Origin of the sequence: Streptomyces sp. NPDC079020, from assembly GCF_044542225.1 — a bacterium.
GTDB lineage: Bacteria > Actinomycetota > Actinomycetes > Streptomycetales > Streptomycetaceae > Streptomyces.
Genome location: NZ_JBITUB010000005.1, coordinates 1 through 111,642, shown reverse-complemented (window position 1 = coordinate 111,642; position 111,642 = coordinate 1). Strand labels below are relative to the sequence as shown.

102 protein-coding genes and 6 pseudogenes (1 of these 108 only partly in view) are annotated in these 111,642 nt (G+C 71.2%); 58 read left to right on the top strand and 50 right to left on the bottom strand.

Annotated elements, in window-relative coordinates; genetic code table 11:
- The 3 genes from ACIGJO_RS12280 to ACIGJO_RS12270 form a co-directional block, all read left to right on the top strand.
- Positions 1-38 carry the final stretch of a DinB family protein gene (locus ACIGJO_RS12280; protein ID WP_399956016.1) on the top strand. Its footprint begins 562 nt before the window's first position, so the window shows 38 of its 600 coding nt (coding positions 563-600); the start codon falls outside the window, past its left edge; it ends in the stop codon at positions 36-38.
- 317 nt (positions 39-355) lie between these two features.
- Positions 356-2,158 carry a choice-of-anchor A family protein gene (locus tag ACIGJO_RS12275; protein ID WP_399956014.1) on the top strand — a complete coding sequence of 601 codons (1,803 nt, stop codon included), beginning with the start codon at positions 356-358 and terminating at the stop codon, positions 2,156-2,158.
- A gap of 371 nt (positions 2,159-2,529) precedes the next feature.
- Complete coding sequence (locus ACIGJO_RS12270; RefSeq protein WP_399956012.1) at positions 2,530-3,216, top strand: L,D-transpeptidase; 687 nt, start codon at positions 2,530-2,532, stop codon at positions 3,214-3,216.
- A gap of 190 nt (positions 3,217-3,406) precedes the next feature.
- Here ACIGJO_RS12270 and ACIGJO_RS12265 read toward each other — a convergent pair whose 3' ends face one another.
- On the bottom strand, positions 3,407-4,249 hold the full coding sequence (locus ACIGJO_RS12265; protein WP_399956010.1) for an alpha/beta fold hydrolase: 843 nt from the start codon (positions 4,247-4,249) through the stop codon (positions 3,407-3,409).
- Positions 4,250-4,735: 486 nt separating this feature from the next.
- Between ACIGJO_RS12265 and ACIGJO_RS12260 the strand changes: the two genes are divergently transcribed.
- The 6 genes from ACIGJO_RS12260 to fabV all read left to right on the top strand — a co-directional run bounded on the left by ACIGJO_RS12260 (position 4,736) and on the right by fabV (position 11,355).
- Positions 4,736-5,692: a PmoA family protein gene (locus ACIGJO_RS12260; protein WP_399956008.1), complete on the top strand. Its 957-nt coding sequence runs from the start codon at positions 4,736-4,738 to the stop codon at positions 5,690-5,692.
- Positions 5,686-6,651 carry a D-2-hydroxyacid dehydrogenase gene (locus ACIGJO_RS12255; protein WP_399956006.1) on the top strand — a complete coding sequence of 322 codons (966 nt, stop codon included), beginning with the start codon at positions 5,686-5,688 and terminating at the stop codon, positions 6,649-6,651. The genes ACIGJO_RS12260 and ACIGJO_RS12255 overlap by 7 nt, the downstream gene beginning before the upstream one ends.
- A gap of 13 nt (positions 6,652-6,664) precedes the next feature.
- The gene (locus ACIGJO_RS12250) at positions 6,665-7,906 is read left to right on the top strand and encodes a mandelate racemase/muconate lactonizing enzyme family protein (RefSeq protein WP_399956004.1); all 1,242 of its coding nucleotides are present in this window, start codon (positions 6,665-6,667) and stop codon (positions 7,904-7,906) included.
- Positions 7,907-8,132: 226 nt separating this feature from the next.
- The gene (locus ACIGJO_RS12245) at positions 8,133-8,792 is read left to right on the top strand and encodes a TOPRIM nucleotidyl transferase/hydrolase domain-containing protein (RefSeq protein WP_399956001.1); all 660 of its coding nucleotides are present in this window, start codon (positions 8,133-8,135) and stop codon (positions 8,790-8,792) included.
- A gap of 346 nt (positions 8,793-9,138) precedes the next feature.
- The gene (locus ACIGJO_RS12240) at positions 9,139-9,936 is read left to right on the top strand and encodes a class I SAM-dependent methyltransferase (protein ID WP_399955998.1); all 798 of its coding nucleotides are present in this window, start codon (positions 9,139-9,141) and stop codon (positions 9,934-9,936) included.
- A 204-nt stretch (positions 9,937-10,140) separates the two neighbouring features.
- On the top strand, positions 10,141-11,355 hold the full coding sequence (gene fabV / locus ACIGJO_RS12235) for an enoyl-[acyl-carrier-protein] reductase FabV (protein WP_399955995.1): 1,215 nt from the start codon (positions 10,141-10,143) through the stop codon (positions 11,353-11,355).
- A gap of 268 nt (positions 11,356-11,623) precedes the next feature.
- Here the strand turns inward: fabV and ACIGJO_RS12230 are convergent, their stop codons facing one another.
- Both ACIGJO_RS12230 and ACIGJO_RS12225 read right to left on the bottom strand, forming a co-directional pair.
- Positions 11,624-13,027, bottom strand: coding sequence for a lamin tail domain-containing protein (locus ACIGJO_RS12230; protein WP_399955992.1), 1,404 nt, complete (start codon positions 13,025-13,027; stop codon positions 11,624-11,626).
- Positions 13,028-13,526: 499 nt separating this feature from the next.
- On the bottom strand, positions 13,527-14,327 hold the full coding sequence (locus ACIGJO_RS12225) for a hypothetical protein (protein WP_399955989.1): 801 nt from the start codon (positions 14,325-14,327) through the stop codon (positions 13,527-13,529).
- 556 nt (positions 14,328-14,883) lie between these two features.
- Between ACIGJO_RS12225 and ACIGJO_RS12220 the strand changes: the two genes are divergently transcribed.
- Positions 14,884-15,108: a hypothetical protein gene (locus ACIGJO_RS12220; RefSeq protein WP_399955986.1), complete on the top strand. Its 225-nt coding sequence runs from the start codon at positions 14,884-14,886 to the stop codon at positions 15,106-15,108.
- 53 nt (positions 15,109-15,161) lie between these two features.
- On the opposite strand, the gene ACIGJO_RS12215 is transcribed toward ACIGJO_RS12220, so the two are convergent.
- From ACIGJO_RS12215 to ACIGJO_RS12190, 6 genes are all read right to left on the bottom strand, one after another.
- Positions 15,162-15,800 (bottom strand): LysE family translocator, encoded by a 639-nt coding sequence (locus ACIGJO_RS12215; RefSeq protein ID WP_399955984.1) that lies wholly within the window; start codon positions 15,798-15,800, stop codon positions 15,162-15,164.
- Positions 15,801-15,960: 160 nt separating this feature from the next.
- Positions 15,961-16,389, bottom strand: coding sequence for a hypothetical protein (locus ACIGJO_RS12210; protein ID WP_399955981.1), 429 nt, complete (start codon positions 16,387-16,389; stop codon positions 15,961-15,963).
- Positions 16,390-17,030: 641 nt separating this feature from the next.
- The gene (gap, locus tag ACIGJO_RS12205) at positions 17,031-18,029 is read right to left on the bottom strand and encodes a type I glyceraldehyde-3-phosphate dehydrogenase (protein WP_399956928.1); all 999 of its coding nucleotides are present in this window, start codon (positions 18,027-18,029) and stop codon (positions 17,031-17,033) included.
- A 107-nt stretch (positions 18,030-18,136) separates the two neighbouring features.
- A complete protein-coding gene (locus ACIGJO_RS12200; RefSeq protein WP_399955978.1) occupies positions 18,137-19,093 on the bottom strand; it encodes a GlxA family transcriptional regulator in 957 nt (318 codons plus the stop codon).
- Between the two features lie 137 nt (positions 19,094-19,230).
- On the bottom strand, positions 19,231-19,758 hold the full coding sequence (locus tag ACIGJO_RS12195) for a hypothetical protein (protein WP_399955975.1): 528 nt from the start codon (positions 19,756-19,758) through the stop codon (positions 19,231-19,233).
- Positions 19,759-20,209: 451 nt separating this feature from the next.
- Positions 20,210-20,422 carry a hypothetical protein gene (locus tag ACIGJO_RS12190; RefSeq protein ID WP_399955972.1) on the bottom strand — a complete coding sequence of 71 codons (213 nt, stop codon included), beginning with the start codon at positions 20,420-20,422 and terminating at the stop codon, positions 20,210-20,212.
- A 207-nt stretch (positions 20,423-20,629) separates the two neighbouring features.
- Here ACIGJO_RS12190 and ACIGJO_RS12185 point away from each other — a divergent pair.
- The 3 genes and pseudogenes from ACIGJO_RS12185 to ACIGJO_RS12175 all read left to right on the top strand — a co-directional run bounded on the left by ACIGJO_RS12185 (position 20,630) and on the right by ACIGJO_RS12175 (position 21,797).
- Positions 20,630-21,236, top strand: a pseudogene (locus ACIGJO_RS12185) (RNA polymerase sigma factor).
- Positions 21,237-21,423: 187 nt separating this feature from the next.
- The gene (locus ACIGJO_RS12180; protein ID WP_399955970.1) at positions 21,424-21,627 is read left to right on the top strand and encodes a hypothetical protein; all 204 of its coding nucleotides are present in this window, start codon (positions 21,424-21,426) and stop codon (positions 21,625-21,627) included.
- 11 nt (positions 21,628-21,638) lie between these two features.
- Positions 21,639-21,797, top strand: a complete 159-nt coding sequence (locus ACIGJO_RS12175; protein WP_399955967.1) for a hypothetical protein — start codon at positions 21,639-21,641, stop codon at positions 21,795-21,797.
- A 52-nt stretch (positions 21,798-21,849) separates the two neighbouring features.
- Here ACIGJO_RS12175 and ACIGJO_RS12170 read toward each other — a convergent pair whose 3' ends face one another.
- Positions 21,850-22,404 (bottom strand): GNAT family N-acetyltransferase, encoded by a 555-nt coding sequence (locus ACIGJO_RS12170; protein WP_399955964.1) that lies wholly within the window; start codon positions 22,402-22,404, stop codon positions 21,850-21,852.
- 117 nt (positions 22,405-22,521) lie between these two features.
- On the opposite strand from ACIGJO_RS12170, the gene thpR reads away from it, so the two are divergent.
- Complete coding sequence (gene thpR / locus ACIGJO_RS12165; protein ID WP_399955961.1) at positions 22,522-23,148, top strand: RNA 2',3'-cyclic phosphodiesterase; 627 nt, start codon at positions 22,522-22,524, stop codon at positions 23,146-23,148.
- A 110-nt stretch (positions 23,149-23,258) separates the two neighbouring features.
- Here the strand turns inward: thpR and ACIGJO_RS12160 are convergent.
- Positions 23,259-23,903, bottom strand: a pseudogene (locus tag ACIGJO_RS12160) (transcriptional regulator); the annotation flags it as partial.
- Here ACIGJO_RS12160 and ACIGJO_RS12155 point away from each other — a divergent pair.
- A complete protein-coding gene (locus ACIGJO_RS12155) occupies positions 23,855-24,355 on the top strand; it encodes an SDR family NAD(P)-dependent oxidoreductase (RefSeq protein WP_399956925.1) in 501 nt (166 codons plus the stop codon). The pseudogene ACIGJO_RS12160 and the gene ACIGJO_RS12155 overlap by 49 nt on opposite strands.
- Positions 24,356-24,695: 340 nt before the next feature.
- Here the strand turns inward: ACIGJO_RS12155 and ACIGJO_RS12150 are convergent, their stop codons facing one another.
- Positions 24,696-26,102: an FAD-dependent oxidoreductase gene (locus ACIGJO_RS12150; protein WP_399955958.1), complete on the bottom strand. Its 1,407-nt coding sequence runs from the start codon at positions 26,100-26,102 to the stop codon at positions 24,696-24,698.
- 104 nt (positions 26,103-26,206) lie between these two features.
- Here ACIGJO_RS12150 and ACIGJO_RS12145 point away from each other — a divergent pair, with 104 nt between their 5' ends.
- Positions 26,207-26,590, top strand: coding sequence for an ArsR/SmtB family transcription factor (locus ACIGJO_RS12145; RefSeq protein ID WP_399955955.1), 384 nt, complete (start codon positions 26,207-26,209; stop codon positions 26,588-26,590).
- A 52-nt stretch (positions 26,591-26,642) separates the two neighbouring features.
- On the opposite strand, the gene arsB is transcribed toward ACIGJO_RS12145, so the two are convergent.
- Both arsB and ACIGJO_RS12135 read right to left on the bottom strand, forming a co-directional pair.
- The gene (arsB, locus tag ACIGJO_RS12140; RefSeq protein ID WP_399956922.1) at positions 26,643-27,707 is read right to left on the bottom strand and encodes an ACR3 family arsenite efflux transporter; all 1,065 of its coding nucleotides are present in this window, start codon (positions 27,705-27,707) and stop codon (positions 26,643-26,645) included.
- Between the two features lie 89 nt (positions 27,708-27,796).
- Entirely contained in the window at positions 27,797-28,105 is a 309-nt protein-coding gene (locus ACIGJO_RS12135; protein ID WP_399955952.1) for an ArsR/SmtB family transcription factor, read from the bottom strand.
- A 90-nt stretch (positions 28,106-28,195) separates the two neighbouring features.
- On the opposite strand from ACIGJO_RS12135, the gene ACIGJO_RS12130 reads away from it, so the two are divergent.
- The 3 genes from ACIGJO_RS12130 to ACIGJO_RS12120 all read left to right on the top strand — a co-directional run bounded on the left by ACIGJO_RS12130 (position 28,196) and on the right by ACIGJO_RS12120 (position 30,351).
- Positions 28,196-28,618 carry an arsenate reductase ArsC gene (locus ACIGJO_RS12130; protein ID WP_399955949.1) on the top strand — a complete coding sequence of 141 codons (423 nt, stop codon included), beginning with the start codon at positions 28,196-28,198 and terminating at the stop codon, positions 28,616-28,618.
- Between the two features lie 248 nt (positions 28,619-28,866).
- Positions 28,867-29,583 carry a hypothetical protein gene (locus tag ACIGJO_RS12125; RefSeq protein WP_399955946.1) on the top strand — a complete coding sequence of 239 codons (717 nt, stop codon included), beginning with the start codon at positions 28,867-28,869 and terminating at the stop codon, positions 29,581-29,583.
- Positions 29,584-29,775: 192 nt separating this feature from the next.
- Entirely contained in the window at positions 29,776-30,351 is a 576-nt protein-coding gene (locus ACIGJO_RS12120) for a TetR/AcrR family transcriptional regulator (RefSeq protein ID WP_399956919.1), read from the top strand.
- Positions 30,352-30,364: 13 nt separating this feature from the next.
- On the opposite strand, the gene ACIGJO_RS12115 is transcribed toward ACIGJO_RS12120, so the two are convergent.
- Positions 30,365-31,384: an SMP-30/gluconolactonase/LRE family protein gene (locus ACIGJO_RS12115; protein ID WP_399955944.1), complete on the bottom strand. Its 1,020-nt coding sequence runs from the start codon at positions 31,382-31,384 to the stop codon at positions 30,365-30,367.
- A 200-nt stretch (positions 31,385-31,584) separates the two neighbouring features.
- Between ACIGJO_RS12115 and ACIGJO_RS12110 the strand changes: the two genes are divergently transcribed.
- Positions 31,585-33,408 (top strand): flavin-containing monooxygenase, encoded by a 1,824-nt coding sequence (locus tag ACIGJO_RS12110; protein WP_399955941.1) that lies wholly within the window; start codon positions 31,585-31,587, stop codon positions 33,406-33,408.
- Positions 33,409-33,482: 74 nt separating this feature from the next.
- On the top strand, positions 33,483-34,145 hold the full coding sequence (locus tag ACIGJO_RS12105; protein WP_399955938.1) for a lysophospholipid acyltransferase family protein: 663 nt from the start codon (positions 33,483-33,485) through the stop codon (positions 34,143-34,145).
- Here ACIGJO_RS12105 and ACIGJO_RS12100 read toward each other — a convergent pair.
- A pseudogene (locus ACIGJO_RS12100) lies at positions 34,139-34,423 on the bottom strand (DJ-1/PfpI family protein); the annotation flags it as partial. The gene ACIGJO_RS12105 and the pseudogene ACIGJO_RS12100 overlap by 7 nt on opposite strands.
- 253 nt (positions 34,424-34,676) lie before the next feature.
- Here ACIGJO_RS12100 and ACIGJO_RS12095 point away from each other — a divergent pair.
- The 4 genes from ACIGJO_RS12095 to ACIGJO_RS12080 all read left to right on the top strand — a co-directional run bounded on the left by ACIGJO_RS12095 (position 34,677) and on the right by ACIGJO_RS12080 (position 38,099).
- Complete coding sequence (locus ACIGJO_RS12095) at positions 34,677-35,414, top strand: DJ-1/PfpI family protein (RefSeq protein ID WP_399955935.1); 738 nt, start codon at positions 34,677-34,679, stop codon at positions 35,412-35,414.
- Between the two features lie 176 nt (positions 35,415-35,590).
- On the top strand, positions 35,591-36,079 hold the full coding sequence (locus ACIGJO_RS12090; RefSeq protein ID WP_399955932.1) for a GNAT family N-acetyltransferase: 489 nt from the start codon (positions 35,591-35,593) through the stop codon (positions 36,077-36,079).
- A gap of 325 nt (positions 36,080-36,404) precedes the next feature.
- The gene (locus tag ACIGJO_RS12085) at positions 36,405-37,394 is read left to right on the top strand and encodes an L-histidine N(alpha)-methyltransferase (protein ID WP_399955929.1); all 990 of its coding nucleotides are present in this window, start codon (positions 36,405-36,407) and stop codon (positions 37,392-37,394) included.
- A gap of 39 nt (positions 37,395-37,433) precedes the next feature.
- Positions 37,434-38,099 (top strand): HemK2/MTQ2 family protein methyltransferase, encoded by a 666-nt coding sequence (locus ACIGJO_RS12080; protein ID WP_399955925.1) that lies wholly within the window; start codon positions 37,434-37,436, stop codon positions 38,097-38,099.
- A gap of 40 nt (positions 38,100-38,139) precedes the next feature.
- Here the strand turns inward: ACIGJO_RS12080 and ACIGJO_RS12075 are convergent, their stop codons facing one another.
- Genes ACIGJO_RS12075 through ACIGJO_RS12055 form a run of 5 tightly spaced genes read right to left on the bottom strand, consistent with a single transcriptional unit; the run spans position 38,140 to position 43,756 of the window.
- Entirely contained in the window at positions 38,140-39,339 is a 1,200-nt protein-coding gene (locus tag ACIGJO_RS12075) for an ABC transporter ATP-binding protein (protein WP_399955922.1), read from the bottom strand.
- The gene (locus tag ACIGJO_RS12070) at positions 39,336-40,379 is read right to left on the bottom strand and encodes an ABC transporter ATP-binding protein (protein WP_399955918.1); all 1,044 of its coding nucleotides are present in this window, start codon (positions 40,377-40,379) and stop codon (positions 39,336-39,338) included. Before ACIGJO_RS12070 ends, ACIGJO_RS12075 begins: the two co-directional genes overlap by 4 nt.
- Complete coding sequence (locus tag ACIGJO_RS12065; RefSeq protein WP_399955915.1) at positions 40,376-41,248, bottom strand: ABC transporter permease; 873 nt, start codon at positions 41,246-41,248, stop codon at positions 40,376-40,378. The genes ACIGJO_RS12070 and ACIGJO_RS12065 overlap by 4 nt, the downstream gene beginning before the upstream one ends.
- Entirely contained in the window at positions 41,235-42,194 is a 960-nt protein-coding gene (locus tag ACIGJO_RS12060; RefSeq protein WP_399955912.1) for an ABC transporter permease, read from the bottom strand. Before ACIGJO_RS12060 ends, ACIGJO_RS12065 begins: the two co-directional genes overlap by 14 nt.
- Positions 42,191-43,756, bottom strand: coding sequence for an ABC transporter substrate-binding protein (locus ACIGJO_RS12055; RefSeq protein ID WP_399955909.1), 1,566 nt, complete (start codon positions 43,754-43,756; stop codon positions 42,191-42,193). The genes ACIGJO_RS12060 and ACIGJO_RS12055 overlap by 4 nt, the downstream gene beginning before the upstream one ends.
- Before the next feature lie 248 nt (positions 43,757-44,004).
- On the opposite strand from ACIGJO_RS12055, the gene ACIGJO_RS12050 reads away from it, so the two are divergent.
- The 3 genes from ACIGJO_RS12050 (at position 44,005) to ACIGJO_RS12040 (ending at position 47,228) form a co-directional block, all read left to right on the top strand.
- Positions 44,005-44,604, top strand: coding sequence for a TetR family transcriptional regulator (locus ACIGJO_RS12050; protein ID WP_399955906.1), 600 nt, complete (start codon positions 44,005-44,007; stop codon positions 44,602-44,604).
- A gap of 87 nt (positions 44,605-44,691) precedes the next feature.
- The gene (locus ACIGJO_RS12045; RefSeq protein WP_399955903.1) at positions 44,692-45,429 is read left to right on the top strand and encodes a tyrosine-protein phosphatase; all 738 of its coding nucleotides are present in this window, start codon (positions 44,692-44,694) and stop codon (positions 45,427-45,429) included.
- Positions 45,423-47,228: a glycoside hydrolase family 3 protein gene (locus ACIGJO_RS12040; protein ID WP_399955899.1), complete on the top strand. Its 1,806-nt coding sequence runs from the start codon at positions 45,423-45,425 to the stop codon at positions 47,226-47,228. Before ACIGJO_RS12045 ends, ACIGJO_RS12040 begins: the two co-directional genes overlap by 7 nt.
- A gap of 61 nt (positions 47,229-47,289) precedes the next feature.
- Here ACIGJO_RS12040 and ACIGJO_RS12035 read toward each other — a convergent pair whose 3' ends face one another.
- The 3 genes from ACIGJO_RS12035 to ACIGJO_RS12025 all read right to left on the bottom strand — a co-directional run bounded on the left by ACIGJO_RS12035 (position 47,290) and on the right by ACIGJO_RS12025 (position 49,200).
- On the bottom strand, positions 47,290-48,150 hold the full coding sequence (locus ACIGJO_RS12035) for a hypothetical protein (RefSeq protein ID WP_399955896.1): 861 nt from the start codon (positions 48,148-48,150) through the stop codon (positions 47,290-47,292).
- Between the two features lie 113 nt (positions 48,151-48,263).
- Positions 48,264-48,761, bottom strand: coding sequence for a hypothetical protein (locus ACIGJO_RS12030; protein ID WP_399955893.1), 498 nt, complete (start codon positions 48,759-48,761; stop codon positions 48,264-48,266).
- Positions 48,762-48,816: 55 nt separating this feature from the next.
- Positions 48,817-49,200, bottom strand: coding sequence for a hypothetical protein (locus ACIGJO_RS12025; RefSeq protein WP_399955891.1), 384 nt, complete (start codon positions 49,198-49,200; stop codon positions 48,817-48,819).
- A 435-nt stretch (positions 49,201-49,635) separates the two neighbouring features.
- On the opposite strand from ACIGJO_RS12025, the gene ACIGJO_RS12020 reads away from it, so the two are divergent.
- Both ACIGJO_RS12020 and ACIGJO_RS12015 read left to right on the top strand, forming a co-directional pair.
- Positions 49,636-50,115 (top strand): hypothetical protein, encoded by a 480-nt coding sequence (locus ACIGJO_RS12020; RefSeq protein WP_399956916.1) that lies wholly within the window; start codon positions 49,636-49,638, stop codon positions 50,113-50,115.
- Complete coding sequence (locus ACIGJO_RS12015; RefSeq protein WP_399955888.1) at positions 50,112-50,792, top strand: vitamin K epoxide reductase family protein; 681 nt, start codon at positions 50,112-50,114, stop codon at positions 50,790-50,792. Before ACIGJO_RS12020 ends, ACIGJO_RS12015 begins: the two co-directional genes overlap by 4 nt.
- Here ACIGJO_RS12015 and ACIGJO_RS12010 read toward each other — a convergent pair.
- Positions 50,743-52,089 carry a globin domain-containing protein gene (locus tag ACIGJO_RS12010; protein ID WP_399955885.1) on the bottom strand — a complete coding sequence of 449 codons (1,347 nt, stop codon included), beginning with the start codon at positions 52,087-52,089 and terminating at the stop codon, positions 50,743-50,745. The genes ACIGJO_RS12015 and ACIGJO_RS12010 overlap by 50 nt on opposite strands.
- Positions 52,090-52,329: 240 nt before the next feature.
- Between ACIGJO_RS12010 and ACIGJO_RS12005 the strand changes: the two genes are divergently transcribed.
- The gene (locus ACIGJO_RS12005) at positions 52,330-53,067 is read left to right on the top strand and encodes a response regulator (RefSeq protein ID WP_399955882.1); all 738 of its coding nucleotides are present in this window, start codon (positions 52,330-52,332) and stop codon (positions 53,065-53,067) included.
- Between the two features lie 14 nt (positions 53,068-53,081).
- On the opposite strand, the gene ACIGJO_RS12000 is transcribed toward ACIGJO_RS12005, so the two are convergent.
- Both ACIGJO_RS12000 and ACIGJO_RS11995 read right to left on the bottom strand, forming a co-directional pair.
- Positions 53,082-54,770, bottom strand: a complete 1,689-nt coding sequence (locus ACIGJO_RS12000; RefSeq protein WP_399955879.1) for a GAF domain-containing protein — start codon at positions 54,768-54,770, stop codon at positions 53,082-53,084.
- Positions 54,771-55,259: 489 nt separating this feature from the next.
- Positions 55,260-55,760 carry a hypothetical protein gene (locus ACIGJO_RS11995; RefSeq protein ID WP_399955876.1) on the bottom strand — a complete coding sequence of 167 codons (501 nt, stop codon included), beginning with the start codon at positions 55,758-55,760 and terminating at the stop codon, positions 55,260-55,262.
- A 297-nt stretch (positions 55,761-56,057) separates the two neighbouring features.
- Between ACIGJO_RS11995 and ACIGJO_RS11990 the strand changes: the two genes are divergently transcribed.
- From ACIGJO_RS11990 to ACIGJO_RS11975, 4 genes are all read left to right on the top strand, one after another.
- Positions 56,058-57,410, top strand: a complete 1,353-nt coding sequence (locus ACIGJO_RS11990; RefSeq protein ID WP_399955873.1) for an erythromycin esterase family protein — start codon at positions 56,058-56,060, stop codon at positions 57,408-57,410.
- Positions 57,411-57,563: 153 nt separating this feature from the next.
- Positions 57,564-57,953 (top strand): SH3 domain-containing protein, encoded by a 390-nt coding sequence (locus ACIGJO_RS11985; RefSeq protein WP_399955870.1) that lies wholly within the window; start codon positions 57,564-57,566, stop codon positions 57,951-57,953.
- Positions 57,954-58,172: 219 nt separating this feature from the next.
- Complete coding sequence (locus ACIGJO_RS11980; RefSeq protein ID WP_399955867.1) at positions 58,173-60,236, top strand: DUF4139 domain-containing protein; 2,064 nt, start codon at positions 58,173-58,175, stop codon at positions 60,234-60,236.
- 8 nt (positions 60,237-60,244) lie between these two features.
- Entirely contained in the window at positions 60,245-61,804 is a 1,560-nt protein-coding gene (locus tag ACIGJO_RS11975) for a mucoidy inhibitor MuiA family protein (RefSeq protein ID WP_399955864.1), read from the top strand.
- A gap of 52 nt (positions 61,805-61,856) precedes the next feature.
- On the opposite strand, the gene ACIGJO_RS11970 is transcribed toward ACIGJO_RS11975, so the two are convergent.
- Together ACIGJO_RS11970 and ACIGJO_RS11965 are read right to left on the bottom strand one after the other, a co-directional pair.
- Positions 61,857-62,267, bottom strand: a complete 411-nt coding sequence (locus ACIGJO_RS11970) for a hypothetical protein (protein WP_399955862.1) — start codon at positions 62,265-62,267, stop codon at positions 61,857-61,859.
- Positions 62,268-62,546: 279 nt separating this feature from the next.
- Positions 62,547-63,286 (bottom strand): annotated as a pseudogene (locus ACIGJO_RS11965) (TioE family transcriptional regulator).
- Between the two features lie 58 nt (positions 63,287-63,344).
- Here ACIGJO_RS11965 and ACIGJO_RS11960 point away from each other — a divergent pair.
- A complete protein-coding gene (locus tag ACIGJO_RS11960; RefSeq protein ID WP_399955859.1) occupies positions 63,345-64,547 on the top strand; it encodes an erythromycin esterase family protein in 1,203 nt (400 codons plus the stop codon).
- A gap of 205 nt (positions 64,548-64,752) precedes the next feature.
- On the opposite strand, the gene ACIGJO_RS11955 is transcribed toward ACIGJO_RS11960, so the two are convergent.
- Positions 64,753-65,118 carry an iron chaperone gene (locus ACIGJO_RS11955; protein ID WP_399955857.1) on the bottom strand — a complete coding sequence of 122 codons (366 nt, stop codon included), beginning with the start codon at positions 65,116-65,118 and terminating at the stop codon, positions 64,753-64,755.
- A gap of 47 nt (positions 65,119-65,165) precedes the next feature.
- Positions 65,166-65,756 carry a hypothetical protein gene (locus tag ACIGJO_RS11950; RefSeq protein ID WP_399955854.1) on the bottom strand — a complete coding sequence of 197 codons (591 nt, stop codon included), beginning with the start codon at positions 65,754-65,756 and terminating at the stop codon, positions 65,166-65,168.
- Positions 65,757-66,144: 388 nt separating this feature from the next.
- Between ACIGJO_RS11950 and ACIGJO_RS11945 the strand changes: the two genes are divergently transcribed.
- Together ACIGJO_RS11945 and ACIGJO_RS11940 are read left to right on the top strand one after the other, a co-directional pair.
- Entirely contained in the window at positions 66,145-67,263 is a 1,119-nt protein-coding gene (locus ACIGJO_RS11945; RefSeq protein WP_399955851.1) for a hypothetical protein, read from the top strand.
- Between the two features lie 92 nt (positions 67,264-67,355).
- Positions 67,356-68,273, top strand: a complete 918-nt coding sequence (locus ACIGJO_RS11940) for a hypothetical protein (protein WP_399955848.1) — start codon at positions 67,356-67,358, stop codon at positions 68,271-68,273.
- A 454-nt stretch (positions 68,274-68,727) separates the two neighbouring features.
- On the opposite strand, the gene ACIGJO_RS11935 is transcribed toward ACIGJO_RS11940, so the two are convergent.
- Both ACIGJO_RS11935 and ACIGJO_RS11930 read right to left on the bottom strand, forming a co-directional pair.
- Positions 68,728-69,450, bottom strand: a complete 723-nt coding sequence (locus ACIGJO_RS11935; RefSeq protein ID WP_399955845.1) for a response regulator — start codon at positions 69,448-69,450, stop codon at positions 68,728-68,730.
- A complete protein-coding gene (locus ACIGJO_RS11930; protein WP_399955842.1) occupies positions 69,447-70,670 on the bottom strand; it encodes a sensor histidine kinase in 1,224 nt (407 codons plus the stop codon). The genes ACIGJO_RS11935 and ACIGJO_RS11930 overlap by 4 nt, the downstream gene beginning before the upstream one ends.
- A gap of 335 nt (positions 70,671-71,005) precedes the next feature.
- Here ACIGJO_RS11930 and ACIGJO_RS11925 point away from each other — a divergent pair, with 335 nt between their 5' ends.
- A complete protein-coding gene (locus ACIGJO_RS11925; protein WP_399955838.1) occupies positions 71,006-73,240 on the top strand; it encodes an MMPL family transporter in 2,235 nt (744 codons plus the stop codon).
- Positions 73,241-73,393: 153 nt separating this feature from the next.
- Here the strand turns inward: ACIGJO_RS11925 and ACIGJO_RS11920 are convergent, their stop codons facing one another.
- From ACIGJO_RS11920 to ACIGJO_RS11910, 3 genes are all read right to left on the bottom strand, one after another.
- The gene (locus ACIGJO_RS11920; RefSeq protein ID WP_399955835.1) at positions 73,394-73,651 is read right to left on the bottom strand and encodes a LapA family protein; all 258 of its coding nucleotides are present in this window, start codon (positions 73,649-73,651) and stop codon (positions 73,394-73,396) included.
- A gap of 389 nt (positions 73,652-74,040) precedes the next feature.
- Positions 74,041-74,514 carry a hypothetical protein gene (locus tag ACIGJO_RS11915; protein WP_399955832.1) on the bottom strand — a complete coding sequence of 158 codons (474 nt, stop codon included), beginning with the start codon at positions 74,512-74,514 and terminating at the stop codon, positions 74,041-74,043.
- A 114-nt stretch (positions 74,515-74,628) separates the two neighbouring features.
- Entirely contained in the window at positions 74,629-75,165 is a 537-nt protein-coding gene (locus ACIGJO_RS11910) for a GNAT family N-acetyltransferase (RefSeq protein ID WP_399955829.1), read from the bottom strand.
- Between the two features lie 744 nt (positions 75,166-75,909).
- Here ACIGJO_RS11910 and ACIGJO_RS11905 point away from each other — a divergent pair.
- From ACIGJO_RS11905 to ACIGJO_RS11890, 4 genes are all read left to right on the top strand, one after another.
- Positions 75,910-77,241, top strand: a complete 1,332-nt coding sequence (locus ACIGJO_RS11905; protein ID WP_399955826.1) for an alpha/beta fold hydrolase — start codon at positions 75,910-75,912, stop codon at positions 77,239-77,241.
- Between the two features lie 144 nt (positions 77,242-77,385).
- Positions 77,386-77,904, top strand: coding sequence for a hypothetical protein (locus ACIGJO_RS11900; RefSeq protein ID WP_399955823.1), 519 nt, complete (start codon positions 77,386-77,388; stop codon positions 77,902-77,904).
- A 390-nt stretch (positions 77,905-78,294) separates the two neighbouring features.
- Positions 78,295-78,813 carry an SMI1/KNR4 family protein gene (locus tag ACIGJO_RS11895; protein ID WP_399955820.1) on the top strand — a complete coding sequence of 173 codons (519 nt, stop codon included), beginning with the start codon at positions 78,295-78,297 and terminating at the stop codon, positions 78,811-78,813.
- A gap of 402 nt (positions 78,814-79,215) precedes the next feature.
- Complete coding sequence (locus ACIGJO_RS11890; protein WP_399956914.1) at positions 79,216-79,395, top strand: hypothetical protein; 180 nt, start codon at positions 79,216-79,218, stop codon at positions 79,393-79,395.
- 281 nt (positions 79,396-79,676) lie between these two features.
- On the opposite strand, the gene ACIGJO_RS11885 is transcribed toward ACIGJO_RS11890, so the two are convergent.
- Entirely contained in the window at positions 79,677-80,543 is an 867-nt protein-coding gene (locus ACIGJO_RS11885; RefSeq protein ID WP_399956911.1) for a peptidoglycan-binding protein, read from the bottom strand.
- A gap of 320 nt (positions 80,544-80,863) precedes the next feature.
- Between ACIGJO_RS11885 and ACIGJO_RS11880 the strand changes: the two genes are divergently transcribed.
- The 5 genes from ACIGJO_RS11880 to ACIGJO_RS11860 all read left to right on the top strand — a co-directional run bounded on the left by ACIGJO_RS11880 (position 80,864) and on the right by ACIGJO_RS11860 (position 86,121).
- The gene (locus tag ACIGJO_RS11880) at positions 80,864-81,817 is read left to right on the top strand and encodes an SDR family NAD(P)-dependent oxidoreductase (protein ID WP_399955817.1); all 954 of its coding nucleotides are present in this window, start codon (positions 80,864-80,866) and stop codon (positions 81,815-81,817) included.
- Between the two features lie 330 nt (positions 81,818-82,147).
- A complete protein-coding gene (locus ACIGJO_RS11875; protein WP_399955814.1) occupies positions 82,148-82,738 on the top strand; it encodes a hypothetical protein in 591 nt (196 codons plus the stop codon).
- Between the two features lie 48 nt (positions 82,739-82,786).
- Complete coding sequence (locus ACIGJO_RS11870; protein ID WP_399955811.1) at positions 82,787-84,307, top strand: AAA family ATPase; 1,521 nt, start codon at positions 82,787-82,789, stop codon at positions 84,305-84,307.
- A gap of 20 nt (positions 84,308-84,327) precedes the next feature.
- Positions 84,328-85,158, top strand: a complete 831-nt coding sequence (locus tag ACIGJO_RS11865; RefSeq protein ID WP_399955808.1) for a hypothetical protein — start codon at positions 84,328-84,330, stop codon at positions 85,156-85,158.
- A 126-nt stretch (positions 85,159-85,284) separates the two neighbouring features.
- Complete coding sequence (locus ACIGJO_RS11860; RefSeq protein ID WP_399955804.1) at positions 85,285-86,121, top strand: PhzF family phenazine biosynthesis protein; 837 nt, start codon at positions 85,285-85,287, stop codon at positions 86,119-86,121.
- Between the two features lie 404 nt (positions 86,122-86,525).
- On the opposite strand, the gene ACIGJO_RS11855 is transcribed toward ACIGJO_RS11860, so the two are convergent.
- Together ACIGJO_RS11855 and ACIGJO_RS11850 are read right to left on the bottom strand one after the other, a co-directional pair.
- A complete protein-coding gene (locus ACIGJO_RS11855) occupies positions 86,526-86,909 on the bottom strand; it encodes a VOC family protein (protein ID WP_399955801.1) in 384 nt (127 codons plus the stop codon).
- 125 nt (positions 86,910-87,034) lie between these two features.
- The gene (locus ACIGJO_RS11850) at positions 87,035-87,676 is read right to left on the bottom strand and encodes a histidine phosphatase family protein (protein WP_399955798.1); all 642 of its coding nucleotides are present in this window, start codon (positions 87,674-87,676) and stop codon (positions 87,035-87,037) included.
- A 136-nt stretch (positions 87,677-87,812) separates the two neighbouring features.
- On the opposite strand from ACIGJO_RS11850, the gene ACIGJO_RS11845 reads away from it, so the two are divergent.
- The 6 genes and pseudogenes from ACIGJO_RS11845 to ACIGJO_RS11820 all read left to right on the top strand — a co-directional run bounded on the left by ACIGJO_RS11845 (position 87,813) and on the right by ACIGJO_RS11820 (position 94,266).
- Positions 87,813-88,820, top strand: coding sequence for a LacI family DNA-binding transcriptional regulator (locus ACIGJO_RS11845; protein WP_399955795.1), 1,008 nt, complete (start codon positions 87,813-87,815; stop codon positions 88,818-88,820).
- Between the two features lie 420 nt (positions 88,821-89,240).
- Complete coding sequence (locus ACIGJO_RS11840; RefSeq protein ID WP_399955793.1) at positions 89,241-89,444, top strand: hypothetical protein; 204 nt, start codon at positions 89,241-89,243, stop codon at positions 89,442-89,444.
- Positions 89,445-90,137, top strand: a pseudogene (locus ACIGJO_RS11835) (right-handed parallel beta-helix repeat-containing protein); the annotation flags it as partial.
- 246 nt (positions 90,138-90,383) lie between these two features.
- Complete coding sequence (locus ACIGJO_RS11830) at positions 90,384-91,415, top strand: phosphotransferase family protein (protein WP_399955790.1); 1,032 nt, start codon at positions 90,384-90,386, stop codon at positions 91,413-91,415.
- 601 nt (positions 91,416-92,016) lie between these two features.
- Positions 92,017-93,666 (top strand): glycoside hydrolase family 13 protein, encoded by a 1,650-nt coding sequence (locus ACIGJO_RS11825; protein ID WP_399955787.1) that lies wholly within the window; start codon positions 92,017-92,019, stop codon positions 93,664-93,666.
- Positions 93,667-93,705: 39 nt separating this feature from the next.
- Complete coding sequence (locus tag ACIGJO_RS11820) at positions 93,706-94,266, top strand: cysteine hydrolase family protein (protein ID WP_399955784.1); 561 nt, start codon at positions 93,706-93,708, stop codon at positions 94,264-94,266.
- Between the two features lie 125 nt (positions 94,267-94,391).
- Here the strand turns inward: ACIGJO_RS11820 and ACIGJO_RS11815 are convergent, their stop codons facing one another.
- From ACIGJO_RS11815 to ACIGJO_RS11785, 7 genes are all read right to left on the bottom strand, one after another.
- Positions 94,392-96,011, bottom strand: coding sequence for a glycerophosphodiester phosphodiesterase family protein (locus ACIGJO_RS11815; protein ID WP_399955781.1), 1,620 nt, complete (start codon positions 96,009-96,011; stop codon positions 94,392-94,394).
- On the bottom strand, positions 96,008-98,551 hold the full coding sequence (locus ACIGJO_RS11810; RefSeq protein WP_399955778.1) for a S8 family serine peptidase: 2,544 nt from the start codon (positions 98,549-98,551) through the stop codon (positions 96,008-96,010). The genes ACIGJO_RS11815 and ACIGJO_RS11810 overlap by 4 nt, the downstream gene beginning before the upstream one ends.
- 48 nt (positions 98,552-98,599) lie before the next feature.
- Entirely contained in the window at positions 98,600-99,901 is a 1,302-nt protein-coding gene (locus ACIGJO_RS11805; protein WP_399955775.1) for a hypothetical protein, read from the bottom strand.
- On the bottom strand, positions 99,894-101,102 hold the full coding sequence (locus tag ACIGJO_RS11800) for a hypothetical protein (protein ID WP_399955772.1): 1,209 nt from the start codon (positions 101,100-101,102) through the stop codon (positions 99,894-99,896). The genes ACIGJO_RS11805 and ACIGJO_RS11800 overlap by 8 nt, the downstream gene beginning before the upstream one ends.
- 106 nt (positions 101,103-101,208) lie before the next feature.
- Complete coding sequence (locus tag ACIGJO_RS11795; RefSeq protein ID WP_399955770.1) at positions 101,209-102,906, bottom strand: GMC oxidoreductase; 1,698 nt, start codon at positions 102,904-102,906, stop codon at positions 101,209-101,211.
- Positions 102,903-103,427, bottom strand: a complete 525-nt coding sequence (locus tag ACIGJO_RS11790) for a gluconate 2-dehydrogenase subunit 3 family protein (protein ID WP_399955767.1) — start codon at positions 103,425-103,427, stop codon at positions 102,903-102,905. Before ACIGJO_RS11790 ends, ACIGJO_RS11795 begins: the two co-directional genes overlap by 4 nt.
- 2 nt (positions 103,428-103,429) lie before the next feature.
- Positions 103,430-104,605, bottom strand: a complete 1,176-nt coding sequence (locus ACIGJO_RS11785; protein ID WP_399955764.1) for an HAD family hydrolase — start codon at positions 104,603-104,605, stop codon at positions 103,430-103,432.
- An 814-nt stretch (positions 104,606-105,419) separates the two neighbouring features.
- Here ACIGJO_RS11785 and ACIGJO_RS11780 point away from each other — a divergent pair.
- The gene (locus ACIGJO_RS11780; protein WP_399955760.1) at positions 105,420-105,905 is read left to right on the top strand and encodes a hypothetical protein; all 486 of its coding nucleotides are present in this window, start codon (positions 105,420-105,422) and stop codon (positions 105,903-105,905) included.
- A 541-nt stretch (positions 105,906-106,446) separates the two neighbouring features.
- Complete coding sequence (locus ACIGJO_RS11775) at positions 106,447-106,701, top strand: hypothetical protein (protein WP_399955757.1); 255 nt, start codon at positions 106,447-106,449, stop codon at positions 106,699-106,701.
- A 294-nt stretch (positions 106,702-106,995) separates the two neighbouring features.
- Here the strand turns inward: ACIGJO_RS11775 and ACIGJO_RS11770 are convergent, their stop codons facing one another.
- Both ACIGJO_RS11770 and ACIGJO_RS11765 read right to left on the bottom strand, forming a co-directional pair.
- On the bottom strand, positions 106,996-107,898 hold the full coding sequence (locus ACIGJO_RS11770) for a PaaX family transcriptional regulator C-terminal domain-containing protein (protein WP_399955754.1): 903 nt from the start codon (positions 107,896-107,898) through the stop codon (positions 106,996-106,998).
- Positions 107,899-107,958: 60 nt separating this feature from the next.
- Positions 107,959-108,516: a GNAT family N-acetyltransferase gene (locus tag ACIGJO_RS11765; protein ID WP_399955751.1), complete on the bottom strand. Its 558-nt coding sequence runs from the start codon at positions 108,514-108,516 to the stop codon at positions 107,959-107,961.
- Between the two features lie 217 nt (positions 108,517-108,733).
- On the opposite strand from ACIGJO_RS11765, the gene ACIGJO_RS11760 reads away from it, so the two are divergent.
- Positions 108,734-109,999 carry a DUF418 domain-containing protein gene (locus ACIGJO_RS11760; protein WP_399955748.1) on the top strand — a complete coding sequence of 422 codons (1,266 nt, stop codon included), beginning with the start codon at positions 108,734-108,736 and terminating at the stop codon, positions 109,997-109,999.
- Positions 110,000-110,187: 188 nt separating this feature from the next.
- Here the strand turns inward: ACIGJO_RS11760 and ACIGJO_RS11755 are convergent.
- Both ACIGJO_RS11755 and ACIGJO_RS11750 read right to left on the bottom strand, forming a co-directional pair.
- Positions 110,188-110,343 (bottom strand): annotated as a pseudogene (locus tag ACIGJO_RS11755) (IS630 family transposase); the annotation flags it as partial.
- Between the two features lie 40 nt (positions 110,344-110,383).
- The gene (locus ACIGJO_RS11750) at positions 110,384-110,701 is read right to left on the bottom strand and encodes a S26 family signal peptidase (RefSeq protein ID WP_399955745.1); all 318 of its coding nucleotides are present in this window, start codon (positions 110,699-110,701) and stop codon (positions 110,384-110,386) included.
- Positions 110,702-111,355: 654 nt separating this feature from the next.
- Here ACIGJO_RS11750 and ACIGJO_RS11745 point away from each other — a divergent pair.
- Entirely contained in the window at positions 111,356-111,574 is a 219-nt protein-coding gene (locus ACIGJO_RS11745; protein WP_399955742.1) for a hypothetical protein, read from the top strand.
- Positions 111,575-111,642: the final 68 nt, after the last annotated feature.

Below are 111,642 nucleotides of genomic sequence, written 5' to 3'. Positions count from 1 at the left end.
GGCTGGAACGCGTGGCACGGGAAGCCGGCAACGGCTGAGCCGGCACCGAGCCGTATCGACGCCGGCCGCCGCCGTATCAGCGGCCGGACCGCTCGCGTCCGTGGCGCAGGGGGCCGCCGAACCAGAAGTCTCCGGAGCGCCCTGTCCGAGAAGCTCCGGAGCGCGGTCGCCGGCCGGCGGGAGGACAGCCGCGGACCGGGGAGCGCCGACCGCGTACCGGGGGAGTTCCGGGCGGCCGCGGACCCGCCGCCGCCCGGAACCCACCGGTCCGGTCGGGTGATCTGTGGTGGGACAAGCGGTTCCGAGCGAGTGTTCCGTACGGACCGCTCCACGCGCGCGTGCGAGAACGCCAGGTATGAAACTCCTCACCCAGCTGTCCGGCCGGGGCCGCACCAGACGCCCCCGTGCCTGGGCGGCCGGTCTCGCCTACGCGGTCGCCGCCGCGTCGGCCCCCGTGATCGCCCTCGGCGGCACGGCGACAACGGCCGTCGCGGCTCCTCTCCCCGGCGGCCTCGGACCCTGCGTCCCAGGTGACTGCCCGGACCCGTACCCGCCGATCAACAACGGCCCGATCATGGGCCGCGACAACGGCATCAACATCTTCACGGGCGGCGACTACCGCGTCCGTGACCGTGCCGTCGAGGCCGAGGGCCGCCTCGTCGTTCTGGGCGACTTCGACCAGAACAAGAGCGCCGCAGGCAGCGCGATCTACAACATCGGCATCGTGGGCGTCGGCTCGCGGGTCCCTCCGCCGGCCGGCGCCGACTTCCTCACCACGGGCGGCGATGTCACCGTGGCCACCGATCAGCGCCTGCTCGCCGACGGCGGGGTCGTCCGGCACGCGGGCACCGCCACCGGCACCATCACCGGCACGGTTGTCGCCGACCCGGACGCCGCGGCACCGTACAGCGCGCTTCGCGGTCAGTTCACCACGGCGAGCCAGTGCTACGCGCGCACCGAGAGCGGACAGCGGCCCGCCACCGGCACCGCTGTCAACCAGGGGGGCCAGAGCCTCTTCACCGGCGACAACACCTCGGCGCTCCAGGTCTTCAACGTCGACTTCGACATGACCACGAGTACCGGCGCCCAGCAGGGCCTCGTCTTCGAGGACATTCCCGCGGGTGCCACTGTCCTGGTGAACGTCCTCGGAACCACCCGTACGCTCAGCACTTTCAGCGGCGGAATCTCGGATACCGACCCGCTGACCCAGCTCCGGCCGCGTCTGCTGTGGAACTTCCCGGACGCCACGACGGTGAACCTGGCCGGAACCGGTCAGTTCCAGGGCAGTGTCCTGATCGGTAACCCCGCCTCGGAGGTCACCGTCACCCTGCCGGGTGTCAACGGTCGTTTCTACACCACTGGTTCGCTCACCCACACCAGCCCTCCTGCTGGAGGAGGAGGCCAGGAGTTCCACGCCTACCCGTTCGACGGCGACCTGCCGGACTGCTCTGGCCCGACACCGCAAGCACCGGTAACGGTCGTCAAGACGGACTCGGTGACCGGCGAGGTTCTTGCGGGTGCGGTGTTCGAGTTGTGGGAGGAGACCAATGGTGTGACCGGTCTTCAGACCTCCGGTGGGACTCCTGACACTCAGATCGGTGGTTCCTGTACGACTGGGGCCGATGGTGAGTGCACGAGGGCTGTGGGGACCGGTTCGTATTACTGGCGTGAGACGGCGGCTCCGCCCGGGTACGAGCTGCCCGATCCTGCGGTGTTCGGGCCGTTGGTGCTGACCGATGAGAACGCGTCCGACGGCGTCACCGTCACCGCGGAGAACACCAAGTCCTCGGTCCCGCCCGAGGAGTCGACCATCAAGGTCGTCAAGACCGACGCGAAGAACGGCAAGCCGCTCGCCGGGGCCGTCTTCGAACTGTGGCGCGAGTCCAACGGGGTCATGGGTCTGCAGACCCTGCCGAACGGCACCGTGCCGCCGGACACCTGCACCGGTCCGGGCTGCTCCACGGACCGCGTTGGATCGTGCGTCTTCGACGAACTGCCGCTCGGGACGTACTACCTGCTGGAAACAGCCGTACCCGAGGGCTACGTCCTGCCGGGAGACCCGGTGAACGGGCCGTTCGTGATCACCGAGCAGAACGCCGGTGAGACCGTGACGGTCAAGGTCGCGAACAAGCGGGGAGAGCCCGGCAAGTACAAGTGACCCGGTTGCCCCCGAACCGGTGAGGCCCCCGGACGGCCGCGCTCAGCGCGTGCCGTCCCGGGGGCCTCACCGGTTCGGCTCAACTCCACGGAGCGCGGACGGACCGCTCCTGATAGCTGTGGGGTTCAGGGGCGACGGTCGCCCGGTGTGTCCGGGCGGCCGGACACCGCCGAAGGGTGTGCCGCACGAGGCACGGAGGTCGGCATGAAGCTTACGGATGCCATCGGGCGTGGGGGCGCGCCATCCATGAAGGGCGACCGGGCCGCAGCGGTACGGGGGAGGGCGTCCCGAGGGGGCACGCACGGACCAGACGCGCTCGCGAGGGCCTTCGCAGTGGTACGGCGCGGCGTCGGATCGCGGCGCTGGCCGTGGTGGGCGCGGGACTTACCGACCCGCTCCCCGGAACGGCGGCGGCCACGACGGCGCCGTCCGCTGCCGGGTCCGGTCCGGCGGTCGCGGCAGAGACATGCGCGGCCTCCACCGGCCCTTACCAGCGGCCCATGGAGCAATATCTGAAGCTGACCGTCGACGGTGCGCAGTCCCCCGAGGACTGCGCGGCGATCCGTACCTTCCAGCGGTCACAGTCGATCACCCCCGCCGACGGCTATGCCAACCTCGTCACCTACCGGACGATGACGGCCGTCGAGGCCCGCGCCGAACCCAACGCGGCCGGGGACTGTCCCGAGCGCTCGTACCGCGGCACGTGCGTCGATCTCGATCGTCAGCTCCTGTGGGTGCAGACGGGCAGCAGTGTCGTCTTCGACCCCGTCCCGATCCGTACGGGGCGCGACGACGAGGAGACCCGGACCGGCTGGCACGCCGTCTATTGGCGGGACCGCGACCACGTGTCCACGATCTACAACAACGCGCCCATGCCGTATTCGCAGCTCTTCGACGGCGGCCAGGCACTGCACGGGCGCCCCGCCGGCCTGTTCGACGGGGGCGGGTCGGCGGGCTGTGTGAACCTGCGGCTCGCGGACGCGGCGGCGCTGTGGGACCTGCTGGACATCGACGACGCGCTGTACATCTGGGGCACCAAGCCGGGTACGGCGGACTGACCCTGCGGCCGGCGAGGGGGAGGCGAACCGAGGGAGACGCACCGGGGACGACGCGCCGGGTGCGCTGGTCGTGGGTGCCGGATCGGCCGGACAGCCGACGTGTTGATGGCCGCCTTCGTCCGGCCTGCGGTGTCGAGGCTCCGGCTCCCACCGCTGCGCGCAGGCCGCACCGCGCAGCACGCGCCGTCCGCTAGCCGAGCGCGAGCATCGCCTCGGCGAGCTCGTCGGCCGCCGTGTCGGGGATCGCCGTGGCCGCCTCGTCGAGGACGAGCAGCCGCGCCCCGGGGATCTCGTGCGCGATCGCTTCCCCGTTGCCGACGGGGAAGAAACGGTCGTGCCGACCGTGGACGACGAGCGTGGGAACACCGATCCCGGACAGGCGCTCGCGCCAACGGGGTCCGCAGTCGAGCCTGGAGAACGCCATGCCCAGTTGGTTGGCCATCTGGACCGGGGGCGTGGTGCCGGGCGTGCGGTCCCAGACGCGTGCGGCGGTCGTGCGAGCGGCGTCGGGGTCGTCGCCGAGGATCTCCGCGCCGGCGGCGGCGAACTCAGCCACCGCCTCGCGGTCGGTCCAGTCGGGCATCGCATGCGCGAACAGCCGGCTCATCGTGGCCCGGTCGTGATCGGGGAGGTCGTCGTCGGGCGGGCCCGGCGCGACCGGGCGGGTGCCGACCAGGGTGAGTGCCGAGAACGCGCCCGGGTGGTCGAGCGCGGCTACCTGGGCGACCATTCCACCGACGCCGATCCCCGCGAGGTGCGCGGGCCCGCCGCCGAGCGCATCGGCCAGGGCAGCGGCGTCGGCGGCGAGGTCGCGCAGGGTGTAGGCGGGCGCCTCCGGGTCCGCTGTCGTCGACTCGCCACTGTCGCGCAGGTCGTAACGCACCACGCGTCGCCCACCATCGGCGAGTCGCTCGCAGAGCGCGTCGGGCCAGGAGAGCATCGTCGTCCCGCCCGCGAGCAGGACGAGTGGTGCGTCGCTGTCGCCGAAGGACTCGACGCCCAGGGCGACCTCATTCGCGTTCACGGTGACCATCGGATCACCGTAGCGGCCGAGAGTACGACCGGCGGGAGAACACCGTCGGCGAGTCCGCCGCAGGCTGAGCGTGTGTCCTCCGGCGGACGGAGGCAGGTGTACGGCTGTACCGAGTCACCTGACCGGGCGCGCCCACGTGACATCGGATTCGCCACGACGGGCGCTCGGGCGCACCGTGCCGAGCGGCTCAGGGCCACGACGCCCCGGGTGAGGCGGGCTTGCGGGGCAGTCGGATCTGTCCTCCGTGTCCCGTCGGCCGGTGCCTGACCGGGAAGGCCGGGCACGGGACCCGGGAGGACCGGGCACGCGACCCGGGGAGACCGGGCACGCGACCCGGGGCGCCGTACTCGGTGGCGGACGGGCCACGCGTCGACAGCCGCGAAAAGGCCACCCGCTTCCGGCCGTTCGGCTTCCTGTTGACGCCCGCCCGATGAAGGGCTTAGCTTCTGGTAAGCGCTTTCCAGCCTTACGGGAGACTACGGGCACATGAGCAGTCCACTGGGCATCACCCACGTCCACGGTGACCGGATCACCGTCACGGAGGAGCGGGGCGGCATCGATCTGATCAGCTACGTATACCGCCCGGAAGCGGCCTGGGAGGCCCCGAAGCCGTACATCCATCCCCTGCGCACGCTCGCTGATAACGTTGTCACGGATTACCGGCCCAACGATCACCGCTGGCACAAGGGCATCCAGATGACCGCCTCCCATCTCTCCGGGCAGAACCTGTGGGGAGGCAACACCTATGTACACGGCCAGGATTACCAGCCGCTGCCCGAACGCGTCGGATCGATGGCACACGTCGGGTTCGACGAGGTGTCGGCGGAGGACGGACGCGCGGTCATCGCGGAGCGGCTGACATGGCATCACCACGACGGTACGCACTGGGCGGACGAGCGCCGGCGCATCGAACTCCACGACGTGGAACATGCCGGTTCCGGCACCGGCATGGCGAGTGGCGGCGGCAGTTGGACGCTGACCTGGGCGAGCGCGATCACCAATCGGCGTACGGAGCCGCTGTGCTTCGGCAGCCCCACGACACACGGCCGGGAGGCGGCGGGCTACACCGGTCTCTTCTGGCGCGGGCCGCGCGCGTTCCGGGGCGGGCAGATCCTCGGGCCGGACGGTGCGGGCCCCGAACTGATGGGAACGCGGGCACCCTGGCTCGCCTGCAGCGGTGAGCATGACGGCGCCGACGGGCACGCCACACTGATCTTCCAGCACGCCCCGGAGAACGATCACGCGGGGGAGCACGGCACCCACCCCTCGCACTGGTTCGTCCGCAACGAGCCCTTCGCGGCGGTCGCGCCGTCCTTCGCCTTCTACGACGAACTGGAACTCGCCCCGGGCGACACCCTGTCGCGCCGCTACCGGGTCACTGTCGCGGACGGGGCCTGGGACCGCGTGCGGATCGCCGAGTACCTCGCGGAGCACCCGTGGTGAACGCGAACAAGGACAGCCTCGCCCTGTACGTGGAACTGCCGCTCGACGATTCCGGCCGTGCCCGCCTGAGCGGTCTCGCTTCCGGGCCCGTGTGGTTCGCCGAACCGGGGACCGCCTCCGCGGCGGATGCCCGCGCGCTCGCCGACGCCGACATCGCGCTCGGCAACCCCGGGGCGGCCCTGGTGGCCGAAGCCTCCAGGCTCCGGTGGCTGCAGCTCGCCTCGGTCGGGATCGACGGCTATCTCGCCCTCGACTGGCCGGTCCTCGGGCGTCGGCTGACCGTCACCAACCTGGGCGACATCTTCGCCGACCCGGTGGCCGAGTCGTGCCTCGCGGGCGTCCTGGCCCTGTACCGCGGCGTCGACGAGTTGACCAGGCTGCGCTCGCACAGCACCTGGGCGAAGTCCGCAGTCCGGCCTCGGCTGCGCCTGCTGTCCGGGGCGCGGGTCCTGGTGCTGGGCCGGGGCTCCATCGCCAGGAGGTTCGCCGAACTGCTGGGACCGTTCGGCTGCCCGGTGTCGCACTTCGCGCGTGGCTCGGGCGACATCCGTACCCTCGCGGAACTCGACGAGCGGCTGCCCGGCTTCGACGTGGTGGTGGCGCTGTTGCCCGGGACTCCCGGGACGAGTGGGCTGCTCGACGCGCGACGGCTGGCGATGCTGCGGCCGGGGGCAGTGCTGGTGAACGCCGGCCGGGGGTCGCTGGTGGACGAGGAGGCGCTGGTGTCCGATCTGTCCTCCGGGCGGCTCGGCGGAGCGGTGCTGGACGTGACGGCGCAGGAGCCGCTGCCTGCGGGGCACCCCCTGTGGACCTGCCCGAACGTCATTCTCACGCAGCACACCGCGGGCGGTTCGACGGACGAGGGATCGCGGGTCGTCGAGGTGTTCGCCGACAACCTGATCCGGTTCCGGAGCGGTTCCCCACTGCGCAACACCGTGCAGTGGTCCAGAGGATTCTGAGGACGTGACCGACATGCCCGAACCTGCTTCCGCGCACCTCGCCGCGCTCGCCGACGGCGGGGTACGTATCGCGGCGGTGCGGCCGGTCCTGCTCAGCGCCCCGTACGCCGATCCGGAGAATCTGGAGGTGCGCGTCGCGCTGCCCACGGGGTGGCGCACGACGGGTCTGGTCGAGGTGACCCTGGACGACGGGACGACCGGTCTCGGCGAGGGCTATCTCGCCGTGTTCGCACCGCACGTCTTCGTGTCGACGGTCGACCTGCTGACCCCCTACCTGCTCGGACGACCGGCCGCGGACCTGGCGGAACGCTACCGGGACATGGTGCTCGTCACGGGGTACTGGAGTCTTCAGGGGGCGGCCCGCCATGTCATCTCCGCTGTGGAAGCGGCCCTGGCCGACGCCCTCGGCAAACGGGCCGGCGTACCGGCGTACGAGCTGCTGGGCGGCCGTCGTACGGACCGGATCCGGCTCTACGCCAGCGGGGGCGACTCGACGTCCCCGGCGGCGATGAGGGACGAGATCGCCGCTGTCGCCGCCCTCGGGATCAGCACCTTCAAGATCAGGGCGCGGGGTCACGAGGCGGACAAGGCGGTGTGGACGCTGGACCAGGCGGCCCCGCACGGCGTCGGCATCGCCGTCGACATGGCCCAGAACCTCGATGACCCCGGTCAGTCGGCGGCGGACGCGCTGGCGTTCCTCGACGCGGTGAAGGCCGGTACTCAACAGCCGTTGCGATTCCTGGAGGAGCCGCTGGGCCCTGCCCGTACCCATGAGTACCCCGCTCTGCGACGGGCGGCCGGTTGCCCGGTGGCGGGCGGGGAGACCGTCACCACGGCGCGGGAGTTGCTGGGGCGCATGGCCTCGGGGTACTACGACATGGTGCAGCCGGACGCCACGGTCGTCGGCGGGCTGCGGCAGACGCTGGCCGTCTTCGCGGCCGCCGGGGAACACGGCGTCGAGACGGTCGTCCACTGCTGGGGCAGCGCGGTGTGCCAGGCGGCCAACTATCACGCCGCGTTCGCCGGCGGCGGCAGGCTGGCCGAGTGGCCCCTGCCCGCGTACGCCCTGCGGTCCGAACTCCTGGTCGAGCCGTTCCGTATCGAGGCGGGCCATCTGCTCGCCCCGCAGGCACCGGGGCTCGGCGTCAGGCTCACCGCGGAGACCGAGCAGCGCTATGCCTTCCGCGGTGACGCCGTCTACCGCTGCCTGGCCACGCTGCCGCCGCCCGTACCGGGCCGATGGCGGGCGGACTGAACGCGCGGCGGAAGCCGTACGGGCGAAAGAGCCGTATTCCAGGGCGAGGTGATGGGAAAATGCTTTCGGCGTGGTGGGAAAACGCTTTCGGCGAGGCTTGCGCACCGCTGCCTGGCTGCGAGTGCCCGTAGGCCCGGGAAGGTGGGCGGCACCTGGGCGGAACGCGTGAGGTGTTTGCGCGAGGCGGTTGTCGCGGTCCGTCGGCTTCGGCTGGGAAACTGTGCGCATGGATGCGATAGAGCGGTTCCGTGGGGCGGTCATCGAGTGGGCAGCGGGCGGTGCGGGGGCTCCAGCGGCCGCCGGGGCCGCACGCGAACTGGCTGCCCGCGGCGTTGTGCGTACGGCCGTACTCGTGGAAGGCGTAAGCGACCAGGTCGCGCTCGAAGCCCTGGCCGCCCGGCACGGCCGTTCCCTGGGCGCGGAGGGTATTCCGGTCATCCCGCTCGGAGGCGCGACCAGCATTGGCAGATTCCTGAATCTCCTCGGTCCTCAGGGGCTCGACGTCGGACTGGCGGGCCTGTGCGACGCCGGAGAGGAAAGCCACTTCGCACGCGCCCTGGAACGGTCGGGTCTCGGCCGTGACCTCTCCCGCGCCGACATGGAGCCGCTCGGTTTCTACGTGTGTGACGCAGACCTGGAGGAGGAGTTGATCCGCACTCTCGGTGCCGTCCCGGTGCAACAGGTCGTCGAGGAACAGGGCGACCTGCGGGCGTTCCATATCTTCCAGAAACAGCCCGCCCAGCGGGAGCGGAGCGTGGAGCGGCAGTTGCGGCGCTTCATGTGCACCATCAGCGGCCGGAAGAGCCAGTACGCACGATCCCTTGTCGATGCCTTGGACCTCACCCGCGTGCCGCGTCCGCTGGACCGCCTGCTCGCGCATCTGTAGCTGTGAGCCCGACGATTCGTCGACCGCACTTTCAGCGACCTGATGGGGGAAGACCCTGACCGGTCGATTGTCCCAGCGCCCGCGTGCGCCCGGTTCATCCAGGATCTGGGCTGCCGCCGTGAACGAGACCACCACGCACCATGGCAGGGGGACCAGACCGGGCAGCCCGGCCGACGCACCGGCCGTGCCGGCTCGGTGGGTCGGCTGACGGCGAGGGCCGGGATCCCGGCGGCCGGGGGTCCGCTGTCCAGGGGCCCGCTGTCCGGGGTGGCCGGTGGAGCCGGTCCCGGTCCGCTGTTCGCGCCCGGCCCCGCCCCGGCGCGGGCCTGGCCGTTATTGTCGCTGGATGCCTGAGGTTCCTGAGAAGTTCGACGCCGCGATGAACACCTGGCAGGAATGGCAGGACGCCCCCTGGGGCCGACTGCGTTACTCGATCGCCGAGGCGAACCTGCTCCGTCACCTGGACGCACTGGGTGGCGAGCCGCTGCGGATTCTCGACCTCGCCGGTGGCGACGGCGGTGACGCCCTTCGCCTAGCGGCCCGCGGGCACCGTGTCACCGTCGTCGACCACGCGCCCGCCATGCTCGCCGCTGCCACCGGGCGTGCCGTGGCAGGCGGGGTGACAGAGCTGATCGACTGTGTCGAAGCCGATGCGACCGATCTGCCCAGGGACCTCGCCGACGGAGAGTTCGACGTCGTGCTCTGCCACAACCTCCTGCAGTACATGGACGACGTCCCGGGAACGCTCGCCTCGGTGCTGGCCCCGCTGAAGCCCGGGGGCCTGGTCTCCGTCATGGCGGTCAACCGGCATGCGGCACCCTTGAACATCGCCGTCCGCGAGATGGACCCCGCGGCCGCTCTCGTCGCACTCGACACCGATCAGGCCCGGACCCGGGTGTTCGACTCGGTGCTGACACTCCACACGGCCGAGGACATCATCACCACCCTGCGGACGCTCGGATGCCGGGGCATCGCCCACTACGGCATCCGCAGCTTCTGCGACTACATCACCGACGACGCACGCAAGCACGAACCGGATTTCTACGCGGACCTCGAACGCCTCGAACTCGCCACCACCGCCCGTCCGCCCTATATGCACACGGCCCGCCTCTTCCAGCTCACTGCCTGGAAGCAGTCCGACTGACGCCGGGACCGGCCCCCGGGTCGAGCGTGCGCAGGTACGTCAAGCCGCCTCCTCGCCGGGAGTGGTGGAAACACTCCAAGACCGGCTCGTGATCGTTGTCCCTGGTGGAACCGCTGTCCGAGTACGTCCTGTCGCAGACTTGCGGGGTGTGGTGGCCCGGCGGGCCGCCACGTTTCCGTCCCAGCCGACCCAAGGACTGCAATCGTGAGCGAGCGCGTTCTCATTCCCCGTAACCGGGGATTCCTCTTCCTCGACTCCCACCCGGCGGGTTGCGAGCGGTTGGTGGCCGACATGTGGCAGGCCTGCCCCGGCCCTGCCGACATGCCGGAGGGGGACGGGCCGGTAGCACTGATCATCGGCTCCTCGGCCGGTTACGGTCTCGCGGCCACCCTCGCCGGACTCAAGCGCGCCGGCATCCGCGGCATCATGGTCTCCTTCGAGAAGGCCCCCACCGAACGGCGCACCGCCACGGCCGGCTGGTACCGAACCGCTGCCACCGCCGACATCGCCCGCACCGCAGGGCGGGATCTCGTCTTCCTCAACGGCGACGCGTTCTCCGACACGACGAAGAACCAGGTCGCCGATCTCATCGAGCGGCGGTTCGGCGGCAGGCTGGACTACCTGATCTACTCGGTGGCCGCGCCCCGGCGTACCGACCCCGCCACCGGCACCACGTACGCCTCCGTCCTCAAGCCGATCGGTCGGGCGAGCCGCACCAAGACCCTTGTCTTCGACGGTGAGGGCGTACCCGAGGTCCGCGAGGTCGAGACCGAACCGGCCGAGGGCGATGACGTCGAGCAGACCGTGGCGGTGATGGGTGGCACGGACTGGGAACGCTGGATCGATCAACTCGCGGGCCGGGGCCTGCTCGCCGACGGCTTCGCCACCGCCGCGCTGTCGTACATCGGCTCGCCGCTGACAGCGGCGATCTACCGGCAGGGCACCATCGGCACGGCCAAGACGCACTTGGAGGCCACCGCCCGCAGCCTGGACGAGCGGCTCGGCAGGACGGTGGGCGGGCGGGCCGTGACCTCCGTGAACGGCGCTGCCGTCACCCAGTCCTCCACGGCCATCCCCGGCATCGCCCTGTACACCGGCCTGCTGCGCGGCGTACTCGGAGAGGACCTGGTTCCGCCGGTGCACCAGCTCGCCGCTCTGTGGGATCAGCTCACCGGCGCCGCTCCGTCGGATCTGGACGACGAGGGCCGCATCCGTCTGGACGGCTGGGAGCTCACCGACGACGTCCAGGCGGCCGTCGCCGAACGCTGGGAGGCCGCCACCACCGACAGCATCGCCGATCTCGCCGACCTCGCCTGGTTCCGCTCCGAAGTCCAACGCCTCTACGGATTCTCGGTGCCGGGCGTCGACTACGCCGCCGCTGTTGCCACCGACATCCCCTGGCCCGACCACACGGCCTGACCCCGGCTCCGACCAGGGTGTTCCTCAGGCACCCCGTGAAGGGCCGGTCCGTTCGCCGCCGAACGGTCGCCCAGCCCGGCCCCACGGCAAGCTCACCGGCGAACCCGCCAGTCACTGACAGACACTGACACTGGTCACTGACGCAGCTCTCTGACGCAGCTCTCCGACGCCGGTCACTGACACCGGCTCCGCGCGCACAGCGGAAGAGGGCTCCCGGCGGTGGAGATCATCCGCCGGGAGCCCTCGGGGCCGGACCGAGTGACCGGTGTCAGGGAGTGCAGTTCAGCGTGCCGGCGCGCAGCGCGTGGCCGCCGTCATTGGCGTCGTCGGACCAGATGACCGGCTTGTGGCCGCCGCTGCAGGCGGTGTTCGGGGCGATGGCGAAGCCCTCGTTGTTGTAGTCGCCCATGCCGGCGGGGCGATCGTAGGTGTGCGTGAGGGCGAACTTGCCCTGGGCGTTGATCCCCAGGGTTGAGGTGCGGCCTTCGCAGGTGTCGTCGCAGACGGCCCACAGGTGTCCGGTGGCGGGCTCGAACTCCAGGTCCATCACGCCGGAGAAGCCGCTGGTGATGGTGGCGACCCGGGTGTAGCCGCCGCCGGACTGGTCGAGGGCGTAGGCGTAGACGGTGCCGTTGTCCTCGACCCCGACGAAGAACAGGCCACTGCCGTGGCCCGGGTAGCCGGCCGGGCTGTACGCGGCACCGGTGCGCTCGTCACGGAAGCCGTTCGCGGTCAGGAAGGTGTCCGGGATCCACGAGATGGCTTCGGGTCCGGCGTTGGCCGGCAGGGAGGGCAGGTCGGAGGTGAGGTTCCACTCCGCTGCCGCGTTCAGCGAGGACGCCGTGGAGGAGGCGTCGAAGCGCAGGATCTTCGGTGCGCTCGTGGAACCCTTGCTGTTGTCGCGTTCGGTGGCGACGAACATCCCGTCGGGAGTGACGACCACACCCTCGGCATCGGGCTCACCACTGCCGCCCGCATAGCGCAGAGTCTTGCCGGAGGCCCAGCCCCCGGCCGGGTCGGGGCGCCACTTCGCACCGTCGGGCACGAGCCGGTAGAGCTTGCTGGGGCCGTTCTGCACGGCCCAGAGAACGCCCGAGCTCTCGAAGGAGAGACCGCTGAGGTTCTCCCCGAACACGTTCGAGGCATCGGCGACGGTCACCGCCGAGCCGCCCGGCCATGTGGTGTCGGAGCCGCCGGTGTCGCCGCAGGCGTTCGCCGCACCCTTGGTCGGGGCGGTGGTGGTGCGGAACGCACTGGTGCCGTCCCCGCACCGCCCGAAGGTGGTGGTGGCATGGTCGGTCCAGGTGTACGAATCCACCGCGGTGGAACCGTCCGCCGTGAACAGCCGCGCGGAGTCCGCACTGCCCAGACCGAACGCGGAGTCGACGTCCAGGGCCAGGAAGGCGCCCGGAGCCAGCGACGTGTTCTTGCCGATCGTGTAGGAGTGGGAGTTGTCGTTGTCCTTGACGACCCACTTCGACACGTCGACCGCGGTGGTCCCCGTGTTGACGAGTTCGATCCAGTCGCCGGGGCTGCCGCCGCTCGATTCGACCTCGTTGATCCGCACCGTGGACTGTTCCTGCGCCGAGGCCGGCGCACCGGACAGGCCGAGGGCCAGAAGGGTCAGGGCGACGGCGGTGATGTGGGCTTGTCCACGCCAGTGGGTACGCAAGGTAGCCGGTCCTCTTCTCAGGGGTCGGGCAGGTGGAGGAGCGCGCTCACGCTCCTGGCGAAGCTTCGGCCACACCGGCGGCCATGGGATGAACATGCCACAAACTGTGCGGGGAACTCATGGAAAGAGCTTGGTAGGTCGGTTGACTGGTCGGTCGGTGGTCCGGTCGGTGGTCCGGTGGCCGGACGGCGTCGTCCTCCGGCCACTTCACAGCAACGCCCGCCGGTACAGCCGCCGTTGCCGGTCCTCGGCGAAGAGCTACCGGAGGGTCCGCCGCAGTCCTTCATACAGAGAAGTGGGCTCGATCCCGGGGAAGAGTCTACGCAGCGGTGCGCCGTCCGCCTGGGAATGCTCGACGTCCCCGGCGCGGCTCGGCCTGAATTCGAGGCAAGGCGCGGTCCCCGTCACCAGCTCCCGCTCCGCGATCAGGCCCGTGAGCGAAGTCCGCCTGCCATGGGCGAGGTTCACCGGATCGAGGATGGAGATGCTGCGGAAGTTCTCACCATCCACCTTCGAAGAGGGCGAGAAGGGGCGGCGCCGGGTCTGCCGCCGTGGTCACGTTTGCCACGACGACAACAGCCATGACCAGGGCCAGCAGTGCCGAGAGAATCCCGGACCACCTCAGCGCGCGTCTCGCTCGCCTGTCGGAGAGTCCTGATCCCGCAGCCTTCTTCAACAACACCACGCTCATGGCGATGAGGGCGGCCGCCACGATGCCGGAAAGCACGACCATCGCCACGTGATACCGGGCGAAGTCGCCGATCATTACATCGAGGACAGGTGAGGACGGGCCACTCGTACTCGGCAAGTCGGCCAGTCGCTGCCGGACCTGATCGAGCGTATCGGCGAGACTCCCCTCGCCTGTCCCTGCTCCGAGCAACGGCAGCAGTGAAGCGAAGGGCGCTTTCGCACCCTGGATGTTGGCCATGACCGCCGCCAGCGAGAGCAGCGCGAGCACCGTGACGAGAACGCCGGCCGACGCGAGGAATGCCTGCCTGCCCGTCTCGTCACCGGTGGCTCCGAGGAATGCCTTCCAGAGAAGACCGCCGAGGGCAGCGAGCACGACCAGCAGAACCATGGCGATCACGGCTTTTGCCAGGTGGTAGTGGAACCAGTAGTTGACCACCCTTTCCAGGCCGGGGGAGAACTCCCGGTCGCCGGAACTCCAGTACCCGGCGAACGCCCTGCGGAAGGATGTTGCGAGGTCCTGCTCGTCGTCGAAGCCGCTGCCCGACGTGCGTGCCGCCAGTGCGCGAGGGCCGACGACGAAGGCGGCGATGAGGGCCACCGTGAGAGCCACGAGCGCGGCGAGTGTGCGACCGGGCATACCTGCGGACCGTGGTGGTGCTGCTGCGCTGTGCACGGAGAATCCTTCGGCTCGATCGAGTGTGCGGTCGGCACGCCGGACCGCGGGTCGGCTGGTTGACGAGGTCGGTTCAACGATGCGCGCACCCAGGTCGTTCGAGGCGTGGTCGCGATGCCGGGGCACAGGTCCAGAACGCAGAACGCAGAACGCAGAACGTGGGATCCGGGACGCGGAACCGGCTGGGACGGCACCGCGGGTGCCGTTGCCGTCCCAGCCACCATTCCGTACTGGTGGTCGTCCGGTCACGGGGGTCCGCCGCACACTTGTGGGTAGGGCAAGCCCCACCTTTCGGGGTCCGGGAGAGAGTGCCGCTGTAGTGCGTCGAACGCTGATCCCGGCACCGCTGCCGGTCGGGCCGCAGTGTGCCGCGCGTTCGTCAGCATGCCGCGCCAGGAGGCCCGTTCGGGTACATGTGGCGGCAACGAATGTCCCGGATCACCGCTGTTGGAAGACAATGTCTGCCTTGTCAGGCGTAGCCCCAAGGAAGACCATGCGCATCTGTACGACCGCCTCCGCGGCATTCGCGGCGACACTCCTGGTGACGGCTCTCACCTCCTGCACGCAGTCCGAAGCAGAGGTGCGTGCCACATGCGAGCGGGCTCTGGACAACCACTCGACGCTCAGCTTCCGGCCGAGGGCGTGCGTGGACGTACCCGACGAGGCCTACCGAACGCTCCTGTTGGTGTACGAACTGAAGGCGGAGGGGCTCGACTGAGAGCCGTCCCGTAGCGGTCGCCCGCTCACGACACCGCTTGGGGCGGCTGCGGATCAGTCCTTGCGCCCCGTCGCGGCTACGGTGATGCCGAGGCCGATCATCGTGAGCCCGCCGACCCCTCCGACCAGGGAGAGCCGCCGAGGTGAGCGGGCGAACCAGTCCCGTCCGGTTGCCGCGGCCAGTCCCCACAGACTGTCGCAGGCCATGGCGATGATGTTGAAGACCAGCCCGAGCAGGAGCATCTGGAGCACGACGTTGCCTTGGGCGCGGTCGACGAACTGCGGCAGCACGGCGGCGAAGAACACGAGTGTCTTGGGGTTGGCCACACCGACGGCGAACCCTTCCCACATCGTGCGGCGGCCACCCTGCTGGTTCTGTTCGGTGGTGAACGTGGTCTGCAGCGAGCCACGTTGCCGCCACGCCTTCACACCCAGATACACCAAGTAGGCCGCACCGGCCAGTTTGAGCACCGTGAAGACCAGGACGGAGCGTTCCACGATCGATCCGATCCCGAGAGCCACGGCCAGGATGAGTACATAGGCGCCCAACGTGTTCCCCACAACGGTGGTCAGCGCGGCGCGCCGCCCCTGCGCCAACGCCCGCCCGATCACGAACAGCACACTGGGTCCGGGGATCACGATCAGCAGGAACGACATAGCCGCGAAGGCGAGCAACCGCTCAACAGACAGCATGGCGCCCATGCAAGCACAGGCCCGGCGCGCACACTCGCGGCATTGTCGGGATCCTCCCCGTACGCCCCGTAGAAGAACGCTCCCCGCCGTGTGATCGCATGCTCCGGCTGCCGTAGGCGTCTCCGTCGGCGCGGCAACCGGCCGTACCTCGCCGCCGTCCTCATCCGGATCCGGCGATAAGTCGCCAGGCCGACGACCGACCGGAGCCGGCCCGTCCGGCGACGCGAACCGGATGATGCTCACCGCGCGACGGGTGTGCCGATCGACATGGCGCTCTTGAAAATGGTGGGCGCGAGCGTGTTCTGAATGTCGGGTCGGACGCGAAGCGGATTTCCTGGCGTACGCGCACGATGCGGCCCTCCTCGTCGATCCATACCTCGGCGTCGATCGCGGTGGCGGGGTTCGGATTGCGCCCGGCGGTCCGGTCGACCGACTCGATGTCCTTCGGCGTGAGGCGGGCCGACACACGCATGGGCTCGCTCCCCCGGTGCACGGAGGCGCTGCGATCGAGCATGAGGCGCACGTACTGCGGAAGCCGGTCCATGGGTATACCGCCCTTGGCCGCCGACGCGGGGAATTCCTGCCACACACCGGGGTTCCGCTCGCGCGCCGGTACACCTTCTGCCGGGTGATCACGACGTGTTCGGTGTACTGCTCGGTCTTGTCCGTCGTGCGCCCCGTCAAAGGCGCGTTGAGGTTGATCCGTCCCACCACGAGTTGCAGTCGCCTGGGCCCGGACCGCGTGACAGCGCGGCGGATGATGGGCTCATCCTTCCTGGCTGCGGGGAGCAGGTTTCGTGCGGGGGAGATGGTGTGATCGAGCGGGCGCTGAACCGCCGCAGAACCGGACCTTGCGCCCGTACACCCCTGCGCCCGTACACCCCTGCACCCGTACGACCCTGCGCCCGTACGACCCTTCGGCTGACACCGACACCGACACCGGCAGCCACACCGACTCCGACACCGGCAGCCACACCGACACCGACACCGGCAGCCACACCGACACCGACACCGGCAGCCACACCGGCACCGACAGCGGCCCCGACGAAGTGCGGGGCCGGCGGCTCAGCCCATCGGGCGATGGTCAAGGATCCTTCCGGGATCACCACGTCCGACCTTGCCGGGAAACACCTGGCTGAGCGCTCCGGTGGGCCCGGAGGGCCGAACCGGAGCGCTCACAAGGAGGCGCTGGGCAGCGCGGCCTCCGCGGGCGTGCCGCCCGGTCCACGGTCAGCCGGTGGCGAGGAGTTCGAGCGTATCGATCACGCGGTTCGAGAAGCCCCACTCGTTGTCGTACCAGGCGACCACCTTGACGTGGCGGCCGTCGACGCGGGTGAGGGCCGAGTCGAAGATCGCCGAGGCGGGATTCCCCGTGATGTCGGACGACACGAGCGGGTCGTCCGAGTACTCGAGTACGCCGGCGAGCGGCCCCTGCGCCGCGGCGCGGTAGGCAGCCAGCACGTCCTCGCGCGTCACGTCGCGGGCGACGGTCGTGTTGAGTTCGACGATCGATCCGACCGGAACCGGCACGCGGATCGAGTCGCCCGACAGCTTGCCGTCGAGCTTCGGCAGCACGAGGCCGATCGCCTTGGCGGCGCCTGTCGTGGTCGGCACGATGTTGACAGCGGCGGCGCGGGCGCGGCGGGCGTCGCGGTGCGGACCGTCCTGAAGGTTCTGCTCCTGGGTGTAGGCGTGCACCGTCGTCATGAAGCCGTGCTCGATGTCGGCAAGATCGTCGAGCACCTTGGCCAGCGGAGCGAGCGCGTTGGTCGTGCACGAGGCGTTCGAGACGATCGTGTGCGCGGCGGGGTCGTACGCGCCGGTGTTGACCCCGAACGCGAGCGTGACATCGGCACCGTCCGCCGGCGCGCTGACGAGTACCTTCTTCGCGCCCGCGTCGAGATGGCCGCGGGCGGCCGTGGCCGAGGTGAAGCGGCCGGTCGCCTCGAGCACGATGTCCACGCGGAGCTCGGCCCAGGGAAGCTGCGCCGGTTCGCGCTCCGCGAGCACGGTGATGCGGCGGCCGTCGACGACGAGCACGTCCCCGTCGACCGACACCGGGCGGCCGAGCCGGCCCGCCGTCGTGTCGTAGGCGAGCAGCCGCGCGAGGGTGGCGGGCTCCGTGAGGTCGTTGACGGCGACGATCTCCAGATCGCTGTCGCGTTCGAGCAGCGCGCGCAGCACATTGCGTCCGATGCGGCCGAATCCGTTGATGGCGATGCGAGTCATGAGTGGTGTCCCTTCGGGTTCAGCATCAGGTTCTCGCGCGGCATCCGCTGGTAACAGCGGCGTGATCGCCACGGTCCGCAAGGATCGCGCCAGGCGGCGGCGAACGACTACTGCCCCTGGGTGAAGGTGCGCCGATACTCGCTCGGTGTGGTGTCGAGGATGCGCTGGAAGTGCAGCCGCAGATTCGCACCGGTACCGAGGCCGACGTCGGCGGCGATCTGTTCGACGCTCCGCTGTGAACGTTCGAGCAGCTCACGGGCCAGATCGATGCGGGCTCGCATGACCCACTGCATCGGCGTGTACCCCGTGTCCTCGACGAAGCGCCGCGAGAACGTGCGCGGCGACACCGCCGCATGCCGGGCGAGCACGTCAAGGGTGAGGGGCTCACCGAGGCGGTGCAGCGCCCACTCCCGCGTGGCGGCGAACCGCTCGCCGAGCGACTCGGGCACACTCCGCGGCACGTACTGTGCCTGACCGCCGCTGCGGTAGGGGGCCGCCACCAGGCGCCGCGCCGCGTGGTTCGAAGCGGCCACTCCCAGATCGCCGCGCAGAATGTGCAGGCACAGGTCGATGCCCGAGGCGGCGCCGGCCGACGTCAGTACGCTGCCCTCGTCGACGAACAGAACGTTCTCGTCGACCTGAACGAGTGGACGCTTCGCCGCGAGCGCCCGCGTGTAGTGCCAGTGAGTCGTGGCGCGTTTGCCGTCGAGCAGGCCCGTGGCAGCGAGTGCGAAGGCGCCCGTGGAGATGGCGGCGAGCCGGGCGCCCCGATCGTGGGCGGCGATCAGCGCATCGACGACGGCTCGCGGCGGATCGTCACGGTCCGGGTGCCGGTAGCCGGGAACGAAGACGATGTCGGCCCACGCGAGTGCGTCGATGCCGTGGGCGACGTAGTACGACAGGCCGTCGCCGCCGGCCACGAGACCGGGTGCCGCGCCGCACACCCGTACCTCGTACGGCATGCTCGCGCGGGTCGTGAACACCTGCGCGGGAATACCGACATCAAGAGGCTTCGCACCCTCGAGCACGAGGACGGCGACGTGGTACAGGGGTGAGGCGGGCACGAGGAAGAGGGTACGGGGGATGCGGAGCGCATCGGCCCAGCCGCGGTCCTGCCGCGGATCCGGACAGTGCTGCCGTCATCCGATCGCTCAGGACTCGATCATGAGTACGGCGACCCCACGGCCTTCCGCAACACCCTTTAGCCGACCCATCCCCGCAACAGTTCCTCCCGCTCCGCCTCGCGGGGCGATCCGCCCTCCCATGCGCGGCCCCACTCCGACATCGCCGCCAGCGCCGTGGACATCGTCGCGGCGCCCTCGGTGAGGCGGGACAGGAGGGCTCGGGAAAGATCGACCTCTGTGGCGGAGTAGCCCACGGCGGCGGCCACGTAGGAATGGAGCTCGTGGATCCCGGTGGACGATTCCACGCGCACCGACATCATTGGCGGTGCCTCGTCCGCATGGCCCAGGCCCACGGGCGTGGCCAGGTTCAGCACCACGCCCAGCGCCACGTCCTTCAGTACGCCGACCTGCCGCTTGAGGGACTTCACGGGGGCGTCGGCCACTGTCAGGGCTCGCACGTCCTCCCACAGATGGAGGCCGGACTGCCCGTCGCCGAGAGCGTCCACGCCTTCGGAGGTCAGGCGTACCCCGGGACCCGGACCGGAGGGCTTCGCGCCCACGTACACATCGCCGCCGGCGATCCAGAACAGGCCCACCATGGCCATGTGTTGCTCACTTCCCACGACCGGAGAACTCTGTCGTGTCGCACATCAAACGAATCGGGACGCCCTCCGCAACGCGCGAAGGGGCCGGGAAGTTCCGGTTCCCGGCCCGTAAACTCTGCCCCAATCGGCGGGCGGACGTCCCACCGGCCTTCACGGTCTGTGCCACGAAGGCCGGGAAGGCGCGCCCGACTCGGGGGAATCAGCACGGAGTACGACCCTGAGGGCTGTCCCGTAGGTCCCCGGCGGGCGCACGACGACAGGGCCGTTCCGGGTTCCGGTGTCGGAACCCGGAGGGGGCGGCGCGCATCGCCGGCAGGGCCATGGGAAATGAGCCGCGCCGCCCTGCGGAACCGCCGGGAGGGGCATGCGGCATGCAGGGCACTCGTTCCGGTACCTCCCCGGGGCAGGCCGGGGGAACGGACCCGCGGATGTCCGCGGCATCCGCGCGGGATCAGAACAGCCGGACCGGTTCCGGCATCTCCGGGACCACGAACAGCACCGGGTCGCCCTGCGGTGCCTGGACCGGCTTCAGGCTTCCAGGACACGACTTCAGCTCCGCGGTTCTGCCCGACGCGGGGTCATGGCGGTAGACGAGGCCCTTGCGGCTGACCGCGACATCGCGGCCGCACCCGGGCTCGGGGCACTCCGTACGGGGAAGAGACATCTCCCCAGTCTGGCGCCTCCTTTGACCGGCCCCGCCCCCGCCCCGTCGAACTCGTCCCCGGGAACCGGCCCGTGCCCCGTGCCGGACCGTCCGAAAAGGGGCCCTCGTCCACGCGGCGGTGCTCCCCGCGAACGGTCATGAAACAGGTCACAGGAACCCGGCCGGGACCACGGAGAGACAACGAGTGTGAGGGAACCAGAAGACGACCTGCGCCGACGCGTGCGCGCAGGGGAACGCGAAGCATTCGCCGAGCTCTACGAACAATGCGCCCGCAGGGTCTACCGGCACGCGCTGCGGCTGACCGGTGACTGGTCGACGGCGGAGGAGGTCATGTCCGAAACCTTCCTGGCGGCCTGGCACGGGCGGGAACGTGTGGTGGACGGCGAGGGATCACTGCTGCCCTGGCTCCTGGGCATCGCCACCCACAAGTGCGAGAACGCCCGGCGCGGGCTCCGCCGACGCCTGGCCTTCCTGGCCCGCCAGCCGCAGCCCGCCCCCGTCGCCGACTTCGCTCCCGAGACCGTCGGGCGCCTTGACGACCTACGGCGCCTCCGGGCGGTCCGGGACGTGCTCCAGCACCTGCGGCGTCAGGAGCGCGAGGTGCTGTCCCTGTGCGTGTGGTCCGGGCCGGACTACCAGCAGACCGCCGAGGCCCTGGGCGTTCCCGTCGGGACGGTGCGCTCCCGTCTCTCGCGGGGCCCGGAAGAAGCTGGCCGGGCTCACGGAGGAAAGGGCGGAACCCACCACCGCCCGCGGAGAGATGACAAGTACGGCCGCACTCGCGGCCCTGCCCGTGCGGGAGGAGACCACATGAATCACGATGACACGCACCCTTCCCGGAACCACGACGAGGACGCCCGGGAGATCGCCCGGCTGCGGCCCGCTCCCGGACCAGCCTCTTCCCGCTCTGTTTCCCCCGGTTCTCCCGGATCTCGAAGTTCATCGCACCCCTTCATCTGGGGTGTTGCGACGACCACTAGAACTGAAGGACCACCCCGGGGGTGTCAACGGGCCGGACGGCGGGCGCCGTCCGGCCCGCCGCTGCCGTGCTCCAGCAGATCTCGGACGCCGCCGGCGGGAACGACGCCCCTGCCGTGCGGGACGACCAGTTCCTCTGCACCCGCTCCAAGGTCCGCCAAGCGGACCTGACCGGCGGCACGGCCGTGGTGAGGACTTCGCCTTTCTCGGCTCTCGCAGCTATCTGACCGAGGATGCCGTGTACGGGAAGTCCGGAACACTGCTGTCCAGCAGTGCCGAGATCCAGCACGGCATCGTCGACAAGGCCGGACGCAGACCCGCAGGGGCAGGTGAGTCCGCAGGGGAACGTGAGTCCGCCGGGGCACGTGAGCCCGCCGGAAGCAAGCGGAACAGCTGACTCGGTTGCCCACTCCCGGTCCAGGGGCGTGCTCCGCTCGGAGGAGTCCGATTCACGTGTGGGGCGGGCGATGCGACGGTGTGGGGGAGCGCCACTCGTCTTCGAGGATGCTGAAGAGTTCGGAGTCCCGCCAGCCGTCCCGGATCAGCGTGGTGTGACGCAGGCGCCCTTCCCATGTCATGCCGAGCTTGCGCAGAACCCGTGCCGACCCGAGGTTCCGGGGGTCGCACGTGGCATGGATGCGGTGGAGTCCGAGATCCTCGAACCCCCGTGCCAGCAGTTCTTCGCCGATCGCCGTTCCTGCTCCCTGCCCCCAGACCCGGGGATGCACGGCGTAGGTGATCTCACCCTGACGATGCGCCCGGCTCCGGACGTGGACTTCGCCCATCCCGACCACATCGGCCCCGAAGCGGGCTGTGTAGGCGAACCGCCGCTGAGGCGAGTGGGACCGGGCCGCGACCGCGGCCGCCACGAACGCACGCGTCTCCTCCTCGGTGTTCGGTCCCCAGCTCTGGAAGCGGCAGACCTGGGCGAGGGAGGCCCAGGAGTGGACAACTCGCCAGTCCGCGAGCTCGATTCTGCTCAGGGTCACCGAACGGCCGGCCATGAGACGATCTTGTCAGGTGAGGTCGCCCGGGGCTACCGGTCCGTCTCCGCCATCGCGAGGCCGTCTCCCGGACCCCGGTACCTCGGGCCGGTCACCGGATGCGGTACGAAGTCCGGTGTGAACGAACAGACTCAGCCCGCGACCGTTCGCGTGTTCATCGCCCTCGCCCCGCCCGACCACGCGAAGGAGGAACTCGCCCGGGAACTGCGCCCCGCCTATGACACGCATCCGGACCTGCGGTGGAACCGCATCAAGGACTGGCACATCACCCTGGCGTTCCTCGGGGAACTGCCGGTCGGGACGGTCCCGCTCCTGCGGGCGCCGCTCGCCCGCCTCGCGGCGGACCATCGGCCACCCCGTCTGGCACTGCGCGGCGGCGGAAGCTTCGACGACCGGGTGCTGTGGAGCGGAGTCGACGGAGACCTCGACGAGCTGCACACGCTCGCCGCCGAGGTGCGTACCGCGGTCAGGAGCAGCGGTGTCGCCTTCGAGGAACGACCCCTGCGCCCCCATCTCACGTTGGCCCGAGCCCGGCGTGGGGACCGGACCTCGGCCGGAGAAGTCGCCGAGACGCTCGCCGGCTTCACCGGCCGCCCCTGGCCGGCCGAACGTCTGCACCTGGTCGGCAGCAACGTCGGCCGCAGCCGTGGGCCGATCCACTACCGCGACATCGAGGCGTGGGCGCTCGGCGGTGACGACGGCGACCGCGATGGTGACCGCGATGGTGACCGCACCGGAACCTGAAGCGGTCGGCCGGTGAGGTCCGGTGGGGGTTGCCGGTGACGCCCGGCGCCGGGCGGTCACAGCACCGGGCGGTCACAGCACCGTACGCACCGGTTCCGCCGGTCGCGGGATCAGGAGTGCTCGTGGGCGGGAATGTCCTCGGTGGCGGCCCAGCTGGCGAGGAGTCGCAGCGCGTCATGGTCGGGGGTGTCCGGCGCGGCGGTGTACGCGGTGAGGGTCAGACCGGGCTGCGCGGGCAGCTCCATGGCGTTGAAGTCCAGGGCGAGGAAGCCGATGGCGGGGTGGCGGAAGGACTTGCGTCCGGTGTGATGCAGGCGCACGTTGTGTTTGGCCCAGGCGGCGCGGAAGTCCTCGCTACGGATGACGAGTTCGCCGATGAGGCCGGTCAGCCCGGTGTCATGAGGAGCTCTTCCGGCCTCGGTGCGCAGCAGGGAGACGGTGGTGTTCAGGGCCTCGTCCCAGTCGGGGAAGTAGTCCCTGCCGCGCGGGTCGAGGAACTGGAAGCGGGCGATGTTGACGGGGCGGGGCGCGTTCTCGGTGTAGAGGGGGGAGTAGAGGGCGCGGCCGAGGCGGTTGCCGGCGAGGATGTCCAGGCGGCCGTTACGGATGAAGGCCGGTGAGCCGGTCATGGAGTCCAGCACGCGCAGCATGCTGTCCGGCAGCGGTCCACGGGTGCGTACGGTACGGCGGGCGGGGCGTTTGGCCGCTGCGCGGGCCAGGTCGTGGAGGTGGGCGCGTTCCGCGTCGTCCAGCTCACATCATCACGATCTCCTCTCTGGCCGGAGCCGTCGGCCCGGAGTTCTGCGTCGCCTACGCCGCCGCGAAATTCGGTGTCGAGGGCTTCATGGAGTCCCTGCGCCACGACGTCGAGCCGTTCAACATCCGTACGACGATCGTCCAGCCGGGCTTCTTCCGCACCGAGCTGCTGGTGGATGCCTCCACCACCTGGGCGGAACTGTCCGTCGACGACTACGCCGAGCGCACCGCGGCCACCAAGAAGGTGTGGGAGTCCATGAACGGGCAGCAGGCCGGTGCCCCCGTGAAGCTCGCCGAGGCCCTGCTGACGATCGCGGGCCAGGAGCAGCCCCCGGCCCGCTTCGTCGCCGGTGCCATCGAGGCCGTTGCCGAAAAGGCCAGGGGACTGCTGGCGCAGGCCGAGGAATCGCGCGAGCTGGGCGCCTCCCTCGCCCACGACGACGCTGCCTGAGCGGCAGTGCCGCCGGCGGCCGACGACACCGAGCGCGACATCCGGGCGTCGGCGCCGGGCGCCCGACAGCCGGTCCACCTGCTGTTCGGCCCATTCGGGGGCGGCGAGCAGCGCGACGTGCGCGGCGGAGGCCGGTATGCCCCCCCAGCGGGGGAGGTCCAGGCCCGGACCGGTCAGGAAGACCCACCGTGAACCGGAACCGGGGCCAGAAACGGAACCGGAACCGGGGCCAGAAACGGAACCGGAACCAGAACCGGAACCGGAACCGGAACCGGGAGCACGGCGCGAGGCCGCGGCCGGTGTCCTGTCCCGGTCGCGGCCCCGCGGGCTCTGAGCCCGGTCACGAGCAGCAGCCGCCCGATGACGCCTCGTTCCGGGCGGTCGCCAGGGGCAGGGAGGTGCCGGCAGTGCCAACGGTGCCGGGCTGTACGCGTTCGGAGGCCGGTGCGGTACGGCAGCATCCGGCGTCGGTCTGTCCGGCGGTGGGGTCGTCGAAGAGGCCGGCGCCACCGCAGACCCCGGTTTCGGGGAGGGTGAGTTCGACGCGGTCGGCGGAGTCGGTGTCGCCGGCGAGGGCGGCGACGACGGATCGGACCTGTTCGTAACCGGTCATGGCGAGGAAGGTCGGGGCGCGGCCGTAGGACTTCATCCCGACGAGGTGGACGTCTGCCTCGGGGTGGGACAGCTCGCGGTGGCCGTGGGGCTGGACAGTGCCGCAGGAGTGCTGGTTGGGGTCGATCAGCGGTGCCAGTCCGGTGGGTGCCTGGAGGCGTTCGTCCAGGCCGAGGCGGAGTTCGGAGAGGAACGAGAGATCGGGCCGGAACCCGGTGAGCACGATCACCTCGTCGACCGGGTCGAGGCGGCGTCCGTCCTCGGCGGTCAGGGCGAGGCGGCCGTCGTCGGTGCGCCGGACGCTCTCGGTGCGGAAGCCGGTGACCGCGTCGGCGTGGCCGTCCTCGACGGCGGCCTTCGCGGCGAGTCCGAGGGCGCCGCGGGCGGGCAGCTGATCGGCCTCCCCGCCGCCGAAGGTGGAGCCGTTGATGCCGCGGCGCAGGATCCACACCGCGTGCGTGCCGGGCTCGTCCTTCGCGAGGCCGGCGAGGGCGGCCAGGGCGGTGAACGCGGAGGCACCGGACCCGATCACGGCGGTTCGCCTGCCTGCGTAGCGGGCGCGGACGGCCGGGTCCTGGAGGTCGGGGACGCGGTAGGCGATGCGGTCGGCGGCGGCCTTCTCCCCGAGGGCTGGCAGCCCGCTCGCCCCGGCCGGGCCCGGGGTCCTCCAGGTGCCGGAGGCGTCGATGACGGCGCGGGCGAGGACGCGTCGCTCCCCGTCAGGGGTGGTGAGGTGCAGGACGAAGGGCAGGCTGTCGCGGTCGGCGTCGACGATACGGTCGCGGCCGGCGCGGGAGACCCCGGTGACGGTCGCGTCGTAGCGGATGCGGTCGCCCAGGACATCGGCCAGTGGCTGGAGGTACCGGACGGCCCAGTCCCCTCCCGTCGGGTACGTGTCCGCGTCGGGCCTGGCCCAGCCGGTCGGTGCCAGAAGCTTCTCGGCGGCCGGGTCGGTGATCTCGCCCCAGGTGGAGAACAGCCGCACGTGCGACCAGTCGCGCACCGAGGTGGCGGCGGCGGGGCCTGCCTCCAGGACCAGTGGTTCGATGCCGCGCTCGGTCAGGTGGGCGGCGGCTGCCAGCCCGACGGGGCCGGCGCCGATGACGGCGACCGGAAGGTCTGCGGTGGTGGTCATGGCGGTGATGTCCTCCGGGACGAGCGGCCTGCCCGAGCCGCTGTTTCGATTGCTGTCGATATTCGAACCTTGCACCCGGTATTGATGAATGTCAACATAGACATATGTCGAAGTCCGAGGTTGTGGAACTGCCGGTCCTGGACCCCGCCGCCGCGGTGCCGTGCTGCCCGCCGATCACCGCCGGGGAACTGTCGCAGGACGACGCGGAGAGGATGGCCGCCATGTTCAAGGCGCTGTCCGACCCGGTACGGCTGCGTCTGTTCTCCAAGGTCGCCTCCCATCCCGGCGGCGAGGCATGCGTGTGCGACATCTCCGACGTCGGCGTCTCCCAGCCGACCGTTTCCCACCACCTGAAGAAGCTGCGCGAAGCCGGGCTCCTGACCTCCGAACGGCGGGGGACCTGGGTCTACTACCGGGTCGCCCCGTCCGTGGTGGCGGCCATGTCCGCCATGCTCGACCTGCGCACCACCTCTGCTCGCGGCCGCTGACCGCCGGGCCTCCCGGCCCCGGAAGCCGGCGCCCGGAGGCCGGGGCGGTATGTCAGCCGGTCCTGCCCGGTGTGGTGAGCGCCGAGGGGGTGAACGTCCTGCGCCAGGCGAGCGCGACGTACACGAGCCCGATCAGGACCGGCACTTCGATGAGCGGGCCCACGACGCCGGACAGCGCCTGGCCCGAGGTGACGCCGAAGGTGGCGATGGCCACGGCGATGGCGAGTTCGAAGTTGTTGCCCGCCGCGGTGAACGCGAGGGTGCTCGTGCGGTCGTAGGCGAGTCCGAGGCTCTTGCCGAGAAGGAACGAGCCGAAGAACATGATGGCGAAGTACACGAGCAGCGGCAGGGCGATCCGGGCGACGTCCAGGGGCTGGGAGGTGATCGTCCTCCCCTGCAGGGCGAACAGGATCACGATCGTGAAGAGCAGGCCGTACAGGGCCCAGGGGCCGATCCTCGGCAGGAACGCCGCTTCGTAGGCCTGGCGGCCCATCCTCTTCTCGCCGATGCGGCGGGTGAGGAACCCGGCGAGCAGCGGGACGCCGAGGAAGACGATGACGTTGAGCGCGATGTGCCACACCGGTACGTCCAGGCCCTGGCCGTCGCCCAGACCCAGCCACCGCGGCAGCAGGTCGAGGTAGAACCAGCCCAGCACGCCGAACGCGATGACCTGGAAGACGGAGTTGAGTGCGACGAGTACGGCTGCGGCTTCGCGGTCGCCGCAGGCGAGGTCGTTCCAGATGATGACCATGGCGATGCAGCGGGCCAGGCCGACGATGATCAGGCCGGTCCGGTACTCGGGCAGGTCGGGAAGGAAGATCCACGCGAGGGCGAACATGACGGCCGGGCCGGCGACCCAGTTGATGACCAGCGAGGACACCATCAGTCTGCGGTCGCCGGTGACGGTGTCGAGCCTGTCGTAGCGGACCTTGGCCAGCACCGGGTACATCATGACGAGCAGGCCCAGTGCGATCGGCAGTGAGATCCCGCCGACCTCGATCTTCGCCAGCGCGTCGTTCATCCCCGGGATGAGGCGGCCCAGGGCGAGGCCGACGGCCATGGCGAGCAGGATCCACGCCGCGAGGTACCGGTCGAGGGTGGAGAGCTTCCGGGCGATCGAGCCGCCCTCGCCCCCGGCCCGACCGGCAGTGGCCTGATCGCCGGCGTCGGCGGAGGAGAGGGAGGCCGTCGTGCTGCGCTCGGCGGTCACGGGCAGGCCCTCTTGTTCCTGCCCGCGGTACGGGCGGACTCGGCCAGCCCCGCGAACTGCTCCGAGAGGCCGGCGAGGACCTCGGGGCGCAGTTTGTAGTAGGTGAAGCGGCCGCACGGCTCGGTCTCCACCACACCGGCCTCGCGCAGGACCTTCAGATGGTTGGACAGATTGGTCTGCTTCGCGCCGGTCTCCTCGGCCAGGTGCGTCGTGCAGAGCGTCTCGCGCGCCAGCAGGGTCACGATCCGGAGGCGGAGCGGATCGCCCAGCACCCGGATCAGATCAGGATCGACTGAAGTCAGCATGTGCTGATACTTTCACGTCATCGCCCGCTGATGTCATCGAGGGCTGATTCATTTGGCGGCTTCCGCCGCCGCGAGACGGGAGAGTCACCCATGCCCGAGCCTTCCGGCCGGCCGGCCGTCCTGTTCGTCTGTGTCCACAACGCCGGCCGCTCCCAGATGGCCGCCGCCTGGCTGACCCGCCTCGCCGGGGACCGCGTCGAGGTCCGCTCGGCCGGCTCCGCCCCCGGCGACGCCGTCAACCCCGCCGCCGTCGAGGCCATGGCCGAGGTGGGGATCGACATCTCCGCCGAGGTCCCGAAGGTCCTCACTGCCGATACGGTCCGCGATTCGGATGTGTGTATCACCATGGGCTGCGGCGACAGCTGTCCTGTTTTCCCCGGCAAGCGCTACCTCGACTGGAAACTGGACGACCCGGCCGGGCGGGGTGTGGCGGCCGTGCGCCCCATCCGCGACGAGATCAGAACCCTGGTCGAGGAGCTGATCGCCGAGATCGCGCCGGAGGGCGCGGAGTGAGCGCGACGGGTGATGCCGCCGAGCACGCACGACGGAAGCCACCGGCAGCCGCACACGCGCAAGTCGGCAGGCGGTCAAAGACGGCTTTTCTCCCCGTTCCGTGACCTGTGCGGCGTTCTGGTCGGAACGGCACGCTCATGCTTAGCTATGGCGCGCGGGCCTGCCGCGGATCACGCCCCTCACCTTGGTGTCCCATGCATCCCCCGTGCTCACCGTGCGATTCCATTCCACCCGAGGAAGAGGCCTTCATGCGCTTAGCCAGACGTCTCACGGTCATGACCGCGGCCATCGCCGCGCTCACGCTGTCCCTCCTCACTCCGGCTTCCGCCGCAACCGCCTCCGCTCCCGCGCCCGCACCCGCGGATCGGGCAGCCGCGTCCGTCGGACCGGTGCAGTTGTACATCGGAGGCCTGGGAAGCGGCCCGTACAACGTCGCGGTGCAGTCAGCCGTCGGTACCGCGATGGACAGTGCGGTGGCCAAGGGGTTCGACCCCGCCCGCTGCGACCTGGTCAAGGGCCCCACCGTCGTCAACCAGCTCCCGAACGGATACGTGCAGGTCGCGGTCGAGTACCTCTGCGCGGGGGAACCCCACACCCCCGGACCGACGTTCGTCCTGAACCGCTATCACAAGAGCTCCGACACCCAGAGCAACAGCTGGTACCACCCCAACGGCTACCAGCTGCAGGGGCCGCTCGGTTCGCTCTACACCTACGCTGCCCCGGGCACCGAGCCGCTGTATCTCTGCCAGGTCAGGGGCGACCACTTCACCAGCACGGACGTCGGCTGTGAGGGCCAGCAGTACGTGACCCGCCTCGGCTGGCTCTACAACGCCCCGCAGGCCGGCGTGGCCACCGTTCCGCTGCTCCGCTGCCTGCGGAACGAGAACCGCCAGATCTTCGACTCGATCCAGACGAACTGCGAGGGCCAGATCTACGGCGGAGTGCTGGGATACACGCTGGCCTGAGGCCGGCCCGCTCGGACCCGCACTTCCCGGACATGCTCCGCCCGCCGGGGCGGGGCATGTCTGTGCGCACTCCCGCTTCCCCGCCCGGCGGCCTCCTCCATGCGCCCCGCTCGGCCGGTGTGTTCGAGCCCCCCGGGCAGGCCCGAGCGGTCCCCGTCCGGCCGGTACGCTTCCGGGGTGAAGCAGCAGCCCATGGCGGACGAGCGGCGGCCCGCGAACGACGGGCCGAAGGCCGCCGCCCGCAACCGTGCCGCTCTGGTCGCCGCCGCACGGGAGGTCTACGCGGAGTCCGGTCTGGACGCCCCGCTCTCCGCCGTCGCGCGTCGTGCCGGGGTCGGACAGGGCGTGCTGTACCGGCACTTTCCCGACCGGGCCGCCGTGGCGACCGCCGTTCTGGAGGAGAACGTACGGCAGATCGAACAGGCCGCGGCCGCCGAGGGCGCGGCCCTGGCCGGCGTTCTCGGCGTGATGACGTGGCACCTCACGGAGTCAGCGGCTTTCATCGGCCTCATGCACGCCGATGGCGCCGCAAGCCGCTCCGGCGTCCGCGCACATGCCCTGGCTCTCTCCGCGCGGGTCGAGCGCGGTCTGCGGGGACACCTGCCGGACGGATACCGGCTCGGTGGGGCGAACGACCTGATGCTCGCGGTCGCCATGGTCTCCGGAGCGGTCACCGGCCCCACCCGCGAGGAGCGCGAGCACCGGGCACTGGCCGCCTGGCGGCTGCTCGGCGTCGAGGTGGGACCGGTACGGCCCTTCGAGGGATGAGCGCGGGCCGGCGTCAGCCGCCGTTGGACTGCCGGATGCCTTCCGCCGGAGCGTCGAACGAGTACAGGAACCCTCCGGCGGGTCCGCTGACGGTCATGTAGGCCTTGGTCCCGCCGGGCGTGATCGCCACGTTCGTCACCGATTCGAGGCCTTCGGCGCGGGAGGGAATCTCCACCGTCGCGATGCGCTCACCGTGCTGGTCGTACACGGCCATCGCGGCCCGGCCGTGCAGTCCCTGGTAGAGGTTGGCGTCCGCGTCCACGGCGATCGAGTCGGTCTGGGCGATCCCGCCGTCGACGCGGATGGCGGTGTGCCGGGAAGCCACGCCCCCCTTTCCGTCGAGGCGAAGGTAGGAGATCCGGTTCTGGGTCAGCTCGCTGATCCACAGTCCCCGGTAGTCCACATCGAAGGAGATTCCGTTCGTCGAGGCCAGATCCTCGGCCAGCACGGTGGCCTTCGCGCCGTCGCGGTCGATCCGCACCACACGCCCGTGCTCCTCGCCCTCGGCCAGGCCGCGGGAGTCGCTGACGTACAGGTTGCCCTCCTCGTCGAAGGCGATGTCGTCGGGGTTCATCCGCGCCCCGTCGACCTCGCCGGTGAAGAAGGTCCGCGGATCGCCGCCGTCCGGGGCCAGGCTCACGACCTCGCCGTGGGCGTAGTCGGTGAGGTAGAGCCGTCCGTCGTACGGGCTGAACTGCGCCGAGGTGTAGGCCCCCCGGTCGTCGGTGTGGACCGCCCGCGACGTCTTCCTCCCGACGTCGACGCGTATCACCTTGGGCCGGCCCGCGGGCGCGGTGACATCGACGACGAACAGGCCGCCGTCCTCGCCGAAAGTGGGGCCCTCCAGCAGGGTCATCCCGGTTTCTTCGTGCACCTTTGTCAGCTGCATGACCTTGTGCGCGCGGATGATCCTGTCCGCGCCGGCGGGGGCCGCCCGGCCGCCGGGGTCGCCTGTGTACGTGCCGCACCCGGTGAGGGCCAGGGTGCCGGTGATGGCGAGGACGGCCAGGGGCCGGATGGAGAGTCGTCGCATGGAGGGATCACTCTTCCTGTCCGCCGTGTGCGAGTGCCTTCGGCCGGGGCCCGCGCCTGAAGCCCGGGGCGCGGACGGACTCCGGGCGAGCGCTGTGTGCACCCATGCGTCAACCGGACACTGTTGTCCGGTAGTTGCTACCGTAGCGGACGGCCGCTCCGTCCGGGGCGGCCCGGTCGACAGGATCGAGGTCCCCCCACGTGACAACCTCTCAAGCGCCGGCCCCCGACGGACCCGCCGCGCTGAGGGAGCGGTACCGCCTCGAACGTGAACGGCGTGTACGGCCCGACGGCGCCCGCCAATACCGCGACACCGACGCCGAGTTCGGCTACTACGCCGCCGATCCGTACGCGGGGGAGCCCACCGGGCGGGAGCCGCTGCACGACATCGTCGACGTCGCGGTGGTCGGCGGTGGATTCGGCGGCATCCTCGCCGGGGCGCGGATGCGGCAGCGGGGCGTGGAGCGCGTCCGGATCGTGGAGAAGGGCGGTGACTTCGGGGGCACGTGGTACTGGAACCGGTACCCGGGCATCCACTGCGACATCGAGTCGCACGTGTACCTGCCGATGCTCGACGAGACCGGGTACGTTCCGGAGTGGAAGTACTCTCCCGGTGAGGAGATACGCCGCCACGCGATGCGGATCGCAAGGGAGTTCACCCTCTACTCCGACGCGCTGTTCTCCACCGCGGTCACCTCACTCGCCTGGGACGAGGCATCCGGGACGTGGATCGTCTCCACCGACCGCGGCGACGCGTTCCGGGCCGTGTACGTCGTCACGGCCACCGGCACGCTCTCCGAGCCGAAGCTCCCCGGGATACCCGGCATCGAGGACTTCCGGGGCCACACCTTCCACACGTCCCGGTGGGACTACGCCTACACCGGCGGCACTCCGGACGGAGGCATGACCGGCCTCGCGCGGAAACGGGTGGGCGTCGTCGGCACCGGGGCCACCGGCGTCCAGGCCATACCCATGCTGGCCGAGGACGCCGGGCACGTCTACGTCTTCCAGCGCACCCCCTCCACCGTGGACGTGCGTGCCAACTGCCGTACCACCGCCCGGGACGTCGGCGCCGACCACGACGGCTGGGCGCGAGAACGCCGTGAGAACTATCTGCGGATCGTCTCCGGCGAGACGGCCGAACAGGATCTCGTGGCGGACCGCTGGACCATGTCGGCCCACCTCCTGGAGAAGCTCCTGCCGAGCTTCCGCCGGCAGGGCGACCGGAAGGCCTTCGAAGCCGCGTACGAGGCGGCCGACGCGGCCAAGATGAACGAACTCCGCACCCGCGTCGAACAGGCCGTCACCGACCCGGACACGGCGGAGAAGCTCAAACCCTGGTACCGGTACGCCTGCAAGCGCCCCACCTTCTCCGACACGTACTATCCGGCGTTCAACCGCGACAACGTCACCCTGGTCGACACCGCGGACACCCATGGCATCGAGCGCATCACCGAACACGGCGTCGTGGTCGGCGACACCTTCTATGAGCTCGACTGCCTGATCTTCGCCACGGGGTTCTCCGTCGGCACCTCCGGCATCCACTCCGGCAAGCTCCCCGTCCACGGCCGCGGCGGCACCCAGCTGCTGCACACCTGGGCGCGACGGGGCCCGCGCACTCTGCACGGCTTCACCAGCGACGGCTTCCCGAACCTGATCCAGATGGGGACCCTCCAGAACGCCAGCAGCGTCAACTTCACGCACATCCTGGACGAGCAGGCAGTCCACGCCGCCGCCCTCGTCGCGGCGGCCGAAGCCGGGGGCGCGCTCATCGAACCGTCCCGCGAGGCCGAGGACGCCTGGCTCGCCGTCCTGGCCGAGGGCGCTCCCGACCACGAGTGGTTCCACGCCGAGTGCACTCCCGGCTATTACAACCGCGAAGGGCGCGGCCGGCCGAACGGCCCGATCGCCTACCCCCACGGCGCCCACGCCTTCCACGAACTCCTGAAGCGATGGCGCGAGGAGTCCATGGCCGACGTCCTCCGGGCCAGGAACGGGATCCCGCCACGTCGGCCGGGAAGATGAGTACGACGACTCACGCCCCAGCGCCTTCCGCCGCCGACGATGAGGAACACCATCGTCGAAGACGGAGACCACACATGCTCAGCCGTATCGCCGGGATCCTGGCGCCGGGCGTCGGCCGCCTGTCGGTGACCACCGACTCCGGCACCGATCTCACGCCGGGCAGCATCATCGTCGCGAACCACACCTCGCTCGCCGACCCCGCCATCGTGCTCGCCGCCCTGTACCGCCTGGGCGCCGAGCCCGTCGTCATGGCGGCGGCCGGACTGTGGCGCGTTCCCCTGCTCGGCCGGGCCCTCGCCCGTGAGGGGCACATCCCCGTGTTCCGCCGGGACCGGCGGGCCGCGGCCGCGATCGACTCGGCGGCCGAGGCTCTCGCGCGCGGCAGGCTGATCCTCATCTACGCCGAAGGCGGCCTGCCCCGCCGCACGGACGCGGCGGAGGCGGCCCCGGGCACCTTCCACAGCGGCCTGGCCCGGCTCACCGAGCGCACCGGTGCCCCCGTCGTGCCCGTGGGCCAGGCCGGCGCCCGCCGCGTCACCTCGGGGAGCGTGGCGAAGCAGCTCGCCGGGCTGGCCACGGCACCGCTGCGCCGGCCCGGCCTGCACGTCCACGTGGGGGCCTCGCTGGAACTGAGCGGCGACCGCGCCACGCGGACGACGCGGGCCCGGAGCGCGGTGACCACGGCGTGGCGTACGGCCGCCGCCCGGCTCGGCGAACCCGCCGCACTCTCCGCGTAGGCCGCGCCTTCGGTTCGCACCGCCGGCCGGCAGGCGACGGGAGGGGCGGCGCGCCGGCCGTCGAGCAGGCCCGCCGCCGCCAGGACGCTGTCGCCCGTGCACACCGACGCGACCCGACGGCCGAGACCCGCCAGGCGGCGTACGTCCTGGACCAGCCGGGCGTTCCGCGCCGCCGCGGCATGGCCCGGTCCGCCGACCACCAGCAGGGTGTCGACCGGGCCGAGAGCACGTTCCAGGTCCGCCTGCGAGCCCAGGACCAGACCGGAGGAGCAGCGCACCGGGCGGCCCTCCGGGGTGACCAGGCGGACCTCGTAGCGCGGGCTCGCGCCGAGGTGCCGTAGCTGTCGTCGTGCGCCCGCCAGGGATTACGGGAAAGTCCTTAGCGAATGCGTCCGGAGGACAGGTATCCCAGAAATCCGGACAGGAGCCCGGAGCCGTCCGTCCGGGGCGTCGACACCGGGCGAGGCTTGCCGGGCGGCAGCCGGCCGCCCGGCATCCGCCGCCCGACCGCCCGCATCCAGGAGCCCTGTCATGACCGAGACCTCGCCCGCAGCTTCGCCCACGCCGACCGAGGACCCGACGAAGACCATCGCGTTCGTGCTGTACCCCGGGATCACTCCGCTGGACATCGTCGGCCCGCTCCAGGTCTTCGCGGCGCTGGGCGATCTCGTTCCCGGCTACCGCACCGTCGTGGTCGGTGAGCGGATCGAGCCGATGGCGAGCGACACCCCGCTGTCCCTCGTGCCCAGTCACACCTTCGACGGGATGGCGGATCCGCACGCGATGATCGTGCCCGGTGGACTCGTTCCCACCCTCGCCGCGATGGCCGACGAGAACCTGCTGCGGAACCTGCGCGAGACCGCGGCGCGTTCCCAGGTCGTCGGCTCCGTGTGCACCGGCTCGCTGCTGCTCGCGGCGGCCGGTCTCCTGGAGGGCCGCCGGGCCACCACGCACTGGATGTACCGCGACCTCCTCGCCAGGTTCGGGGCCACCCCGGTCACCCGGCGCTGGGTCGAGGACGGGCACGTCATCACCGCCGCGGGGGTCTCGGCGGGCATCGACATGGCACTGCACCTCGTCGGCCGCCTCGCCGGCGACAAGGTCGCGCGGATGGTGCAGCTGTTCATCGAGTACGACCCGGAGCCGCCCTTCGGCCCGATCGGCTGGGAGGCCGCCGACAGCGGCCAGTACGCGCCCTTCGCCGGAGAACTGCTCCAGAAGGCCCTGGCCGGCCACCCGGCCCTGCTGGCGCGGCTGAGCGATCAGTGACATGACCGGAAGCGGCTGCCCCGAACGAACGGGCACCCGCCGGTGCGTGCCCGCCGGCCGCATCGGACCATGGTCGGGGAGATGACGGATTCCGGAGCGGGGCAGCCTGCGATCGGAGTCGCCCGGAGCCTTGCTGTTGCCGGAACCGACCGACGTACGACGGGGGAGACCTGAGGATGTTCAGCGTGGAGTTGCGGCTGTCGGCGCGTGACATGGTGCCCGCCGACCTGGCGTCGTGCGGGTGGTCGGGGTCCGCACACCATTTGGCCGTCGTCGCCGAACAGTTGGCGCGCGTACGGCTCGGAGAGGTCGACTACCTGGCGGTCTGCCCCGATACGGACATCCCCGTGGCGAAGGGCGGTGTCGACTACGCGGTCAAGCGGGGGGTCGGCACTCTGTGGCAGCTCGCGGTGCATCCCGCACTGCAGTCGTGCGGGATCGGCACCTTCCTCGTCGGCGCCGCGGAGCAACGCATCAGGGCCCGGGGACTGCGGCACGCCGAACTCGGCGTGGAGGAGAGCAACCCCCGGGCGCGGGTGCTGTACGAACGACTGGGCTATGTCGCGTTCGACCGGCAGCCGGACGCGTGGGACGAGCAGGCCCGGGACGGGTCGGTGCGGCGCTACGAAACGATGTGCCCCCTGATGCGCAAGGACCTCCTCTGAAGCCGGGCCCCGGTGCGCCCACGCGTGCGAGGACATGAGTGGGCGTCGACTCCTCCCACGAGCAATCGGCTGCGCGTCGATGACCGAGTACTCGTTCCATGGTCGAATTCCGCACCGCCCCGAAGCCGGACGGTGAATTCGCGGGACGCGGCGGTTTGCGCTCTCTTGGGCAGTGGCAGAATCCACGGGGGCGGCCGGAACATCGACGGCCTATGCATCCTGTTTGATCGGAGCGCGCACGGCAGGCATGGGACCACGGCTGCTGATCGGGCAAGCCGGTCCGGGGAGCCAGGAGGGCGTTGCAGTGCTGAGTCGAGTCGACATCGTGGCGGTTGACAAGGGTGCCGCATTTTGGGATGACCGGTCGGCTCTCCTGGCCGGCCTCGGGGAGGAGCCGCCGCGGATTCCGGCTCATTTCGGGTACGACGCTCTCGGGTCGGATCTGTTCGAGTTGATCACCGAGCTGCCCGATTACTATCTCACTCGCGTCGAGTTCGGGCTGCTGAAGCGTCACGCCGAAGAAATGGCCGACCTGATCGGATGCGGGTCGATCGCCGAACTGGGCAGCGGAAGCGCCAAGAAGACCCGTTTGTTGTTGGCGGCCTGTGCCGCTCGCCGCCCGACGTCCTACCTGCCGATCGACGTCAGCCGCGAGATGCTGGAGACCAGCGGGCGGGACCTGGCCGCCGCGCTTCCCTCCCTGAGCGTGCGGGGTCTGTGGGGCCGGTACGAGGCCGGGCTGGCCTGGCTGCGGGAGAGCGAGCCGGAGCCGGTGGTGGTGTCATTCCTCGGAAGCAATCTCGGGAATATGCCACCGGCAGAGCTGGACGGACTGCTGTCCGAGATCGTCGGTACGCTTCGGCCCGGCGATGGATTCCTGGTATCGGTAGATCTCCTGAAGTCGACCCGGACACTTGAAGCCGCGTACAACGATCCCGTCGGCCGGTCGGTGTTCACGAGATTCCGGTTCAATCATCTGGATCATCTGAATCGGCGCTTCGACGGTAATTTCGACTCCCGGAATTTCCAGGTGCGGGCGCACTTCGACCCCGAAACCTCTGCCGTCGAGGCCCGGGTCTACGCGACGGAAGACCATTTCGTCGCGCTCCGTGCATTGAATCTTGAACTGAACCTGAGGCGCGGGGATTCACTCAACGTAGGGCTTTCTTACAAGTTCCGGCGCGAGCAGTTCGTGTCCGATGTCACCTCGCGCGGTCTCGATCTGAGCGCGGAGTGGATCGACGAGGAATGGCAGTACGGAATCTTCCTCTTCACGCGCTCCCATGATCTCCGTGAGCGCACCGATGAGATCTGACATGGGAGAGGGCGGTACTTTCGATGTGCGGATTGTGCCGTGTGGTTACTGAGACCTCCTGGTGTCTACCGGCCTCAGGCCGATACCTGGTTGCTGGCCCAGACGCTGCGTGACGCGGGAGTTCCCTTCGGGGCACGCGTGCTGGACATGTGCACAGGCACCGGCGCGCTGGCCATCGCCGCCGCCGGCGTGGGCGCGGGGCACGTCACGGCCGTGGACATCTCGCGCCGTGCCACGCTCACGACGCGGTTCAACACCCGGGTGCGCCGGCTTCCGGTCCGGGTCGAACGCAGGAACGCGCTGACGCTCCCCGCCCACCGGCAGTTCGACGTGATACTCGCCAACCCACCGTACGTACCGTCCCCCCGGCAGGAGCTTCCCCGGAGCGGAGCGGCCAGGGCCTGGGACGCCGCGCGGGACGGACGGGCGCTGCTGGACCCTCTGTGTGCCAGGGCTCCCGGGATGCTCGCCGACGGCGGCATGCTGCTCATCGTGCACTCCGATGTGTGCGGGGTGGAGCCCACGGTGGAACTGCTGCGCAGGGGAGGTCTGAAGGCCGCGGTGGTGGCTCGGCGGACGGTGCCCTTCGGGCCGGTCATGAAACGCCGTATCGCGCTGCTGGAGGAACGCGGGGTCATCAAGGCCGGACAACGCGAGGAGGAACTGGTCGTGATCCGTGGTGACAGGCGCGACCCTCCGCCGTAGTACGGAATCGGAGCAGGGCACCGGCGGCGACGGAGCATTTTCAGGCACCGCACCGCACCGCGCACCACCGCACCGCGCACCACCGCACCGCGCACCACCGCGCTCCGCACCACCGCGCTCCGCACCGCGCGCTGTCCAGCGCGCGGCCGTGCCGCGGCCTCACAGTGCCCGCCAGGCCGCCGGCCGCTCCTCCCGGCGCTCCGGGCCGCCTGTTCCCGCACGGTCCGTCAGCCGGACGCTCCGGGGCCGGACGGCATGGCAGCGGTGGGAGCGCGAGGTGTTGGTGGTGTGCCGGGGTGATCAGAGGCCGGTGGCAGGCAACCGTTCGGTGCGGGGCGATCTCGCGCAGGGCAGGTGTCTCGTCGGCGCAACGGGCGTCGGCGAGCGGGCAGCGGGTGCGGAAGCGGCAGCCGGAGGGCGGGTCGAGCGGGGACGGCGGGTCGGTGGGAAGCAGCCCGGTGTCACCGAGGGGACGGCCGGGCTCGGGGACGGCGGCGAGCAGCGCGGCGGTGTAGGGATGGGCCGGGGCCGCGAGGACCTCTTCGGTGGGGCCCTGCTCGCAGAGCCGGCCGAGCTGGAGTACGGCGACGTCGTCGCTGACCGCCCGTACGACGCCGAGGTCGTGGGAGATGAACAGGCTTGCCAGGCCGCGTTCCTCGGTGAGCCTGCGGAGCAGGTTGAGCACCGTGGCCTGGGCGGAGACGTCGAGGGCGGAGACGGCTTCGTCGGCGATGAGCACCTGGGGTTCGGCGGCGAGCGCCCTGGCGATGGCGACGCGCTGGGCCTGGCCGCCGGAGAGCTGGCCCGGCCGGCGGTCGCCGAACAGGGCGGGCGGCAGTCCCACCGCGTTGAGCTGTCGCTCGATGACGGCCGCGCGGTCGCGAGCCGCGTCGGGGTGGGCGTCGAGCGGTTCGGCGACCAGGTCGCTGACCTGGCGCCGCGGGTTGAGCGAGGAGAGCGGGTCCTGGAAGACCATCTGTATCCGGGGGCGCAGGGCGCGCAGCGCACGGGGCCTCAGGGTGGCGAGGTCGGTACCGGCGAGGGTGACGGTGCCGGCGGTGGGCGGGGGCAGACGGAGCAGGGCTTTGGCGATGCTGCTCTTGCCGGAGCCGGACTCGCCGACCAGGGCGAGGGTGCGGCGTTCGTGCAGCGTCAGGTCGACGTCGCTGACGGCGTGCAGCGGTCCCGAGCGGGTGCGGTGGATCACCGAGAGTCCGGTGGCGTGCAGGACAGCGGTCATACGGCGTTCTCCGGCCTGGTCAGAGGGAAGTGGCAGGTGGCCGTGTGGCCGGGACCTGCCGGGTGAACGGGCGGGGCGGTCGTGGTGCAGACGGCCTCGGCACGCTCGCAGCGCGGCGCGAACGGGCAGCCGGCCGCCGGTCGTGAGAGGTCCGGCGGAGTGCCGGGGATGGCCGGCAGGGTGCGCCGCAGCGGGCCGGTGACGCGGGGGACCGAGCGCAGCAGCGCGGCGGTGTAGGGGTGGGCGGGGCGCTCGGTGACGGCCTCGGTGGGGCCGGTCTCGACGATCCGGCCGCCGTACATGACCGCGACCCTCCGCGCCCGTCCGTAGAGCAGGCCGATGTCGTGGGTGATGAGCAGGGTGGCCAGGCCGCGGGTCTCGCGGTGGCGGTCGAGCAGGTCCAGCACGGTGCGCTGGACGGTGACATCGAGCGCGGTGGTGGGTTCGTCGGCGAGCAGGAGTGCCGGGGAGCCGGCCAGGGCCGCGGCGATGCCGACGCGCTGGCGCAGACCGCCGGAGAGCTCGTGCGGGTAGGCGCGGGCGCGCCGGGCCGGGTCGGGGACGTCGACGGCGGCGAGGAGTCCGGTGGCCTGCTCATGGCGGGCGCGGCGGGAGAGGCGTCGCCGGTTGGTGATCGATTCGGTGACCTGGTCGGCGATCCGTACGACGGGGTTGAGCGAGGTCATCGGGTCCTGGTGGACCATGGCGACGCCGGTGCCGAGGAGTTCGGAGCGCCGTACGGGGGAGGCGGCGAGCAGGTCCTCGCCGTGCAGGAGCACCCGCCCGGTGGTGCTGACGGTGGTGGTGCGCGGGTGGACACCGAGCACCGTGCGGGCGAGGACCGACTTGCCGGAGCCGGACTCACCGACCACCCCGAGGCATTCGCCCGCGTCGATGGTGAGGCCGACCCCGTGCAGGATGTGCAGCGCCCGGCCGTCGGGGGTGTGCAGCGTGGTGTCGAGCGAGCGGACGTCCAGCACCGGGGCGGCGCGGGTGCCGGGATCCGTCGCGTCGCTCGGCATGGGGGTCGGGGCGGTCATGAGCGGGCTCCCTTCCGGTCGGGCGAACGCAGCTGTTCGCCGAGGTAGTTGAGGGCCAGGACGGTGAGACAGAGCACTGCGGCCGGGGCGAGCGAGATCCAGGGAGCGCTGCCGAGCATGGTGCGGCCCTCGGCGATGACTCCGCCCCAGGACGGCTCCGGCGGGCGCAGTCCGAAGCCGAGGAAGCTGAGGGACCCCTCGGCGACGATGGCGACCGTGGTCGCGGTGAAGGCGAAGGCCAGGGAGGCCGACGCGACATGCGGGACGATCTCGCGGCGCAGCACGCGCAGCGGCGCGGTGCCGATCATCCGGGCGGCCTGGACGAAGCCGCGCTCGCTGAGCGAGAGCACCACGGCGCGCACCACCCGGGTGAAGTGCGGAACGGTGAACACGCCGATCAGCGTGCCGATCACGAGCAGGCTGGGTCCGCGCAGCGAGACCACGATCATCACGAGGATCAGCGTGGGCACGGACATCAGTACGTCGGTGGCGAATCCGATGGCCCGGTCGACCGGGCCGCGGAACCAGCCGGCGGCCAGCCCCAGCGCGCCACCGCCGAGCAGACCGACCGTGATGGTCAGCCCGGCGACCGCGAAGGAGGCGCGGGCCCCGGCGATGGTGCGCTGGAGGACATCGCGGCCCGAGGCGTCGGTGCCCAGCCAGTGACCGGGGCCCGGCGGTGCGGAAGGAGCGGCGAAGTCGCCGTGCAGGGGGTCGAATCCGGGCAGCAGCGGCAGTACCAGTGCCGCGAGCGCGATGGCGCTCAGCCATGCGCCGGCGACGAGCACCCCCGCCGCGGGCCGCCGCCGGGCCGGGCGGGCGGGAGCGGTGGCGGCGGGCTTCGCCAGGGCGGTGTCAGCGGTGGCCATGGGCGATCCTCGGGTCGAGCGTGCGGTAGAGCAGGTCCACCGCGAGCGTGGCGGCGACGACGGCGGCGGCGCTGATCACGGTGACGGCCTGGATGACGGGGAAGTCGCGGGCGTTGATGGCGCCGGCCGCGAGGCTGCCGACGCCCGGGACCCCGAACAACGTCTCGACCAGCACCGATCCGCCGAGCGAGGTCCCGACACCGATGCCGATCAGGGTGACCAGCGGCAGCGAGGACGGCCGCAGCGCCCGCCTCAGCATCAGCCGTGCCGTGCCCATGCCGCGGCTGCGGGCGGCGGAGATGTACGTCTGGCCGAGGGTGTCGAGCAGTTGTCCGCGCAGCGTGCGGGTGAAGACGGCGGCCTCGGTGAGGCCCAGGGTGAGCGCGGGCAGCACCAGATGCCGCAGATTGCCGAGCGGGTCCTCGCCGAACGGTGTCCAGCCCGTCGCGGGCAGGATCCGCAGCTGGACGGCGGCGATCCAGATCAGCAGCAGGCCGAGGACGAAGCCGGGTACGGCGAGCCAGACGAAGGCTCCGGCGGTGGCGATCCGGTCCACCGGGCCGTCCGGCCGCCAGGCCGAGAACAGTGCCACCGGAACGGCGACGCAGAGCGCCACCAGCTGGGCGGCGACGAAGAGTTCGAGCGTGACCGGGATCCGGTCCGCGAGCTCGCCGGTGACGGGGGTGCCGGTGCTCAGGGACCGCCCGAGGTCGCCGTGCAGGGCGTCGCCGAGCCAGCGCCAGGTGGCTGACATCACATTCTCGTCCAGCCCCAGCCGCGCCTCGTACGCGGTGACCTGCTCAGGGGTGGCGGTGGGCCCGAGCGCGGCGAGCGCCGGGGAGCCGGGCATCAGGTGCGGCAGGGTGAGCGCGGCGAGCGTGACCAGCAGGAGTACGGCGACGGCCCGGCCCAGTGGCGCTGCCGCGCCGAGGATCCGAAGGGTCACTTCTTCACCCACAGGCCGGCCGGGGACAGGCTGATGACGGTACGCCGGGACAGGTCGGGCAGGCCGCCGACGCCGGCCGTGGCGAGGAAGCCGGTCCGGTTCTCGGTGAGGAAGAGCATCGGCGCATCCGCGGTGATCGTCCTGGCCGCCTCGTTGTAGGCGGTGCCGCGCTCGGCGGCGTCCGGCTCCGCCCGCCCGGCCGCGATCGCCTTGTTCACCTCCGGGCTGCTGTAACCCATGAAGTTGTAGGGCGAGTTGGCGGTGTAGAGGCTGTTCAGCGCGGTGTCGGTGTCACCGAACATGCTCGTGACGAAGTCCAGCACCTGGAACTTGCGCTGGAACATCGCGGTGTTCAGACCCGCGGCGTCCATCGGCTTGATGGTCATCCGCACCCCGGCCTCGGCGAACATCTGCTGCAGTACGGTGGCGCGCTGCTGGCCCTCGGGCCGGTTGTCGACCAGGTACTCGAAGGAGAGATCCGGGTGGCCGGCCTCCGCGAGCAGGGCACGGGCCTTCGCCGGATCGTGGGCCGGAGAGGCGCTCGCGGCGTTCGCGGCGCGGTAGGGGGAGTGGGAGCCGATCGGGCCGTCGGAGGGCTTTCCCTGGCCGAGGAAGACGACCTTCTCCATCGCCTCGCGGTCGACGGCGTGCTGGAGCGCCCGGCGCACGCGCGGGTCGTCGAAGGGCGCGGCCTTGGTGTTGAACAGGACGGTGGATGTGGAACCGGGCCCGGTGGCGGCGCGCAGACCGGCGCCGCCGGCCTGCTTGAGCTGGGCCGGGGTCTCGGTCCAGATCAGGTCCGCGTCGCCGGAGCGAAGGGACTGGTAGCGGCTGTCGGAGTCCGGCAGCACCTTGTAGACGATCTTGTCGGCGTGGCCCTTGTCGCCCCAGTAGGCGGGGTTGCGGGCCACGGTGACCGAGACGCCGGGCTGGACGCTCTCCACGGTGTACGGACCGGATCCGACCACCGGTGCCGTTCCGGCGGGGGCCTGGGAGACGTAGCCGAGGGAGCGGGTGAAGAGGCTGGGGAAGTTGGCGTTGGGGGCCTTGAGGGTGAAGTCGACGGTGGTGGGGCCGTTCGCCTCGATGGCGCCGATGGAGGCGGCGTCGGCGGCGCAGGTGCAGGTGCTCTCCGGCTTCGCGAGGCGCTTCACATGGTCGACGACGGCCTGGGCGTCCAGCGGTTCGCCATCGCTGAACCTCACCCCCTCGCGCAGCTTCAGGGTCCAGCCGGTGGCGTCCGCGTCAGGGGTGAACGCCTCGGCCAGATAGGGCTCCACGACGCCGTCGTCGCCGTTGATCATCAGCGGGTCGTACAGCGCGTTGGCCAGGATCATCATCGGCATCGAGGTCAGCGTGCCGTCGGCCGGGTCGAGCTTGGTGAAGGGGCGGTCCAGGCCCACCGTGAGCGTGCCGCCGTCGACCGCGGGCCCCTCGGCGGGGGCCGCCCCGGTGGAGCCGTCGCCGGACACCGCGCTGTCGGAAGCCGTGCAGGCACCGGCGGTCAGGGCGAGAGTGAGCGCGCAGGCGGAGGCCGCGAGCAGGTGCGTGTGCCGCTTCATGATTCCTCGGGTTTCTCGGAACAAGGGGTGGGAACGGCAGCGCGGGGCTGCCGCCGCCCACACCATTTCGGAACTGGCAGTACTGCCAAATGGCAGTTGTGCAAACAGCCCGTGACCAGCTGCCCAAGAGTTGGCGCGTGCCTTGAGCGGGCCTTGCCGGGCATGGTTCGGTACTGCTCGTGGCGGCATACGACGTACCGTCACGACCGCCGCCCGGCGACGGGCACACGACAAGGAGCAACAGACCGATGCAGGACACGGGCCCCCTGACGGAACTGGGAATGCGCGACCGGAAGAAGGCGCGCACCCGTGAGGCCATCCGCACGGCGGCGCTCGACCTCTTCGAGGAGCAGGGCTTCGAACACACGACGGTCGACCAGATCTGCCGACGGGCGGACGTCGCCCACCGCACCTTCTTCCGCTACTACGCGACGAAGGAGGCCCTGCTCTTCGGCAGGGCGTTCGGCCAGGTCATCCTCGACGCCTTCGCCGAAGCACCGGCGGACCTCGGTCTCTGGGAGGCGCTCAGTCACGCGATGGCCGTCTCCGACGGCCGCCTGGAGGAGTCCGCCGAGCACACCGCACGGCGCCGCAGGCTGCGCCGTGACCTGCTGGAGGTGCGCTCGGTGCGCGACTACGCCCTCATCCTGGTCGACACGTTCGGCCGGCAGGCCTCCCTCATCGCCGCCGAACGGATCGGCGCCGACCCGCAGACGGATCTGCGCCCCTGGGCGCTCGGAGCGATGCTCAGCGGCATGCTCCAGCGCCATCTGCTGGTCGACTCGGAGACCGGCCGGCTGACCGCGTGGGCCGAGGCGTACCGGGAAGTCCTGCGCCCCGGCCGCTGACCGGCCCTCCCGCGCTCATCCCGCGCCGACGCCCTCTCCCGCTACCCCCATCTTCCTTACCGGCTATTTGTCATGAAAGGTTTGTTCATGTCCCTGGTCAACTTCCGCGACCCCGCACTCGCCACCGATCCTCACGGCTCATGGATCCGTCCGGGCGTGCTCTACCGCTCGGCCCAGCCCTCCCCCCGCGCCGACCACGCCACGGTCGCCCAGCTGTGCGACCACGGCATCCGCACCGTCGTCGACCTGCGGGGCGCCGTCGAGAGCGAACCCGCCGACTGGGCCGCCGCCGAGGCCGCGGGGATCGACGTCATAGCCGCCCGGATGGATCCCACCACCGACGCCGTCATGGCGGCCATGGGGACCATGACCACCGCCGCGGATCTCGGCGCCTTCTACCTCCTGATGGCCGAGCAGGCACCTCACGCCGTCACCGCCGCGGTCGAGGCAGCCGCCCGCCCCGGCGGTGTCCTGCTGCACTGCGCCGCCGGCAAGGACCGCACCGGCCTGATCACCGCGCTGCTGCTCGAACTGCTCGGCGTCCCGGCCGAGGCGATCGTCGCCGACTACGCCCGTACGTCCGAAGCCCTGACCCAGATCTCCGCCAACCTCGCCGAGCGCCACCCCACCGACCCCGCCGCCCTCAACGCCCGCGAGCTGGCTCCCGCCCCGCTGCTGGAGGCCCCCGCCGAGGCGATGACCGTCTTCCTCGAACTCGTCCGTGACCGGCAGGGCGCCGCCGCCTTCCTGGCCGACTGCGGAACCTCCCCCTCCACCCTGGACGCCTTCCGTGCCAAGGCCGCCGCCGGGGCCGTCGCATGCTGACCCTGCTGCGCCACCACGACGGAACGCCGTTTCGCGATCTCAACCACAACGGCACCATGGAGCCCTACGAAGACCCCCGGCTGCCGGTCGGGGAACGCGTCGACGACCTGGTGAACCGGATGACCCTGGCCGAGAAGGCCGCCCTGATGTGCCACGGCCGGATGCTGCCCGGGAACGCCCGCCCGGCCCTGCCCGGGAACGGCATCCCGACCGGCGCCGACCTGATCGCCGGACGCGGTCTGACCGCCTTCGCGATGATGGCCGTCCCCGACGCCCGCGCGATGGCCGAGTGGAACAACCACGTCCAGGATCTCGCCGCCGCCGAACGCCTCGGTATCCCGGTCACCCTCGCCTCCGACCCCCGGCACGGCTTCACCGCCAACCCCGCCACCACGCACACCGGCGGCGGCTTCAGCGCCGGACCGGAACCGATCGGACTCGCGGCCACCGACGATCCGGCCCTGGTGGAGGGGTACGCGGCCCTGATCGGCCGTGAACTGCGGGCCGTCGGGATCCGGCTCGCCATCCACCCGATGGCCGACCTGGCCACCGAACCGCGATGGGCCCGGATCAGCGGCACCTTCGGCGAGGACGCCGACCGCGCGTGCCGCATGATCACCGCATACATCCGAGGCCTCCAGGGCGAGGCGGTCGGCCCCGACAGCGTGGCCTGCATGACCAAGCATTTTCCCGGCGGCGGCCCCCAGGCGCACGGCGAGGACTCGCACTTCGCCGCGGGCCGCCGGCTGGTCTACCCGGGCGGCGCGTTCGAGCACCACCTGCTTCCCTTCGAGGCCGCCTTCCGGGCCGGCACCGCCCAGATCATGCCCGCGTACGCGATCCCCTCGGGCGCGGGCCTGTCCGAGGTCGGTGCCAACTTCAACCGGGACGTCATCACCGGTCTGCTGCGCGGCAGGTACGGCTTCGACGGTGTGGTCTGCACCGACTTCAACGCGATCACGGGCACCGAGCTCCCCGGCGTCACCGCCTTCCCGCCCCGTCACTGGGGCGTCGAGGAGCTGTCGGTGGCCGAGCAGGTCGTGCTGACCCTGGACGCCGGTGCCGACCAGCTCGGCGGCGAGACCGACCCCGGGCTGATCCTGGCAGCCGTTCACTCGGGCGCGGTCAGCGAGGCGAGGATCGACGAATCCGCCCGGCGCATCCTGCGCGACAAGTTCCGCCTCGGCCTCTTCGAGGACCCCTATGCGGACCCGGACGCCGCGGCCGAACTGGTCGGTGACGCGGCCGGCCGCGAGCAGGGCCGCAGAGTCCAGCGGCGCTCACTGGTCCACCTCTCCGGCCGTCCCGTCACCGGGCAGCGGCTGTACGTCGAGGGAATCGATCCGGCGGTGGCCGCCCGGTACGGCACCGTCGTGGAGCGGCCCGGGGACGCCGACGTCGCCGTTCTCCGGATCGCCGCACCGTACGAGAAGCGCGAGGGATTCCTGGAACAGTTCTTCCACAGCGGCTCACTGGATTTCCCGACCGTGGAGGCGGAGCGCCTGCGCTCCCTCGCCGCCTCCGTACCCACCTGCGTCGCCGTCCACCTCGACCGCCCCGCGGTCCTCACCCCGCTGACCGGCCGGGCCGCCTTCCTCATCGGTGAGTTCGGCGCCGCCGATGACGTGGTTCTCGACGCGGCTCTCGGCCGGGCCCCGCTGTCCGGAACCCTTCCGTTCGACCTTCCCTCCTCCATGGCCGCCGTCGAGGACGCCCGGGAGGACATCCCCTTCGACACCCGTGCGCCGCTGTTCCACTGCGGTCACCCGACGGCCGGTGAAGCAGCGTCGCGGAGGTAGTGCCGGAGCCCAGGGGCACCGACAGCCCCCCGCGCACCGGACCGGGCCGTGCGCGGGGGTGTCAGTCGGCGCAGCCGGGAACGGGGGTGGTGGAGCCGGTGCAGTTGTTGGGCAGGTTGTGGGTGATGGAGGAGCGGTAGGTGGTGAGGCTGCCGGAGTTGAGGAGCCCACCGGCGGTCCGGCCCGCCTCGTTGGCGGAGACGGTGGTGCGGTGCAGACGGAGCCGGCTGAGACTGCCGTTGTTGAGGATCCCGCCGCCGACGCCGTCGGTGGCGTGGTTCCCGGTGACGGTGCTGTCGTTGAGGTTCAGCCGTCCGCCGTTGTTGAAGGCACCTGCGCCTCCGAACAACGAGGACCCGTCGCGCACCGTGCTGTGGTTCAGGGTGGTGACGGCTCGCTCGCCGTTGTTGAAGATCCCGCCCCCGAATTCCTTGGCCCTGTTGCCGGTGAGCGCACTGTGGTTGAGGGTCAGCGTGCCGAAATTGTTGAAGATGCCGGCGCCGCTGCCGACCGCGCCGTTGCCGAGGGTGATGCGGTCCAGGACGAGACGCCCGCCGGTCTCCACCTCCATGACCCGGAAATCCGGTGTCCCGGCGTCATGGCTGCGTGCGATCACGGCCCTGCCGGGACCGTCGGAGGTGATACGCAGGTGTCCTGTGACCGGCTCCAGACCGTTCACACCGCCGAAGGGCCGCGTGAGGGTGTACGCGCAGCCGGCCTGGAGGGTGACCGTCCAGGACACGGACGGCTGCGCGTTGGCGGTCCTGACCGCTTCGTTCAGACGGGCCGCCCGGTCCGGGACACACGGGACGGACACGGCGGCACGGTCCTGGGCGTACGCCGCCGGGCCCGGCCCGGCCAGGCCGGTCAGTACGGCGGCGGCGACCGCACATCGGAGGGCAATCTTCGCGCGTCGGTTCACGGTCCGAGTGTGCCCGCCCCGCCTCGGACCGCACACCCTCGTGACCTGATCAGCCGTGGAATGCCTCCGGAAGGGTGAGGAGGATCAGGGGGAGGGCGGGCGGAGCCGCAGGATCAGGCGGAGACCGTGACCGGGCACTCGGCCTGGCTGGAGAGACGCCGCAGTGCCGCTTCGGCGAGCAGGGCGACCGAGACGAGGGCCAGCAGTGGCTGCACGGGGGCCCAATAACTCAGGGCCCCCGAGCTCCCCAGGAGCAGCAGGACGAGCTTGTTGCAGACCGGGCAGCCCACGGCGAAGAACGACAGCACCCCGCCCACCGCGCCCAGTCGGCTCTCCGGGCCGGAGGGCCGGGCGGCGGGTGGGGTGTCCGGCCGGCGGGCATACGTGCTCAGCACGATGCCGGCCAGGACCGAGGTGAGGGCCAGGGCGGGGTAGTTCCACCACTGCACAGGGACGGAACGGCCGAACAGCGGATTGGGCACCACATCGGTGGGCGCGCCGACGACGACGGCCGTGGCCAGGGCTCCGACGCCCGCCACACACCATTGCCTCGTCCGCCACGCACGCAGCGCCTCGCCCGCCCGGCCGAAGGAACGCCGGGAAGAGGACATGGGTAAGAACTCCGTTTCCGGTGGGGAACAGCAGGACGTGACCGCGAGGTCCGGCCTACATCCGCAGGACGGAGGAGCGAGCCGCCGGAGGCGGTGGCGCCGGCCCGTTGGGGAACGAGAGGTCCGAGCGGGGTGCCGGACGTACATGACGGGCCCCGGGCTCCGGCGGACCGAGGGCCGGAACCAGCTGCCGAGCGGGGTCGGTACGGCGCGCGGAGGACTCGCTCACCGCCGGCCTCTTCCCGCACGGCGCCGTGTCCTGGGCCGCGGGCACAGCCGCGGCCTCGGCCATCCGGGACAGCGACATCCCATCGGAAGGGGCCGCGTGGTGCTGCGCCGCGCGGGCGAACAGGCACAGCAGACCCACCGTGAGCACCAGCAGCGCGAGCACACCACGCAGCGCGGCCGTGGACGCCGCCCGCTCCGGTACTCGCTTCATGGACGCCTGCTCTTCCTGGGGAGGTCAACGACACCATAGAACACGCCGTTCCGGCATCGGCCCGCCGCCGGGTGCGCGCGGTCGTCGCTGTCGGGTTCGTGCGCATATCCCGGCGGGTATTGCGGGGCGTGTGTCCCGACGGCGCGATCATGCCGGCCGGCCCGCCGGGGCCCGGCCCCGGAACCTGTCATCACGTCACGCGCCCCGGCCCGAACCGGTGGTCCCCCGGTTCTCCCGCTCCGCCCGCATGCCGCACGGGTACGCCGTGTGGCGTCGTCCCCGCTGACAGGGCCGATCGGCCCTAGCGGCGTCGGACCCGCGATCGGTTCACTGCAGTGCGTCGCATGCGCAGGCGGGTCCGGGTATTCGGCACCCGTGCGGGGCCGCGGCGTGCGGACGGTTGGACGGTGCGGATGCGCGCAGGAGGGAAACGTGGTGATCGCAGTCGTCGGGCACAGGGACCTCAGCAACAGAACCCTGGAACTGGTGGAGGCTGAACTGAGAGCGCGGTTGGACCGCTTGGCGGAGGGGGCGGCCGCCCTGGTACGCGTCGGGGCAGGGCTGCCGCTGGTGTTCGGGAGGGCCGCGCGGGAGGCCGGGCGGAAACTGACCGTGCTGCTGCCCGCGCAGGGCGCCGTTCCCGCCGTGCTGCCCGAGCGGGACCGGCCGGCCGCGGGCGAACTGCTGGTCCTGGCCGAGCAGGTACGGCTGCTGGCCTTCGACCCGGCCGACCGCGACGCGTGTGTCAGCGCCGATGAGCGTCTGGTGCAGACGTGCGGCACCGTGCTCGCCGTGTGGGACGGATCGCCGTCGGACGGCCGGGACGCCACCGCACATCTGGTCGCCTTCGCGCGTGCGCGAGGAATCCGGGTGGAGGTCGTCTGGCCGGACGGGTCCGTACGGGGGCGGGCATGAAACTGGCGGAGCGCGGGGCGGGGACGGAGGAGGAAGCGGCCGAGGCCGAGGACCGGGTCTGCGCCGAGGTGTCCGGCACGGGGTACGAGCGGGAGTGCGCCGGGGCACGGCGGGGCTTCGCGTGGCTGTTGGTGATCACCGCCGCGCTCGGGCTGCTCGGCTCGTTCGTCATCACGGTCGACAAGTTCGAACTGCTCGCCGATCCCGGCTTCGTGCCCGCCTGCTCACTGAGCCCCGTGGTGTCCTGCACGAGTGTGATGCGCAGTGAACAGGCGGCGGTCTTCGGCTTTCCCAACCCGCTCATCGGGCTGGTCGCCTTCGGAGTGGTGATGGGGGCCGGCGTGGGCCTGCTCGCGGGTGCGCGCTATCGGCGCTGGTACTGGCTGGGGCTGAACGCCGGCACGCTGTCCGGGGTTGTCTTCTGCATGTGGCTGATGACGCAGGCGCTGTACGACATAGGCGCCCTCTGCCTGTGGTGCGTGCTCGTGTGGATGGCCACCGTCTTCATGTTCTGGCACACCACGGTGCACAACCTGCGCCACGGTGTGCTGCCCGCCCCGCGCGCCCTGGTCGCGGCGGTGCTGGAGTTCCCTCACGTGGTGCCGGTGACCTGGTGCCTGGGCATCGTCATGCTGATAGCAACCCGGTTCTGGCCGTACTGGCAGACGCTTCTGTGACCGCGACGATGCCGTTGGTCTCGCAATGGATGTGCGCGGCCGGAACTCCGGTGGCGGCCAGGCGCGCCGAGACGTCCCGCGCGAACCCGGCAGCGGAGGCCTCGGGAGCCTCGGGGGCCAGGGACAGAAAGGCGTGCTGCCGGGCGGCGGCTCCGCGGTACGAGGGCGTCGCGCCGTTCAGGGCCCGTATCCCGGCACCGGCGAAGCGGGCATCCGCGGCCTCGGCCGCGACGACGGTGAGCCAGGGGCGTCCGCGCCGGAACGCCTCCAGGTACGCCCCGTCGTACAGCTCTCCGGCTGCCGCGCTCTCCTCGGGCGCGGTGAGACCGAGGAGCAGCCGTACCCGGTGCGTACGGGAACGGTCGGTGTCGATCCGCTGGAGCAGCGCCTTCATCGGAGCCCAGCCCGTACCGGAGGCGATCAGCAGGATGTCGGCGGATGGAAGGCGCTCCGGCAGGGCCAGCGCCCCTCGCGGAGCACTGAGACGGACGGTGCCGCCCTCCCGCGTACCGTGCACCAGCGCATCGCTCACCCCGCCCGCGCCCCGGGCCCGTACATGAAACTCCAGTTCGCCGTCCGGATGCGGTGCGCGGGCCAGATAGTAGGAACGCCAGGCCTGTTCCAGCAGCGGCGACTCCAGGGACGCGTACTGCCCGGCCTCGAAGGGGTAGGGCTGGTGCGGTCGCACCCGCAGTACCGCGAGATCGGGCGCGCGCAGTTCGTGCGAGGTCACCGTCGCGTCCCAGCTGGGCGGCTCGGCGATCGCCTCGTCGGCGCCCCTGACCATCGCCGAGACGGCCAGCCGCAGCATCCGCAGCCAGGCGTGCTCCAGCGCACGGGTCCACCGGGCGCCCGCGCGCACGCGCAGAGCCTCCAGCAGCGCCGCCTCGAAAGCCTCGAAATGCGCCGGGCGCACACCGAGCTTGCGATGGTCCCGCCCCAACTGTCCGAAGACTCCGATCATCTCTTCCGTATGGTGCAGATTGCTGATCAGATAGCGGAAGACGCCTACGAGATGGACCTGCTGGAACGCCATCGACTCGGGGAACAACGACCGCAGATACGGATGCCGCTCGAAGAGCAGCCGGTACAGTTCGGCGACCAGCTCCTCCAGCGGGCTCACCAGCGCCAGCGAGTCGCTGATCAGCAGCTGGTCGGCCGAACCGTCGTACGCCTGCGGGGCCTCGGCGCTCCACCGTTCGGCACGGCTGCCTTCCGGGGCCAGGATGCGTCGTCGCAGCCGCATCGCGTCATGCCGTGCGAGCAGTGCGTGGTAGTCCTCGCTCGGGGTGTTCATGGGCCGGTGACTCCTCGGTACAGGGCAGTGGGGTGGCCGGGAAAGGGAGATGTCCGTGCGCCCGGACGATCTTGGCGGCGTCAGTATGGCACCGCGTCCGGCCCGCTGACCGGCCCCTGGCCGTGGGGACTTTCGGCCCTGTTCACGCGCTGTTCGCCATGCTGTGACACCCCGGCGGCAAGGGGCCCGCGGGCGGGCACATACTGTTCCCGGCCCTCTCCCCGACCGATCGAGCATGATGTGAATCAGTCCGAGAATTCCCCACTGAGCACGGCCCCGTCGCCGTCCGCGGCCCCCATTCGCGTCTTCATCCTCGACGACCACGAGGTCGTCCGGCGAGGGGTACGCGATCTGCTGGAAGCCGAGGACGACATCGAGGTCGTCGGCGAGGCGTCCGACGCCAGGGAGGCGCTGGCGCGGGTACCGGCCGGCCGGCCACAGGTCGCCGTGCTGGACGTACGCCTCGGCGGTGACCAGGGCGGTGACCACGCGGGTATCGAGGTATGCCGGGAGCTGCGCGCTCTGATGCCCGATCTCGCCTGCCTGATGCTGACGTCGTTCGACGACGACGAGGCGCTGTTCGACGCGATCATGGCGGGCGCGGCGGGATACGTGCTGAAGCAGATCAACGGAGCCGATCTGATCACCGCCGTGCGCAGGGTCGCGTCGGGCACCTCGATGCTCGATCCACGGACGACCGCCCGCGTGATGGCACGGTTGCGGGAACCCGGGCGAACCCCTGCCGAGGCATCGGAACTGGACGGACTCACACCCAGGGAGAGGCAGATCCTGGAACTCATCGGCGAGGGTCTCACCAACCGGGAGATCGCGGAACGCCTCTTCCTGGCCGAGAAGACCGTCAAGAACCGTATCTCCTCGATCCTCGCCAAACTGGGCGTGGGCCGCCGGATCCAGGCGGCGATGCTCGTCGGCCGGATCAAGAGCCGCCAGGCGTGGCCACCCGCTCCGGGAAGCTGAGCGGCACGTGGACCTCAGTCGTGGAGCGGCGCGCGCCAGATGACGCGGGTGCCCCCGTCCGCCGGCCGTTCGATGGTCAGCGTGCCGCGGCACAGCGCCGCCCGCGTCCGCATATTGGCCAGCCCGCCGCGGCGCCCGGCCGGCGGTTCGACCGCATCGGCCGCGGCGCCCGTCCCCGGCGCGGCGACACCGTCCCGGATTCCGACGCCGTTGTCGGTGATGGTCAGCGTCACCGCGTCGTCGGCCGACAGCACGATGCCGATACGCGTGGCACGCGCATGGCGGGAGGCGTTGGACACCGCCTCCGCGGCGACCGCCAGGACATGTTCGGCGAGATCGTCCGGCACCGTCGTGTCGACCGGTCCGTCGATCCGTACGGAGGGCCGGAAGCCGAGGGCGTTCTCCGCGGTGCGGGCGGTCTCCGTCATCCGGCGCCGCAGCCCGCCGCCGCCGGGACCGTCCGCCGTCCGCAGATCGAAGATGGTCGACCGGATGATCCGGATCGTGGTGTCCAGATCGTCCACCGCCCGGCTCACCCGCTCCGCCGCGTCCGGCCGGTCCGCGATGGCGCGCGTGGTGCTCTGGAGAGTCATGCCCGTCGCGAAGAGACGCTGGATCGCCAGATCGTGCAGATCGCGGGCGATCCGGTCCCGGTCGTGCATGACGGCGAGCTCCTCGGACTCGGCCCGTCCACGGGCCAGTTCCAGGGCGATGGCGGCCTGGTCGGCGAATCCCGAGATGAGCGCGACCTCGGATTCGTCGAACGGCGGCCGGTCCACCGGACGCCCCAGGCGCAGTGCGCCCCGCGCCCCGGTGTCGACCCGCAGAGGCACCGTCACCACCGGACCGGGACCGTCCTCGGCATCGTCGCCGAACTGGTGGGCCCGGGGATCGGTACGGACATCCGCGCAGTGGACCGGTGTACCGGTACGGGCGGCGAGTCCGGCCAGCGATCCCCGTGCGGGCACGGACAGCCCCGTGACGCGTTCGGAGTCCTTGCCGTGGGCCACGGCCACGGTCAGCCGCGCCTCGGACTCGGACGCCTCCGGATCCCCGGAGAGGCGGGCGGGAGAGGGCAGCAGAATCGCGGCCCGGTCGGCCCCGGCCACCTCCATCGCCCGCTCGGCGATCAGATGCAGCACCTCGGCGGCGTCCGTCCCCGAGAGCAGGCTGCGGGTGATCTCGCCCAGCGCCTCCAGGCGCCGCTCCCGGCGACGGCTCTCGTCGTACATGCGGGCGTTGTCGATCGCGACCCCGGCCGCGATCGACAAGGTGGTCAGCACCGCCTCGTCGTCGGCGTCGAAGCTGCCCCCGCCCCGCTTCTCGGTGAGATAGAGATTGCCGAACACCTCGTCGCGGACCCGGACCGGCACCCCGAGGAAGGTACGCATCGGGGGATGCCGGGGCGGAAAACCGAAGCTGCGCGGATGGCTGCTCAGATCGGTGAGCCGCAGTGGTTCCGGGTGATGGATCAGCTCACCGAGAATCCCGCGCCCGCACGGAGTCTGGCCGATCACGGCGGCGAGCTCCTCCGATATGCCGACCGGCAGGAACTCCAGCAGCGTCTGCCCGTCCCCGACTATGCCGAGCGCCCCGTACTCCGCGTCGGTGAGGGTCACCGCGGCCTCCACGATCCCGCGCAGGACCTCGGGCAGCTCCAGGCCCCGCCCCAGACTCATCACGGCATCCAGCAGACCGCGCATCCTGTCCGGCCGGCTGGGCCCGGGCCAGCTCTCCGGACCGGGGCGGAGAGTCCGGGAGGAGTCGCGAGCGGGGGAGGCGGCGCGGGAAACGGGGACGCCGGACGGGCGGCCGGGCGCGGCAGGTGCAGTGTCTGTCATCGGGGGCGCCGCTCTCTGGGGCCGTTGTGCCATGTAACGGGAATGCTCGGCCGGATCACCACGGGAAGGGGACCGGTTCACGGACGGTCAGCCTACGGCAGCCACGGGGCCGGACGGTGCGCCGCCGCCTCCGGGCCCAGCCCCGGCCCGGAGGCGGCCGGTCGCCCCGATGGACCGGCAGGGGAGCCGGTCGGCGGGTGAGGGAGAGGACTCTCGGCCCCGCCGGGACGTCCGCACGCGAACGCTGTTCCGTGCTGCCGTACTCGAAGGCTTTCTCCGTGGACGCGCATTCGCCGCCCCAGCGCAGGGAGGTGACACGTACTTCCATGGTGCTGGTGGGGTCCCCGGACATCATGACACCGGCGGTTCCGGCGGGCCATCCCAGGCTGTCGGTGCTGTTGGTCGCCTGAAAGTGCAGACATCCGTGCGCATCACCGATCGCCGTGTATCCGCGCCAGCGGATGTGATCGGCTCCGGCTCCGAGCCCGCCCACGGCCGGCCGCCGCTCGCCGACAGCAGGGCCAGCTCGTGGCGCAGGCGGTGCCGCGGTGTCGCGAGCACCCGGTCGATGCCCGATCGGAGATCGTCGGTTCCGTTCTCGACGGGAGGGGTGAGGAAGTCGGGGAAGTACGCGGCCCGCGGGACCAGACTGCGCAGCGCGGACGCCGCCCGCCGGGAGGCCCCGTCCCGGCGGGCCAGCCCGCCGACCGCCCGCCGCCATGGATCGAAGGCGATCGCGCCTTCGCGGTTCTGCAGCCTGCACAGGCTGCAGACGATCTCCCACAGCGGATCGGGACGGCGCGCCAGCCGCACGCTCGCCAGGTCTCTGCCGGTGAAGTGGATGCGCAGCATGGTTTCCCCCGTTGACCAGTGATGCTCAACGGAGATCCTGATGACGCGTATTACCCCGGACAAGGGCGAACTCGGCCATGCACAGCCCCGAAAGGCTCAGCCGGTGCCTGCCGGTGCCTGCCGGTGGCGGGCGCCGGTGGTGGTATCCGCCGCACCTCCGGGAGGGGGCTGTCCCCCGTAACGATTCGGGAGCGGGCTCCCTTTCGTGGCCCGGGACCACGGGCGACGATTTCCTCACGTCGCGGGGTACGACTCGCGGAGCACGACTCGCAGAGCACAAGGTGAGGGGCGAAAAGCGTGGACAGGCGCCGGAAGAGGATCAGCCGACGGGGACTGGCGGCCACCGCGGTGGTGGCGATGGGAGCGGCCCTCGTTCCTGTCGCGGTTCAAGCGGCACCGGCCGACAGGGCCGAAGGGGAGCGGAACGCGGTCCGCGCGCTGGAGCGGGCGGCCCACCCGCTGCGCTCGACGGAGCCCGGAGGAGGCACGGCCGACCTGCGAGCCCTGGCCTCGATGATCGGCGACGCCGAGGTGGTCGGCCTCGGAGAGGCCACACACGGCTCCCACGAGTTCTTCACCATGAAGCAGCGGGTCTTCCGCTACCTCGTGGAGAAGAAGGGCTTCACCACTTTCTCCTTGGAGATGAGCTGGTCCTCAGGGCTTCAGATCGACGAGTACCTCCAGACCGGCAAGGGCGACGCCCGCCGGATCGCGAAGGAGGAGCTGGGGAACTCACCCTGGGAACGGGAGGAGTTCGTGAGCCTCATTGAATGGATGCGCGAATACAACCGTCAACACCCCCGCCGCACGGTCCACTTCATGGGCAACGACCTCGGCGCTCCGAAACTGAGCGACGAGTTCTTCGGCCGGGTGACCGGCTACGTACAGCGCAACCACCCCGCGGCGCTGCCGCGTCTCAACGAGCTCTACGCCGGCCTGCGCCCGATCGACGACGTCTTCGCCTACCTGGGCAAGCCGCTCGCGGAACGGCAGCGCCTCGCCGCCGGGGCTCAGCAGGCCCTGGAACTGGTCAGCGCCCAAGAGGGCGCCGGCGAGGAGGAATTCGTGTGGGCCGAGCAGAACGCCCGCTCGATCGCCCAGACCACCGCGTTCCTCACGATGGACATCACCGACCCCGGCTCGGTGGCCGCCTCGCAGCGCTTCCGCGACGAGGTGATGGCCCGGAACGTCACCTGGTGGCACCGGCAGACCGGTGGCAAGGTGCTGCTGTCCGCACACAACGACCATGTCGGCTACATCGCCGGCGACCCCACGATGTATCCCAAAACCCAGGGTTCGTTCCTGCGCGACACGATGGGCGGGAAGTACCTCCCCATCGGCTTCACCTTCAACCAGGGCTCCTTCCTGTCGAAGGGCACCGCGCTCGGCGGCGAATGGAAGAAGTTCACCGTGGGCGCCGCCGGCCCCGGGAGGAACGAGCACACCCTCGACCAGGTCCGGCACCGGGACTTCTATCTCGATGTCCGCCACGCCCCGGCCCCCGCCCGTGCCTGGCTGAACACGCCCCGGCCCACGCTCAACCTCGGTACCCAATTCCCCGCCGAGCCGCGCGATATCGCGATCGCCGGATCCTTCGACGTCCTCATCCACCTCCACGAGGTCCGGGAGGCCGACAAACTGGAGCCGTGACGGCCCTTGTCCCGCAGCCGGTCCCGGGAGGCTGAGTGTGCGCCCCCGGAAGGGTGAAGGCGCGGCCTCTCCCTGACGGGGCCGCCCCGCCTGTGCCATGAAGGTGGGGCAGCCGGGAAGGTCCCGGGGGCTGATCGATACGAAGGAATCACCATGCGCGTACCGCACGCCGGGCACCGGATCACCTCCGTCCTCGTGGGGGTTCTGCTGGCCGGGACAGCTCTTGCCGCTCCCGCCATGGCCGAAGGACATCACGCGGGAACGGCGGACACTCCCGCACCGACCGCGACAGCCGCCGCACCCGCCGCCGAGCCCGAGGGGCAGGTCGTGTCCCGGACGGCACTCAACGTACGGGAGGAGCCGAACACCCGCTCCCGCGTCCTCGGCAGCCTCCCGCCGGGTGCCGTCATTCGCCTGCACTGCAAGGTCGTGGGGGAGACCGTCGACGGCAACAACAGGTGGTACCTGCTGGGCAGCGGCCGCCCCGGCTACGTGAGCGCCCGCTACGTCCGCAACCTCAGCGCGGTGCCCTGGTGCGAGTAGTGATGAGCTGAGCATGTTCAGAACCGGTGCCCCGGCACCGGTTCTGACGCCGTGCAACGCGCTGTCCGCTCCCTCCGGGGCATGCCCTCCCGGTACGCGGCAGTGGAGCGGTCGCCCGGCAACGGGGCATCCCGGACCCGTGATTCTGATCCGGCGGGGACGCGCGGACCGGCCGGGCGTAAGCTTCGCTCGGCATGGACGTGGCGGGGGGCGGGGCACATGACAGCTGGGCCGGTACAGAGGTGGGCATCGACCCTCGATTCGGTCGTGGTGTACGCGCAGGGCGCGGTCTGCCGACGCCTGGCCCGGGGCAGTGTGTCGCCCGACGGCCGGGTGCGGGTGACGGGGCTGCCCCGCTCGCTGGACCCGGGCTCGCTGCGCGCCGGAGTCCTGGGCGCGTCCGGGGTGCGCGTCACCGAGGCGCGGGTGGAAGTGGAGGCCGCGCCGCCCGGCACGGGCACGCCCGCCGCGTCGCGGCGCGAGGTCGAGCGTCTGAGCGACGAGTACGCGGCGGCGCAGGGGCGCGTGGACCGGCAGCTGAGCCTGATCGAGGAGGTCCGGGCCCTCCGCCCCATCGCGCCCTCCCGTAAGCGCGAGGACCCCCACCGCCGTACGCCGGTCGACGCGTGGCTGGAGCTCGCCGGCTTCGTCGACGAGCGGCTGACGGGACTGCACGACCGCCTCGCCGCACTGGAGGAGGCACTGCGCAACGCCGAGCACGAGCTGACGGTCGCCACCGACAGACACGCCCGCGCCACCACCGACGCGCCGTCGGCGCACGTGGAGACCTCCGTCTGCGCTGTCCTGACCCTCGACGGCACCGGTGGCGCGGCGGTGGAGGTGGAGGTCGAGCTGGAGTACGGGGTGCCGGGCGCCGTCTGGGTGCCGGCCTACCGCCTCACCCACCGTCAGGGAGACGGCAGCGGCCGACTGGTGCTGCGCGCCTCGGTCGCCCAGCGGACCGGCGAGGACTGGAGGGGCGTGCACATCGCCCTGGCCACCGCCGATCTTCGGCGCCGCACCGACCTGCCGGGACTCCGCTCGATCCGGATCGGACGCAGCCAGCCCGCCCCCGCCCCGTCCGGCTGGCGCGAGCCCCCGGCCGGGCTCGTCGACCTGTTCGCCGGGTACGACGCGGCGGGCCCCGGCCCGGCCACGGCTGCCGCATCTGCGGCCGTGGCGGCCGGCTCCGCTTCCCCGGGCGCTGCGGGCGGCTCCGCGCCCGGCCCCGTTACGCCTCCTCCGCCCCAGCCTCCGCCGCCGCTGGCCTATGGCGGCCCACAGGCCGCGGTCCCGGCGCCCGGCGGGATGCCCTTCGGGGGTGCCCCCGCGGGTATGCCGCCCGCGTTCACGGGACCCGCCGCCATGGCACCCGCCGCTCCCGGCCAGGCCGCGCCGCCACCCCCGCCGGGCCCGGCCGCCGGTCCGCCGTCAGGGGCACCCGGCCCGCCGCAGCCGAGCGGTGCCGAGCTCGACTACGCCGCACTCGTCCTGTGCGGCCCCGATGAGCGGGGCCGTCGCCGGGGCCGGCTGTTCCCCGGCTCCCCCTTCGATCCGGTGGCGGCCGAGTATCGCCGTCGCGCCGAAGCGGTGGCCGCGCTGCCGTTGCCCGGACAGGCGGTGCGGCCCCGCGAGTCGGCGGGTTCCTTCGACCACCGCTTCGACGCCGCCGCCCGCGCCGACGTTCCGTCGGACGGCACCTGGCATACCGTCACCGTCGGCGAGATCCCCGTCGGCCTGCGTACCGAGTATCTCTGCATACCCTCCGTGGAGCAGACGGTGTACGCGACGTTGGTGCTCTCCAACGCCACCGACCAGGCACTGCTGGCGGGACCGGTGGAGATCGTCGTCGACGACGACTTCCTGCTGACCGCCGCCCTGCCCACGCTCGCCCCCGGCGGTGTCCGCAGGGTGGGGCTCGGACCGGCCGAAGGCATCCGGGTCACCCGCCGTACGAACCAGCGCGAGTCGACCTCGGGCCTGCGTGGCAACACCACCGTGCTCGATCACCGTGTCCACGTGGAGTTGGCCAATCGTCTCGCGGGCCCCGTCATCGTGGAGGTGCGCGAGCGGGTGCCCGTCACCTCCGAACCGGACGTCCGGATCGAGGAACGGGCGGACTGGACGGCACCCGACGCAGGCGCCGGGCCCGATCGGCATGCGCCGGGCACCCGCGTCTGGCGGCTGGACCTGGCCGCAGGCGCCACGGCCGCGCTCGACGGCGGCTACGAGATCCGCATCCCGACCGGCAAGGCCTTGGTCGGCGGCAACCGCAGGAGCTGACACCCACCATGTCCACGGCCTCGAAACCGATCGCCCTCCCCGTCACCGCCGTCACATGTCTCGAAGACCGCGCCCACATCGAGCGTTCCGCCGTGCTCGATCTGGAGGCCGGGGTCCAGCGGCTGCGTCTCGGGCCGGTCGGTGCGCTGGCCGTCGACCGGACCCTCCACGCCGAGCTGACCGGCGATCACCCCGCGAGCGTGCTCGACGTACGGATCGTCCGCGCCTGGACGCCGCGCCCGCCGTCGCCGTCCGCCGACGACTCGGCCCTGCGCCGCCGGGTACACACCCTGGAGGAGGAGCGGCTGGCCCTGGGGCGGCGTGGCGACCGGCTGCGGGCCCGCCTCGACCTGCTCGGCCGCCTCGCCGCCGATCTGCTGCGGGAGATCGGCGAAGGAGCGGGCTCCGGGGAGACCGAATGTACCCGCTGGTCCGTCGAACTGGACCGGGTGGACGGCGAACGTGACATAGACGGCGAGCAACTCCGCGCCGTGGAAGCCCGGCTGACCGTCCTCGCCGCCGAACTCGGCGCGGCGCAGCGGGCCATGGACCTCTCCGAGGAGGAACCCGCCGAGCTGACCGGCCATGTCGAGTTGACGGTGGAGGCCGCGGCCGCCGGGCCGGCGGAGCTGCGCCTGAGCCACCTCACCCCGTGCGCGCTGTGGCGGCCCGCCTACCGTGCCGTGCTCGACGGGAGCTCCCTGACGCTGGAGACCGACGCGGTGGTCTGGCAGCGCACCGGTGAGGACTGGTCGGACGTACGGCTGACCCTGTCGACGGCCCGCTCGGCGCTGGCCACCGATCCGCCCCGGCTGGGCGAGGACCGGCTGACGCTCAAGGACCGTTCCGCGGAGGAGCGGCGCACGGTCGACGTCGAACTGCGCGAGGAGGAGACAGCCTCCATCGGCCCGGCTCCGGTGCTCGGCCTGCCGGGGGTGGACGACGGCGGCGAGGCGCGGGTGCTGAAGTCCTCCGCGCCGGTATCGGTGCCGGGCGACGGCCGCGCCCACCGAGTGCGGCTGTCCACGTTCACCACGGACGCACCGAGTGAGTACGTATGCGCACCGGAGTTGTCCCCATTGGTCACCCAGGTGGTGCGGTTCGGCAACCTGTCCGGCCATGCCCTGCTCGCGGGGCCCGTGGACCTGGTCCGCGACAGCGGATTCAGCGGGCGCGGCACGCTCGACTTCACCGCGCCCGGTGCCGCCGTCGAGCTGGCCTTCGGCAGCCGTGACGACCACCGGGTGGTCCGGCACACCGAGGAGTCCCGCGAATCCGCCGGGTTCACCCAGCGGACCGTCGTCACCCGCACCGTCCGGCTGCACCTGTCCCGGTTCTCCGCCCCCGGGGAACACGGTGACCGGGTGGTCGCCGTCCGGGAGCGGATCCCGGTCTCCGAGGTGTCGGCGGTGGAGATACGCCTGCACCAGGATTCATGTTCCCCGGCCCCCGACGCGGTCGACGCCGACGGCATCGTCCGCTGGGACGTCACCCTCCCGCCCGGCAGCCGCCGAACGGTCACTCTGGTCTACGAACTGTCGGCGAGCGCCAGAGTCACCGGTCTCTGAGTCCGGCGGCCCGCTCCACGCCACTCGGGGCGGGCCCGTTCACGGCTTCGGCTCAGCTCGAATCGGCACGCCGGAAGTGGAAGGGCTTCCCGCCCTGCAGCCCCGTGGGGGTGGCCTCCAGGGTGTCCCCGTCGACCACGACCTCCAGGCTCACCGGCACGTTGACCGTGATGCACCCCGAACTGAACGCGATGCGGTACCGGGCACCTGTGCCGTCGCCCTTGTCCCCGTCCTCGTCCTCGGCCGTCACCTTCGCGTCCCCGCACAGCCTCGTCGGCGAGGTACCGAGCACGGCCTTGCCGGCCTCGTCGACGCGGATCATCGCCCCGTCCGCGAAGTCGGTGAAACCCGGTGGCTGCGGCCCGTACGCGGCCCATTCCCCGGTGATCGGCTCCGACTCCTCGGAACACCCGGTGAGCAGCAGTCCGACGGCGAGGGCGGTCACAGCGAGCGTTCGACGCATTCGGGTCTCCCGGAGACGGACGGCAGGCTGGGCTGCATTCAAGCAGACGCGGTGCGGAGCGCGTCAGCCGCCTGCGGATCGTGCAGTTCGGCCGGCACCCGGCACGGCCACGGACACGCGGACCGGTCGTCCGCCCACCGAGGTGATGGCCCGCCGCACTCGACGGACCCCCGCCGATCAGCCGTGCGCGCGACCCGGCGGGTCAGTGCACCTGGCGGCGTGCGGTGATGCCCCTGGCGGCCAGGACGTGACAGACCCGCCGGGCCGGCCGGTGCCGCATCAGGTCTCGCGGAGGTACGCCTCCAGCTCGGCGGCCCCGGTCAGCATCGCCCGCCCGCGGGCGTTCAGCCGACCGTGCCAGTCGCGCAGCGCGGCCTCCAGCGGCTCCAGCCCGCCCGCCGCGCGCAGTTGGGCGAGCAGCGGGGCGATCTGCTCCAGCAGATAGCCGCCCCGCCTGAGTTGGTGGGCCAGCCGGGCGTCCCGTACATCGTCCTCGCCATAGACGCGGTACCCGGTCTGCGGGTCGCGGCGCGGGCGGACCAGCCCGGCGCGCTCCCATGCGCGCAGCGTCGCGGGCCGGATTCCCAGCCTCTGTGCCAGCGGCCCGATGAACATGCCGCCGGGCGGCCCGGACCCGGGGGCCGGGCCGGACTCGGGTGTCGGGGTGGGCTCCAGGTCGCGAGCAGGGCGCTCTCCACGGCTTGGAGGGTCCGCCGGTCGTCGAGGAGCTGGACGTGGCTCTCGTCGATGAGGTGGAACGCCCGCTCGACCGCGCCCTGGTTCACCGCCCGCATGATCGACGTCGCCGTCCGGTGGCCGTGGCCGGACACCAGGGCGAGGAACGCGCGGAGGGCCCCCATGTGCAGCGGCGTATAGGTCCGGTAGCCGTGGGGTGTGCGAGCGGCAGGCGGAAGGATGCCGGCCGCCTCGTAGTTCCTCACGGCCTGAGTGGACAGACCGTGCCCGCGCGCCAGATCAACAGGCCTGAGCCGTACGGTACTTTGAAGGTTTTGTCCCATGAGCCTGCCGCCGGCACGAATAAGTTTCAACCGAAGCTTCAACGATACCGTTGAAGGCATGGCTACCGACATCAAGGACACCGCCCGGGCCGTCGACGCTGCCGCCGTCATGAGGCTGCTCCCGGCCCGGCCCCGGCTGCTCGCCCTCGGCGAGCCCACCCACGGCGAGGACAATCTGCTCGACCTGCGCAACGAGCTCTTCCGGCAACTCGTCGAGCAGGAGGGCTACCGGACGATCGGGATCGAGAGCGACTGCCTGATGGGCCTGGTCGTGGACGACTACGTCACCTCGGGCAAGGGCACCCTCGATGAGGTGATGGAGCACGGCTTCAGCCACGGCTGGGGCGCCTCCGCGTCCAACCGTGAGCTCGTGCGCTGGATGCGCGACTTCAACGACGGCCGGCCCGCGTCCGACCGGCTCCGCTTCGCCGGGTTCGACGGCCCGCTGGAGACCGCCTGCGCCGGAAGCCCCCGGCGGGCCCTCACCGCACTCCACGGCCATCTCGCGGCCACCGTGGACCCGGGCCTGCTTCCGTGCACCGCCGGAACACTCGACCGGCTCCTCGGCGCCGACGACCGGTGGACCGATCCCGCCGCGATGATGGACCCGTCCCGGTCCGTGGGGCAGTCGGCCGAGGCCGGCCGACTGCGGCTGCTCGCCGACGATCTGGTGGCGCTGCTCGACGCGCACATGCCGCACCTGCTCACGGAGACCTCACGGGACGACTGGGACCGGGCGCGCCTGTACGGGCGCACCGCCACCGGTCTGCTGCGCTACCACCACTGGACGGCCGACACCTCACCGGCTCGTATGAACCGGCTGGTGGGCCTGCGGGACCAGATGATGGCCCACAACATCCTCGCCCTCGCCGAACGGGGCCCGGCACTCCTGCACGCCCACAACGTCCACCTCCAGCGGGAGAAGAGCACGATGCGGATGGGTGGGGCCGCGCTGGAGTGGTGGGGTGCCGGTGCGCTGGTGAGCGCCCGACTCGGCGAGGAGTACGCCTTCGTGGCCACGGCCCTCGGCACGATCCGGCACCGGGGAGTGGACACCCCGGCGCCGGACACCGTCGAAGGGCTCCTGTACGCCCTCCCGGAGGACCGCTGCGTCATCGACGCCCCACGGCTGGCCGCGGCCCTCGGCGATTCGCTGCCCGTACCCCGCGTATCGCCCTGGTTCGGCTACGCCCCGCTCGACCCGGCGCGGCTGGCGGCCGGCGACGGCATCGTGTTCGTCAAGGACGTCCCGCAGGTCTGAGGGCTTCGCGGGGGACGGCGGCCACATGGCCGGGCGGGCCCGGGTGTCCGCCCCCGATCCGGGGCATCCGTGTGGCCCATGCCGTCGGCGAACACCGGTGAGCCGCCGCGTGCTTCGGCCGCGTGACCGGCGGCCGGGAACAGCCACCGGTCCCACGGCCTGCTCCCGACGCCGGTGTCCGGGCGGCGGCCCCGCGTCGCAGTGGTCAGCAGATCCTGCCCGGCCCGGCCGCCGTGGCCCTGAGCAGATCCCGGAGAAGCACGAAGTCGATCTTCTCGGGCCTGCGGAAACGCAGGCAGCTCTTGCCCATGTCCTGATCCGCCAACCGCGCGGCGAATGCCTCGCGGACATCACCGCGCAGCAGATAGAAGGAGATGTACTGCTTCTGGCTCGCGAAGGCGATCTCCCCGATACCGTCCCGCTCATAGGCGGGCATCCCGTACGCCATCACCTCGGTGAATCCCCGCAGTTCTGTACGGCAGAGCTCGCGCAGCCGCATCAGGGCCTCTCTGCGTTCTTCGGGCATCTCGGCAAGGTAGCCGTCGACATCTTTCGCCTGACTCTGCACCATGAGCCGAGCGTAGGCGACACGGTTCGGGAGTGGGCGGGAGCGCCGCGTCAGCCGGCCGGGTCCGGCGGGGGCTGGGGGATCGCGGGCGGCTGCTGTGCCGTCGGGGCCGTGACCGCCGGTGGCGGGACCGCGGTGGGCGGAATCGCCGGTGCCGGGAAGCCCACCGGCGCCTGCTGCTCGGCCAGGATCAGGGCGCTGGACGGGACGGCGACGCGCAGTTCGTGCAGACCCAGGAGAGCGGTGTGCAGATGTGCGGTGCCCTCGTAGGCGTCGTGGGCCAGAACGAGCCGGGCGCGCGTCTCCAGAATCTGCCAGGCGTAGCGCCTGCGGAGGTTCGTCATGTGCCGGGCGTCCGCCCGCAGGAACGTCGACCCGGCCGAGAATCCGGCTGCCAGGAGCGCCAGGACGGCCGCGGGCACCCGTGCCCCGGCGGAGGCCAGACCCGCCGCGCCCGAGATGCCGGCGAGGACCGCCGAAGGGAAACCCAGACTCAGGTAGGTCGCGTGCCAGAGCTTGGCGCGGCGCTGCGCCCGCCGCGCACCGATCTGGGCCTCGGTGATGAGTTTCTCGACCTCTGCGCGCAGCGCGAGCAGCCGTGCGTCGCCGGCGGAGGCTTCGCCGGAGGTGCTGTCGGGCATGAATCCCCCCGTCTGGAACGGTAGTTGGAGGTACCGGCCCGGAGTTTAGGGGCGCCGCCGGGGTGGACGGTAGGGGAAGCGCGCTCGCGCGTCCCTACGGGATCGCCGTGCTTCCGGGGTTCTCCGTCCCTCAAGTCCTCGGGCGCTCGCGGCCTCCGCCCCGTTGCCCGGCATCCCGCACCTCATCGCCCGGAGCGGGGGCGGGCCTCTCCGGGTGGGCGCCGGATCGAAGCAAGTGCGGTACCCGAGTGCCCGGTTGAACCCGACGGCGTAGGGGCTGTGACTCCGGTCCGCGGCGCGCGTTAGACCTATTGTGTCGAAGACTGTATCGAGCCCCCGCAATGTCAGTGCTGCTCCGGCCGAAGCGCCTCAGCAACTGCCCTTCCTCTTGACGGCCCGGCAGGGTGAGGCTGCGCGTGCGCTGCTCAGCTATGTGGCCTCGCTGGGCCTTCCCGATCCCGACGCGCAGCTCATGGCCGTGGTGGTGGCCATCCGGGCCGCACGTGGCGGGATCGGCAACCTCTCCGGGGCAGATCTGTCCGCCTTGCGGCTGGGCGACGCGCGTGCGGCCGTCGACGCCCTTCGTGGCCTGGGCTGGCAGGTGGATGATGAGCTCCTCGACGGAGACCCGGCAACACCGGTCCCCATTGACGTCCCCGACCTGGTCGAGCGAGCGGACCACCCACTGCCCCTGGGGAAGAACACGCGCTCGCGGGTGTCCGGGTGGACCACACGGGCGCTGTCCGCCAAGCCGGTCAAGAAGCTCCCCCCTGCCGCGCGGCTGGCGAGCCTGTTCCTTGCCGCGCACAGTACGTCCCAGCTCCTCGGCCGGATCCCGTCCGATCTCCCCGAAGCCTGCCGGACCGCTCTGCCCGACCTCCTGCGGAAGGGCCATCTCGCCGAACTGTCCGAGGACCGTTGCCGACTCGCCCCTGCTGTACGCCATCTGTCGGGCAGGCGCCCGCCCACCGAGGAGGAAGAGGCGGCGGAGCCCACGGAGAGCGAAGGCGGGACCGTCCCCGCTTCCACCCGGTTCCGGTTCAGCGCGGAGGCATGGGCCCAGTGGAAGATCTCGGCTTCCCCCGCGCTGCGACGGCACGTCGAGGCTGTCGAGTACTGCGCTGTGTGCGCTCTGGAACCGGAGCGGGTCGCGGAGGCGTTCATGGTTCCCGGCCGCCCTCAGCCCTGCCCCCAGAAAACCAGGACCGCTTACGGTGAGTGGAAGATCAGGCACCCGGACCGCGGGACGCTGGCGGCCGAGTTCACCGTGGCCTTCCGGGCCGAGCACGCACACGGTCCCTCGTACACCCAGCTGTGCGCGGGCCTGAACTGGAAGCTGAAGCGCACGTTGCGCGGCCTCGTCGTGCGGCGCCTGCTCGCGAATGAGTGGCTGACGGACACGGCCCCCGTGCCGTGGACGTTGCGTCCGGGGCCGGCCGCCCAGGCCCAGGGCATCACGTTGCCCCGGGCGCGGGGCTCGGCGGACGTCGCCCGCGCCCGGTCGTAATTCGGAGGGACAGCCGGGCCCGCGCACGCCGGTCCTCTCGCTGAGTACGCGAACCCATGTGAGCCAGGACGCCGGCTGACAGGATCCGCGGTATGACGAGTGGCAGACGGACACTGACAGCCCTGCATCTCTTCCTGGTCTGGGCGACGATGGCGGCCGCGGTGCCGGCCCTCGGCTTCGGGCTGGTGGTGGCGGCCTGGGCCGGTGGGTCGGGTGCGGCACTGCTCAGCCTGCTGGGTGTGCCGCCGGCGGTGGGCCTGCTGGCCGTGGCGGGTGTCCCGGCGCGGACGGTGGTGCCGCTGTGCGGCTCCGTGCGGCGGCGGTTCGGCTGGGCGCTCCTGGTCTTCGTCATCGGTACGCTCGGCGTCCTGGCAGGTCTGGCCGCCTACGGAGAGGACGTCGACCTGGGGAGCGCCAGTACCCGGATCGCCCTGACGGGGGCGCCGTACGCGGTGGCCGCGGCGTTCTTCGTACCGAGCCGTTGGGTGCGGCTCGGGTCGGTCGCCGCGCTGGCGGCCGGGGTGGCCTACGGGGGCTTCGTCGGCCCGGCCCAGTCGCAGCAGCGCCGGCACGACGCGGAGGCGGCACGATACCGGGAGCATCCGGAGCTGCTGTACGTGGGCACTCCGCCTCCTGGCATGCGGGTGTCCCGTGCCGAGGCCGGACCCGCCTACTTCAGCGTCGACTACCGCACCGCCCGGGAGAACGAGTTCGGCCTGGTGTCCCTCATCGCGCGCACACCGCTCACACCGGCACCCCGATGCCCCGAGCTCATGGAGAAGGGTGTGATCTGCGCGGTGGACGCGCACGACGGCATGCGCGTGGTCCGCGACTTCCCCGGCGGCCGCACCATCACCCTCACACGCCGTCAGGGGAACGCGGAGGTCGAGGTCACCAGCCCGACCCTCGGCGAACCCGGACTACGCCGCTTCCTGGACACGCTGCACCCGTTGTCCGACGCGGAGCTGGAAGAGTGGATGCGGGAAAAGCTGATCGCCCACAGAATCTGAGTTTCGAGCCTGTATAGGCTGTTCCGGCACGTCGAAGGGCGGCCGGCGCACCGCAGGGAGAACACGTGGAGCTGACAGAGCGTGAGCTGACCGATCCGTGGGAAGGCGTTCTGATCGCCCCCGCGGCCGGCGCTCGTACCGGCGTTTATCGCCGCCGCCGCGAGGCCCACCGCGCCGGCCCGTGCGGTCTTCCGTAGCGTCATGCCGTACTCCTCCTGGATGCGGACATCGGCCGGGTGCTTCCGGCCGGTCTCCAGACCATCACCCGGAGGGGCCGCCGGGCGTCGTGGCAGCGGATGATCCGGATCGGGGCCCTGGGCCCCGTCCAGGGCCGCACCCAGGCCCCTGGTCCTGGTCCTGGTACGGGCATTGGCCCCGTACTCCTTCGGCCCAACCCGGCGTTCTCCCAGGGCTTCTGAGCCGCGCGGTCCGGGAACCGGGGCGCCCGTCGCCGCTATCCGGCGTGCCCGTCGCCGGACGGATCGCCGGCTGTCGCGCGGGCCGTGACCAGTCCCGTTTCGTAGGCCGCGATGACGGCCTGGGCGCGGTCGCGGACGGACAGCTTGTCGAAGATGCTGGTGATGTAGTTCTTGACCGTGGACAGGCTGATCTCCAGGGCTCGGGAGATCTCGGTGTTGTCGAGGCCGTTGGCCATCAGATGCCACACCTCGACCTCGCGGGGGGTGAGTTCACCCGGGTCGGCCGCGGGGGCGGGCCGTGCCCCGCCCGGTGCCCGTACATAGGTGGCGATCAGCCGGGTGAGCAGGCGCGGCGCGACGGCGGCCTCGCCTGCGTGGACGGTGCGGATCGCCGCGCTCAGGTCCTCCGGCGAGCTGTCCTTGGGCAGGAACCCGTACGCTCCGGCGCGCAGGGCGCCCACGACGTACTCGTCGAGATCGAAGGTGCTGAGGGCCAGGACCCGGCAACCGGGCAGGGTCGCGGCGAGCTCCCCGGTCGCGCCGACCCCGTCCAGGACGGGCATCCGGATGTCCATCACCACGACGTCGGGGAGCAGTCGACGGGCGAGGTCGACGGCCTGCGCGCCGTTCTCGGCCTCACCCACCACCTCGAAGGACGGGTCGGGGGAGAGGATCAGCGACAGGCCGCGCCGGACCAGCGGCTGGTCGTCCACGATCAGTACCCTGATCCGCTCCGGCGTCGGTCCGTCATGGCTCATCGGTGTGCTCCCTCGTGCTGGACAGCCGTCCCGCCCACCTCGTCCCTGGGCAGCGGCAGGTCGGCCACCACGGTGAATCCTCCATCGGGCCGCGGGCCGAACGTGAGTGTGCCACCGTGCAGGGCGACGCGCTCGCGCATGCCGATGAGTCCGTAACCGCCCGAGCCCGTCGGTGCGCCTTCCTGTGGCGCGGCGCCTTCGCCGTCGTCCCGCACCACGATGGAGACCCGCTCGTGGTGGTACGTCAGCTGTACGGACGCGCGGGCGGCCCCGGCGTACTTGCGGGTGTTGGTGAGAGCCTCCTGGGCGATTCTGAACACGGTGAGGCCGACGGTCGGTGGCAGCGGGCGTTCCGGCCCGTTGACGCCGAACTCGGTCGGGAGTCCGGCAAGGCGGGACTCGGCCACCAGGCGGCCGAGGTCATCGACGCCGGGCTGGGGGAGCGACGGGGCGGTCTCCACCTCGTCGCCGGCCCGCAGCACATCGAGGAGCTGACGCATCTCGCGCAGCGCGAGCCGCCCGGAGGACTCCAGGGTGACCAGGGCGTCCCGGACCACCTCCGGTTCGGCCAGGTTGGCCCGGGCTCCGCCGGCCATCAGCTGCATGGTGGTGATGTGGTGGGCCACGATGTCGTGCAACTCCCGGGCGATTCGGCGCCGTTCGTCGGCCACCGCGCGGTCGGCGAGCAGCCTGCGGTTGGCCGCCACCTCCTGCTGCCAGCGGTTGATCGCCAGGGCGCCGGCGACGACGATCAGGGTGGTGAGGGGCGAGTAGACGGCGTCCTGCCAGGGCGGAATCCGGCCGCCGCTCTGGCTCAGCAGTGTCAGTGACACCGTCGCGGCCGCCGCGACGGCCGTCACCCGGCCGGGGCAGGCCCTGGCGACCGAGTACAGGGCGACCACCAGAACGGCGCCGAAGTGCCTGGGCAGCGGTACGGCCAGGGCGGCCGTCACGTCGAGCGCCAGTACGGCGGCGAGTGCCACCACCGGGTGGCTGCGCCGCGCGAGCAGCGGCACGGCTGCCAGCGCAACGAGAAGGAACCCGGCCACACTCACGTCGTGCCGGCCGTCGGGGTCGTCGAAGAACACGTAGCTGAGCAGGTTCATCACGCAGGCGCCGGCGGTCACGAGTGCGTCGTTGCGGGTCCACGGCGGCTCGGCGCTGCCCGTGTGCGGCGGCTTTCGGGCAGCGCCGGGGCCGGTGTGCTGACTGCTGGGCATCTCTGTTTCTCCCTGTGTCCGGCCTCCCGGCCCCGGGACAGGGTTGCACAGCGCCCGCGGCGGGCAGCACCGGCGGCGGCGAATCGCGGCCGTCGCCCCGGGTGCCGGGCAGGCCCGTGACCAGGACCAGGGTCCTGGTCACGGGCCTGCCCGGGGCCCGGGGCCCCCGTCAGGATCATCCGCTGCCACGACGCCCCGCGTCCCCTTCGAGTGATGGTCTGGAGACCGGCCGGGAGCCCCCGGTCCGGCGTCCCCGTCGCAGGGGCGTTCCCGTCCGAGCCGGACATCCAGTCCCGGCGGACGTCCGCATCCAAGTCCGTCCACCGGAGGACAGTGTGATCCGCGCCCTGACCGGATATTCCACCCGGCACCCCTGGAAGGTCATCGCTCTCTGGGCGGTGCTGGGTGTCGTACTGAGCGCCCTGGCCCCGACCCTGATCGCCCATGTCACCCAGCACCGGAGCGGTGACTTCCTGCCGCGCGACTACGACTCCGCCGCCGCGCTGCAGATCGCCCAGGAGCACTTCGGCGAGAACCCCGAAGCCATCACGGTGACCTTGCTGGTCGCCCGGTCCGACGGCAAGGCCCTCGGCGCTGCCGACCAGAAGCGGATCGAGGCCGGAGCGGCGGACCTGGCCCAGCGCCGGGTGACCATGCCCAGGGAAGAGGACATGCCGGAGTTCCTGGTCCCGGACCGCTCCCAGACACCCCGGATCGCCCCGGCGATGACGGCGCCCGACCGCAGTTTCGAACTGCTCTCCGTCCAGCTGACCGGGAGCCCCTCGGACAAGGGCGTCCAGGGCGTCTACCGGGCCTTCCGGGACGCCGCCCGGACGCAGTTCTCCGAGATGGGGATGCGCACCGGGTTCACCGGGAGTCTCGCCGACACCGTCGACACCACCGATGCCCACGAGACCGCCACGAAGATCGGGGGCGGTCTCGTCCTGGGGTTCATCGTTCTGCTCAACGTGCTGGCCTTCCGCAGCGTGCTGGCGGCTCTGCTGCCGCTGCTCGCGGTCGCCGTCATCGGCGGCGTGGCGGTGGGAGCCGTCGCGGGGGCCGCGGTGGTCACCGGAAACAAACTCGACGCGGGCACCCCGGACCTGATCAACGTGGTCCTGCTCGGCATCGGCATCGACTACCTGCTGTTCTTGCTGTTCCGCTTCCGCGAGCACCTGCGCGACCGGCCCGAGCAGCCCGCCCGCGAAGCGGCCGAAGAGGTCTCCGGCCGGGTGGGCACCGCGATCACCTCGGCGGCACTGACCATCGTGGCCGCGTTCGCCACACTGGGCCTGGCCACCTTCGGACAGTTCCGCTCACTGGGCCCCGCGATCGCCGTAGCGGTCCTGGTGATGCTGCTCGGCAGTCTCACCCTGCTTCCGGCGCTGCTCGCGGCTGCCGGGCGCAGGATGTTCTGGCCCTCGCGAACCCTGGGCCGGAAGCCGTGCGAAGGCCGTGCCGCCCGCTTCGGCGCGCTGGTCGCGCGACGACCGCTGATGCTGCTGACGGCCTCCGCCGTCCTGCTCGCCGCACTTGCCTGCGGGCTGACCGGCATACGCATGGACTACGGCCGGGGTGACTCCGGCGACCGGACCGCCGCCGCGGCCACCGCGGCCGAGATCTCCCGGGTGCTGCCGGCCGGAGTGTCGGACCCGACGAGTGTCTTCGTCCTGGCCAAGGACGGCGGGACCCTCACCACGGCCGGAATCGACGACCTTTCCCGTGCGCTGACCCAGGTCGGCGGCGTGGGCAAGGTCGCACCGACCGCCCTGAACGAGGACCACCGTGCCGCGAGGATCGACCTCTACCCGAATGCCGACCCGCAGAGTCAGCGGGCCCGCGACCTGGCCTCCGGGCCGATCCGTGCGGCGGTCGCCCGGCACACACCCGCCGGGACGACGGCACACGTGGGCGGGACGGCGGCGGTCTTCGCCGACATCTCCACCGCGGTCGACCGTGACCTGAAGACCGTGTTCCCGGTCGCTGCCGCCCTCATCGCGCTGATCCTGCTCCTGCTGCTGCGGAGCCTGCTGGCCCCCGTGGTGCTGATGCTCGCGGTCGGGCTCGGCTTCGCCGCCACTCTCGGCGCCGCCACGCTGCTGTTCCAGCACGGTCTCGGCAAGCCGGGCGTCAACTTCACCCTGCCTCTTGTCCTGTTCCTGTTCGTCGTGGCACTGGGCACCGACTACAACATCCTGATCGCCGACCGGATCCGGGAGGAGATGCGGCGGCCGGGTCCGCCCCGTGCCGCCGTCGCCCGCGCGGTACGGCATACGACACCGGCCATCGCGACGGCCGGGCTGGTGCTGGCCGGCTCCTTCGCCACGCTCGCCACCTCCCCGGGAAACGAACAGATCGCCTTCGCGTTGACGACCGGCATCATGCTCTCCGCGCTCGTCCTCTCGCTGGTGCTCGTCCCCGCCCTCGCCGCACTCCTCGGCCGGGCCGTCTGGTGGCCGTTCCGCCCGCGCCCCGTCGCCCCGGCGGCGAACGCGGCCGAAGCCTGGGACGAGCCGCGCACCCCCACCGCACTGCTCAACGACGAACGCCGGCAGCATTCGTCGCGGTGAGGAGGCGGTCTCATCGAGGGAATGGGCCCGCCGTGAAGCCGTCGTGAGTCCGCGGGTGACACGGCGTACACCGCCGAGCCGGTACTCGCCGGTACGCGCCCGGACACGATGGGTTCACGGATGGGCTGCCCCGCCGTCCGTTGACCAGTCCGCTCAGCGCTGGGCGCGGCGGCGGGCGAGGAACAGGCCGAGCCCGATACCCACGATGAGGGTGACGGTGAGGACGCTCCACAGGGGGAGTGTGACCGTCGGGATCCACAGCCGGACGGTGACCGACCCCGTATTCGCCGCGATGAACCAGATGGCCACAGCGGCGACGACCACGAAACCGATGGTGCGCAACCGCATGTCCCGCCCCTTGACCGTCACGGTCGACGGCTCGTGCGGCTTCTTCGTCGATTTCTGGGACATACCAATCATTATGTGCAGATATTGCCGAATGCTCGACTTGTGGCTCTTTCGGCTACCGCCGTGTCGCGACGGCCGATGGGTACCCCCGCGCGTGATGTCGGGTCGCGTGCTTGATCGCTCCGCCGGTCTCTCGCGGGAGGTCTGGTCACACGAATATGTTCAAACGAACAGAAGCATGTTAGAAATGCTTCTGGGAGTCGTCGGCCGCCGGACCTGACCCGGTGATCGGCGCGGGGCTCCGGCCGGGTGTGCCCGGTCGGAGCCCTCCTGTCGTCGGAGGCGCTGTGAGCCGATCGGTGCGGCGGCATCCAGCGGTGGCCCGGCCGTGGGCGGTGCGATGGATGGCTGCACGTGTCCGGCGGACCGTACCCCCCCCGAGGGCACCCCGATCAGGTCGTCGCCAGCTTGTCGGTTCCCATGTCCAGGCGCATGGCGGCCCGGACGTCGGCCAGGGTGTCCATCACCTCCAGGAAGATGCGCTCGCACTCCTCGTCACCGTCTTCCATGCCTGCGGCAGCGGCGTCCCTGAGCTTGCGCACGGCCCGGAAGTAGTTCACCGCCGGCTCGACGACCGACGCGGGAGCGAAGACCTCCAGCTGATAGCGCAGTTCGTAGCAGCCGGCGAAAGTCTGCCGTGACACGACCGTCCGCTCGGCCGCCGGGACGGACCGGTCGAGGACGAGGAGCTGCAGATCGCTTCGCACCTGGGCGAGCTTCGCCAGGTAGGTGCCGTACAGCTCGCGCTTGCCGAGTCTCCACTCGGTGGACGTCTCGCGCCGGTCCTTGCGTATCTCCACGAGGACCGCGGAGCCCATCGCGATGCTCGCGCCCACGAACGTGGCCACCAATGCTGTCCATTCCATGCCCGCAACCTAGGTCATTTCTGCGCCCTGGTGCGGCCCCCTCGTTCCACGGCCGATACAAGGTACGCGCGGGAGGAAGCGGCAGCCCTGACCGGAATTCCGGTCCGGCGCCCGTCAGTTCCCCGCCGGGCAGTCGTCGGCCTGGCGGAGGTTGAGGTTCCAGTTCTGGCCGACGAGGTCGTGGCCGAAGCTGTGGTGGGGCTCCTGATCGGCGAGAGCGAAGCCGAAGTGCTCGTAGATCCTCCTGGCGGACACCAGGACGTCGTTGGTCCACAGTGTCACCCGCCGGTAGCCGGCCTCGCGGGCGAAGGCCAGGCATTCCTCGACGAGCCGGGTGCCGAGACCGAGGCCCCTGGCGGCTGGAGTGACAAGCAGGATGCGCAGCTTGGCCACGCCCGGACGGCTGCCGGAGACCAGGAAGACACAGCCCGCGCGCTCGCCGTCGACCTCGGCGATCCAGGCCGCTTCCGTGGCCGGGTCGTGCGCGGTGCCGTACTCGGCGACAATCCTGGCCACCAGGGCCTCGAAGTCGGTGTTCCAGCCGAACTGCCGGTCGTAGACCTCGCCGTGGGCCATCACCGCCCAGCCCAGATCGCCCGGACGGTCGGCGCGGCGCACGATGACATGCCGCTCGGGCTCTGGCTTCGGCATCGATCGTCCTTCGGTGACTATTGATCACGAACACTGCTGACCCGATCGTGTCAGCAGCATTGGGCCAGGTCCACGTCCCGAGAGCGGCAATCCCGCCCGCACGCCATGCCGCGGTCGGAACCCGACGGCGCGTGGTTCGGTTTCACCCGCGCCATCGCCGTGAACGGCCGGTCCGTGGCCGAGGTATTCGCCGTCCTTCCGGCCGCCACCGGCGCGAGACACCGAGCGCGACGCCACCCGCCGCACCCCGGTGCTCGTGGTACTCCGAGGCGCGCTGCCCGGCCTCGGCGCCACCGACGGCGTACCCCGGCGCACAGCCGGCCTCCGCCCTGCCCCTGACCCGGCCGCATCAAGTCCGGGGAAGACCCGGGCGTCAGGGAGCAACCCCTGAGATGCCGCCCGCAGCACGACCCCGAGCGCGTCCCGGTGGCTTCCCTGATTCCCGTCCCGCACGGTTGTGCCCCGGTTGGCTCGCTGCCACCTTCGACCGGGCGGGGCACCCCCCCCCGTGATCCGTTCGCGGAACGAGGAAGGGACTTCATGCAACCGCTCTTCAGAGCGCTCATCGGAGTGCTCACCGCTGGAGTACTCGCCGGAGCACCGGCGCCGGGCGTGGAAGCGTCGGAAGCCGGCCCTCCGGGCGGAAGCCCGACGGCGCGGAGTGCCATCGACTGGAAACCCTGCCCCCAGGATGCCGCAGCGGAGTGCGGGACCCTGCGCCTGCCCGTCGACTGGGCGCGCCCGGTGGCTGAGACGTTCGATCTCGCGTTGGCCCGCCGCAAGGCGACCGACCCGGGCCACCGGGTCGGCGTGCTGCTGGTCAACCCCGGCGGACCGGGCGATTCGGGTGTGGACTTCGCCGTACGGCGTGCCCCGTCCCACTTCAGCGCGGAAGTGCGGGAGAGGTTCGACATCGTCGGGTTCGACCCACGGGGTGTCGGAGGGAGCCAACCGGTCACGTGCTCGGCGGAACTGCTGGACAAGGCACCGTCGGCCTACCCCCGCGACCAGGCGGAGTTCGTACAACTCGCCGAGTACAACAGGGTATTACGCCAGGACTGCCGACGACGCAGCGGTCCGGTCTTCGACCACGCCGACACCCTGAGCGTCGTTCGGGACATGGACGCGATCCGCAGGTCGCTGGGCGAGTCGAGGATCAACTACTTCGGCCACTCCTACGGCACGCTGATCGGCGAGCAGTACGCGGAGCGGTACGGCGACCGGATCCGGACCATGGCACTTACCGCGAACATCGACCACAGCCTCGGCGCCCGGGAGTTCCTCGTCTCCTCGGCGGCCACGGCGGAGGATTCGTTCCACCAGTTCGTGAAGTGGTGTGCGTCCACCGGCTCGTGTGCCCTGCACGGCCGGGACGTCACGGCGGTGTGGGACGACCTGCTCGCCAGGGCGGACCGAGGGGAGATACACGATCCGGCGCGCCCTGCTCAGGTTCTCGGCGCGAACGCGATCGTACTCAAGGCCTTCAGGACGTACTTCTACCGCCCGGACTGGGAGGGGCTGGCCACATATGTCGCGGGCCTCGACGCGCAGGAACGGGAACCGCGGGAGCAGGAAACGAAGGAACTGCCACGAACCCGGCAGCCTCGACCACGGATACCGCAGGGAGCGGAGGAGCGGACGCGCGCAGAACCGTTCTACGCGGTGTTCTGCCAGGACTGGCGGTTCCGGCCGAGGAACTACCGGGAGTACGCCGGCCTGACCGAAGCCGAACTACGGGCCGCACCGCACCTGCGCGGCTCACCACGCGTACACGCGGCGGTGGCCGGATGCGTCGGCTGGCCGGACACGGTGAACAACCCGCAGCACCGTCTGCGTATCACCGAGGCACCCAAGATCCTCATGCTGCATTCGCGGCACGATCCGGCGAACAACTACGCATGGGTGGCCAATGTGCACCGGCAGACGCGCAGGACAACCGTCCTCCTGCCGTACGAGGGTGCGGGACACAGCGTCTACGGACGCACCGACTGCACACGCGACGCCGTGGACCACTACCTCATCGAGCGGAAACTCCCGAGCGCCGGGAGCCGCTGTCCCCCCGCCGCGAAGAACTGACCGCACGGGGAAAGCGATAACGCACGGGCTCCGGAAGCACTTCGCGAGCGGCGGCACCACGGTCGGGTGATCGGGGAGGGCATCCGGCGGAGACATGACGGGTGCGACCGTGCCCGGAGCGTGCGAGCAGCGCACAGTGGGGTTGTGGATGTCGAAGAGGTCGCCGAGGAGCTGTACGGGCTGAAGCCTGCCGAGTTCCTGGCCGCGAGGGATGCCTACGTCGCTCAGGCACGGAAGGCGAAGGACGCGGCCGGGGCGAAGGCGATCGCCGCGTTGCGCCGGCCGGTGCTCGCGGCGTGGGCCGCGAACATCCTGGCCCGTCAGCAGCCGCGGGAGGCGGATCGGTTCCTGGCCCTGGGGGAGAGCCTGCGGGAGGCGCACCGGACGCTCGATGCCGAGCAGTTGCGTGCGGCGGGTCGGCAGCAGCATCAGCTCGTGACCACACTGGCCCGTACAGCCGCTGATCTGGCCCGCGCGGCCGGGCAGCCGGTGAGCGGCACGGTGCTGCACGAGATCGAGCAGATCCTCCACGCGGTGCTCGCCCACCCGGACCTCGCCGAGCAGTGGTCGAGGGGCAGGCTCGTGAAGGTGCCCTCAGCCGCGGTCGGATTCGCCGACGTCGCCCCTCGGACGCTGCCCGCCCGGCCCGACCCGGCTGACTGACCGATGCCGGAGAAGGAACCGTGGCGGTCGGCGGACCGGCGGCTGAGCCACCTGGAGAGTGCTCGTACGCAGGTGGAGAAGGCCCACGCGGAGGCCACCTGAGCCCTCGGCCCACGTATGCGCCGCGTTGCCGTTGGCCAGTGGCCACGTACGCGCCGCGTTGCCGCCGGCCAGCGGATGAAACCTGGGCGACGCGCTGTCTCCGGTCCAGGATGCCGAGGGCGCCGTGGACGGGATCAGCCGGAGGAGGCATTCGATTCGGCCACGGTGCCTGCCCATCAGCGGGCTGCCGGCAGCGGGCGGCACCGGCGGCCGGGGTTACCTGATGCGTCGTGTCAGCTGCTCCTGTCCGCCACCCGTGTTGTCAGCGCCGGGTGGTATCTGTTTTCCATGAACGTTGATCAGGGAGATCCTGCGGAGCAGTCCATGCTCCGCCGCGCGCTCGGGAGCGGGAACGCTCCGCTCGGCTGGGACGCGGTACGAGCTTTCGAGTCCCAGCACGGCATCGTGCTGCCGGAGCCCTACCGTACGTGCGTGGCGGAGATATCCGACGGCTGTGAGCAGGGCCCGCCGGACTACGGGCTCCTGCCGCTGGCCGCACTGCCCCGGGACTGGGGCGACACCCGCGATGAACGGCAGCTCGTACTGCCCTTCCCCCTCACGAAGGCATGGATGTGGGAGGCGGACGATGATGCGGACCCGGATGAAGGCGTTCCCCGTTCCATTTTCGATCATGGCTCGATCGTGCTCGGTACCGACGGGTGCGGCATGTACTGGCACCTGATCGTCACCGGCCCTCAGCGCGGGCACATCTGGTGGATCAGTGGCGAGGGAGCGTATCCGTTCTCCGGGAGCGGGCCGGGCTTCGCGGGCTGGGTGAGGCATTGGGCCAGTGGCGAGCCCTGGTGACCCGAGCATGAGGTGCGGTGAGTTCGGATCCTGGCTGCGTGCAGTCCTCGATCACGAGCCGAGCCGGCCGAGAGGCGGGGCCGGGATGATGCCGCCGAGCACGGCGTATGCCCGCTCAGCCGGCAAGCGGTGACGGATCCGAACTGCCCGACCCTATAGATTGTCCGCTCGGCGGTGACTGTCGAAGCCGGAAGGAAGGGCCTGGCGCCGCGTGGATCCGTGGACGGGCGGGCGGACTGGCTGCCGCTCCTGTCCAGGATCTCCCGCACCTCATGAACCCGATTCGCCCTGGACCGGGAGCAGCGGCCCCACCGGGCCGGGCGGCCGGTCGCCGTCAGCCCTCCGTCCCCGCCGACGAGATCCGCAGGAAGCATTCCCCATCAGCAGAAAGCAGTTGTGCCCGTGTTCCCGGAGACCCCGATCTACAACCGCCTCATCGCCGAGCAAGGCGACATCCCGGCACAAGTACGCGGCGAAGCCCAGAGACTGGGACAGGAACTGGAGCGGGTCATGCCGCCCGGGTTCCGGCTCGCCTCGGCCGTGCTGAGACAGGAGAACGCGCACCCCCGACCGCCCGCCTGACCACGGCCCCCGGGACGAGCGGCACCGTTCTCGCTGGTGAATGGAGTGCGCGGCTGTGGCCGGACCGTTCGGGTGGCGCCTTACGCCTGCCGGCCGGTGAGGTCGGTCGCGGCCGTGCAGCCGCGGCGGGAGCGGGCGCCGGAGTGCCTCGCCTGCCCCGTACGTCCGGTGGACGACGCGATCGGGGGTCCGTCATGGGTGGAGGTGGTGCGGTCCTCCCGGAGCCAGGGGTATCCGCGACCGTCCGAGGCGGGGGACATCCCTGAGCCCGTCCCGGGCCGTCACGCGACGAGCGCCTCCCAGGTCTTCGGGCCCGCCAGGCCGTCGACGGTCAGGCGGTTGGCCCCCTGGTAGCCGCGGAGGGCGGAGCCGGTCACCGTACCGAAGGAACCGTCGACGGCGAGTCCGGCGCTGTGCTTGTTCAGCAGCGCCTGAAGGCCGCGTACGTGGGATCCCGAGTGCCCCCGCCGGAGCGAGTAGACCAGGCTGGGCCAGGTCTTCGGGCCGACCTCACCGTCCGCCACCAGGCCCCGGGAGGACTGGAACCTCTTGACCGCGCCGACCGATACCGACCCGTAGACCCCGTCGGCGACCAGCGCGGTGCCGCGCTGGGTGATCAGGCACTGGATGGCCGTGACGGTCGCCCCCACGGCCCCGGGGGCGATGGCCGACCAGCCGCCGCTCAGGTCCACGCCACGGGCGGCGAGGTAGGTGACGGGGTTGACCGTGGACCCCAGCCCTCCGGTGTGCGTCTCGAAGTGGAGGTGAGGGCCGGTCACATTGCCCGTGGCGCCCATGTCGGCGATGCGTTGTCCGACGGAGACCTTGGCGTTCAGGGCAACCCGGAACGTGCTGAGGTGCCCGTAGTAGGTGTACCTCCCGCTGCCGTGCGCGATGACCAGGCCGTATCCGGTGCGCCCGGACAGGACGCCGGTGCCCCGGCGCACCACGGTGCCGGCGGCTGCGGCATGGACGGCTGTGCCCGTCGAGTTGGTGACGTCCTGGCCCGCGTGCGGATAGCCGCCGCGCGGTGCCCCGTAGTGCCCGCCCGAGGGGAAGTGGCCCCGTGCGGGGTTGCACCACCGGCCGTCCTTGAGCGTTGCCGCCGAAGCCGGCGATGCCAGGGCCGGTATCCCGGTCAGCGCCACCCCGAGCCCGGCGCCGGCACCGAGCAGCAGCCTTCTGCGTGACGGGCCCGCGGCGCGGAGGTCCTGCGACTCCTCCACCTCACCGCCGACCGGACCGCATTGCTCACACATAATCCTGTCCTCCCGGTGTTCCTGCGGACTCTACGCGCGTTGCGTTGACGAGAGCATGCCAGAGAAGGGGCCGGGGCTCCAGAGCCTCGGCGTATTACGGGACTGTCGGTGATCCGTAGGCGATGTGTCGGTGGCCGCTGGAACCATCGGTGTCACCCGGCCCGGCAAGCAGCCGAAGCCGCCTCCACCAGCAGGGGAGCCCCTTCGCCATGTCGCCCACGTCGTCCTCCACCCCGCCCTGGGACGTCCGCCGGCTGCCGCGCGCTGATGACAGCGTCTTCCTGGTCACCGGCGGCAACGCCGGCATCGGGTACTTCATCGCGGAGCAGTTGTCGGCAACCGGAGCCACCGTCGTACTCGGCAGCCGTGATCACACCAGGGCCGAGACCGCCATGGCCTCGATCCGTGCGCGTGTCCCCGGCGCACGCGTGCGGGCCGCACGGCTGGACCTCGCCGACCTCTCGTCGCTCGGAACAGCGGTGGAATCGCTGGGGGTGGAATGCCTCGACGCGGTGGTCCTCAACGCCGGCGTCGCGCTCGACGACCCGCCGCGCAGGGAGACCGGGGACGGTCATGAGCTCATGTTCGGCACGAATCACCTGGGGCATTTCGCGTTGACCCAGTGGCTCATGCCGCTGCTCTCGGCCGCGCCGGCAGCCCGTGTAGTGACCATGGGCAGCTTCGCGGCCAAGTCCGAGCGGCTCGACCAGGACGACCTGCAGTCCCAGAGGGACTACCGGCCCAAGCGCGCCTACGGGCGCTCCAAGCTGGCGCAGATGTACTTCGGCGTCGAACTCGACCGTCGGCTGCGCGCGGTCGGCGGCACGGTGGCGAGCGTGGTGGTCCACCCCGGCGGCGCGCTGGATTCCCTCACCCCGTCACGGCCGCCGGTCCATGTGCGAACGGCCGGCGCGCGGCTGAGCGCGGCCCCCGCCGCCCTCCTCCTCCAGGGCAAGCACGCCGGCGCGTGGCCCGCTGTCCGGGCGGTGCTCGACCCGGCCGTACGGGGAGGCCAGCTGTGGGGACCCCGCGTCTTCGGCCTGCGCGGCGAGCCCCGACGCGAACCCGTGTGGAACCACCTCGCCGACACCTCCGTCGCGGCGCGGCTGTGGGACGCGAGCTGTGAGCTGACCGGCCTCGGCCTCGGTGCCCTCCCCGGATAGTTCAGCCGGCGGATTCGCGGCCTCCCGCCTTCAGGGCGGCACGTTCGCACGGGACGTCAGCTCCGCAGCCAGGTTCCGGTGAGTCCCGCGCGGGAAAACCGATGGAAGCCCGGTGAGCTCCGTGCTCGGATGGTGCGATGCATCAGGATGGGTCGATCGTCGTGGACCGCGGGCGGTACCAGGATGCGATGACGCCCTGGGAGCAGGCGGGCTGGCGGGAGAAGGCCCTCGGATGGGCGGAGCACGAGCTCGCCGCACGCGGCCTGCGCGAAACAGGCAGGCGCAGAGTCCGGCTGCGACCCGTGGTCGGTCCTGGTGTGCATGGGCGTCGTGGGCCATGGCGCCGTCTGGTTCAAGGCCAATCCGCCCGCCGGCGCCTTCGAGGCGGCACTCACCTCCGCGCTGTCCCAATGGGTGCCGGAGCACGTACTGGAACCGCTCGCCGTCGACGTCGGCCACGGCTGGTCGCTGCTCCCCGACGGCGGTGATCTCTTCAGGGACGTACTCAACCGCGGCCCCGCCGATCCGCGTGCCTGGGAGGAGCCGCTGCGGCCGTACGCGAGCATGCGGCACGCTCTGATCCCGCACGCCGAGGAGATCGAACTGCTCGGCGCCCCCAGCGCGCGCACGACCGCACTTCCCGGAATCTCCGACCGGGTCATCGCCGGGAACACCGCGCTGCGGCCGGACGATCTCACGAGGCTGCGTGAACTCCGGCCACGCCTGGTGGACTGGTGCATGGAGCTTGCCGACGTGGGAAGCCGTCCGCTCGCCGACGGAACCACCCGTCGCACCGGCCTTCGCCCCGCCACCTCGGCGGGGCTCAGCCGCGAGGGGTGCTGCCCAGGCGCGGACGGTCACCGGCCAGCCGCCCCCGGGGACAGCCTGCCACCCGGTCACCCGTACGGGCGCTGCGGATAGGCTTTCGCCGCCGCCCAGTGTCCCGGCGGCCGTCGGAGAGGGTGGGTCATGCAGTTCAGAGTGGTGAGGTGGGAGAGCGAGCTGCCCGTCGGCTACGACGGTGCGTACCTGATTCCCGACAACTGGAACGACTACGGTTTTGTGACCACGTTCGAGTTGGGAATCCAGCGCCCCGGGGCGAAGCCGGTCTCCATCGGCGGCGTTCGGATCGCGCACCAGGACATGGCCCGCAACCCCGGCGACGAATTCTGGCGCACGAATGAACGACTGCCCCAGCAGTTCGATGCCCTGGGCGAGGAGTACTTCAGCCTCGGTATGCGGGACACGTACTACGAGGCTCTCAACGAGCTCGCCGACGAGACCAGATCGACGATCCTCACCTCACTGCGCGACCTCGCCCACGACTACAGCGCGGATCTCCTCGACCGGGTACGGGACCTGCGCGTGTACCGCAAGTCCCTGCTGCGCGACGTCACCCACCGCGACGCCGAGTTGGAGCGCCTCCACCTCATCGCCCGTGGCCGCCGACGCGTCGTCGACTTCCATTGGAGCTATACGCCAACCACGCCGGCGGGCTCCCACCACGATCCCTCGACCCTGGACTTCCACGCCAGCCCCACCTCGCTGCCCCCGACGAACGTGCACGCCCTGATCGGACGCAACGGAGTGGGCAAGACCAGCATGATGCGCGGCATGGCGCTGGGAGTGGCCGGCGGGGAGATCGAAGTCGCGCAGTCCGCCGCACAGACCGCCAAGTTCGCACCCAATGTCGTACTCGTGTCCTTCAGCGCCTTCGACGATCTGCTCAACGATCCCGTCCCCTCACCGCACTTCACCTACATAGGCCTGCGCGACGGAAGCGACCCCCGGCGTCTCAAGACAGGGGCGGACCTGTCCGAGGAGTTCGCGAACAGTCTCGCGATCGCCCGCGTCGGTGCCCGGCGCGAGCGGTGGGAGAAGGTCATCAGAACCCTCAGCTACCCGGAATCCGGGTTCCTCGACGACTTCGACGGCGATCTCGACAGCCTGCTCACCGAGGGCTCCGACTCCCGGTTCCGGGCAGCGGCCATCAGCCTCTTCGCGCCCCTCAGCTCCGGACACAAGATTGCCCTGCTGACGCTCACGCGGCTCATCACCGAGGTCGCCGAACGGACGGTCGTGTTCATCGACGAGCCCGAGGCGCACCTGCAGCCCCCGCTGCTCTCCGCCTTCGTCCGAGCGCTGTCGGACTTCCTCTCGGATCTCAACGGGATGGCCGTGGTCGCCACTCACTCACCCGTCGTTCTCCAGGAAGTGCCCGCATCGTGCGTGTACAAGCTGCGCCGCTACGGTGACGTCCTCACGGCGGAGCGCCCTCAGGTGGAGACCTACGGTGAGAACGTCAGTGAACTCACCCATGAGGCCTTCGGCCTGGAGGTCACGGCGACCGGCTTCTACGCGGCACTGGCCGATCTGGCCGAGCGCGGCCTGAGCTATCAGGAGATCGTGGAGCGGTTCGACTCACTGGGAACGGAAGCGCGGGGCCTGCTGCGGGTGATGACGCTCCGAAGGGATTCGGCGGCCTCATGATTCCTCTCGATCCTCCGAAGATGAGCGTGAAGGACACGCTGGCCGCCAGTTGCGCCGGGATACGGGAAAACGCTCTCAAGGACAGACTGCTGGACAGGGAAGCCGACTTGACGGCGGCCGAGGAGAAATACACGGACGCGGGGGCAAGCGGTGGTCTCTACCTCCTCGCCCTCGCCGGGCAAGCCGCCGAGAAGCTGGACCCGGACCCTGACGGAACCCTCCTGCGGGAGGTGTACGGCAAGGGCCTCGTCGCGCGGGTGGAGGGGCGGGCCAGATACGACGAGCTCAAGGCGAGGGCACCGTTCGGCCGGTGTCTGCTGTGCGGGAACGGTGAAGTCGGCGCTCTGGACCATCACCTTCCGAAGGACTCGCTCCCGCTCTACACCATCTGCCCCGCCAACCTCGTTCCCGCGTGCGGCAAATGCAACCTCGCCAAGGGCAACCGCGTCGGATCCTCTCCCGGCGAACGGACGCTTCACCCCTATTACGACCGGCCGGGATCCACGGGCCGCTATCTCATGGCAGACGTCCCCAGCTGGACCGTGGAGTTCCGGATTCAGCCGCTGCCCGACTGGGACGCCGAACTCAGGCAGCGCGTCGACCACCACTTCCGGTCGTTCAGGCTGGCGGAACGGTACGCGGAATTCGCCGTCTCGCCGCTCACCTCCCAGCAGTGGCTCCACAGATCCATCTGGCGGGCAGGAGGGCCGCAGGCGCTGGCCGCGCATCTGAAGGAGGACGCCGACCACCATGCCCGCACACACGGCCCGAACATGTGGGACACCGCGCTGCGATACGGCCTCGCGGACAGCGACTGGTATCTGAGCGGCGGCGTGAACCAGAGCCTGTAGCCGGGAGAGGTCCGAACGCACGAGGTGTACAGGCCCGGCACGCACCGCGGACGGCGGCAGAAAATCAGTCCACTCATCTCGGATTGGACTTGGTTCGGTCGTGATTGGCGTCGTTAGGGTCGCGGCATGCGTATCCATGTCGTAGACGCCTTCACCGACCGGCCCTTTGCCGGCAACCCCGCGGGCGTATGCCTGCTTGACGCCGGAGACTGGCCTGAAGTCTCCTGGATGCAGCAGGTCGCCGCCGAGATGAACCACTCGGAGACCGCCTTTGTGCGGCCGGTTCCCGCCGAGGACGGCGCCGAGGACGCCGACTGGGAGATTCGCTGGTTCGCTCCGCTCGTCGAGACCAATCTGTGCGGCCATGCCACATTGGCCACGGTGCACACGCTGCGCAGGGAGCGAGGGGTGGTCGGCGAGCTGCGGTTCCGCAGCCGGTTCAGCGGCATCCTCACCGCTCATGCGCACGAGGACGGCAGCATCACCCTGGACTTCCCGGCCGCGCCCGGCACCGAAGCCCCGGTGCTGGCGGGCCTCGCGGAGGCTCTGGGGGTGAAGCCGGAAGCAGCCTTCCGTACCGGTGCGCTCGGCGATCTGCTGACCGTCCTGCCCGACGAGGCCACTGTCCGGGCAGTGACCCCCGACCTCGACGCCATCGCGGACGTGACCCGCCGCGAGGGCCTGCGCGGCATCATCATCACGGCCCCGGCGCCCGGACCCGGCCTTGAGTACGATTTCGTCTCCCGCTTCTTCTCGCCCGCCGAGGGCATCCTGGAGGACCCCGTCACGGGCAGCGCCCACACCGCACTGGCCCCGTACTGGTCGGCGCGGCTCGGCCGCAACGGGCTCACCGGCCTGCAGGTCTCCACGCGCACCGGGCTTGTCAGGACCGCCGTGCACGGTGATCGCGTCCATCTCACCGGGCACGCGGTCACCATCCTTGAGGGAACCCTGCACGTGTGAGGCTCCCGCCGCAGATCGTGATGGACTCCGGTGATGCGCCGGCTGATGATCAAGGCCCAGGGTGAGCGGGAGACACGGATCGTCGTGGTATCCGTTCCGGTCGCGCCGCTTCGGCCGGTCGGAGTCCGTCGAGGCATCGGGCGTGAGGCGGGCCACGGGGGAGCAGCCGTCCCTCCGCGCGGAGGATTCACATAGCCACAAGTGTTCGGCGCGGGCATGCCCCGGTCATGGCGGGACCCATTCCCCTTGCTGTGACCGGGGTGCGGGATGGTGACGTGCCCATCGCGGGAGGCGGCATCCGGCCCCCGGTTCCGTCCGGTTCCGTTCCTCCGGTCGCTTCGCGGTGCTCGACGAAGGGGGGTGACCAGCTGTCATACGAAACCGGCCAGGACGGCGCGTGAGCCTCAGGAATCCATCGCGGCCCGGTCGGACTCGCTGCGAAGCACACAGAACTCGTTGCCTTCGGGATCGGCGAGGACTGCCCAGCCGGAGCCGTCGGGGTTCCGGTGATCGGCGACAAAGGCGGCGCCGATCCCCAGCAGCCGTTCCACCTCCTGATCGCGCGAGATCTCAGGGCGCAGACACAGATGGATCCGGTTCTTGGTCTTCTTGGACTCGGGCACCTGGTTGAAGTACAGCATCGGGCCCTCCGCCAGCAGCACCTGCGTCTCCCGGTGGCCCGGTTCGTCCTCCGGATGCAGCGGCCGGCCGGTCACCCTGCTCCAGAACCGGGCCAGCTCGTAGGCATCCGCACAGTCAATCGCCACGTTCTGCAATACCGAAACCATGGGTGCCAGCCTTCCTGACTTCGACTCCGGACGCCAGCGGCTTGTGCTCGCCGCTCGCGCACAGCCGCCGAGTTCGCCGATGCGCCCTGCGGCACCGGGCCCGAGCATGTCTTCTCAGGCCGAGGTCAGTCATCCTCGGCGGAGTCGAGGTGGCGGGTGTCACCGAGGCTGACGACCTGGCGGTTGTGGAAGAAGTCGTCCTCGTGCAGCGTGGTGATGCTGCCGGTGGGCGCCCGGAAGCCGGCATAGCCGGCCGACTCGATCGGCATCCTGATCCACGACGCCACGACACAGGTCAGCGAGCCGCCGTGCGTCACGATGATCTGGTGCTCGCAAGGGCTTCGCAGGATCCCGTCCATGGCCGCGTAGACGCGCCGCGCCCAGGCCGCCTTGGTCTCCGCACCCTCCACACCCTCGTCGTGTTCCATCCGCTCCCCGACGGCCGGCGGTGGGATGAACCGCTGGTCCAGCCACTCCTGCGGCCTGCCACCCGCCACCCCGTAGGACTTCTCCCGGAGTCTGCGGTCCAGGACCGGCTGCACACCGAACACCTCGGCGATCTCTTCGGCCGTCCGCAGGGTGCGCAGCAGATCGGAGGAGAACAGCTCCACCTCCGCGTCGTCCGGGATCCGGGCCCGCAGCGCCTGGGCAATGGAGACCGCCGCGCGGACGCCGGCGGGTGTCAGCCGCGAGTCGTGCCATCCGCCGACGACTCCTTCGACGTGGTGCGTCGCCTCAGGATGGGTGACGACGTAAAGGGTGCGCATGAGCGCGGGCCTCCTGTAGGTAGCGTTCTGCCTGGTCGCAGGCCGAAACTATCGAAGGCCGCCGTGGATGGGTACCCGTGTCACGAACATGCGATCTACGCAACTCGCTTGCGAAGCCTGCGATACTCTTGCGCGCATGACGCGACGACTTGCTCAGGTGGCCAAGAAGGTGGGAGTCAGCGAGGCGACGGTCAGTCGTGTCCTGAACGGCAAGCCCGGTGTCTCCGAGGCCACGCGCAAGTCCGTCCTCACGGCGCTGGACGTGCTCGGGTACGAGCGGCCCACGCAGTTGCGCGGTGAGCGGGCGCGGCTCGTCGGCCTCGTGCTGCCGGAGCTGCAGAATCCCATCTTCCCCGCGTTCGCGGAGGTGATCGGCGGGGCGCTGGCGCAGCAGGGGCTGACCCCCGTGCTGTGTACGCAGACGAAGGGCGGCGTCTCCGAGGCCGACTACGTGGACCTCCTCCTCCAGCAGGGGGTCTCCGGCGTGATCTTCGCGGGCGGTCTGTTCGCGCAGGAGGACGCCCCGCACGACCACTACCACCAGTTGGCGGAGCGCAGCATCCCGGTGGTGCTCATCAACGCCTCGATCGCGGGGCTCGACTTCCCCTGTGTCGCCTGTGACGACGCTGTCGCCGTGGAGCAGGCCTGGCGTCATCTCGCCTCCCTCGGGCACGAGCGGATCGGGCTCGTTCTCGGCCCCGGTGACCATGTCCCCTCGCGCCGCAAGCTCGCGGCGGCCCGCGCCGTCGCGGAGTCCGCGGGCACGAAGCTGCCCGATGAGCACGTGGTCCGTTCGATCTTCTCGCTCGAAGGAGGCCAGGCCGCGGCCAACCGCCTTCTGGAGCGGGGGGTCACCGGGATCGTGTGCGCCAGCGACCCGCTCGCGCTGGGCGCCATCCGTGCCGCACGCCGGCGGGGACTCGCCGTTCCGTCGCAGGTCTCGGTCGTCGGGTTCGACGACTCCGCGTTCATGAACTGCACCGAGCCGCCGCTCTCCACGGTGCGTCAGCCCATCGAGGCGATGGGGCGGGCCGCGGTGGAGCTGCTGTGCGCGCAGATTCAGGGCACGCAGACGGAGCCCGACGAGCTCCTCTTCGAGCCTGAGCTCGTCGTACGGGGATCGACGGCGCCGCCCGTCGGCTGACGGTCCGTCGCTGCCCGCTGCCCGCTGCCCGGCCTCCGCCGTGCGTCCTGCGTGGTGCCCCCTCTCCGCGTCCCCTGGTGCAGAGCTTCCCGTCCTTCTTTCCCGGCTCCGCCCGGGAGGCCCGCCGCCTCCGGAGCTGACCTGCGGGGATGTGCCGTCGCTCACCCGGGTTCTGTCACGGCTGTTGACAAAGCGGTGACCTGCGAGAAACTCGACACTTCGAGGGCGCAAAAGATTAACTAGAATGCTCAATATGCCGGTAGGGCGTCGTCATTCATTGCCATACACCTGCTGGTTTCCTGGCGAGAGTCGCTGTTGCCGTCCCCCCACCTGCAGCCGTGCACCGCGTTCGTCGTCTCCTGCTGCGATACGGGGCCGGTACCGGAACGCCCAGCCGTGGCCCAGCGCTTGGAGGCCCATATGAGAGGCACAGGAGTCCTGAGCCGACGGCTGATGGTCGGCATGCTGGTGGCCGGACTGATCGCCGTCGGACTTCTTCCGGTCCACGCGTACGCGGCGGCCGTACCGCCACCGAACATCGCTCTCGGCACCACCGCGACGGCCGGCGGCGCCCACGGGGCGTACGTCGCCGGCAACGTCACCGACGGAAGCCAGCAGTCCTAGTTCAACGGCATGCGGATCCGCAACACGTACGCCGACGGCATCAACTTCGCCAACGGAACCCGCGACTCGACCGTCTTCAACTCGTCCTTCCGCAACACCGGGGACGACGCCCTGGCCGTCTGGGCCAGCAAGTACGTCAAGGACACCTCGGCCGACGTGGGTCACGACAACCACTTCCGCAACAACACGATCCAACTGCCGTGGCGCGCCAACGGCATCGCGGTCTACGGCGGCCACGGCAACACCATCGAGAACAACATCATCTCCGACACCATGAACTACCCCGGCATCATGCTGGCGACCGACCACGACCCGCTGCCCTTCTCCGGGCAGACCCTGATCTCCAACAACGCGCTGCACCGTACCGGGGGCGCGTTCTGGAACGAGGACCAGGAGTTCGGCGCCATCACCTTCTTCGCGCAGGGCCAGGGCATCCCGGGCGTCACCATCCGGGACACCGAGATCCTCGACTCGACGTACGACGGGATCCAGTTCAAGACGGGGGGCGGTGAGATGCCGGACGTCAAGATCACCGACGTCCGCATCGCCACGTCGGTCAACGGCTCCGGAATCCTCGCGATGAGCGGCGCCCGCGGCAGCGCGACGCTGAGCCGTGTGACCATCACGGACTCGGCCGACGGTGACATCCGGATCGAGCCCGGCTCGCAGTTCGTCGTCAACGGGACCGGCTGACACCCCTCCCCTCCCGGCCCCACCGGCACGGCGGCCCGCTGCCGCGGGCCGCCGTGGCCACGACGCGCCGTCCGACGCAGAGCACGTCCCGAGGTCTTCCAGGGCATCAGGGGGAACGGCGACGGCATCGTCGTCTGCGTCTCCGCGGTCTGGTGGGGGAGCGCCTCCGTGTGATGGGCTGGGCGGTGGGCGAGCCGAACCGACGGCGTGGCCCCTTCCCTTCCCCTCTTCACGCAGGAGCGCGTCATGTCCGCCACCGCAGCCCTCTCCTCCGGTCCGGGGTCCGACGACGCCCACGACATCACCGCGCAGCGGGTGCGGCACGCCCTCGGACCGGTCACCCTCATCCGCGATACCGCGCTCAGCGGGGGCTTCTACAACTCCGCCCGGCTGCTCGAACTCGCCGACGGAAGGAAACTGATACTCAAGACCGCACCCCCGGCGAGCGGCCCGGCCCTCACCCACGAGCAGGGACTCCTCGGAACCGAGGCGCTGCTGCACCGTCTCGCCGCCGCCGCGGGCGCCGCCGTGCCCACCGTCCTGCACCACGAGCCCACCGGCCCCCGGACCCCCGCCGAGTGGCTCATCCTGTCCTACATCGAGGGCATCACCTGGGACGCCGCCCGCGACCGTCTCGCACCGGCCGACCGTGCCCCACTGCGCCGCCGCCTGGGGGAGAACCTGGCGCGGGTCGCCACCGTGACCGGGCCGGTCTTCGGGTACCCGCAGCACGCCCCCGGACTCTCCGCCGGGGACTGGCCCACCGCGTTCACCGCGATGCTGCACGCCGTCCTCGCCGACGCCGCCCGCTTCGAGGTCGCGCTGCCGGTCCCGGCCGCGGTCCTCGCCGGCCTGCCCGCACGATTCGTCCACCGGCTCGCCGAGGTGCGCCGCCCCGCGCTCGTCCACTTCGACGCCTGGGAGGGCAACCTCGTCCTCACCCGGGGCGAGGACGACGCCTGGCGGCTCAACGGCATCATCGACGGCGAACGCGCGTTCTTCGGCGACCCGCTCGCCGAGTTCGTCGGCCTCGACCCGTTCGGTTCGGCCGAGACCGACCCGGACCTCATGGCCGGCTACGGATCCGTCTCCTCCGCCCCCGTCATCGACGACGGCGCCCGCGTACGGCTCGCTCTCTACCGGATCTACCTCGCCCTGATCATGCGGGTGGAAACCGCCCCGCGTGCCTACGCCGAAGATGTCGTGGCCGAGATCGAGTCCTGGTCCGCCGCGCGGATCACCGAACAACTGACCGTGCTGGACGACGCGGAGGCCTGACACGCGCGGAGGTCCGGCACGTACGGAGGTCCGACACGGAGGTCTCGTACGGGGAGCCCGTGAGCGGCCGGGGCACGGGCTCCCCGTGCCCCGGCCGCAGGCACGCATCTGGACGACTGGATGCAGATCACTTGCGGCTGCTTGTGCTGATCTTGCGCGCCTTGCCTCGTCGTTCGCGTACGGTAGGTGGTTGCAAGGCTTCCGGGGGAGGGGGGGCAGCAAGTGCCTTGGGTGGGACGCCGTCCGGGGGCCGCCGCGGGCCCTGTGCTCGCCCCTTCGCGCTCCTGCGGTGCGCCCCGGCCGCGTACTGCCCGTTGCGCGCACTGTCCTCTGCGTGGCTCGGTTCCGCGTGCCTTGTTCCTCTCTCTGTCAGTCAATTACTAAATCAGCGCGATATCTTGCGGGGGCTTGGTGTGGGTGGTTGAGTGTGCGGCGCCCCACAACGCACCGGCGGTGGGGGAGTCCTTCACTTTCATGGCCCGAAGGGGACCACTCATGAGCGGCCTCACCGCCGGCGGCCTCAAGGGCTGACCGGCGGATCCCGCCCCCTCGCCATTCGCCGCACCCCGAGAACACCCGAACTGCCCGAAAGGACCGTCACGTGGCAGCCCCTCACTCGCATCGCACCGACGACTGGTGGCGCGACGCCGTCATCTACCAGGTGTACCCGCGCAGTTTCGCCGACGGTGACGGTGATGGCACCGGAGACCTCGCGGGTGTCCGGGCGAGACTGCCCTACCTGGCCGAACTCGGCGTCGACGCGGTCTGGTTCACGCCCTGGTACCTCTCCCCGCTGGTGGACGGCGGCTACGACGTCGCCGACTACCGCGCCATCGACCCCGCCTTCGGTACGCTCGCCGAGGCCGAGAAGCTGATCGCCGAAGCCCGGGATCTCGGCATCCGGGTCATCGTCGACATCGTCCCCAACCATGTCTCCGACCAGCACGCGTGGTTCCGTGCCGCGCTGGAGGCCGGCCCCGGCAGCCCCGAGCGGGAGCTCTTCCATTTCCGGCCCGGCCGCGGGGAGAACGGAGAGCTCCCGCCCAACACCTGGCCCTCCCAGTTCTCCGGGCAGACCTGGACCCGCGTCCCGGACGGCGAGTGGTACCTGCACCTCTTCACCCCCCAGCAGCCGGACCTCAACTGGGCCCACCCGGCGGTCCGCACGGAACACGAATCCATCCTCCGCTTCTGGTTCGGGCGCGGAGTGGCGGGCGTACGGATCGACTCGGCCGCCCTGCTCGCCAAGGACCCGGCACTGGCCGACTTCACCGAGGGCGTCGACCCCCACCCGTACATCGACCAGGACGAACTCCACGGCATCTACCGCTCCTGGCGCGCCGTGGCCGACGAGTACGACGGTGTCTTCGTCGGCGAGGTCTGGCTGCCGGACTCCGAGCGCTTCGCCCGCTATCTGCGCCCCGACGAGCTCCACACCGCGTTCAACTTCAACTTTCTCGCCTGTCCCTGGGCCGCGGACCGGCTCCGCCGGACCATCGACGACACCCTCGCCGAACACGCCCCCGTCGGCGCCCCCGCGACCTGGGTCCTGTCCAACCATGATGTGACCCGCACGGTCACCCGCTACGGACGCGAGGACACCGGCTTCGACTTCGCCACGAAGGCCTTCGGCACGCCCACCGACCTCGGCCTCGGCACCCGGCGCGCCCGCGCCGCCGCGATGCTGACCCTCGCCCTGCCCGGATCGGTCTACCTCTACCAGGGGGAGGAACTCGGTCTGCCCGAGGCCGACATCCCCCGCGACCGCATCCAGGACCCCATGCACGCCCGCTCCGGTGGCACCGACCCCGGGCGGGACGGCTGCCGTGTCCCGCTGCCCTGGCACGCCGAAGCGCCTTCGTACGGGTTCGGTTCGACGTCCGAGCCATGGCTGCCCCAGCCCCGGGACTGGTCCCGCTACGCGGTCGACCGGCAGCGCGCGGACCCCGGTTCGATGCTCGCGCTCTACCGCGAGGCCCTCCGGCTGCGCCGTGGTGCCGAGGGCTTCGGCGACGGACCGCTGACCTGGCTCCCGGCCGGCGACGGTGTCCTCGCCTTCACCCGCCCGCACGGCCTGATGTGCGTGGTCAACCTCTCCGACGAGCCCGCCGCCCTCCCGGCGTACGAGCACCTGATCCTGTCCAGCGGTCCACTGGACGCCGAGGGCCGGCTGCCCCGCGACACGGCGGTGTGGCTGCGCTCCCCGGCACCGGGACAGGCGGAGACCGGGGCGGCGGGCGGAGCCCCGTGACCATGTCGCCGCCCGCAGGGGAGCCGCTACCGTGACCCCATGTCACACGCCTGCGCGCTCCTCGTCATCGACATGCAGAACGGCCCGGTGGCCATCGCCCACCGGGCCGCCGAGACCGTCGCCGTGATCGCGGGGCTGCGCGAACGCGCCATGGCCGCCGGCATACCGGTCGTCACGATCCAGGACCGGGGTGCCGGGCTGGAGGCCGGGACCGAGGGCTGGCGGATCGTGCCCGAACTCGCGCCCGCTGCCGGTGAGGCCGTCGTCCACAAGAGCAGCCCGGACAGCTTCCTGGGCACAGACCTCGACGCGGTCCTGAGGGCGCGGGGCATCAGCGAGGTGATCGTCACCGGGTTCGCGACCGAGATCTGTGTGGACACCACCGCGCGACAGGCGCTGAGCCACGGGTACGACCTGGTGCTGGTCGCCGACGGGCACACCACGTCCGTCCGGCCCGACAGCGGCGAGTACGCCGCCCCGGGGCGGTCGGTCGCGCACCACAACGAGATCTTCCGGCACCTCGGCTTCCCCCGGCGGAGCATCCGCGTGCTCCCGGCGTCCGAAGTGACCTTCGCCCCGGCCGGGGAGCTGCCCGGATAGGCGCGCGCGAGGACGCCCCGTCCGGCACCGCACCGATCAGCGAGGCCGTCACCGCCGCCGGCCGGCGCTCCGGTCCCGCCGTGGGGGAAGCCGGCGTGGACATCGCCCGGCCCCGAACCGTGCGCTCAGTAGTAACACGTGATGCGCAGGTCCCGGAAGACGAACTCGTTGGCCTGGACAGGCAGGTAGCGCGACGGATCGGCCGCGTCCTCCTGGCGCCACCGCTTCCCGGAACACCGCAGGTGCACGGTCTCGTTCATCGATTCGTTGCGCACCGTCCCGACGCACACCCAGTCGTGGGCATCGACGTCGTTGCGGGTGTACGCGGCGAAGCAGGCACCGCGCCGCTCCAGCCGCAGCCGGGCCGCGAGCACCCGGCCGTCGCCCACGGGCGGCCCGTACTGGTTGGTGTCGTAGAGCGTGCCCAGGTTCCAGTTGATCCGGTAGCCGTCGTCCTCGTCGTGTTCGGCGCCGACGAACGGCGGTGCGCCGTGGGGGTCGTAGAAGGCGTCCTTGTCCCGGAAGGAACGAGGGAACCACGGTGAGCCGTCGTCGTTGTACGGCGGGCGGTGTGTGCCGGGGTCGGCGTTGACCGCCGCCATCTCGCACATGGTGGCCTGGGCCGCCACCGCCGAGTCGACCCGCACCTCGGCGGCGAAGTCGCCGCGCAGACCGTGGACCACGCCGAAGCCGCCGCCGCTGTAGAACGGCCAGTCGCCGAGCGCGTCCCAGGTGCGCTCCTCCAGCTCGGCGAGGCGGCGCTCGACCGGGTCGGCGGGCCGGGGCGGCCGGAGGTCTCCCGTGTACGGGGTGATACGAACGTGGATGCCGTCGTCCTGGAAGACATGGCAGTAGGAATTGGCCTTGGCGTAGCCGAGCGCGAAGCGGCGGGTGTCGATGTGAGTGCCGGCGAAGGTCTCGTCGAGCCGGCGGGTACCGGGGCGGAGGGCTTCGGCGGTGTCGAAGGTGGACTCGGTGCCGACCGCCCACGTGTACGGCTGCGCGGCGGCGAGCGCGATGTCGCCGATGCTCCCATCGGCCCGGGGCAGGACCAGCACGCCGAGCCGCAGATCCTCCGAGTGCCGGGCCTCGCCGAGCCGGAGGCCGAGGCCGGTGGGCCGGCCGTCGGGGCCTATCAGATCGTCGAGACCGGCCAGGACCAGGTCGAGAGCCCCGTCCCGAAGGGCCGCGTCGAGCACGCCCGGGTCCGGGCCGGCACCGGGGCCGTGCAGCGCGGTGCCGGTCAGCGCGGTGCCCGCATCGGGGCCGAGCCCACGCGTGTGGCGCAGCAGAGCGGGGTCGGATGCGGCGACGACGAGACGCGCGGTGGCGGCTCGGCGGCTGAAGATGTCCATGACGGCGGCGACCGTGTCCGCGCCGCCGGTGCTCACCCGCACCACATAGGTGATGTCGTCGGGCGACGCGTCGAGGAGGTCGTCGAGGGCCTCGACGCGCACAGGCGCGTGGCCCTGGGGCCGGTAGCGGAAGTGCGGGGAGCCGCGCGGTCTGAAGGCCGCGCTCAGGTCGAGCGCGCGCAGACCGGTGAACGTGAGTTCGCCGACCGAGGCCGTCGAGCCGGCCTGGCGGGGCAGACCCTGATCCGAGCCGGGCACGACGCGTCCGTCCGCGGTCACGGCGACGTCGAAGACGAGGACGTCGGCACCCTGGACGTAGGCGGATGTCAGCGCGGTGCGGGTGTGGGGCGGGGCGTGCAGGGCGTTGCCGCCGACTGCGGCGATCCTCATGGTGTCGTCAGCTCCTCTTCGCTGATCGGACCGGCGGCGCACACCGCGTAACCCTGCGCGGGGAAGGGCGTGTTCTGAGCGAACACCTTGATCGAGTACGTGCCGGGCACCGGGTTGCCGATCCGGACGGCTTCGACCGTGTTGGCGCGGTCGAGCGGGAGACCGGTGAGTTGTGCCACGGCGGTGCGGTCGAAGCCGGGGACCTTGTTGTAGGCGTGCTCCTCGTTGCCGACATGAATGGTGCCGTCGGGTGTGGTCACCGCGAGGTCGAGGTTGTTCTGCACGGCGTTGCCGGGGCGGTCGGTCCAGGCCAGGACGACTCTCAGATCGTCGGTGTGGGGGCCGTCCGGCACGGTGAGGCGGTAGGTGCGGCTGCCGCGCCGGGTGCCCTCCGGGTCGGCGAACGCTTCGAGCGCGCCGGGATCGGCGTCCGGCAGATCGGCCCATACGATCCGGCGGTCCGCCGGCGCGTCGGGGGTGGGCAGGACGAGGGTCAGGTCCAGCCGCCCGAAGCCCTGGTCGAAGTCGGGGTAGCCGAGATCCTGGGCGCTGTGCGGCGTACGCAGCGAGGGCAGGCGGCGGGTCGCGGCGATGAGGACGGCTTTCATGAGCGCGGCGGAGGGTGACGCGAGCCGGCGGACCTCGCGCAGGTACTGCCGGACGACGGCGGCGGCACCGGCGACGACGGGAGCGGCCATGCTGGTGCCGCCGATGTACATGTAGCGCCCGTCGTGGTCGGGGGAGTCACGCCAGGGGAGCCGCGGGTCCATCCGCGTGCTGCTGCTGCGGGCCGAGAGCACGAAGGTGCCCGGAGCGAGCAGGTGCGGCACGACACTGCCGTAGTCGCTGGGGCCCCGGCTGCTGATCGCGGCAGGCAGGTCGGGGTTGCCGCACACATGCTCGACGCCGGCCGGCGGCAGCGGGAACTGGGGCTGACGGAAGCGGTTCCAGGTCAGATCGGCGAGGCCGTCGTTGTCCCGGTCGGTGGTGCACGCGCCGACGGTGAGCGCGTTCTTGGCGGTGGCGGGGGTGCCGCAGGTGTTGAACTCGTGGGTTCCCTTGGGAGCGACACCGCTGTTGCCGGCCGCGACGACGACGAGGACGTCGGGATGCTCGGCGACGAAGCTGTCCACGGCGAGCGAGTACTGGTCGTAGGTGCCCGACAGCGGGTTGCCCCAACTGAGGTTGATGACGCGGGCTCCCGCGTCGACGGCACGGGCGAGCATCGGGCCCAGACTGGGCCCCACGTGGAGCCGGTTGTCCTCGTCGAAGACGCGGAAGACGGCCAGCCGGGCGCCGGGGGCGACACCGGTGATCAGGCCACCGCTCGCCGCGCCGGAGCCGACGACGATGCCGGCCACATGCGTGCCGTGGCCGGCGAAGTCGAACGCCTCACCGCCGACCAGGGATTCATTGACGACGATGCGGTCGACGAGGTCGGGGTGGGTGCCGTCGATGCCACTGTCGAACACACCGACGATCTCGCCCGCCCCGGTCCAGGGCACCTGGGCCGGCGGCTCGGCGGCGTCGGCCCGCGGTCCGACACGGTCCACGCCGACGAGCCGGCGGGCATGGTCGGCGAAGAGCAGGGGCGGCCGGTAGGGGGAGACCTGACGGGTTTCCTCCCGGGCGGCGATCACGGCGAGCAGGTCGCGCCGCCGGTCCCCGGTCAGGCCGGTGCGAAAGCGCAGCATCACATCGACGGCGGCGAGCACCTCGACGCCGGGCGTGGCTTCGAGAACGGGCCGCAATGTGACGAGATCGTGGGGATCGTGCACAAGAACGTCGAACGTGTCGAGGTAGGGGTCCGCGGCGGCGACGCCCTCGTCGGCGAGCAGTCGCGGACCGGCGGCACCGGGGGAGTCCGGGGCGAGCGCGTCGTCGAGCGCCCGCGTGACCGTGTCGGCGAGCCCCCACGGTCGTACGGCGGTCACCCACGGCAGGCCGGCGACCAGGTCGCGTTGCCCGGGGGTGAGGCGGAGCCGGTAGGTTCCGGGCGGCTGAAACTGTATGACGTGGGCACCGATCCCGGCGAGAACGGCGCGGCGGGTCCGGTCCAGCGGACCTCGCAGACGTACCAGATAGGTGTTGTGGTCCGGCTCGCCCGACGCGACGGGAAGGGGCGCCGCGCCCTCCGCACCGGCCGCTTCCTGTGCGTACGCGTCCATGGCACGCTCGGTGAGGTCCGCCACGAACTCCGGGTCCGGTGCCACCCGGTCGGTGGTGCCGGAGGCGCCCGCGCCGCGCGGGGGCAGCATGCTCTGCGGGCCGTCACTGCCGGGCGGGGCGTCCGTCGCGGCGGGCTCCTCGCGTGCCGCGTGCTCGGCCGTGAGATCGGCGCGGACGTCGATGATGCAGTCGGCCGCGCGAAGCCGGGCGATCCGCTCCCCGGAGGTCTCGGCGAGGATGACCCCCTGGTAGCGGTGCGCCCGGTCACCGAGGATCGCCTCGATGCCCTCGGCCTCCCGGTCGGTGTCGAAGTAGACGGCGATCCGGTACTGCCTGTCGGGGACTCCCTCGGGGTCGGCTCTGCCGGACATCGTGGTCTCGCTTTCGGAGGGGGGTGGCGCTGATGGGGCGTTTCGGTGTCAGTCCTCCCGGTCGTCGGTGTGTGCCCAGACCTCGGCGACAGGTGCGGCCCGCTCGGTGATCCCGTCGAGCAGCCGCAGCTGGGTCCGTTTCTCCGCCCCGACGGGTGCGGCTCCGTCGGCGAGCAGGGCGGGGCCGCCGCCCGGGAGCGGCGTGAGCACCTCGTCGTACGGGCACGGGCCGATGTCGAGCAGAGGACAGAAGGAGCACGAACCGCGGGGGCGCGTCAGGTGCCCGATGCGTTCGTCGTGAGCCAGCCGGCCGGAGCGGGCTTCATGCAGGAGTTGTTCGACGAGCAGTGGCCGGGCCCGCGCGTAGTCGTCGGGGTGTCCGGTGGGATGCGGGGCGAAGAGCACCCGGGCGTCGAGTTCCTCGCCGTCGTCGAGGGCGCCGTAGGTGAGCCGGACCTCGGTCGCCATCAGCTGCGCCATGGGGGTGTCCGGGGCCGGAACGGGCGACAGACGGTCGCCGAGTTCGCCGGTGAACGCGTTGGCGGTGCTCTGCCCGAGCACGAGGATCACGGCCGGCAGCGACTGGAACATCTGGCGCAGCAGATGGCGGCGGGTGCGGAAGCACTCGCCGACGATCCCGACTCGCTGGTCGTCGGTCATCGGCGGGAGCCGCGGGTCGTCCGGGTCGCTCCGGGTGGTCCACTTGGCCGAGGCGCAGGCGACCATGTTGCCGTACGACAGGTCCTCGCCGACGGCGAGCGTGCCCCGGTCGAGGCCCAGTTCGGCGCCGAGGTCGTCCAGCAGCCGCTGGTAGACGAGGTACATACGCTGCGGCTGCTCGCGGACCGGGATCCCACGCCGGCCCTGCGCGTCCTCGGGCACGTTCAGCGGGACCCCGGCCAGGGGATCGTCGTCGGGTCCGCCGCCGAAGGCGCGGTACGCGTCCTCGGGCAGCTCGGGCTTGAACACCCCCCGGTGCCGGAAGTAGTGCGCGTACTGGCGCACGGAGTCGAAGTCGGGGGTGAGCGAGCCGTGGCTGTCGGGCCACCAGCCCGGAAGGTTGGGGTTGATGCCGACGGCGAGGATCGGCGCCTTGCGGCAGCCGGACAGCGGCTCCGGCAGCGGAGTCATCCGGCCGGTGTAGTGCGAGGGCCGCACGATCGAGGCGTCCGGCGGCGGCCCGTCGGCGTCGTAGTCGTACGAGTGGTAGGTACCCCACGAGCGGAAGTACGCGCACGGATGGGCCCCTGGTCCGGCGTACTGCGAGGTGCGCAGCGCGTTGCAGGGCATGAGCTCGAAGAGCAGCTCGACCTCGATGGGGAGCCGGGTGACGGCCGGGGGGTCAGGCATGGTCGAAGCCCGCCTCGGAGAGACCCGCGAGCAGGCCCCATGTGGTGAGCGCGCCGCAGACGCTGGTCCAGTAGCCGTACGACTCGTAGTAGGCCACCGCCCACATGGTCTGCTGGTTGAGGCGGAACTCGCGGGTGGGGAGTTTGCCGTTGATCTGGGGGTCGGACATGTTTCGGACCACCACCCAGTCGGGCACGTGGTCCGAACCCGCGTCGGTGAGGTCGGCGCAGGCCAGCCCGAGCGCGGCGTCGCCCATCTCTACGGCTGCCCCCTCCTGTTCCAGGCCGTTGGTGGATGTGCCGTACTCGAAGTAGTCGGTGGTCAGGATCGGGTGGAACTCGGGCATGTCCCGCGCGCCCTGCTCGATGCGGACGGTCGGCTCGTTGTCGGGCGGCACGAGCAGCGGCCCGGGGAAGGGGAAGCGGGTGGACGGCGGGCCGAACAGCGGTTCGGTGAGCCGGTCGGAGAAGCCGCGCATCAGCTTCTGCGCCTCGTCGACGCGGCCGAGCGGGAGGGTCCAGTCGCACTGGAACGCGCGGCCGTTGAACTCCTCGTTGCGGAACTCCTTCTGGCAGCGGAACTTCGCCGCGCGTGTGACCACGACGTCGCCCAGGGGGAACTCGCCGAAGACGCTGCCCGAGGTGCCGATGGTGGCGATCACCCGCGGCCGGACCTCCTCGATGATCTGCTCGAAGAAGTCCCGGACGGGCAGGGTGGCGGTGCCTTCGCCGGTCTTGAGACCGTCCTGGTTGAGGTGGAGTTCGGACTTGACGCACAGCACGTCCAGGTCGCCGAGCTTGACGGGGAAGTACGAGCCCAGGCGCGGTGGGCGGGCGGAGAGCGAGGGCGCTCCGCCTCTGATGAGCGGCCGGTAGTGCTCCTCGAAACGGCGTGTGTACCGGTACCAGCGCAGTCGGCCGAAGCCCTGGGTGAACACATCGGCGAGGGCGTTCTGTTCGGCGACTGTCCAGGTGATCACGACGATGTCCGCGCGGGGCAGCGCGGCGTCGGGGGACGGCTCGACGTCGAACGGCTGGGGGACGGGAGCGAGCCCGTCGGGGAAGACGATCCCGAGATCGGCAGCCAGGACGGGGCCTTCCGGCGCCGCGGCCAGGTCGGGCGACAGTTCGAGGTCCGCCTGGGTGACCCCGGCGGACAGCAGTGCGCGGGCGATGTCGACTCGCTCGTCGAGGGTGTCCATGATGCTGCCTTTCGAATCGTTTCCCGGTCCGTCCGGAGTCGGTGCGCGGGTCGCTCGGTGCGCGGGTCGCTCGGTGTGCCGGTGCGGCTCATCGAGGACACGCGACTCAGTCGGGGTCCGGGAGCCGCTCGCACACCCGGTAGGCGTTGGCGAGAAGCGTCAGGGTGGGGTTCGAGGCACCGGCGGTCGGCATGAACGCACAGTCGAGGACGTAGAGTCCGGAGACGGTGTGCGACTGGCAGTTCTCGTCGAGCACGGAGGCGTCGGGATCGGTGCCGGCGCGCAGCGTGCCCTGTACGTGCCCGTAGCCGGGGTTCTCCGCGCCGGGAACGTCGTAGCCGCGCAGCTCGCCGCCCGCGTCCTCCATCACCCGCACCACACGGTCGATGGCGTAGCGGGCCGCGGCGAGGTCGTAGGCGTGGTGCCGGTACCAGATCCGGGCGGCGGGCATGCCCCACGGGTCGGTGACGTCGGGGTCGAGTTCGACCCGGTTGTCGTACAGGGAGAGCGCCTCGCCGGTGAAGGAGAAGTAGACGCCGCCCTGGCGACGCAGTTCGTCGAGGTAGGCGTACAGGTCCTCGCCCCACAGGCCGCCGCGGCCCGGCCCGAGCGCGGCGGCCTTCACGAGCCGGACCGGCGGCACACAGGTGTAGGGGTCGTACACGGAGAACTTGCCGGCCTTCGTGACCGGGGTGGCGGGGTCGTCGACCACGTACAGGTCGCGCAGTTGCAGGGAGCCGATCGCGGTGGAGGGCTGCTGAGCGCCGCCACCGGTCCACACGGGCTGGAGCGGGAAGGTGAGTTCGGCGTTCCCGTGGGTGTGATAGGTCAGATAGTGGCCGATCATCCGGTTGGGGTCGGGCACCTGCGACACGAGGAACAGCCGTGCCGACTCGATGGTCTGGATGGACACCACCACCTGGGACGCCCCCAGGAACCGTTCGGGCCCGCCGGGCTCGGTCCGGTACATCACGCCGCGTACCCGCCCGTCCTCGTGGACGATCCGGGTGACGCAGTGTCCGGTCAGCAGATCGCACCGGCCGGTGGCCAGGGCGCGCTGGAGCACGGTGTTCAGCGCCGAGGCCCGTGAGTTCAGACCGCAGCCGAAGAACTGGTTGAAGCCGCAGAACGAGCAGGCCGGACGGCCGTCGTACACCCGGGAGTTGATGGCGCGGGGGCCGAGGTAGGGCCGCATTCCGGCGCGGCCGAACGCCTCGGTCAGGAACGGCACGGCCGCGTGCGGGCGCAGCGGCGGCATCGCGTAGTCGTAGCCGGCCCGGAGCGGTTCCTGGGCGGGGGACTGCCGGGCCCGCCCGGAGACGCCCCACTCGTACTCGGCCCGCTCGAACCACGGCTCGAACTCACCGTAGTTCCAGGGCCAGTTCACCATATCCGCGTCGGGTGGCACGTCATGCAGGTGGTCCAGGACGCGGAAGTCCTCCTCGGTGTAGCGGGGCACGTTGGCGTCCCACACGTTCGTCGCGCCGCCGGCCATGTTGACGTTCCACCAGCGCTCGACCCGGGTGGGCCGGTCCTGGGCCGGTCCGGCCATATAGATGTTGGGGTCGGTATCGCGGTGCGGGATGAGCGCCTTGTGCGTATGGAAGTGGAGTTCGTCGTACGGGAGGAAATCGTCGGAGGCCGGGAGCGGGCCCTTCTCCAGTACGGCGACGTGGCGTCCCCGCGCGGTGAGTACGCGGGCCGCGGTGCCGCCTCCCGCGCCGGCGCCCACGACGATCACGTCGTATGTGCCGGGTGCGTGGGGTGCGTGGGGTGCGCCTGGCGCGTCGGCCGTGGCGGTCATGAGTCCTCCCCGGGCCGGTCGGCGGTCATGGTGGTGGGGCGGGTGAAGGGTTCGGCCGGTGTGGGATAGCCGTACCAGTGCCAGATCACCGCTTCACGGTTGCCGCCCCAGCGCGGGTCCCCGAAGCAGCCCTCGATGCAGTGGGCCCGCAGCAGGGCGAACGCGGCCGGCTGGGCGAGAGCGTCCGGGGGCCAGGCGGGCAGGGTCCCCGCGCCCAGGTCGCGCAGCAGCGCGGTGGCCTCGGCACGGTCGAGTCCGGCGACGCCGCGTCCGGCGTACGCCTGTCGCGCGGCGGAGTCGAGCGCGGAGAGCAGCACCGGGTAGGCCTGACGCCATGCCGGAATCTCCGGATGCGTCCCGGGGCCCATGACCAGGAGCCGGTCGACGTATTCGGCGGCATCGGCGTCGGCCGCGCCGGGCCGGCGGTCCCCGCCGGGCAGGATCGCGTCGAAGAGCACCTCCACGGCCCGCCGCTGGTCCGTGTCGAAGCAGCCGGTGTCGGGCGGTCGCAGGATCCACATGGTCAGGCCTTTCCGGCGATACGGGTCGCCCCGTCCGCGCTGTCCGCCGCGTTCCCCCCGTCCGCGCCGCCCACGTCGTCGGCGCCACGTGTGCCGTCCGCGACATCCGCCTTGTCGAGGGCCTCTTCCGTCGCGGCGACGATCGCCGCGTAGGGACCGATGTCCGGCGGGCCGGTGTGGCGGACGATGGCGAGCACGGTCGCGTCGTCCGCGTCGGTGAGGTAGCGCCCCAGCTCCGGATACAGCTCGTCGTTCTCGCGTACCGCATGCGACCGGAAGAGCAGGACGAAACCCTCCGTGCAGCGGCGGAAGTCGGAGATCGCGTGGACCACGTCGCCGGGGTCGCCGTTCTGGATCCGCTGCCAGGCGACGCGGATCGCCTCCCAGTAGGCGCGGGCCTGGTCGTGCTGGTCGAACATCCAGCGGGCATGGTCGGGCGGCATACCGCGTGCGACGGCCAGTGGCACGATCGCCTCCTCGGCCTTCAGGTGTGCCTGGTCCGCGAAGTTGGTGAGCGTGTACACGAACATCCCCATCGCGGTGCGCACTTCCGGCGGGATGTCCTGCGCCCGGTGCACCGGTGCGAGCGCGCTGACGATGCGGCTGCCGCAGGCGAAGATACGTTCGCCGAGCAGATGCTCCTGTTCGAGGAACTCCTCGAAGGCACGGCCGCTGTCACGGATCGACATCCCGTGCCGCGTGATCACCGCGGGCTGGAACTCCTTGCCGGGCGGCGACGGCTTGAGCATGCCGCGCATGCCGGCAGCCTGGGCGGCGAGGACTTCGATGAGGTTCTCCCCGACGAACAGGCACCGCTCGATCGGTACGCGCATCTGATCGGCCGCGAAGCGGTAGATGGCGGGATCGGGCTTGTCCAGCTTGGCCTCGTGGTTGATCACGATGCCCTGCGGGTCCAGGATGTCGGCGAGGTGGACGACGCTGCCGTTGTGTTCGGTGACGACGGCCTCGGCGATCATCCGATGTCCCTGCTCGGCGCTGACCTCCGCGGGCAGGTTGGTGATCACGCCGATACGCAGCCCCACCAGCTGCCGCACGGCGTCGAGCAGCTTCTCGGTGCTCGGCCGGTACAGCGCGAGATGACCGGGCCGGTCGACTTCTCCGAGGGTGTCGCGCAGGTCGAAGAAGACCACGTCGCAGTCGACGGTGGTGGCAGGCATGGGACGGCCCCTTCCCTGGCTGTGTAGGAACCCCCGGCTGTGTACGAGCGATACGGACGCGACCTCGTGGGGCGGGGCGCCGGGCTGTTCCGGAGAGCACGGGGCGCGACAGGCCGTCCCGGGCGACCCGCTGCGGTCGCTCTGGATGCTCGTACGCGTGACTCCGGTGCGCGGTATGTCCGTACGCGAATGATCCGTACGCGCAACGTGCGTACGTGATCGTCCCGTGCCGAGCACCGATGGGCATGAGGGCTTCCGGACACCGTCGTGCCTCGCTGCTCCTACTCCGTCGACCGTTGACCGCCCCCGACACGCAGCGGCGCGTGAGGCTCGCAAGCAGATGCGGGTGGCCGCAACGTGAGGGCCGCTCGCCCGTCCTGAGGGCCGCTGGCCGGCGGCTGCTCTGCCGGAGCGCTGTCGGTGAGGATCCGCCCGGTGTCTTCGCTCGGATCTCCGGGCCAGGAGATGAATACCTCCATGCGTCATCTCCTCATCCATGGTCGCCCTCGACCGGTGCCTTCGCCACTCGGCCGCGGGAGCGGCGCGGCCGAGCCGCCCGACCTCCCTGCCGACCGAGGCCGGCCCGGCAACAAGCCCACGTGCTCACGAACAGGGCCCCGCTCAGGGGCCTGCGCCGCCCACGCTCACCGGGGGCGTTGGGGTCTCTGGGGTCTTTGGGGTCTCCGGGGCTGGGGATGAGCCGTGTTGGCTATGGGCATTCGTGGGGCGAAGTCGGCCGGTTCCGGCCCTTTCGGCTCCGCTGCGTGGGGTAGGGGCACGTGGTCGCACGTGCTCTTCAGAACGGGGAAATGGTATGAGCAGATCTCTTGTCGGACGTCGGGCAGCTCGTTGGACGGCTGTCACCACCGCCGTCCTGCTGGCCCTGACGGGAGCCGAGCTGGGGGCCTCGGCCGCCCCTGCCACAGCCGCGCCCGCCGGTGCGGTCTCGTCGGACGGACTCAAGCCGGGCGACGCGCTCACTGCTCACAACTTCCTCCTGCAGATGGACGGAAGCTCTGTCGAGTACCTCCGTGAGGTCAACGGCCTGGATGTCGAGAACCACCGAGTGACCTTGGTGCGGGGCGATTTCCACAGCTTCGCGGTCGAGCGCTGGACCGATGACGCGCTCGCGGGTCGCCCGGGGCGCCTGAAGGACATCACCGTCGCGTTGCTCGACAGCATGGACAACCCCGTGAAGCGGTATCACTTCGGGGGCGCGTTCGTGGAGCGCGTCGAGTTTCCCCCCTCCCCGGGCGCGGATGCGCTCACTGTCAGGTTCTTCACGCTGACCATCGAGTAAGGACTGTTCGGCAACCTTGCGGAGCAGCACGCGGCATCGGACGCGGAGCATCGCGAGGCGGAGGGACGTCCGCACACCACAGGTATGCGGACGTCCCGACGACGCCGCGCAGCGCGGCTCATACGAAGTCGCACGCGAGGCCGTCAGGAAAGGCTGTCAGGAGAGGTCGTCAGAAAAGGCCGTCCACAAGGCCGGGAACACCGCCGGTTGCCGGTGGGCGACCGCAGGCGGCGACATCGGCGCCACGCTCGACGACGCGGTCGGCGCCGGATCCACGTACCCGGTCGGTGCTATATGGGGCCGCGTCCGCGATGACCGGAACGGGTGCGCGCATGCCATGAGGGCTGGGGCTCTCAGCGGTGGCCGTACGCGAGGACGGCTCGCGTGTGGGGAAGGCGGTGACCGCGCGCTCCGGGATCAGCCGAAGGTGTGGTTTGCGTCCGGTTGCCGGGCATGCGGCCACGTGAACGTCTGACTCTGGTGCGGGCAGCGCAGCAGTCCTTCGAACCGCGCCGGCCGAACCGAGGAGCAAGGAGCAGACATGGCTACGTACCAGACTGAGATTCACACCGGCGGGGGAGGGTGGCAGCCGGACGAGCCGCTCACGATTTCCCTGGCCAATCGCAGCGAGGTCGTACCCGCGGACGGTGCTCCCTCCACCGGCACGAACGTCACCTGGTCCAGCGACGAGGGAAACGGCAGCGTCACCTTCTTCGACGGCGGCAGCTCGTTCCGGGGAACCGCCCGGTTCCCCGGCGAGGGGCCGGTGGGCTACCGGGGGACGAGGGTCGAGTGACCCGCTGATCCGGCCGGATTGCGGGGCGGGCTCTGCCGGGTATCCGGCAGAGCCCGCGCGTGTCTCCACCGTCCCCGGCCGGTTGCCGAACGCGCCGCCGTCCCCACCGCACCGCTGCTCGGGCCGTCGACCCTTTCGGTCAGCGGACCGCGCTCACCGCCATGGCGTCGGGGCAGGCCTCAGAGTTCATCGCTCGCGGCTCGCAGCTCGCGGCTGGCAGCCGATCCGGCCGACCCGGCCCACGCCCAGGATGCGCGCGGTCGCCGCGTGCGCTGTCGGGCTCCGCGCCGTGCATCACCGCCCGTCGGGCGGGGTGATCGCGTCGCCGTAGATACGGAACAGGCAATGCGGCGACGTGGGAGCGTCCTCGGCCGTGGGGAGGGTGCGCAGGGCGGTCCAGCACTCCTGGGCAAGCCGGCGGGCCAGGCTGCCGGGCCAGGGCTGGGGCAGCAGTTCCGGGGGCAGGAGCGGGTCGGGGGTCATGGCGCGGGTGAATTCCGCGGCGAGTTCCACGGCCAGGGTGAGCTGTTCGGCCCCGGACAGGCCTCCTCCCCGCGACAGGCGGCCGGCCGACGCACGGGCGAAGCCGGCGAGGCGTTCGTGCCGGGCGGCGATCTCGTCCAGGGGCCATATGGCGGCTGCCAGCCGCCGGGGGTCGTCGGTGCCGCCGATGCGCAGGTCGGTACTGGTGAGGAAGGTGACCGAGTCGAGTACGCCGAGGTGTTGGGCCTGGGCCTCGACCAGTTCGGCGATGGGGTTGGCGCTGACGTACAGCCCGCCCTGGACGGGCGCCGCGCCCAGATGCAGCAGTGTCTCCCGCAGGGCGTCGCGGGCGGTGCGGCGGGACTCCGGGACGGCGAAGGCGAACAGGTGCCAGGCACCGTCCCAGGGGGCGAGTCCGTGGTCCTGACGGTAGGCGTAGCGCACATGGTCGGCGTCGGGGGCGATGGCCCCGGTCGCTCCGGCGGCCACGGCCCGCAGTACGGCCTTGCGTCCCCGGCCCTCCTGGGTGAACCGGCCCTCGGCGACCAGGCGTTTGACGCACAGCCGGACCTGCTGGTCGGTCATGTCCAGGAGTCCGGCGACGGCGTAGAGCTCACCGGTGTCAACGGTGCCGTCCTCGCGCACCAGGGCATGCACCAGCAGCCGCGTCGGGATTTCCGGGCGGTCCGTCTCCGCTGTGTCCCTGTGATTCATCGAGTGCTTCCTTCGTCCAGGCCGTACAAGTCGTTCAGGTCATTCGGGTATTCGGGTCATTCAGGTCGTCAGGTCCTTCGGGGTGACCGGACGATGCATGGTAGTCACCGCGCCGAAGCCCATCAGTGTCCGCAGGAACGGGGCCCGCCGCGTGCGTACCGCGGTGAAGCCGTGGCGTTCGTACAGGGCCCTGGCCCGCGGGTTGACGTCGACGACATCGAGCCGGATCCGGGAGCAGCCGTGCTCGGCGGCCACGGCGGCGACCTCGCGCAGCAGCATGCTGCCGATGCCGAGACCGCGGTGCGACGACGCCACGCAGATGCCGTCCATCACGAGCTCGTCCTCGGCCGGCCTCCGCGCGAGAACGGCGAGGAGGGCCAGCCGCGGCACCCCGCGGAGCAGCCCGTAGCCGGACAGGACGTCACGCGCCGATCCGCCGGTCAGGGCACGGCCCGCGAGGTCGTATCCGGCGACTCCGACGACCCGGCCCCCGCTGTCGAGTGCGGTGATGCCCCGGTCGTGGTGCAGATGGGACGCGAGGAACGTCCGGCCCTTCCGGGGCGGGCCGAGTGCGATGCCGAGCTTGCGGCCGAACGCCTCCCAGTACAGCGCGGCCACCTGTTCCTCGGTTCCCGGGGGGATCTCCCGGCGCGAGCGGGGTGCGCCGCCTCCTCCTCCGCCTCCTCCGCCTGTCGACTCCGGCCGCTCGCCCACGGTTGTCCCTCTCTCCCGGTGAAGGCCGTCGTGCGCCTCCGTCTGCCCTATTACGTCTACCGCCAACTATAGTACGCTCGCATTGAAAACGATCGTTTCAGATTCGATAGTTTGGAGTACCATGAGAGCCCGGTCGCGTACGGAGAACCCCTCGCGCCCCGTCCCCACGACAGCGGAGCGGAGGCAGAGCGGTGGTGAGAGGCTGGCGCAGGTCGACGCGCTGCGCGGCTTCGCGCTGTTCGGCATCCTGATGGTCAACATCACCTACATGGCCTCCGCCTACCACGGCACCGGCCTGGAGGACCCCGGACTCGGCGGGCCGCCGAGCGAGGCCGTCCGCGGGCTGGTGGCGGTCTTCTTCGAAGCCAAGTTCTTCCTGTTGTTCTCGTTCCTCTTCGGCTACAGCTTCACGCTGCAGATCGACTCGGCCGAGCGGCGCGGCGCCCGGTTCGGACCACGCTTCCTGCGCCGCCTGACCGGCCTGTTCGTGATCGGCGCCGTACACGCCGTCGTGCTCTTTCCCGGCGACATCCTCACCCTGTACGCCGTCCTCGGCCTGATCCTGTTCGCGCTGCGCCGCGTCCGGCCCCGCACGGTGGTGTGGACGGCCTTCGCGTTGCTGGCGGTCACCGCCATCGGATACGGGCTCCTCGCGCTCGCCGTCGGTCAGGCGGGCGGGGGCGGCGGCATTGCCCCGTCCACGGCCTCCGCCGCGGCACAGGCGACCGAGGACCTGCGCGGCGGACCTGCATCCGTCATGGGCGCCCACCTCAGGCAACTGCCTGACGTCGTCCTCCTGCTGGTCTTCTTCCAGGCTCCGTCCGCGCTCGCCGCCTTCCTGCTGGGCCTGGCCGCCGGGCGCCGACGGGGCCTCGCGGACACCGACCGTCACCTCACGCTCCTGCGTCGGCTCCAGTGGGCCGGGTTCACGGTCGGGCTGCTCGGCGGCATCGTCTACGCGGACGCGAGCCTCAACCACCCCGAGACCGCCTACCAGCTCTTCGCCCTCGGCCTCGACGTCATCACCGCCCCGCTGCTCGCCGCCGCCTACGCGGCGACCGTGCTGCGTCTCGCCCACGGCCGCTACGGCCGGGCCGTGGTCACCACGCTCGCGCCGGCCGGACGGATGTCGCTGACCAACTACCTCGGCCAGTCCCTGGTCTGCGCCCTGGTCTTCACCGGCTTCGGGGCCGCGCTGGTCGGCCGCGTCGCACCCATCGGCGTCGCGGGTATCGCCCTGGCCCTGTTCGCCGCACAGACGGTCGTCGGCCGATGGTGGCTGCGGCGCCACGCCTACGGCCCGCTGGAGTGGCTGCTGCGCGCCTGGACGACGCTGTCGATACCGGCGTGGCGCTCGCCGGGCGTGACCGGGTCACCCCGCCCGTGATGCTCCCGCCCCTTGATTTCTGACCCGACGCGAGAGGAAAGGTGCCTCGGCATGACCGGCACGGAGATGACGACCGTGGTTCGGCAGAGAACGCTGGACCGACGGCGGTGGCGTGGTGTTCGCCCTTGCCGACGTCAAGTCCGAGGAGGCGTCGATGTCTTTGATGTCGATCACGTGCAGGCCCCTCCGCTCACGCTTCCGTCCGGCATGCCCTGAGCGGACAGCAGCACCATCTGCACGCGTGCCGCCGGGTCACCACCGAGCCCGTGCCTCTGCGGACTGTGGGCAGCAAGCCGCCTGCCCTCGTCGTCATCGATCTCGCGAACACGCACTCGTACGGCCACCTGGACAGCTTGGCGGCCCGATGCCGTTGGAGCGTCAGGTTCAGGAGGAGTCGTCGGAGTCGGCCGTGAGCGTCTTGCCCGCGACCTTCGACCTGGTGACGCCGTCGACCGTCACACAGATACCGAAGACACGATCGTGGCTGGTCCAGCCGTTGACGAGGCCTCGGTTGTTACTGATCTGCACCCGCTTCCCGGCGAGGTCCACGGACGACACCAAGTGCAAGTACACCGACCCGGCGACACGGGCGAGGACGATGTCCCCGACCTCCACCTTCGACGGGTCGACCGGAGCGACGACCACCTGCTGCCGGCTCCGTATCAGCGGGACCATCGAGGAGCCGCTGGGCCGGAACGTCACGGTGGCCCCTTCAGCAACCCTGCCTGCCGCTGCATTCAATGCGCCCATCCGGCGATCGTGGCAGATTCCTCTGCACCACCCCACCGATTCACTCCTCCGTGCTCCACCAGCGAGGCGAAGGTTGTCCGATCCGGCCTGGCACTCCGGCTGGAGGCCGGCCGCAGTGTCGGATCACGCGACGGTTCCGCCGGGCCCGGGGTGGGCTGCTGCCCGGACAGCAGCGGACGAAGCCCCGGACGGCGGGGCTGGTGTCGGCGGGGGTGCCCGGGGCGGCGACGGCCTTGCTGGCGCCGGCGCTGCAGACGGACCGTCAGATGATGTCGGACCGGCGGATGATGGCGGACCGGGCGTGGAAACGCGTGGAGGTTTCGGGGCGAGAGCGATGCCGTAGCCGTTGGTGAAGTAGCGCAACAGCCGGGTACCGACATCCATGCCATCAGGTCAGGGGTGGCGCCGACACAGGCGTGACCGTCAGCACGATCGCGGCCCCTGCCGGGATCGCATCACGGACTTCGCCTCGGCCGAGTTCGTCCTTGCCGACTCGGCCGAGGCGAATCTGCCGTAGTTCCGGTTCTCGATGCTCTCCACGCCGAAAGTCGCTGGGGCTGCAGGGCTCGCTGTCGGACTTCTCGGTGATTGCTCGTAATCGGGGGCATGATCTTGCCGCTGCCGCTGCCGCTGCCGCTGCCGCTGCCGCTGCCGCTGCCGCTGCCCGCTGCCCGCCGGATCGGTCAGGTCTTCGTGATGACCTCCGGCAAGCGTTCGTCTCGGTGTCGTGGGATGGACACCGCACATTCCGTCCTCGTGATCAGCCCGACGAGCCGTCACCACACGGAGCGCGGATTTAGACCGACCGGCAAATGGATCACTTGAGGCGTCGGGTGGTGGGGCGGCCGTCCCAGCGGTAGCGGCTCGTCGAGCGTCGGATGAGCATGCGGAGC

What these genes read in the sequence shown, in the direction of transcription:
- ACIGJO_RS12195 (WP_399955975.1), bottom strand. Translation starts at nt 19,758, where the DNA reads ATGGCCATGGTGGGCCTGTTCTGGATCGCCGGCGGCGATGTGTACGTG.
- ACIGJO_RS12000 (WP_399955879.1), bottom strand. Translation starts at nt 54,770, where the DNA reads ATGCGCGGTCTGCTGGATGCCGTGATGAGTCTGGGGCGGGGCCTGGAG.
- ACIGJO_RS12105 (WP_399955938.1), top strand. Translation starts at nt 33,483, where the DNA reads ATGCTCAGCCGTATCGCCGGGATCCTGGCGCCGGGCGTCGGCCGCCTG.
- ACIGJO_RS11920 (WP_399955835.1), bottom strand. Translation starts at nt 73,651, where the DNA reads ATGTCCCAGAAATCGACGAAGAAGCCGCACGAGCCGTCGACCGTGACG.
- ACIGJO_RS12050 (WP_399955906.1), top strand. Translation starts at nt 44,005, where the DNA reads ATGCAGGACACGGGCCCCCTGACGGAACTGGGAATGCGCGACCGGAAG.
- ACIGJO_RS11810 (WP_399955778.1), bottom strand. Translation starts at nt 98,551, where the DNA reads ATGTCCGGCAGAGCCGACCCCGAGGGAGTCCCCGACAGGCAGTACCGG.
- ACIGJO_RS12260 (WP_399956008.1), top strand. Translation starts at nt 4,736, where the DNA reads ATGAGCAGTCCACTGGGCATCACCCACGTCCACGGTGACCGGATCACC.
- gap (WP_399956928.1), bottom strand. Translation starts at nt 18,029, where the DNA reads ATGACTCGCATCGCCATCAACGGATTCGGCCGCATCGGACGCAATGTG.
- ACIGJO_RS12115 (WP_399955944.1), bottom strand. Translation starts at nt 31,384, where the DNA reads ATGCGACGACTCTCCATCCGGCCCCTGGCCGTCCTCGCCATCACCGGC.
- ACIGJO_RS11800 (WP_399955772.1), bottom strand. Translation starts at nt 101,102, where the DNA reads ATGGACACCCTCGACGAGCGAGTCGACATCGCCCGCGCACTGCTGTCC.
- ACIGJO_RS12120 (WP_399956919.1), top strand. Translation starts at nt 29,776, where the DNA reads ATGGCGGACGAGCGGCGGCCCGCGAACGACGGGCCGAAGGCCGCCGCC.
- ACIGJO_RS12015 (WP_399955888.1), top strand. Translation starts at nt 50,112, where the DNA reads ATGAAACTGGCGGAGCGCGGGGCGGGGACGGAGGAGGAAGCGGCCGAG.
- ACIGJO_RS11935 (WP_399955845.1), bottom strand. Translation starts at nt 69,450, where the DNA reads ATGAGCCATGACGGACCGACGCCGGAGCGGATCAGGGTACTGATCGTG.
- ACIGJO_RS11745 (WP_399955742.1), top strand. Translation starts at nt 111,356, where the DNA reads ATGATCTTGCCGCTGCCGCTGCCGCTGCCGCTGCCGCTGCCGCTGCCG.
- ACIGJO_RS12045 (WP_399955903.1), top strand. Translation starts at nt 44,692, where the DNA reads ATGTCCCTGGTCAACTTCCGCGACCCCGCACTCGCCACCGATCCTCAC.
- ACIGJO_RS12125 (WP_399955946.1), top strand. Translation starts at nt 28,867, where the DNA reads ATGCGCTTAGCCAGACGTCTCACGGTCATGACCGCGGCCATCGCCGCG.
- ACIGJO_RS12215 (WP_399955984.1), bottom strand. Translation starts at nt 15,800, where the DNA reads ATGCTGTCTGTTGAGCGGTTGCTCGCCTTCGCGGCTATGTCGTTCCTG.
- ACIGJO_RS11940 (WP_399955848.1), top strand. Translation starts at nt 67,356, where the DNA reads ATGACGAGTGGCAGACGGACACTGACAGCCCTGCATCTCTTCCTGGTC.
- ACIGJO_RS11880 (WP_399955817.1), top strand. Translation starts at nt 80,864, where the DNA reads ATGTCGCCCACGTCGTCCTCCACCCCGCCCTGGGACGTCCGCCGGCTG.
- ACIGJO_RS11970 (WP_399955862.1), bottom strand. Translation starts at nt 62,267, where the DNA reads ATGCGTCGAACGCTCGCTGTGACCGCCCTCGCCGTCGGACTGCTGCTC.
- ACIGJO_RS11845 (WP_399955795.1), top strand. Translation starts at nt 87,813, where the DNA reads ATGACGCGACGACTTGCTCAGGTGGCCAAGAAGGTGGGAGTCAGCGAG.
- ACIGJO_RS12240 (WP_399955998.1), top strand. Translation starts at nt 9,139, where the DNA reads ATGCCTGAGGTTCCTGAGAAGTTCGACGCCGCGATGAACACCTGGCAG.
- ACIGJO_RS11820 (WP_399955784.1), top strand. Translation starts at nt 93,706, where the DNA reads ATGTCACACGCCTGCGCGCTCCTCGTCATCGACATGCAGAACGGCCCG.
- ACIGJO_RS11910 (WP_399955829.1), bottom strand. Translation starts at nt 75,165, where the DNA reads ATGCCGAAGCCAGAGCCCGAGCGGCATGTCATCGTGCGCCGCGCCGAC.
- ACIGJO_RS12150 (WP_399955958.1), bottom strand. Translation starts at nt 26,102, where the DNA reads ATGACCACCACCGCAGACCTTCCGGTCGCCGTCATCGGCGCCGGCCCC.
- ACIGJO_RS12220 (WP_399955986.1), top strand. Translation starts at nt 14,884, where the DNA reads ATGCGCATCTGTACGACCGCCTCCGCGGCATTCGCGGCGACACTCCTG.
- ACIGJO_RS12040 (WP_399955899.1), top strand. Translation starts at nt 45,423, where the DNA reads ATGCTGACCCTGCTGCGCCACCACGACGGAACGCCGTTTCGCGATCTC.
- ACIGJO_RS11950 (WP_399955854.1), bottom strand. Translation starts at nt 65,756, where the DNA reads ATGCCCGACAGCACCTCCGGCGAAGCCTCCGCCGGCGACGCACGGCTG.
- ACIGJO_RS12145 (WP_399955955.1), top strand. Translation starts at nt 26,207, where the DNA reads ATGTCGAAGTCCGAGGTTGTGGAACTGCCGGTCCTGGACCCCGCCGCC.
- ACIGJO_RS11815 (WP_399955781.1), bottom strand. Translation starts at nt 96,011, where the DNA reads ATGAGGATCGCCGCAGTCGGCGGCAACGCCCTGCACGCCCCGCCCCAC.
- ACIGJO_RS12075 (WP_399955922.1), bottom strand. Translation starts at nt 39,339, where the DNA reads ATGACCGCTGTCCTGCACGCCACCGGACTCTCGGTGATCCACCGCACC.
- ACIGJO_RS12030 (WP_399955893.1), bottom strand. Translation starts at nt 48,761, where the DNA reads ATGTCCTCTTCCCGGCGTTCCTTCGGCCGGGCGGGCGAGGCGCTGCGT.
- ACIGJO_RS11785 (WP_399955764.1), bottom strand. Translation starts at nt 104,605, where the DNA reads ATGCCTGCCACCACCGTCGACTGCGACGTGGTCTTCTTCGACCTGCGC.
- ACIGJO_RS11760 (WP_399955748.1), top strand. Translation starts at nt 108,734, where the DNA reads ATGAGAGCCCGGTCGCGTACGGAGAACCCCTCGCGCCCCGTCCCCACG.
- ACIGJO_RS11975 (WP_399955864.1), top strand. Translation starts at nt 60,245, where the DNA reads ATGTCCACGGCCTCGAAACCGATCGCCCTCCCCGTCACCGCCGTCACA.
- ACIGJO_RS12090 (WP_399955932.1), top strand. Translation starts at nt 35,591, where the DNA reads ATGTTCAGCGTGGAGTTGCGGCTGTCGGCGCGTGACATGGTGCCCGCC.
- ACIGJO_RS12025 (WP_399955891.1), bottom strand. Translation starts at nt 49,200, where the DNA reads ATGAAGCGAGTACCGGAGCGGGCGGCGTCCACGGCCGCGCTGCGTGGT.
- ACIGJO_RS12265 (WP_399956010.1), bottom strand. Translation starts at nt 4,249, where the DNA reads ATGGTCACCGTGAACGCGAATGAGGTCGCCCTGGGCGTCGAGTCCTTC.
- ACIGJO_RS11830 (WP_399955790.1), top strand. Translation starts at nt 90,384, where the DNA reads ATGTCCGCCACCGCAGCCCTCTCCTCCGGTCCGGGGTCCGACGACGCC.
- ACIGJO_RS11770 (WP_399955754.1), bottom strand. Translation starts at nt 107,898, where the DNA reads ATGAATCACAGGGACACAGCGGAGACGGACCGCCCGGAAATCCCGACG.
- ACIGJO_RS12095 (WP_399955935.1), top strand. Translation starts at nt 34,677, where the DNA reads ATGACCGAGACCTCGCCCGCAGCTTCGCCCACGCCGACCGAGGACCCG.
- ACIGJO_RS12170 (WP_399955964.1), bottom strand. Translation starts at nt 22,404, where the DNA reads ATGGCCGGCCGTTCGGTGACCCTGAGCAGAATCGAGCTCGCGGACTGG.
- ACIGJO_RS11860 (WP_399955804.1), top strand. Translation starts at nt 85,285, where the DNA reads ATGCGTATCCATGTCGTAGACGCCTTCACCGACCGGCCCTTTGCCGGC.
- ACIGJO_RS11790 (WP_399955767.1), bottom strand. Translation starts at nt 103,427, where the DNA reads ATGTGGATCCTGCGACCGCCCGACACCGGCTGCTTCGACACGGACCAG.
- ACIGJO_RS11895 (WP_399955820.1), top strand. Translation starts at nt 78,295, where the DNA reads ATGAACGTTGATCAGGGAGATCCTGCGGAGCAGTCCATGCTCCGCCGC.
- ACIGJO_RS12055 (WP_399955909.1), bottom strand. Translation starts at nt 43,756, where the DNA reads ATGAAGCGGCACACGCACCTGCTCGCGGCCTCCGCCTGCGCGCTCACT.
- ACIGJO_RS11980 (WP_399955867.1), top strand. Translation starts at nt 58,173, where the DNA reads ATGACAGCTGGGCCGGTACAGAGGTGGGCATCGACCCTCGATTCGGTC.
- ACIGJO_RS12065 (WP_399955915.1), bottom strand. Translation starts at nt 41,248, where the DNA reads ATGGCCACCGCTGACACCGCCCTGGCGAAGCCCGCCGCCACCGCTCCC.
- ACIGJO_RS11915 (WP_399955832.1), bottom strand. Translation starts at nt 74,514, where the DNA reads ATGGAATGGACAGCATTGGTGGCCACGTTCGTGGGCGCGAGCATCGCG.
- ACIGJO_RS11865 (WP_399955808.1), top strand. Translation starts at nt 84,328, where the DNA reads ATGAGCGTGAAGGACACGCTGGCCGCCAGTTGCGCCGGGATACGGGAA.
- ACIGJO_RS11855 (WP_399955801.1), bottom strand. Translation starts at nt 86,909, where the DNA reads ATGGTTTCGGTATTGCAGAACGTGGCGATTGACTGTGCGGATGCCTAC.
- ACIGJO_RS11995 (WP_399955876.1), bottom strand. Translation starts at nt 55,760, where the DNA reads ATGCTGCGCATCCACTTCACCGGCAGAGACCTGGCGAGCGTGCGGCTG.
- ACIGJO_RS11775 (WP_399955757.1), top strand. Translation starts at nt 106,447, where the DNA reads ATGGCTACGTACCAGACTGAGATTCACACCGGCGGGGGAGGGTGGCAG.
- ACIGJO_RS11795 (WP_399955770.1), bottom strand. Translation starts at nt 102,906, where the DNA reads ATGACCGCCACGGCCGACGCGCCAGGCGCACCCCACGCACCCCACGCA.
- ACIGJO_RS12245 (WP_399956001.1), top strand. Translation starts at nt 8,133, where the DNA reads ATGGATGCGATAGAGCGGTTCCGTGGGGCGGTCATCGAGTGGGCAGCG.
- ACIGJO_RS11870 (WP_399955811.1), top strand. Translation starts at nt 82,787, where the DNA reads ATGCAGTTCAGAGTGGTGAGGTGGGAGAGCGAGCTGCCCGTCGGCTAC.
- ACIGJO_RS12275 (WP_399956014.1), top strand. Translation starts at nt 356, where the DNA reads ATGAAACTCCTCACCCAGCTGTCCGGCCGGGGCCGCACCAGACGCCCC.
- ACIGJO_RS12190 (WP_399955972.1), bottom strand. Translation starts at nt 20,422, where the DNA reads ATGTCTCTTCCCCGTACGGAGTGCCCCGAGCCCGGGTGCGGCCGCGAT.
- ACIGJO_RS12250 (WP_399956004.1), top strand. Translation starts at nt 6,665, where the DNA reads ATGCCCGAACCTGCTTCCGCGCACCTCGCCGCGCTCGCCGACGGCGGG.
- ACIGJO_RS12010 (WP_399955885.1), bottom strand. Translation starts at nt 52,089, where the DNA reads ATGAACACCCCGAGCGAGGACTACCACGCACTGCTCGCACGGCATGAC.
- ACIGJO_RS11985 (WP_399955870.1), top strand. Translation starts at nt 57,564, where the DNA reads ATGCGCGTACCGCACGCCGGGCACCGGATCACCTCCGTCCTCGTGGGG.
- ACIGJO_RS11780 (WP_399955760.1), top strand. Translation starts at nt 105,420, where the DNA reads ATGAGCAGATCTCTTGTCGGACGTCGGGCAGCTCGTTGGACGGCTGTC.
- ACIGJO_RS12135 (WP_399955952.1), bottom strand. Translation starts at nt 28,105, where the DNA reads ATGCTGACTTCAGTCGATCCTGATCTGATCCGGGTGCTGGGCGATCCG.
- ACIGJO_RS12130 (WP_399955949.1), top strand. Translation starts at nt 28,196, where the DNA reads ATGCCCGAGCCTTCCGGCCGGCCGGCCGTCCTGTTCGTCTGTGTCCAC.
- ACIGJO_RS11850 (WP_399955798.1), bottom strand. Translation starts at nt 87,676, where the DNA reads ATGCGCACCCTTTACGTCGTCACCCATCCTGAGGCGACGCACCACGTC.
- ACIGJO_RS11840 (WP_399955793.1), top strand. Translation starts at nt 89,241, where the DNA reads ATGAGAGGCACAGGAGTCCTGAGCCGACGGCTGATGGTCGGCATGCTG.
- ACIGJO_RS11930 (WP_399955842.1), bottom strand. Translation starts at nt 70,670, where the DNA reads ATGCCCAGCAGTCAGCACACCGGCCCCGGCGCTGCCCGAAAGCCGCCG.
- ACIGJO_RS11805 (WP_399955775.1), bottom strand. Translation starts at nt 99,901, where the DNA reads ATGCCTGACCCCCCGGCCGTCACCCGGCTCCCCATCGAGGTCGAGCTG.
- ACIGJO_RS11960 (WP_399955859.1), top strand. Translation starts at nt 63,345, where the DNA reads ATGGCTACCGACATCAAGGACACCGCCCGGGCCGTCGACGCTGCCGCC.
- ACIGJO_RS12070 (WP_399955918.1), bottom strand. Translation starts at nt 40,379, where the DNA reads ATGACCGCCCCGACCCCCATGCCGAGCGACGCGACGGATCCCGGCACC.
- ACIGJO_RS11955 (WP_399955857.1), bottom strand. Translation starts at nt 65,118, where the DNA reads ATGGTGCAGAGTCAGGCGAAAGATGTCGACGGCTACCTTGCCGAGATG.